We start from the raw sequence: 115343 nt of genomic DNA on the forward strand, positions 1-115343 counted from the left end.
GTAAGTTCGGTAAGTTTACCGTGCCCGACTTTATTGGCGATCGTTACTACTCGCAAACGGCCCGTACCATTGCCGTTATCTGTGCCATTTTGATTAGCTTTACCTACATTGCCGGTCAGATGCGTGGGGTTGGCGTGGTGTTCTCGCGCTTTTTAGAAGTCGAAATCGCCACCGGTGTCTTCATCGGCGCGGTGATTGTTTTCTTCTATACCGTGCTTGGCGGTATGAAAGGCATTACCTATACCCAGGTGGCGCAGTACTGCGTACTGGCATTTGCTTATCTGGTACCGGCGATTTTCATTTCAATGTACATGACCGGGCATATTTTGCCGCAAACCGGATTTGGCGCGACCATTGCCGAGGGTGTGGCAGGCGAGGGCAACTATCTGCTGCAACGGCTGGATGGCTTGTCTGAAGAGCTGGGGCTGGCCGCCTACACTGAGGGCGTGCGTAACAAGATTGACGTGTTTGCCATTACGTGCGCGCTGATGGTGGGTACTGCCGGACTGCCGCATGTTATTGTGCGCTTTTTCACTGTACCGAAAGTTCATGACGCGCGTCGTTCAGCGGGTTGGGCATTGCTGTTCATTTCAGTGGTGTATTTAACCGCACCGTCGATTGCCGCTTTTGCCAAAGTGAACCTGATCAATACGGTCAATGGCCCTGAGCTGACCGGGGTGAAGTATGAGCAGGCGCCGGATTGGATCAAAAACTGGCAGAAAACCAATTTGATTCAGTGGGAAGACAAAAATAACGATGGCCGTATGTTCTATTCCGGCGACGAACGTAACGAAATGACCGTTGACCGCGATATTATGGTGCTCGCCAATCCGGAAATTGCCGATTTGCCGGCCTGGGTGGTCGCGTTGGTGGCAGCCGGTGGCGTTGCTGCGGCACTTTCCACCTCGGCGGGCTTGCTGCTGGTGATTTCAACGTCGGTGTCCCATGACTTATTGAAGCGGACGTTCGCGCCGAATATTACCGACCGACAAGAGCTGAAATGGGCAAGGATTGCGGCCGCCGCCGCCGTCGCGTTGTCGACCTGGTTTGGTATTAATCCGCCCGGCTTTGTTGCGCAGGTGGTCGCCTTTGCCTTCGGGCTTGCCGCGGCGAGTTTCTTCCCGGCTATCATCATGGGTATTTTCTACAAGCGCATGAACAGTACGGGCGCGATTGCCGGCATGGTAGTTGGTATTGTGTTTACCCTGGCGTACATTATTTACTTCAAGTTTGTAAATCCGGCGGCCAATGTCGAGGCGAACTGGCTATTTGGCATCTCGCCTGAGGGCATTGGTACCCTGGGTATGCTGATTAACTTTGTGGTGGCCTATGTGGTTCACAAGCTAACCGGTGACGCGCCACAGGATACGCAAGATCTGGTCGAGTCGATTCGTTATCCGAAAGGAGCGGGCGGCGCGGTCAGTCATTAAGTTTAACGCCCGGCCCCGCCGGGCTTTTTATATTCGTGGTTCGAAATTCGCGCGCTACGCTTTTCGTGCGGTCGTTGCACTCCCTTCTCGACGAATAACGAAAAGCGTAGCACTCGAGAAGCCAAGCGCACGAATAACGGGAGGCTTTATGCAGCCGGATTTTAGTGAACTGAATCGCTTTTTATTAGACTGCCCGCCCTTTGACTTGCTTAGCGACGACAAGCGGCAATGGGTCGCTGCCCAGGTCAAAGCTGTTTACCTTAACGAACATAATGTCGATGAGCTTTTCAAAAACTACAGCCCGGCGCTTTACATTGTGCGCTCGGGCGCTTTTGACTTACTGGCTCCCGATGGCGACCTCATCGAACGCCTCGAATCGCACGATCTCTTCGGTTTCCCGTCACTGTTAAGCGGCCGCGACGTTGTCAATAAACTGAGCGTGGTCGAAGACGGCATCGTTTACATCATCAGCGCCGAAGTCTTCGACCACCTACGCCAACACGCACGCCCCTTTGAGCGTTACTTTATCCACGCCCACGAGCAACGCCTGCTTTCCCGCCCGGGGCAGACCTCCCCCAATTTTGCCGCTAAAAAAGCAGGGGCAGCCCCTGCTGGCGTGGAGGGGTTGGGGGACGGGGCGTCGTTGCAGCGGCTGGTGGGTGAGGTGGTGGCGCGTCAGGCGGTTTGGCTGTCAAGTACGGCGACGATTCAGCAGGCGGCGCAGCGCATGCGTGATGAGAAGATATCGTCGTTGCTGGTGGTGGATGACGGCCGGCTGGTGGGCATTTTAACGGACCGCGATTTACGTAACCGGGTGGTCGCTCAGGGGTTAGATCCGTCGCTTCATGTGAATGCGGTGATGACGCAGGCGCCCGCTACAATTGCCGCAAAGCAGAGTCTGCTTGATGCCTTGACGCTGATGACGCAGCACAATATTCACCATATACCGGTGGTTGATGAGAACGACCAACCAGTGGGTATGCTGACCCTTTCGGATTTGATCCGGCAGCAGAAAAGTGAGCCGGTGATGCTTATCAGCGCACTCAACCGGGCAAAAACGCGCGACGAGTTGGTGCATGAGGCGCGTCAAATTCCCGAGTACATACACAGCTTTGCGCAGCGGGTGAATCATGCGGCGGCGGTGGGACGGCTGCTGGCCAGCCTGACCGATACTATGACCCGCAAACTGATTGATTTATATGAGCAAAATCACGGCGTTGCGCCGGCAGCGTACGTGTGGCTGGCGTTTGGTTCGCAAGGGCGGGAGGACCAGACGCTCAGTTCCGATCAGGACAACGGCCTGTTACTGGCTAATGACCTGAATGAAAAGCAGCTGCAATGGTTTGCCGGTCTGGGTGAGTTCGTGTGCGAAGGCCTGGCGGCATGTGGCATCCCCAAGTGTCCGGGCAATATTATGGCCTCGAACCCTGATTGTCGTCGCACCCGCGCCGGCTGGCTGGAGCGTTTTCGCAGCTGGACTGAGGCGCCCACACCTAAGGCGTTAATGTACTGCCAGATCTTCTTTGACAGCCGCAATGTGCGTGGCAACAAGCGCCTGTACCAGGCTTATCGGGAGGATGTGGCCAAGCTCGGCCGCTCGGAGATTTTTCTTGGCAATCTGGCGCGCTTGCAGGCGAATGTGCAGGTGCCGCTGGGCTTATTTAATCGCTTTCGCGGCACCGAGTCAGGGAAAGACAGCGATCTGATTGACATCAAACGTTACGGTCTGGCGCTGATTAATGACATTGTGCGGCTCTATAGTTTACACGCAGGTCTGACTGAGCCGCGCACACTGACGCGGCTGGCGCTATTAAGTAACAGTCAGCTGCTGTCAAAAAGTGATAATCAGGCCCTGGCAGAAGCCTGGCAGTTTTTCACGCAGTTACGGTTGCAGCACCAATTGGCCGTCTGGGGTACCGAGCGGCCGAAAAATGCGCTGGATCCTGACCAGCTGAGCACTTTGTCACGCCGGCAACTGAAATCTGCCTTTCGTATTATCAAAGATTGTCAGCAAGGGGTCAGTCTGAAGTTCGGGCGGATCGGTTGATGGGCTGGTGGCAGCAGTTGCAGCATTTCTGGCAGCGGCGTCAGCATCTGAATCGCGGCTGGCGTGACCATCGTTATATTGCACTTGATGTCGAAACCAGTGGACTGGATGCCAGGCGCGACCAGGTGCTTGCTATTGGCTGGATTGAAGTGACGCCGCCAGTGATGGATTTTCAGCATGGTCAGTACTTTGTCACCCAAAGCGCGCCTGAGCTTAAACAGTCACCGGTGGTACATGGACTGGTGCGGCGCGACTTTGCCAGCGCTGAAGCGCCAGAAGCAGCATTGCGGGCTCTGGCTGAGGTATTAGAGGGAGCGGTTTTGGTGTGTCATCATGTGCAGTTTGACTGGCAGTTTCTGCAACGCTTCGCGCGCCAATACAAGGTCAGGTTACGGCCGCTGGCAAAATTCGACACTCTTACCTTTGAAGCCCGCCGTCTGCGCCTACAGCAGCATCACATTGCCCGCGGCTCGCTCACCTTAAAGGCCTGTCGCAGTCGCTTTGGTTTGCCTGACTATCAGGCGCACCATGCGTTTTCCGATGCCATCGCTTGTGGTGAGCTGTTTTTGGCGCAGGCGTATCAATATGCCGGACGCACGAATGCGCCGTTAAAAGAGTTGCTGAAATAAAAAACCGCTCCTTAACCAAGGAGCGGTGAAAACGGAAGGACGGTTAAAACCTGTTATCGGGATCCAGGGAGAAGCGATAACTTCGTTCTAACCGACGTCCAGACTACTTCAATTGTGCGCTGTGTAATTCAATTTGTGATGAATGTGACGCATTCAGCCATGAATGCGTTCTAACTGGCCGCGCCGAGTCCCAGACTTTGAAACAAATTGCGGCGGTAGGCATCACCAATACGGATCTCCTGACCGTTCTTCAATTCGACCAGCGAATATCGGCCAAGTTCACTGCTGATTTCATGTAACTGCTCAATATTTACAATCGCTGAACGGTGTACCCGGACAAAGAGCTCAGAATCAAGGCGCTCGGCCAGCGAACTCAAGGTTTCGCGGTGCAAAATCATGCCCTCCTGCAAATGAATCTCAACGTAATTCGCGGCACCTTTAATCCAGATAATGTCTTCCACGGCAATGAAGCGAATACGCCCGATGGACTTTACCGGAATAAAATTCACTGAAGTTGTCATAACCCACCTCGTTTTAGTTTTACTCTGCTCAGTTGCGGTGGAAAAACTATGGCAAGGCTCTGCTACAAACTCTACTTAAGCCTTCTTAAAGGTTCTTAAAGAGCCTTAAAAACCAAACAAAACAGTACGTTATGTATTTCAAAAGAATAAAAATCTTTCCCTTTTTTAAGAAAAACTTCTATGGTTAACAGGTCGATTTAGCAACGGATACCACATAATCAGGAGAATCTTATGGTGATTTCCCGTGTTAGCAGCGCCATGCTGCTTGGTCTGGGCTGCCTGCTGGCCGCACCGACTCAGGCACTGGCAGTGCAGGAAACAATGGCGACTCCAACGGTAGATGCCGATGTCCGCACGCTTAATAATGGCAATTTGGTACTGGATAATATTCCGCCCATTCCCGCCCGCATTGGCGAGCAATTGAACCGTTTTCAGAACGTGCGCTCGGCTTCTTTTCGCAACTTTACCGCTGATGGTGACGCTATTTATATCAGCACCCGGTTTGGCGATGTGGCACAAATACACAAAGTCAGCGAAGCAGGGGGTTATCGCCAGCAACTGACGTTTTTTGATGAGCCGGTCGGTGGTCTGGCGCGCAAGCCAGAAAGTAATACCATGATTTTCAGTATGGATGCCGGCGGTAATGAGTTTAGCCAGCTGTTCCTGCTTGACCCGGACTCAGGTGACTACCACATGATCAGTGACGGCGAGTCGCGAAACGGTGCTGTGGTGTGGAGTCAGGACGGTGCGAAGATTGCTTATCAAAGTACCCGTCGTGATGGCCGCTCCAACGATATCTGGGTGATGGACCCGCAGCAGCCGGAGCAGGCGCAACTGGCGCTGGCTGCCCCTGATGGCAGTTGGTGGGGACCGGTGGACTGGCATCCTGATGGCGACACCTTGCTGGTGGTACAGTACACCAGCATTACCGATGTCAAAATTCATCAGCTCGATTTACAAGAGGGTGAACTTACTCTGCTTGAAGGCAGTGATGTTGGCAGTAATGCCAACTTCCCGCTGGGCTATCGTAAAGACGGCAAAGGTTATTTCTTTACCACCGATCAATTTTCTGACTTTACCCAGTTAGCGTTTCGCAACACTGACACCGGTGAAGTAAGGGTGATCACCAAAGACATTAACTGGAACGTCGATAATTTTGCCCTCAGTGATGACGGTAAACAGGCGGCATTTACCATTAATGAAGAAGGGATGAGTCAGCTGTACCGCCTGGATCCGATGAGCTTTAAGGTAACCCGGGTCAAAGGGCTGCCCATTGGTGTGGTCGGTGGTTTAACTTTTAACCCGGCCGGAGATCAGCTGGCGCTTAGCATCAACACGCCCAAATCACCTACCGATGTGTACTTACTGGATAGTGAGAACAGCCTCAAGCGCTGGACCTTCAGTGAAGTGGGCGGGCTGAATACGGACAACTTTGTTGAACCTGAGCTGGTGCGTTTTAGCAGCTTCGATGGCCTGGAAGTTCCCGCTTTCGTCTATAAACCTAAAAGCGAAGGGCCGCACCCGGTGATTATTTCTATTCATGGTGGGCCAGAGTCGCAGTACCGCCCTTATTTCAGTAGTACCGTGCAATTATGGTTACAGGAGCTGGGCGCCGCGGTGATTGCGCCTAATGTACGTGGCTCTGCCGGATACGGTAAAGAGTATGTCAGCCTCGATAATGGTTTTAATCGCGAAGATTCGGTCAAAGATATTGGTGCCTTGCTGGACTGGATAGCGACGCAACCTGATCTTGATGCTGATCGGGTCGCGGTCATCGGCGGCAGTTATGGTGGTTATATGGTGCTGGCCAGCGCGGTACACTACAGTGATCGTTTGCAAGCGGCCGTTGATATTGTCGGTATTTCAAATTTTGTGACCTTCCTGACCAATACTGAAAGCTATCGCCGTGATTTGCGCCGCGCGGAATACGGTGATGAGCGCGACCCTGAAATGCGCGCTCACTTAGAAGCGATTAGCCCAAGTAACCAGGTGGACAAAATTGATGTGCCGATGTTTGTGGTGCAGGGCGAGAATGATCCACGCGTCCCAGTGACTGAAGCGGAACAGATTGTCGCTGCCCTGAAAGCTAAAAATAAACCGGTTTGGTACATGAACGCCCTTAACGAGGGACACGGTTACCGCAAAAAAGAGAACCGCGATATTTATGAGCAGGCCACGGTACTATTTTTTGAGCAGCACTTGCTGCCCGAGTAACACCTGCCTGGAAAATAAAAAGCCCCGAACCACCGTTCGGGGCTTTCTTTTTTTACGCTAAGGGCTTAGAACTTGTATTCGAAGCCAGCGAAGAAATACCGACCCAGGGCATCGTAGAACGATGGGAAGGTATTACCATTGTCACCACGACGGTTAGCAACCAGTGGCGCGTCGTTATCAAATACATTGTTGACGCCGACATTGATACGACCGCCTTCGAACATCAGGAACTGCGCAGTCAGATCAACGTAATTTTCCGCGCTGAGATCCTGCTCGCCAAGGACATCTTCAACGCCGCCCTGATAACGCCAGTTGGCTGAGAAAGTGACCTCCCACGGCGTGACCCAGGTCGAACGCAGGTTGTGCTGCCATTCCGGATTCGGTGCGCCGCAGCTTGAGCCCCACTTGCCGGCACACTCGATCAGTTCAGAGCCTGGCTGTGGTAGCTCATCAAAGTTCATGAAATAGCTGCCGACCAGGTTAAACTTCAGGCGTCCGAGATCGTCCATCCGTACCTGGTAGTTCGAGTTGATATCGATACCGGTTCGACGTAAATAACCGATGTTGACGTTGGTAGCCAGAATATAACCTTCGGAACCTTGCCACAGCGAGCCGTTCTGGTTGCGGTTGATCAGGCTGCAGTAGGTGTTATCACCACTAGTCAAACACTGATTAAGCGAGTAAATAGGGTCAACCAGGCCTACGGCATCTTCGACGTCAATATCGTAATAGTCGACCGATACGTCAAAGTCATTGTCCCAGTGCGGACGCCAGACAAAACCAAGCGACTTGGTTTCTGATGTTTCCGGTGCAAGCTGCGGATTGCCGCCTTGCATGTAGTTGTACTGGCCTGCCGGATTGTCAAAAATCTGACCGTATTGTTCTTCCGTCACACCGGTACGCGCGCATTCTTCAAAGCTGGCTGAGGGGTTTGCACCGGCGCATGGGTCTTCTTCCATGTCAAACAGGTTCAGACCCTGCGGTCGGAATAGCTCACGAATGTTGGCATGACGCATCGCGCTTTGAAAGCTGGCGCGAATTTTAAAGCTGTCGGTGACGTCCCAGCCAAGCGCCAGCTTATAAGTATCGGTGGTCTGTCCGGTGGAGTAGTCCGAATAACGATAACCCAGGTCAAGCACCATGCTATCGGCAAAGGCGGTATCGGCAACCAGCGGTAATTGCACCTCTGTGTAAATTTCATCAACACTGAGATCACCATTCACTGGCACGCTCGGGCCACCCTGACCGGCACCATCGCCGCTTTGGAACGCCGAGTCAGGCTGATAGCGCAACGCTTCGCTACGGTGTGTGTAGCCGAATAATACGGAAGGCCCCATGTATGCCCATGGTGACTTAAATTCGCTCATGCTCAGATCACCGACGGTGTAAGCATTGAACTCACGCAGCTGAGTTTCGCCTTTGGCGTAAAGTGGTAGGGTCAGGTAGGCCAGTTGTTCGTCGGTAATACCGTTGGGCTGGAACACATTCCACGGCACACAAGATGGATCGAGCCCCTCAAGGGCTGAACGACAGACGGCCTCGCCGGTTTGTGGATCTTCAACAATATCGAGCGCCCGACGAATGGCGGTATTACTCAAATCGTTCTGGTAAACCTCGGTATAGGCGACATCGCCGGCGTTGAAAGAGAGATCGTAGGTCCAGTCACGACTGATCTCACCCCGTACACCTGCGACAATGCGATGTGAAATATGTTGTAAGTCGGCGTAGCGCGGTCCGCCTTCAACGTTACGCTTGGCGAAGGTAGCGGTGTAACTGTCGTCAGGACCATAGCCACGGTCAGTGCACATGGCCTGATACTGAGCTTCGGACAATAACGGATTCGAGCAGTTAAAATTAACATCAAGGAAGAATGAACCTGACTGGGCAATCTGCGCCAAACTGTGGTCTTTCATATAACCCACTTCAGCAAAAAACTCTGCGTGTTCATTAACGTAGTATTTAGCAAAGCCGCCTAAAGTGGTGCGCGTATCAGGCCGCTGAAAATAGTTGAGTGGGGCGTAATTGTAGACGCGGCCGTCGTAGGGGATAAAGTCGCCGCCGTCGTGCACATAGGCGTCGCTACCGACCAACCATAATCCGTCAGGAATGGTGGCTGATCCCGAGCAGCTCCAATCGCCCGGGGTACCAGCGAGCGCACAGGCACTGCTGGTGCGATTGTTCTGGGTAATCCCCTGAATATCACGGTAGGTGGCGTAAACGGTCACGTTGCCGTTGCCATCGGTAGAGTTGGCGCCCATGATTAGCGAGTAATCATTCATGTGGCCGTCGGTCACATTACTCTCTGGTAGCGGAAAACCCGCGTCTTTATTGGCTTGCGCGGCAGCGCTGTTGTTATTGTTGTTGTGCTGATAAAAGCTGTTCTGATAGCCGAACTTCACGCCTTCAAATTCGTCTTCCATGATGAAGTTCACCACGCCGGCAATCGCGTCAGAGCCATAGGTGGCTGAGGCGCCACCGGTCAGAAGTTCAACATTTTTGACCAGTGCCGCGGGAATCTGATTTAAGTCGGCCGCGACACCCGCCTGTACCGGCGACCCCATGACCATGCGGCGGCCATTGATAAGCGTCAAAGTTCGAAATGAACCTAAGCCGCGCAGTGACACTGTGGCGGTGCCGGTGGCTCCATTGGTATCGGTCGAGGCCTGGCCGGGAAATACCTGCGGTAAGTCGTTGACCAGATCTTCGGTACGAACCGTGCCCGAGAAATCAAATTCTTCAGCAGTGACCTGCGATACCGGGCTTGAGCTGACCACGTTGGTCGACTGCGGAATACGTGAACCGGTGACCTGAACACGTTCTTGCGCGGGCGCTTCGGCTGTCGCTTCAGCGTCGCTACTGTCCTGCGCTGCAGCTACGGCCGGCCACGCACTTAACAGCGCGACAGCTAAGGCTGCCTGCACTGAATGTGCAAGGTAAGATTTTTGCATCATTGCATAACTCCCTAGATAGTTTGTTGTAAGTTGCCTTGCGTTAGCAAAGCCACAGGCAAACTAGGGCGTTATGAACTGAGCCGGAAAGTTAAGTGATAAAGCGTGCGTTTGAAGGGAATAACGCTCCGCCTTTGTGTAATGGGTTTATTCTGAGCAAGCTTTCGTTGTTCTTTTTGGGTTGATGTTCTGTTTTTTATTTGTTGCTGGAGTCGGCTTTGGTAATTTTTTCTATAGTAGAAAGAGCAAAAAACGCAATGAATGCTCATTTTTTAGCTGTTTGCGTGTTGCCGAATAGGAGTTTTTTGATTAGTATCGGGCTAAGACAAGCTATAAAACGTTTAGTTCATCACGTTTTTTGGCCAGTCTGTAACTAGCATTTAGTCGATCTATTTGCCTGTTCTAACTAGTTATCACTATTAAAGTGATCCAGGGAGAAGATATGTATACTAATAACAAATTAGCTAAGTCGATCCGCTTGGCTTTAATGTTTGGTGGTGCTTCTTTAGCAATGTCTGGTGTTGCCGCTGCGCAAGACCAGCAAGCGAACGAAGATCAAGCTGAACAAGCTCAAGAGCGCATTCAGGTAACCGGTTCACGTATTAAACGTACCGATATGGAAGGCGCAAGTCCGGTAGAAGTTATTTCTGCTGAAGACTTTGAAGAACAAGGTCGTGTATCCGTAGCAGAAGCTCTTCAAACGATCACCTCTAACAGCTTTGGTTCTTTTATTCCAAGCTCTGGTAGCTCAGCACAATCCCAAGCCACTGTAAGCTTACTTGGTGCTGGCGCAGACCGTACTCTTATCTTGATTGACGGCAAGCGTATGGCTGGCTCTCCATCTCTTGGAGGTAGTGCAGTCAACTTGAACTCAATCCCGATGGCAGCTATTGAGCGCATCGAAGTACTGAAAGATGGAGCATCTGCAATCTACGGTTCTGATGCGATCGCTGGCGTAATCAATATCATCCTGAAAGATGATTACGAAGGCGCTTCAGTCTCGTTGAGCATTGGCCGACCAGAAGCTGATGGCGCTGACACGAAGCAGTTGTCTTTCACCACTGGCGTATCAAACAGCCAAGGTAGCATCACGTTCGTATACGATCATCAGGAACGTGGCGCGATTTTTGATTCACAACGTTCGTACACCGCAGCTTCAATGGAAGACTTAAACGGTGACGGTGTTATCTCTATCTATGACGAAACTGTTGGTATTTCATTCTACGGCGCAACTCTGGAAAACCCTAACACAGGCGGTTTAGCTGCATCAGCTATCTGTGATGACCTGACTGCTAACGTTGACGGTTTCGTAGGCGTACTTGACCAAGGTTCTGCTCTTGGTGGTATCGGTGGCGGTACAGTTTGTGGTTTCGCATACGCAAACGTATCAGCAAACAACGCATCAACTAACCGTGATGCAATCATGACCAGCGCTAACTACTACATCAACAACGACGTAGAATTGTATGCACGTGGTATGTTCAGCCGTAATGATTCATTCGGTCGTTATGCTCCACCTGCGGCGCCTTACCCAGATATCCCCGCTGACAGCCCACACAACCCGTTTGGTGAGCCTGTAGACGGTTACTGGCGTTGGACTGGCATCGGTGCGCGTGACGGCGAAGTATCTGACTATCAGCAAGACTATTTGATCGGCTTGCGCGGTACTTTAGATAACGGCGCTGAGTGGGACGTTTCTTACCACAAAGCAATTCTTGATTATCGTCAAGTAGGCCGTTACTACCTGAGCTATGCTGGTCTTGCGTACAACAACCTGTACGGTATCGACCTTGGTTCAGAGCAAGGCATCAACAACATGCGTGCGACGACCTACACCGAAGACCAAAACGAATTTGACCACGTCTCTGGTGGTATCGCGTTTGATGCTGGTGAACTTCCTGGCGGTCTGATTCAACACTACGTTGGTGCTGAATACTTCCAACAGGACTACGATTCAAAGTATGACGCGCAATCAGAAGCTGGCTTGATCGGTGGTTCTGCTGGTAACTCAGCAGCTGGTACCCGTGATACTCGCGCTTACTTCTACGAAGTTGCATTGCCTTTCACCGCTGAACTGACTGTAAGCGGCGCATACCGTTACGATAACTACAGCGACTTCGGTGGCAAAGGTACGCCAAGTATCAAAGCTGAATACCGTCCACATCAAGATTGGTTGTTCCGTGCTTCTTACTCAGAAGGTTTCCGTGCACCGTCTCTGTCTGAACTGTTGTCTGAAACTTCATTCAGCGCAACTTTCGCGACTGACTATGTTGCATGTCGTGACCAAGGCATCGCAGCTTCAGAATGTCCTTCACGTCAGTTTGATAACCTGATCGAAAGTAACCCGAACTTAGGTCCAGAAGAGTCAACTTACATGAACGTTGGTTTCGTATACTCAGGTATCGAAAACTTCACAGCACGTATTGACTACTTTGACTTAGAAGTTGAAAACGTTATCTCTAGCATCACTGTACAGTCGCTAATTAACGCGGAATTTGGCGGTTTGTTAGACGAACTGGAAGCGCAATACCCGGGTGTTAACCTGGACCGTGGTCCTTCTGGTAAAGTAGTTGGTGACGTGATTACTCGTTCAGCGAACGGTGGTATCCTGACTCGTCAAGGTCTTGATGTTGACTTCACTTATAACTTCGAAACTGACTTCGGTCGCTTCAACCTGAAGAGCATCACTACTTACCTGCTTGAAGCTGGTGGAGATGTTTACTTTGGCGGTCCGATGCAGGACTTTACTGGTGCGCCGGGAACACCAGATTGGCGTTCACAGTTCGTAATTAACTACAACTGGGGTGATTTCTCAGCGAACTGGACAACTGATGCAATCGCAAGCACTGCAGAAGACTCGTACCTGGATACCTCTTCAGGTGACCCTGATCAGTTCCGTTACATCTTTGAGAATCATAATGGTACTTATGTAACTCATAACCTTAACCTGAATCTTTCTACTGGGTATGGTCGCTTTACCTTAGGCGCTCGTAACCTATTTGACAAAGGTGTTATCTATGATGACGAAGGTTTTTGGGTTGATGATACCTTATATAACTCTGGCCACATCGGTCGTGAGTTCTACTTCAGTTACACTTTGAATTTCTAAGCGAAGTATCAAGGTTAAGTAATTTGATAATGATAAAGGAGCCGCTTCGCGGCTCCTTTTTTTTAAGGGGACGGAAAGTGGATTCCTGGAATAGTTATTGGCAGCAAGGAAATGAAGACTGCTTGCCGGTCAGCAACGACAGAGGCATACAAAAAAAAATCGAAACCTTTTGGCAAGATACTGTGGTTAACAGCTTAAAGCCGAAAAAAGGCAGCGTATTGACAATTCTTGATATTGCATGCGGTCATGGTTATGCCACTAAACAGTTAGCAGAGGCCCTGCAGCAAGAGCCTTCCATGTTCTATGCTCTGGACTTGGCTCGGGTTAGCTTCAATCTTCCAGCAGCTTCCCCGCACAAATTAGAGGTATTATCCGAGACACCGCTGCAGGCGTTCAACCAAGAAGTTGACTTGGTGGTCAGCAATTTTGGTATCGAATATCTGCCGTTAGATGTTTCGTTGAATCAAATAGACGAGATCCTGATATCCGGAGGTAAGCTTGCTTTCAACTTACACCACCCTGACTCGTTGATTTCCAAAAATAGTGGTAATGAACAAAGCGCGCTCCTAAGTTGGTTTAATGATGAACAGTTAACTGAACTGGAGGTGCGCTTGACGGATAGCTTCACGATGCGAGTCGCGCAAAGCTACCTATTACGTTTGCAACAACTGAATAATGCCGCTCAAGGGTTTTTGGCTAACTCGGGCCTGCCTGACACAATCGTGCAAAGCTTAGGAGTCGCGCAACGGCAAAACAAAGGAACTCAATTTGAGAGAATCAAAATGATCTACCGCGACTATGTGGTGCGGCTAGAAGAGCAAAAACGGGCTGCGTTCGTAGCACAAGAGTTAGCACTGCGCCTTGAGCAAAACTCAGATTATGCGATACAGCTTGCGGCACTTCTACATCACAATGAATACGGTATTATTTCGCAGACGCTTATTGCAACTAAGAAGTAAGCGTTGGCGTCCCCGGCAGGAGTCGAACCTGCGACCTGCCCCTTAGGAGGGGGCTGCTCTATCCAACTAAGCTACGGGGACAAAAAAGCCGGCAAAAAAGCCGGCTTTTTATATTAGAAATGCCCAGCACTCCAATCGGAACGATTACAGCGCTTGGATTTTCGCGTTCAAACGGCTCTTATGACGAGCAGCCTTGTTCTTGCCGATAAGACCTTTGGTCGCGTAACGGTCAAGAACAGGTTGAAGGCTAGTAAATGCCTGCTGAGCAGCCGCTTTGTCGCCCGCTTCAATAGCAGCAATTACTTTTTTCATTTGGGTACGCATCATTGAGCGACGGCTCGCGTTGTGGCGACGGTTCTTTTCCGCTTGTACCGCACGCTTTTTCGCAGACTTAATGTTAGCCAAGGTGAACTCCTAAAATTCGTTATCTGTGTGCAATGGTTTAATAGGGCGGGGAATATGCCTGTTTTCCGACTGAAAGTCAAGTACGTTATCGGATATTAGATACTGGTTATTGGAAAAACAAGGCTATGCTATTGACTGCTAAGGAGAGCTTCCATGTATCAAAATCTAAAAGTTTATCAACTCGCTCTGGATTTATGTGTAGAGGTCTATAAGATTACCGAACACTTCCCGGCCAGTGAGACATTTGGCCTGGTCGCCCAGATACGCAGAGCTGTAGTCTCTATGCCAAGCAATATAGCGGAAGGAGCAAGCCGAGGAAGTTTCAGGGAGCAGGTGCGCTTTTATTATATTGCACGAGGGTCGCTGGCTGAGGTTGAAACACAGCTTGAGCTTTGCATTCGTTTGGGGTTTATCAAATGTCGCTTGCACAGTCGCACACAACAAGTATACAAACTATTAAACGCACTCATAAAGAGCACAAAGCTGCGGTTTTCTGCGAATAACTAATATCTAATATCGAATAACGCTTTTGGGGTTCATGTGTCTAAATCACTTGCTAAATCGGGGATTATTGTCAGCGCCATGACGCTGATCTCGCGCGTGCTGGGACTAGTGCGCGATGTGGTGATTGCCAATTTAATGGGCGCGGGCGCGGCGGCGGACGTATTCTTCTTTGCCAATAAAATTCCCAACTTTTTACGCCGTCTGTTTGCTGAAGGGGCGTTTGCGCAAGCGTTTGTGCCGGTACTGACGGAATATCGGCGGGGACAGGACCTCGATGCGCAGCGGCTGCTGATTGCACGGGTGTCGGGCACGCTAGGTACCTTGGTAACGATAGTGACGCTGATTGGCGTGATTGGCTCGCCACTGATTGCAGCGTTATTTGGTATGGGCTGGTTTGTGGACTGGCTCAGCGACGGACCGCAGGGGCACAAGTTTGTGCTGGCTTCTGACTTGCTGCGTATCACTTTTCCCTATCTTTGGTTTATTACTTTTACCGCGCTTGCCGGTGCGGTGCTGAATACCCTGGGCAAGTTTGCGGTCGCGGCGTTTACGCCGGTCTTTCTGAACATTGCGATTATTGTTTTTGCGCTCTGGTTAGGGCCACAGCTTGAGCAGCCGGAATACGCGTTGGCGTGGGGCGTATTTGTGGGTGGTCTGGTACAGTTCTTGTTCCAGATTCCGTTTATGAAGCGCGCCGGACTGTTGGTGCGACCGCAGTGGGGCTGGCATGACCCCGGTGTCACGAAAATCCGCAAGCTGATGATCCCGGCCTTGTTCGGGGTATCGGTGAGCCAGATTAACTTGTTGCTCGACACCTTTATTGCCTCTTTTTTGATGTCCGGCTCTATCAGTTGGCTGTATTACTCTGATCGCTTACTGGAATTCCCGTTGGGGCTGTTTGGTATTGCTATTGCGACAGTGATTCTGCCGGCACTTTCGTCGCGCCATGTGGATAAATCAAGCGACGAGTTTAGCCGTACGTTGGATTGGGGTATTCGGAAAGTCGTGTTGTTAGGATTGCCGGCCATGGCGGGGTTAATTGTATTGGCTGAGCCGATGCTGATGGTGCTGTTTATGCGCGGCGAATTCCTCCCTGAAGACGCGCGCCTGGCGTCGTACAGTCTGTTTGCTTATGGCTCGGGTCTGTTGAGTTTTATGCTGGTGAAAGTGTTAGCTACCGGCTTTTATTCGCGCCAGGACACTAAGCGGCCAGTGAAATACGGCATTATCGCTATGGTTTCTAATATGGTATTTAACGTGATTTTTGCCATTCCTTTTGGCTATGTCGGCCTGGCGATAGCCACCTCGCTTTCGGCGGCGGTGAATGCCTTTTTATTGGGTTATAACCTCTGGCGTGACGGCGTACTGAAGCGTTATCCGGGTACCTTAACCTACCTGAGCAAAGTACTGCTGGCAGTGCTAGCCATGATTGCCGTGGTGCTATGGTTTGCGCCCGAGCGCTCCTGGTGGTTGTCGGTGGAGTTTATGCAGCGGGTCTGGCAACTTGCCGGTTTGATAGGCGCAGGGGCGGGCACTTTTCTGGTGGGGCTGCTACTGTTGCGGGTTCCTCTACGCACTTAAACCTAAGGGCTAGCCGCAGTGAGTTAAGCGTTGCTGCGGCTGGTGAGGCTGCTTCAAGCCTGATATAATCGCGCTTTTCTTAACCGGTTAACCAAGCGTCTTTAAGCTATGCAACTCATTCGTGGAATTCATAACATTCGGCGCGAGCATCGCGGCTGCGTTCTGACCATAGGCAATTTCGATGGCGTGCATTTGGGTCATCAGGCTGTGTTGGCGCAGGTGAAAGCGCAGGCGTTGGCACGTAACGTGCCGGCCACGGTGATGACCTTTGAGCCGCAACCGCAGGAACTGTTTCAGCCCGAGCGCGCTCCGGCGCGACTCACGAACTTCCGCGAGAAGCATTTAGCGCTGCGCGCGCAAGAGATTGATCGCCACATTGTGATTGAATTCAACCGCAAGTTTGCTAACTTGCCGGCACGCCAGTTTATCGACCAGGTACTGGTGGAACAGTTGGGTGTTGAGTTCCTGGTAGTGGGCGATGATTTTCGTTTTGGCCATAATCGCGAAGGCGACTTTGCCATGCTGCAACGCGCCGGTGCTGAGCTTGGTTTTGAGGTGGTCGACACGCATAGTTTTCGGCAGCAACAGAAACGCGTCAGTAGCACAGCCATTCGCGAAGCTTTGAAAACAGGCGACTTTGACCAGGCGGCAGCCATGCTGGGACGTCCGTTTGCCTTTCAGGGGCGCGTGGTACATGGCGAAAAAAAGGGGCGTACCATTGACTTTCCTACCGCAAATATTCAGTTAAAACGTCTGCAATCGCCGTTGCAGGGCGTATTTGCGGTGCAGGTTGAAAGCAATGATGGCAAAATGCACGCAGGGGTTGCTAATATTGGACGCAGGCCGACAGTAAATGGCCAGCAGATGCAGCTCGAAGTACATATTTTTGACTATCAGGGCGATTTGTACGGACAACAGCTGCGGGTAATTCCGACGCACTTTATTCGCGCCGAGCAAAAGTTCAGCGATTTCACAGAACTGAAGTCGCAAATCGCCGCCGACGCGGCAAAAGCAAAAACGCTATTGGATATTAGATATTAGATATTGGATATTAGTTAGTTGAATGCTCATTTCTAATATCCAATATCCTGTAACCAACAACGAATTTGAATTTAAGAGGCTATAAAAGTCCTCGAAAAAGGAACCGAAATAATGACCGACTATAAACACACGCTGAATTTACCGGAAACCGAATTTCCGATGCGTGGCAACCTCGCACAACGCGAGCCGCAAATGTTGCAGCAGTGGTATGCCGATGATCTGTACGGCAAAGTGCGCGCGGCGAAAGCGGGCAAGCCAGTGTTTATTTTGCACGACGGACCTCCGTATGCGAACGGTCAGATTCATATTGGCCACGCGGTCAACAAAATACTGAAAGATGTGATCGTTAAGGCGAAGACCTTAAGCGACTTCGATGCGCCATACGTGCCGGGTTGGGACTGCCACGGCCTGCCGATTGAGCTGCAGGTTGAGAAGAAACACGGCAAGCCAGGTAAAAAGCTGACCATTGCAGATTTTCGCGAGAAGTGTCGTGACTATGCCATGGGTCAGGTGGAGCAGCAGCGCGAAGACTTTAAGCGGCTGGGCGTATTCGGTGACTGGGATAATCCTTATCTGACCATGAATCCCAAGCAGGAAGCCGATAGTATTCGTGCCTTGGGTAAAATTATTGCCAATGGGCACATGCAACAGGGCTTTAAGCCAGTGCACTGGTGTACCGACTGTGGCTCGGCGTTGGCAGAAGCCGAGGTTGAGTACCAGGACAAGCGCTCACCCGCTATTGATGTCAGTTTTGCCGCTGTGGATGAAGCGACGTTAGTTGCTGCGTTTAATCACCCTGAAGGTCACGCCGGTGAAGGCGAGGTCAGCGTGGTGATCTGGACCACCACCCCGTGGACCATTCCGGCCAACCGCGCAATTTCATTACATCCGTCACTGAACTACGCCTTGGTTCAGGTGGAAGCTACTGACGAGCAGCCAGCGCAACGACTCATTATGGCGGATGAGCTGGTGAAGTCAGCCATGGCGCGCTGGAACATTGATGATTATCACAAACTCGGCTTCGCGCAGGGTTTGGATCTTGAAAACATGAAGGTTCAGCATCCGTTATTTGCTGATGTGCAGGTACCGCTGATTCTGGGTGAACACGTAACCACCGAGTCGGGCACCGGCTGTGTGCATACTGCGCCAGGCCACGGTGTGGACGACTTCCTGGTAGGACAGCGCTACGGTATTGAGGTTTATAATCCGGTTGCCGATAACGGTGTCTATAAAGATGACACGCCGATGTTTGCCGGTCAGCATGTTATGAAAGCGAACGCCAACATCGTTGAAGCGTTGAAAGACGCCGGCCGTCTGGTTCACCACGAGGCCTATAATCACTCGTACCCGCATTGCTGGCGTCATAAGACACCGATTATTTTCCGTGCTACGCCACAGTGGTTTATCAGCATGGACAAGCAAGGCCTGCGGGCCAAAGCGTTAGAAGAGATTAAGCAGGTACGCTGGGTTCCTGAGTGGGGTCAAAGCCGTATTGAAAGTATGGTTGAAGGCCGTCCGGACTGGTGTATCTCGCGGCAACGTACCTGGGGTAACCCGATTGCCGTTTTCGTACGTCGTGATAATGATGAGTTGCACCCACGTACGCTCGAGTTGCTCGAGGAAGTTGCGCAGCGGGTGGAGAAAAAAGGTGTTCAGGCTTGGTTTGATCTGGACGCGGAAGAGCTGTTAGGCGATGAAGCCAAAGATTATCGTAAAGTCACCGATACCCTGGACGTCTGGTTTGACTCGGGCGTGACCCACGAAGCTGTGCTGAATCAGACAGCGGGATTGCAGTGGCCGGCTGATCTGTATCTGGAAGGCTCGGATCAACACCGTGGCTGGTTCCAGTCGTCGCTGTTAACCGGTGTCGCGATGTACAAGAAAGCACCTTACAAGCAAGTGTTGACTCATGGCTTCACTGTTGATGGTCAGGGCCGGAAGATGTCCAAGTCGATCGGTAACGTCGTCGCACCGCAAGAAGTAATGAATAAGCTGGGTGGCGATATTCTGCGCTTGTGGGTCGCCGCGACTGACTATTCCGGCGAAATGACGGTTTCTGATGAAATTCTGAAGCGCTCGGCCGATAGCTATCGCCGTCTTCGTAACACTGCACGCTTCCTGCTGGCCAATATCAATGCGTTTGATCCGGCACAGCACGCCGTCGCGGCCGACGACATGGTCGCCATGGACCGCTGGATTGTGGCGCGTGCGGTGGACCTGCAAAAGCAATTGTTTGAAGCTTATGACAACTACCAGTTCCACATTGTGGTGCAGCGTTTGATGCACTTCTGCTCGATTGAACTTGGCAGTTTCTACCTTGACGTTATTAAAGATCGTCAGTACACCGCCAAGCGTGACAGCCGCGCGCAGCGTTCTTGTCAGACCGCACTGTATCATATTGCAGAATTGCTGGTGCGCTGGCTGGCTCCAATCTGTAGCTTTACCGCGCAGGAGATCTGGAGTGCGCTTCCGCCACATAACATGGCTGGCGAGAAACGCAGTGAGTACGTGTTTACTGACGTTTGGTACCACGATGCTGATACCATTTCAGTCCGCGACACCGACAATGCATTCTGGCAAGATTTATTAGAAGTGCGTGATGCGGTGAACCGTGCGCTGGAACAAGCTCGCCGTGACGACCTGATTGGTGGCTCATTGCAGGCAGAAATTACTCTGTATGCCACCACGGAGTTATCGACCAAGTTGCAGCGTCTGGGTGACGAGTTACGTTTTGTGCTACTGACCTCAGAAGTTCAGGTCGAGACGGTTGACGAGGCACCCAGTAACGTGGTGGAAACTGAAGTGAAAGGCTTATGGGTCAGTGTTGCCAAGTCACCGAACGAGAAGTGTGAGCGCTGCTGGCACCATCGTCCTGAAGTGGGCACCATCGACGCGCATCCGGGCTTGTGCCAACGTTGCGTCACCAATGTAGACGGAGAAGGTGAGGAGCGCCATTTTGCCTAAGCAACCCAAGCCAGATTTTAAAAAGCGTTTCAGCGGGCTGCAGTTTCTGTGGCTCACGCTGATTCTGATCATTATCGATCAGGCAAGTAAGCAATGGGTGATCAGTGTTTTCGATTTATACGAAAGCATTGAAATTATGCCGTACCTTAACTTTACCTACGTACAGAACTTCGGTGCCGCATTCAGTTTCTTAAGTGATCAGAGTGGTTGGCAACGCTGGTTGTTTACCGGTTTGGCATTTGCTGTCAGTGTCATTCTGCTGATCTGGTTGCGCCGTAATCCGGTCGGTTTGTGGCGTCAGAACCTGGCGTTCGCGCTCATTCTTGCCGGTGCGATCGGCAACGTGATTGACCGCCTGATGTACGGTTATGTGATTGATTTTATTGATGTTTACGTCAACGACTGGCACTGGCCGGCATTTAATGTGGCCGACATGGCGATTACCGTCGGCGCCGTATTGATGTTATTGGAAGCTTTCTTTGAACAACGTCAGGAGCAACGCGCATGATCAGCCGTCTACCGATCGAGCATGGTCGGGAAGTGATTTTGCACTTTACGATTAAACTGACTGATGACTCAGTGGCAGATAGTACCAAAATGTCCGGTAAGCCTGCTAAATTTCGCATGGGCGATGGTTCGCTGACGGAAAACTTTGAAAGCTGTCTGGTCGGCTTAAAAGCTGGCGACCAGCGCGAGTTTGAGCTGGCGCCTGAAGATGCATTTGGTGAGCCGAACAAAGAGAACTATTATCAGGTAGAGACGCAAAAGTTTGCTGAACGTCCGGAAGTGGGACAGATTTTTACGTTTCCACAACCTGATGGAACTGAACTGCCGGGCATTGTGCGTGCTATTAACGAGCAGTTTGTGACCATTGATTTTAATCATCCGCTGGCAGGTCAACGGGTTCGCTTTGCCGTCGAAATCATCGAAGTAAACCCATAGTAAGAGCAAGAGCGTTATCAGATAGTGGATATTAGTTATTGGTTTTACCAGTATCCAGTATCCAGTATCCAGTATCGAGTAACGAGTAACGTTGTTGGAGTTGTTTATGAAAATTGTGCTTGCGAATCCTCGTGGTTTTTGTGCCGGTGTTGACCGTGCCATTACCATCGTTGAGCGTGCGCTGGAGATTTTTGAGCCACCTATTTACGTGCGTCATGAAGTGGTGCACAACAAGTATGTGGTCGACTCGCTGCGTAAGGCTGGGGCAGTTTTTGTAGATGAACTCGAAGAAGTGCCTGACGATAGTATCGTTATCTTCTCTGCCCACGGTGTGTCGCAAGCTGTGCGTCAGGAAGCGAAAGACCGCGGTTTAAAAGTATTTGATGCGACCTGTCCGTTGGTGACCAAGGTGCATATGGAAGTGACCCGCGCCAGTCGTAAGGGGCAGGAGTGTGTGCTGATTGGGCATGCCGGGCATCCGGAAGTTGAAGGCACCATGGGGCAGTATTCCAGTGCGCAAGGCGGTATTTATCTGGTTGAGTCTGTGGCTGATGTTGCAGAGCTTGAGGTAAAAAATCCGCAGCAACTGCATTATATGAGCCAGACCACCTTGTCCGTGGACGATACTGCTGACGTTATCGACGCGCTACGGGCGAAATTTCCTGAAATTCAGGGGCCGCGTAAGGATGACATTTGTTACGCCACGCAGAACCGCCAGGATGCCGTGCGTGAACTTGCCGCCGAAGTCGATTTACTGCTGGTAGTGGGCGCACGCAACAGCTCGAACTCAAACCGTTTACGTGAGTTGGCCGAGAAAATGGGCACCCCGGCCTATTTGATTGATGATGCCAGTTGCATAGAACGTAGCTGGCTCGATAAAGTACAGCGCGTAGGTGTAACGGCTGGCGCCTCGGCGCCGGAAATTCTGGTGCAGAACGTTATTAAGCAATTGCAGGAATGGGGGGGTGAGAGCGTTGACGAGCGAACCGGCCGCGAGGAGAATATTACCTTCTCGATTCCACCTGAGTTACGTGTGGTCGAGTTGTAAATGAAGGTTAGTGACCGAGGGAGCGATGCTTAACGCTCCCAGCATTCCGCCGGTGTTTTCCGATCATTCTGATTGATCGAAATAGTGGTACAACCGGTGTCATTGACCTGCCCACCTGTGGCTGTCGCCGTCAATGTGTAAGTTTCCGCACCAATATTCGATACTGAAAAATTATAATAATCGCTATTGAGCGTAATACCTAAGGTTGCGATATCAGCGTAGCTGTTATTTTTCAGGCGGTATTCCTCTTGCGCCATTTGCAGCGTCAGTAATTGCCCCATGGCATCAGCCCGGCGCGCCTCACGTACATAGTCGACGAAATTGGGATAGGCAGCACTTGCAATAATGCCGATGATCACCACCACAATCATCAGTTCAATAAGCGTCATGCCGCTTTGTTTTAAATTTGCTTGCATTTACTTGCCTTGTCGTCAATGATGAATTTTTGAACTACACTACTAAACGTTTATAAACAATCAGTGTCTAAATTATAACTAAATAGATACGCTATTTTTGGCCAATACGCAATGCGACGTAAACTTATAAATCCATGGAAGGCAATGCAACGTGGCTTCACTCTTCTTGAGTTGTTGATAACGTTAGTCATTCTGTCCATTATTCTTGGTGCTGGCGTACCGCTGATGCTTGGCATGGCTGAGTCCATGCGGCTGCAAGGCGCAGCGCAGGACACTTATGCCTTGCTGCAATACGCTCGCTCGGATGCTCTGCGTACGACTGAGGAGCGATTTGTGGTGTGGGACGCCAGTGGTGGCAATTGGTGTGCCGCAGTCGCTGAAACCAGTGATTGCGATTGTTTAACCGAAGATTGCAGTATCAATAATGTCCTACGACAGGTTAACAGTAGTGATTACCCCAATGTAAATGTCAATGCGGCGTTTGCTAACGGTAACTATACTAGGTTTGACGGTTTGCGTGGACTGGCACGGGGAAACGCCGGTTCGGTAGGCTATCAATTAGTTGATGATGGCACCGTTGACGCTGAGTTGCGTGTTGTCGTAAGTGTACTTGGCCGTCTGCGTTATTGTAAGGCATCAGGTAATATTGGGGATTATCCGTCATGTTAAGGCAACAAGGTCTGTCTTTAATTGAACTGATGCTTACCATCACATTAGGGTTAATGCTGATGGCTGCGCTGACTGCTGTTTTTTCCAATACGCTCGGGGTGAATGCCCGTAGCTTGCAGCTCAGTCAGATGCATGAAGAGTCGACCGTGGTCATGGATTTAATGGTTGGAGACCTGCGGCGTACCGGTTACCGGGGCGATGCAGCTGAGTTAGTCTATGATCCGGCCAGTGCCAGCACTGAGTTTAATGACTCCATAACGATATCCAACTTTCCTGGCGAGACAGCTAATAGTTGCATACTGTTTCGCTATGATGCTGACGCTGACGGAGTTTATGATGGTGCAGACGAAGCTTTTGGCTATCGGCTTGCTGACGGTCAGATAGAAATGCGTCAGGGCGAAGCGGGCTGTGGTGTAGCAGGCTGGCAGGCTATCACAATGCCGAATATGTTAACCGTCAACAGACTGGAGTTTACCCTGACTGAACAGATGCTCGATTTAGTCAACGAGCAAAGGGTCTCAGTGGTGCTGGAAGTGGCCATGCCTGATGACGCAGAAATCACACGGACGTTAACGAGTGAGGTGGTGATTCGCAATGCGTTTTGAAACAGTTAAAGGTAAGCAAGGTTTTGCAACGGTTACGCTAACCGTAATGCTACTTGCAATCATCATTATCGTGACGCTTTATACTGCTCGGTTTAAGGCGCAAGAACAACGTATCATGCGCAACCACATGTCAATGCTGGAAGCGCGAACGGTAGCTGATGCTGCCCTTGAACAAACAATTATGGAGCTTGATAAAGACCGCAGTAACCTTGACCGCACCATTACCAGCTCCATTGACGGTGCGAACTATACCGCGACGATTACCAGCGTGACCTACCCCAATACACCAAGAGGAAATGTCGACGTCGTCGAGCTTGAAGTTGTCGCTAATTCGGCAGACGGCTCGGCGACCCAACGAGCAGCTCAGCAACTGATCGTCATGTCCCTGTTACGAGGCGGCCCTAACGTGCCACTGGCGATACGCGGCGGCATAAATGTTTCTGGTAGCTTTCAGGTGGTAGCGAATCCTAATGGTGGTGGCGACGGTGTGCCACTGTCAATCTGGACTGATAACACAGTGAATATGGGCGGTGCCGGGACAACGTGCGGGCAGTGGGAGTTTGATCACGGGGTTTGTGAGTCGCAGTCGTTTAGTTCCCGAGGCGACAAAGGGGTCGATATTCTGGACAACGATCCGGACTTTCCGGACGACATGCTGAATTATCTGTTTGGTGTACCAGAGGATAGTTGGCAACAACTTCGTGATATGGCCAACCTGGTGACTTCGAATTGTTCTTCGTTAGGCCCGGATACCACCGGCCTGATCTGGGTCGAAGGTAACTGCGATATGCCCAATGGCGATGTTGGCACAGAAGATGACCCCGCACTCATAGTGGTACAGGACGGCGACTTTAAAATGAATGGCAGCGTGCAACTATACGGCATGTTGTTTCAGTTCAATACGCCCGGTAATACAACCGATTATAAAATCACGTTAAATGGCGGCGCTTTTGTAAATGGCTCGGTAATGGCCAGTCAAAACCCGGACTTATCAAATGGTAACCTGACAGTTCGTTACAATGTAGATGCGATGCGACAGGTCGTCACCGGCGATGCTTTTCGCCGGCTCTATCGGGTAGGAGGCAGTTGGCATGATTTCAATTAGAAAAGGTCGCGGCTTTACTTTCGTCGAGGTACTGGTCGCATTGGTTATTATAGCCGTTGGCGTGGCCGGGCTGGTAAGTTTGCAGCGCATGTTTTTGCAGTCTTCGACACGCGCGAGTGAGCGCACGGCGGCAATGGAGATGGCACAGGATAAAATTGAAGAGCTGCGCTTTACCCGTTTCAGCAACCTCGCCGCGGGCACTGATACCGAACAGCGTGCTGACAAAACCTTCAATTTGAGCTGGGACGTGGTCAGTCAATATCTGGTGGGCTCAGGTTGGGTACCTGCCGGTAGCCCGAGCGAGCCTGACCCATTGCCACCTGAACCTGATGCAAAGGCAGTGACTATTACCGTGGCCTGGACTGAGCGTGGGGGTGGCTCTGAAACGCTGGCAATGGAGGCATGGTTTAATAACATTGAGTCGCGTGACGGTGGATTGGTTGTTACACAACCAGGTGCCCGGGCTCAGCCGAAGGTAACCTACAACCCCGGTGCGGCTCCGGAAGTTATAGCCTTACGGCTGACGGATGATGCGAACGCGGATGCATACCAGGTCAAAGAAACCACCAAGCCCACACCGCAGGTACAAAAACAGGGTGATAAGCTACAGGTGACCTTCAATACTGTTACCTACAATGAGGTGTCAAAGACACAGCGGATTGAAGACTTTGTAACCGTCAATTGTAGTTGTCGTTTTGATGGTCCCGGAACCAGCGGTAAAACTCCGGCGCGTCTTATTCTGGAAGGCGATCGTTTAGTACTTGACCCCTACGGTTCGCAACCCACGCAAAAAATGGTAGGTGTTTCCGCTGATACCAATCAGTCTGAATTGTGCAGCTTATGCTGCCGTGATCATCATGATAATTACGACATGGTTGAGTCTGGCAATACTTACCGGAGTACTGAACTTCGCACTGACACCGGTAATCATCACCACTTCAAAAATGTTAATGGTGCGCTAGTGACGGCTGGTCAGGGCGACGTTTATGAAGAGTCCTGCCGCATGCGTCGCGTAGACGGTTACTACGTCACTTATCCTGATTGGGACTTGAAAGCCGTCAGCATTATGTCATCTGAATATTTACTTAATGCGGCCACCGGCGCCAGTTACCGTAATTACGTGCGTGACGTGGTTCACGCCCTGGTTACGGGAGCAACGATACCCGCGCAACCGGCGGGACGCGATGATGAATTTATTCCAGGCGCATATCAGTTGATCGGCCGGGGGGTGTATTTAGACCGTATGAGTACAAGCCATATGGCTGCAGTGCAGGCTGCGATTGACTCCGGTCGTGCCGACTGGTTGTCGATGGTGCCTTTCTACGAGGTGAATCTCACCTTGCTTGGTAACTGGAGTTCACAAAATACTAATGTGGCAACGGTCACCAATGAAGAAATTCAGACTATTGTCGACCCCGAGAACAATTACTACGGTACTTATAGTCGCGGACGTTTACAGGCGCTTAACTCAGGTACCACGACCATTGATTTCCAGGTCAGTGCGGGTAATGCCAGTATTTTAGGCAACGGTGCTGTACATACCGACGAACTGGGTATTGAGTATACCAGTGATATGGATGTAACCGTCGTTGGCCAGGCAGATGACGATGTTGCTCTTTATTCGGTGACCGGGAACATTAACTGCTTATTCTGGAAACAAACAGGTAAGACAGGTAGCTGGGAGGCGTGTAAATCAAGCGATTTCAGAGATGTCACGGTAACAACGTCAGATCTTAATGTTACTTGTCAGATAGAGACAATTGGTAATACGAATACAGTGGGTTATTCTTGCCCGGGTATACGTGCCGGAACCAGTTTGACCGTTTATTTTGCTTCAGCGAATCCTAGCACCACATTTACTCCGGCGTCGGTGAGTGTGAGTAGCATTAGCGAAAACGTGGTCGCCCATACGGAAATGCGTATTAACTGATCACTTTCGCTGCCATCTTGTGGTACTATCGACGCAGATATTCATGTTTGCTTCGGTAGTACCGCCTATACATCATGTCGACACTTCTTAGCGTATCGCAACTTGCCTCGCAACGTGCCGGGCGTACACTTTTTGCGGACTTAAGGTTTGCAGTAAAATCTGGCGATCTTCTGCATATTGAGGGGGTCAATGGTGCCGGTAAATCGACCCTGTTACGCGCACTCGTGGGTTTGGTGGAATTACAGGAAGGCACCGTCGAATTTTTCCCCGAACAGAACGAGCTTGCTGAAAACTGGCGTGCTCACGTCTTGTTTATGGGTCATAAAGCAGCGGTAAAAACCGAGCTCACTGCGATTGAAAATGTCGAATTGTTGGCTGAACTTGGTGGCGTGAGTAATGTTGATACCTGGGACTTACTGGAAACGGTCGGCTTAATCGGGCTGGAAGATCTGCCTGCGGGGCAGCTGTCCGCTGGCCAACAACGGCGCATTGCTCTAACGCGCTTATGGTTTAGCGAAGCCCCGCTCTGGATTCTGGATGAGCCATTTACCGCGCTCGACACCTTTGGTATTGAACTACTGCATACAAAGTTTGCTCAGCATATCGCCGGCGGCGGCGCGATTATTCTAACTTCTCACCAACCTCTATCCTGGCAGGGCGCCCAATTTAAACGCATTCGCATCACTGGAGCGGACGATGCAGGCTTCTAACTGGCAAGCGCTTAAAGCCGTGATGCAGCGTGACTTGATGGTCGTGATGCGCAGACGCAGCGATGTCTTAAATCCTTTGTTATTTGTTTTAATGGTGGTCACCCTTTTTCCGCTGGCGGTCGGCCCAGGTCCAGATATCCTCGGGCGTATAGCCGCCGGAGTCATCTGGGTAGCCGCACTGCTTTCAGCGCTACTTGGTTCTGAGAGATTGTTCCGCGAAGACTATCTGGATGGCACACTCGAGCAAATGACATTGCAGCCGCAACCGCTGCCTCTGTTAGCTTTTGGAAAAATGGCTGTGCACTGGTTGCTAAGTGGACTCCCACTAGTGATCCTGGCGCCTCTATGCGCGTTATTATTAAAGCTGCCGATGGCTGGATGGTGGGCGTTGGTTGCCACGCTTTTAGTGGGCACCCCCATTTTAAGTGCTATCACTGCCATTGGTGCAGCACTAACCGTAAGTCTCGGCCGCGGCGGCGCATTATTAAGCCTGCTATTGCTGCCACTATTTATACCTCTACTGATTTTTGCCAGCGGCGCCGTCGAGGCAGCGCTAGTGGGTACAGAAGCCTGGCCACAGGTGTTATTATTGGCAGGGCTAAGTTTATTAACCTTGCTGCTGGCCCCATTTGCGGTCGCAGCCTCAATTCGAGTGAGTGTGAATTAACATGTGGCGTTGGTTGCATCCGTACGCAAAACCTGAAGTTGTCTACCACTTACTGGGCCGCTGGTTACCCTGGGTAACTTTGGGTGCTGTTGCGACATTGAGCATTGGCTTGATTTGGGGGCTGGTGTTCGCACCTGCGGACTATCAGCAAGGCGACAGTTACCGCATTATTTTCGTCCACGTACCGACCGCGATGCTGTCCATGAGTCTCTATCTGGCACTGGCAATCGCTGCTTTTATCGGTCGGGTCTGGCAGTTAAAAATGGCCGATTGGGCTCTGGCCGCTATCGCGCCGGTGGGCATGGTCTATACGTTCATTTCATTGTTTACCGGAGCCGTGTGGGGTAAGCCCATGTGGGGCACTTGGTGGGAGTGGGACGCGCGTCTTACCTCACAACTGATCCTGCTCTTCCTTTACATTGGTGTGCTGGCACTCTATCACGCATTTAGTGACAACCGCACCGGCGCCAAAGCCGCCGGTATTCTGGCGATGGTCGGCGTTATCAATATCCCGATTATCCGTTATTCAGTCGAGTGGTGGAACTCGTTGCATCAGGGCGCAACGCTGACGGTATTTGAACGTCCGCCCATGGCCGATAGTATGCTGTATCCGCTACTGATCTGTTTGCTGGCCTTTGCACTTCTCGCCGCAGCATTAGTTATGCAACGCATGCGTAACGAAATTTTACGACAAGAGCTGCGGCGTCCCTGGGTGAAAGCTCAATTTGCAGCAGAACTTACTGAAGCGAACAATGGTCAGAAGGGGCAAGCATAATGCAGTTTGATAGTTGGCAAGCATTTATAAATATGGGCGGCTACGGCTTTTATGTGTGGCTGGCTTTTGGTGTGAGTTTTCTCGCATTGGCGTTGGTCGTAGTGCAAGGGTTGCAAGCGCGCCGCAAACTTCAGCAGGAGTTTGTCAAAGAGCAGCAACGGCAGCAACGGCTGGCGCGACGTAAACGAGAGGTAACCTAGCAGTGGCAATGAATCCCCGACGAAAACAGCGTTTGACCTGGACTCTTGGCCTCGTTGCCGGTGTCGCGGTGGCAATAAGTGTCATTCTGTATGCGCTGTCGAACAATATCGATCTGTTTTACACGCCTAGCGAAGTCATTGCCGGTAAAGGTAAAGATGAAGTGCGACCTGAAGTAGGTCAGCGTTTGCGCATTGGCGGTATGGTCGTTGAGGGGTCGGTGCGGCGCGATCCGGAAACCCTGGAGGTTGCCTTTCGGGTGACCGATACTGGCCCTGAAGTCACCATATTGTACACGGGTATTCTGCCGGATCTGTTCCGTGAAGGGCAGGGAATTGTCGCACAAGGTGTTATGGTGGAACCGACGGTCATGCAAGCCAGTGAAGTACTGGCCAAGCACGATGAAGAGTACATGCCGCCGGAGCTGGCCGAGAAAATGAAAGGAATCAAGCACGTTAACCCCAACCAACCGGATGCGTTTAAGGGCTCTGATCAATGATTGCTGAATTAGGCCAATTTGCCCTGGCGCTGGCGCTGGGCTTTTCATTATTGCTCGCAATTTATCCGTTATGGGGCGCCTATAAAGGGCATAGTGGGGCGATGCTGCTGGCGCGTCCGTTGGCATATGGACAGTTCGTGTTTACTGCAATTGCCTATGCGGCGCTGACCTGGGGTTTTGTGGTCAATGATTTCAGTATTGCCTATGTCGCGGCGAACTCGAATACGCAGTTGCCGCTGGCCTACCGCATTACTGCGGTGTGGGGCGCGCATGAGGGCTCGTTCCTGTTGTGGATGCTGATGCAGGCTGGCTGGATTGCCGCAGTCGCATTATTCTCACGGCGCATGCCGATTACTATGATGGCCCGCGTTCTCGCTATTTTGGGTCTTATCAGTATTGGTTTTTATCTGTTTATGCTGACGGTATCGAATCCCTTTGATCGAACGCTGCCCTGGATTCCGGTGGATGGGCAAGACTTAAACCCGCTGCTGCAAGACCCGGGCATGATTATTCATCCACCGTTGCTTTACATGGGGTATGTCGGCTTCTCAGTCGCCTTTGCCTTTGCTATTGCAGCGCTATTAACCGGCAAGCTGGACGCTGCCTGGGCACGGTGGTCACGGCCTTGGGCAACGGCGGCATGGTCGTTCCTGACGCTGGGTATCGCGATTGGTAGCTGGTGGGCTTATTACGAGCTTGGCTGGGGCGGCTGGTGGTTCTGGGACCCGGTCGAAAATGCCAGCTTTATGCCTTGGTTGGTGGGTACGGCCCTCATTCACAGTTTGGCGGTTACAGAAAAACGTGGTGCCTTTAAATCCTGGACCGTACTTTTAGCAATTTCGGCGTTTAGTCTGAGTTTGCTCGGTACCTTCCTGGTGCGCTCGGGCGTAATTGTCTCGGTGCACGCCTTCGCCACTGATCCGGCGCGTGGTTTATTTATTCTCGGCTTGCTGGCGGCCGTCATTGGCGGCTCGCTGCTGCTATTTGCCCTGCGTGGCGGTGTGGTGCAAAGCCACACTAAATATGAAGCTGTATCGCGCGAAGTCATGCTGCTTGGCAATAATATTCTGCTGATTGCCGCCACCATTGTGGTGTTGCTCGGTACCTTATTGCCACTGGTACATAAGGAGCTGGGACTGGGTTCTATCTCGATTGGCGTGCCTTTCTTTAATCAGATGTTTACCTGGCTGATCGTACCTTTTGTACTGTTGATGGGGATGGGGCCATTAATGCGGTGGCGCCGGCAGGAGCTGAAGCCACTGCGCAACAGTCTGGCGTTGGCCTTGATGCTGGCCATTGGTCTCGGTTACGCGTTGCCGGCCATTTTTGCTGAGCAGGTTAAAGCAATGGCAGTGCTGGGTGTCATCATGAGTGCCTGGATTACGCTAACCTTGGTTACTGAATTGCGTCTGCGCGTTCAGCAGCGCAAGCAGGGCCTGGCGGGACTGAGTAAACTGGGACGTAGCCACTGGGGTATGGTGCTTGGCCATCTTGGCTTTGCCGTCACCCTGATAGGTATTGCAGCGGTCAGTCAGTATGAGGTTGAACGCGACGTGCGCCTGGCACCGGGTGATAGTGTGACAGTACAGGGCTACCGGTTCCAGTTTGACGTGCTCAGTCAGCAGCAGGGACCAAACTATATTACCGATCATGCAGAGTTTTCGGTTTATTCAGGCGATCGCAAAATTACCGATTTGGTGACCGAAAAGCGTTTTTATACGGTGCAACGCATGAGTATGACAGAAGTCGGGCTTGATGCTGGCTTTACCCGCGATCTGTATGTCGCGTTGGGCGAGCCTTTAGACAACAGCGATGCCTGGGCGGTGCGCATTTACATTAAACCCTTCGTGCGCTGGATTTGGCTGGGTGCCTTGCTAATGGCCCTGGGCGGGGCATTGGCAATGAGTGATAAACGTTATCGTGCGTTTAAGAAACAACGAGGTGATGCATGAGTAAGGGCTGGCGTTGGGCTGTATTGCTATTACCGTTTCTGGCATTTGTGCTACTGGTGGTTTTCCTGCTGCGTGGTTTATTTTCCGACCCGACCGAACTTAGTTCGGCGCTGGTGGGTAAGCCTGTTCCGCAGTTTACTGTGCCCGATCTTTATCAACCGGAACGCACCTATACCCACGACATACTGAAAGGCCAGCCTCTGTTGCTCAATGTTTGGGCGACCTGGTGTCCCACTTGTCGTGCAGAACATGAGTACCTGAATAAGTTAGCAGCCGAAGGCGTTGCCATTATTGGCCTGAATTATAAAGATGACTCCCGCGATAAAGCGGTGGCCTGGCTTAACACATTAGGTGACCCCTATCAGGTAAATTTATTCGATGCCGACGGCAGCGTTGCGCTTGAATTCGGTGTCTATGGCGCCCCCGAAACCTTTCTGATCGATGCGAGCGGCACCGTCCGTTATCGCCATGTTGGCGACGTTAATGAACGGGTCTGGCAGGGCGAACTGGGGCAACGCTACCGGGCGCTACTCGACGGCGCGACACAGGAGACGAACAAATGATTCATGCGCTGTCGCGTTGTCTGGCGTTGGCCAGTATGTTGTTTTTGATTAGTTTCGCGGTAACTGTTCCGTCTGCAGGAGCACAAAGTCTGCAGGAATATGAGTTTGATGAACCGGCGCAGGAAGCACTGTTTCACGACTTGATTGATGAGTTGCGTTGCCCGAAATGTCAGAATCAGAGTATCGCAGACTCGAATGCTGAGCTGGCCAAAGACTTACGTGATCGTACCTATGTAATGGTCAAGCAGGGTGCGAGTAAACAGGAAGTCATTGATTATATGGTCGCACGTTATGGCGACTTTGTTCACTACCAACCGCCGATGACGTTTGTTACCAGCATTCTCTGGTGGGGCCCTTTAACAGTGTTGGCCGTTGGTGCTTTGGTGATTTTATATCGTGTGCGCAGGCAGAAAGTTGAGGAAATTGAACTCGACGCAGGCGAGCAAGCGCGACTGGAAGAACTGCGCCGCGAAGGCGAAAAGGAGCAAAACCGATGAATGTGCTACTGCTGGTTGGAATGGCCGTACTGGCGTTGTTAGCCGTTGCTCTGGTGGCATTTTTTGGTGTCCGGCAACGGGCACAGCGCCGCACCCGGCTTGATGTGAACCGCGAGCTTTACCAGCAGCGGCAGCAGGAGTTAAAGCAGGAGTACGCCGACGGCTTGTTAAGCGAAAAGGCATTTCAGGCTGCTCTGCGCGAATTGGACAAGCGCTTCGTCAACGAGAATGCCGAGCTGGAACAACTTGAAGAGCATGCGATTGGCCGGGGTATCTGGTTGCCGGCGGTTTTTATCGTGATCTTCGCTGCGGTAGGCTACGCTTTGTTCGGTAGTTGGGAGCAGCAACGTTTCGCCGATCAGGCGCGGCAGCAACTCCCCGAGTTAGCGCAACAGGTGCTGAATAATCAGCAGGCAGCTCCCACCGAGGAGGAGCTGAAACTGTTCGCGCTCGGTTTGCGGCAGCGATTGCAGCAAGACGGTGGTGACGGTTTGACCTGGATGCTCTATGCGCGCGCAACGACCGCACTACAGCGTTACGAACAGGCGTTAGAAGCATACGGCCACGCTTATCAGCTTGAACCCGAGCGCCCTGGTATTCTACTTGGCTATGCACAGTTACTGATCAACTTAGGCGGTGCCGAGCAGTTGCAGCGCGCGGCGCGATTGCTATCTGAATTGCTGGCGCTGGAGCCACGCAATATTGATGCGCTGTCGTTAACCGGCGCAGTGGCCTATCAACGAGGTGACTGGCAACAAGCGGTGGAGGCCTGGCGTTTGCTAAGCCGCGTCATGAGCGCCGACGATCCCCGTTACGTTGCCGTGCAAGAGGCACTGGCGGATGCCCGGGCACAGCTGGAAGCAACCCAACAGCAGTTGCGGGTGCGCGTAGAGCTGGCCGATGCGTTACGCGCGCAGTTGCCCGAAGATGCCACTTTATTCGTATTTGTCAAAGCCGTTGATGGCGCGCCGATGCCGGCGGCTGTGGTGCGGCAACCGGTCAATGACTTTCCGGTTGAAGTCGTATTGTCTGACGCGCAGGCCATGCTGCCCGATTACAAAATGAGTCAGTTGAACCAATGGCTGGTTGAAGCACGTATTTCAACTGATGATCGTATTGAAATAGCTGCCGGTGACCTGGGTGCTGAGGCGAAAATAGTTACGCCTGCGCCCGATGCTGAAGTCACCCTGACGATTTCGTTGCAGCTGACACCCAACTGAGCAAGGAGAAGCCATTGAAGAATTCAATTCTAGCAGTAGTGCTTGCGGTGGTCGGACTAAGTGGCTGTGCGTCGGCGCCCGACGACAACTACACTGACCCCCGCGACCCGTTTGAGGACGTAAACCGTGACCTGTGGGACTTTAATCAGGCATTTGACGAGAATGTGATTTGGCCGGTCGCGCGTACCTACGGCAAAATCCCACAGCCAGTGCGTACTGGTTTATTGAACGCCGCCGAGAACCTCGAGGAACCATCGTATTTAGTGAATAATGTACTGCAAGGCAAGTTCAAAGATGCCGGCGTGTCGTTCTGGCGGTTTTTAATCAATAGTACCGTGGGCGTCGTGGGCATTTTTGATGTTGCCACGCCGATGGGATTGACGGTTCGTGAAGAAGCTTTTGGCGAGACGCTGGCCAGCTGGGGCGTAGGTAACGGGCCTTATCTGATGTTACCAGTGGTGGGACCCACCGTGCCCGTTGACCGGGGGGGTGATATTGTCGATGGACTGTATTTTCCGCTGGATGATCTCAGCACGCCGACCAGCATCGCTCGTTTCACCATTAAAGCGCTTGAGCTGCGCTTGAGCTTGCAGGAGCAGGAACGCTTAATGGAGAACGCGCTCGACCCGTACAGCTTCGTGCGCGAAGCTTACTTCCAGCGCTGGCGCGACGACGTGTATGAAGGCAACCCGCCTGCTGAAGCCACCAACGAAGGTGAGCCAGAAGATCTGGGCGATGATTTCTATGAGCAATTTGATTGATGTATAAAAAGGACAAGATGACATGGTGAAAAAAGTCGTCATTCCCGTTGCCGGGCTCGGTACACGGATGTTACCCGCGACCAAGGCGATTCCAAAAGAGATGCTGCCGCTGGTCGACCGCCCACTCATTCAATTTATTGTTGAAGAGTGCGCGGCGGCCGGGCTGACCGATATTATTCTGGTGACTCACTCGAGTAAAAACTCAATTGAAAACCATTTTGATACCAGTTTTGAACTGGAAACCACCCTCGAGCAACGCGTGAAGCGTCAGTTATTGGCCGAAGTTCAGGCAATTACACCGCCGGGCGTGACCATAATGCATGTGCGCCAGGGCGTGGCGAAAGGCCTTGGCCACGCAGTGCTATGCGCCCGGCCTTTAATTGATGATCAGCCATTTGCCGTAGTGTTACCTGACGTGCTGGTGGATAGTGCCAGCTGTGACATGAAGCGCGACAATCTGGCGGAGATGGTGCGCAACTTTAGAGAATCCGGTACCGCACAGGTCATGGTTGAGAAAGTTCCGGCAGATAAAGTCGATCAGTACGGTATTGCCGATATTGCTGGCAGTGACCTGGCCCCTGGTCAGCAAGCGCCGATCAAGCAGTTGGTCGAGAAGCCGCCAGTAGGCAAAGCGCCTTCAGATTTAGCCGTGGTTGGCCGCTACGTTTTTCCGGCAGAGCTGTGGGAACTGCTTAAACGCACTCCGGTAGGCGCAGGCAATGAGATTCAGTTGACGGACGCGATGGCAATGTTGCTGGAGCAGCAAGCCGTGCATGCCTATTACATGAAAGGTCGGAGCAATGATTGCGGTAACAAACTCGGCTATGCGCAAGCGTTCGTTGAACGCGCCCTGCGTCATCCCGAGCTTGGCCCGGCCATGAAAGACTGGCTCAAATCGGTCGTTTAATTCTTGCCCAAGGAGGGTTCATCCCTCCTTTTCTTCCTGCGTTTGGTCGCTTTCTATTTCCTTTTTCCCGCGAAATATGTAGGGTAATACGGTTTTTCAAACACTATAACGATAACGAGTGAAGGCGAATAGGTATGGAACCTAAGACTAACTTACAACAGGACAATGGCTTTTTCGGTCAACCGGCCGGACTACAGACCTTGTTCTTTACTGAAATGTGGGAGCGCATGAGCTATTACGGCATGCGCGCGCTACTTGTTCTATTTATGACCGCAGCTATCCAGGAAGGTGGTTTGGGGATCACCGTAGCTGCCGCAACCGCTATTTACGGCCTCTACACCGGCGCGGTTTACTTCATGGGGCTGCCAGGTGGTTGGATTGCCGACCGTCTGATTGGTGGTCAGCGCGCGACCTGGTATGGCGGTATTGTGATCATGTGTGGTCACATTGTACTGGCGATTCCCTCGGATGTGACCTTCTTCCTGGGCCTGATTTTAGTGGTTCTGGGTACCGGCATGCTGAAGCCAAACATCAGCGCGCTGGTGGGTCAGCTTTATGATGACGGTGATGACCGCCGTGATGCCGGTTATACCCTTTACTACATGGGTATTAACATCGGCTCACTGATTGGTTACCTGGTCACTGGTTACCTGATGGAAAACGTGGGTTGGCACTGGGCCTTTGGTGCTGCTGCCGTGGGCATGTTCTTTGGTTTGGTGCAGTACCGTGTCACCCTTCCTAAACTGGGTACCGTGGGTGCCGAAGCGCCAAAACCACTGTCACCACGCGGTCGTCAGCTGAGCTGGACCATTATCGTTGGCTTTTTAGTCGCCTTAGGCTTTGTGTTTGTCGGCGCCACCACCGGTGCGATTGTTATCAATCCGATTGCCATTGCACAGTATGTAGCGCTGGCCGCGACCATTGTTTTCTTTGTTTATTACGGCAGTATCTTCATCTTCGGCAACCTAACCAAAAATGAAGCGAAGCGCCTGGGCGCATTGTTCCTGGTGTGTATTGCTTCGATCTGCTTCTGGGCAGGGTTTGAGCAGGCCGGCTCGTCACTGAACCTGTTTGCCCGCGACCTGACGGATCGTATGGTTGGTTCCTTTGAAATTCCAACCACCTGGTTCCAGATGCTGAACTCGGGCTTCCTGATTGCCTTGTCGCCTTTCTTCGCGGCACTGTGGGTCAACCTGACCAAGCGCATGATCAACCCGTCTTACGGCTTTAAGAGCGCGTTAGGTCTGATCATTATGGCCAGCGGCTTTATTGTTATGTTTTTTGCTTCGCAGGTGGCAGCATCAGGCATGAAAGTGTCTCCGAACTGGCTGGTTGCGGTGTACTTCCTGCATACCGTCGGTGAGCTTTGCTTGAGCCCGGTTGCACTGAGTGCGGTCAGTAAATTGTCGCCACGCCGTATGGCCGGCCAGATGATGGGTATCTTCGTACTGACTTACTCAATTGGTAGCCTGATGGCCGGTCTGATTGCCGGTAACCTGGACCCGGAGAATACAGAAACTATGCCGGATATGTACCTGCAAATCACCATGTTTGGTATCGGTGTTGGCGTGATTGTGTTCTTACTGGCACTGAAAACCCGTAAATGGGAAGCGCTGGCAGGACAGCCTGATCCTGAGCACGTCGCAATCAATGCGAACGAGCCGGTAAAACAAGAGAAACTCTGATTATCTGAAAGGACCTGAGTTGGTGAGTTCGCTCACCAACATATCGTATAACAACCGGGCGCAAGGCCCGGTTTTTTCGTCTTTAGGCAACACCAGATAGGTCGCGCCGCTGCGATGTGAACCCCCGGCGAGCTGAAGCTCGGTAAGCTGCGTCGACTGCTGAATGGTAAATGGCGGCAACCAGCAAAAGCCGATACCGGCCTCCACCAACTGCAGCGCTTCATTAAAGTTATTCACGGTCCAGCGTTGCTCGGCGCGCAGCCAGCCTTGCTGCTCCAGCGGCTTTTGCGCGGTATCACGAATGACAATTTGCAAGTGCTGACTTAATTCATCAGGGCTCAGTGGCTGATTTCGCTGGGCCAGAGGATGGTTGTTGCTCACTACCAGGTGCAACTGAAAATTCGCGATAGGCTCACCCACGTAACCTTTTGGCACCTGATGGGTAATTACAATATCGGCACGTTTATGAATAATGGTCTCTAACGAGCCGGTGAGCACCGTGTCTTCCATGATCAGCCGGCTGCCGCGGCTATGCAGCTGAAACTCTTTTAACACCGGCAGCAGCAGGTTGCGGTCAAACACCATCTCGATGGCAAGTTTAATTTCAGGCTCCCAGCCTTGCTTGAGGTTCTCTGCCAACTGCTCAAGTTCAGTTACCAGTACCGTTAACTGCCGTGAGCGACGTAACATCACCTCGCCAATGTCCGTCAGCTCAGCCTTGCGGCCTTGCACTTGCAACAGCTTCACACCGAGCGTGTCCTGTAATTTGGCGACCGCGTGGTTCATTGAGCTCTGACTTTTATTCAGCGCCTGAGCCGCCTGGGCATAGCCACCAAAATCGACCACTGCCTGTAAAATACGCCATTGTTCAATCGTGGTGCGGGGCCGGTAACTGCTTGTCATGGCTGCTGACTCCTAGCGCTTGGCGATAATCACGGCGCGACGCGGAGCAGGGTACCCCTCCAGCGTTTTAGCGTGATCATCAGGATCAAGAAAGTCCACCAGTGACTGGCCCGTCATCCACTGCGTGGCGCGCTGCTCATCGAGCGTGGTTACGTTCTCATCAACCACGCGGGCATCGCTGAAGCCACAGCGCTCAAGCCAATGCAGCAGGGCTGCGGTGCTGGGAATAAACCAGACGTTACGCATTTTGGCGTACGTCTGCCCGGGCACCAGCACGGTCGTCGTATCGCCTTCCACAACCAGCGTTTCCAGCACCAGCTGTCCGCCTTCACGCAACTGCGCCTTTAACTGGGTAAGAAAATCAACCGGCGAGCGGCGGTGGTACAGTACACCCATACTGAACACCGTATCGAAAGCACCCAGCTCGGGCAGGTCTTCCACGCCGAGTGGGAACAGATGGGCGCGACGCTGTAGTTCGGCGGACATAAAGTGGCGCACGGCAAAAAATTGCGCCATAAACAGTTGTCCGGGATCAACCCCCCAGACCTGATCCGCGCCGCTTTCAAGCATGCGCCATAAGTGATAACCGCTACCACAGCCGACATCCAGCACCTGCTGTCCGGTCAGGTCGCCCAAATGGGGCGCGACCCGCTGCCATTTAAAGTCAGAACGCCACTCGGTATCAATGGTCACGCCATGCAAATGAAATGGTCCCTTGCGCCAGGGTGTCAGCTGCTGCAACAGCCCACGGATACGATTTTGCTCTCCGTCGCTGACATCACTGCTAGTAACCGTTACCGTGTCACCTAAATCAACCTGTTCAGGCGGCAGCGTCGGCAGTTGGGCAACACAGCGCAGCCACTTGGGCAGCTCGCCATGTTGTTGGTCACGTTGCCATTGCTCAAGCTGTCGTGGCAAGTCGGTCAGCCAGTGGCGCAGGGGCGACCGCGCCACCGCAATCAAATCATCTTTAAATAAATCCATAGAAAATCCAAAGCGTTATTAGTTATTGGTTATTAGATATTGGAAAACCAATAACCAATAACCAGTATCCAATAACCAATATCCAATATCTAATATCCACTAACGCTCTCGTAGTTTAGTCTTTTACCGCTATGAGGGCGGCGAAGTTGTAGCATTGAAACCATACCTGTGTTGATGTGAAACCTACATCGGCTAGCCGTTGCTGGTGCGTTTCCAGACTGTCGATGCGCATCACGTTTTCAATGGCCGCGCGTTTCTGGCTGATTTCCAGCTCGCTGTAGCCGTTGGCGCGCTTGAATTCGTGGTGCAACTCAATGAGTACCTCATCCATGGCCGCGTCTTCGCTTTTGAATTTTTCCGCCAGCAGCAAGGCACCGCCCGGACGCAGGCCGTCGTAGATGCGTTGCAGCAGGTCGCGGCGCTGCTCTTGTGGTACGAACTGCAGGGTGAAATTCATGGTCACCACCGATGCTTGTTCGATACTGGTCTCACGTACGTCGGCACAGCGAACTTCGACCGGGACAGCGCTGCGAAAGCCTTGCAAGTGCAGGCGGCAGCGCTCGACCATGGCGGTCGAGTTATCAATGGCGATAATGTTTACAGAGTTATGGTCGCCAAGGTTCTGACGCATGGCCATGGTGGCGGCGCCCAGTGAGCAACCGAGATCGTAAAGGTTGCTGTTGGCCTGAGCATAGCGGTGGGTTAACTGACCAATGCCGTGCAAAATACTCTGATAGCCCGGTACCGAACGATTGATCATGTCCGGGAAAACCTCAACCACGCGCTGGTCAAACACGAAGTCACTGACCTGCGTTAACGGCTCGGCAAAAATTGCGTCGGGCTTACTGTCATAGCTGCTCATCTGTTTCACGTCCTAGTCTTGCATCAGGAGGTATGGCTGTTGCGCATAGTTTAACGCACCGCAGGGCAAAACTTGAGGTTTTTATTGAGGTGGCGCTACTGACAATTCCTGTCAGTCCGTTATAATGTGGCGCTTTGTAAAATTCTAACTTGTGGTAGGGAAGCTCCCATGCGTAGCCATTATTGCGGACAGCTCGAAAAGAGCCTTGTTGAACAACAGGTGACCCTGTGTGGATGGGTCAATAAACGTCGGGACCTCGGCGGTTTGATTTTCATCGATATGCGCGACCGTACCGGTCTGGTGCAGGTGGTATTCGATCCGGACCAGGCTGAGTTGTTTGATACTGCCAATAAGTTGCGTCAGGAGTTCTGTATCCGCCTGAAAGGCACGGTACGCGCGCGACCAGAGAGCCAGGTAAATGCCAACATGGCCACGGGTGAGATTGAAGTCATGGCGAATGAGCTCGAGATTCTGAGTCGTTCAGAGCCGCTGCCAATTGACTTTAACCAACACGTCAGCGAAGAAGCGCGGTTACGCTTCCGCTATCTGGACTTGCGCCGTCCCAATATGAACCACAATTTGCAGTTCCGCGCCTGGGTGACCAGCGCAGTGCGTCGTTTTATGGACGAGGCGGGCTTTCTTGACATCGAAACGCCTATGCTGACGCGCGCCACACCTGAAGGTGCCCGCGATTATCTGGTACCAAGCCGTACGTATAAAGGCAAATTTTTTGCCTTACCACAGTCGCCACAGCTGTTTAAACAGTTGCTGATGATGTCGGGTTTTGATCGTTACTATCAAATCGTCAAATGCTTCCGTGACGAAGATTTACGTGCCGATCGTCAGCCTGAATTTACCCAGATTGATATTGAAACTTCGTTTATGAGCGCCGAGCAGGTCATGGCTGTCACCGAAGAGATGGTGCGTAAGTTATTCCATGAAATGCTGGGGCTTGATTTAGGCGACTTCCCACGCATGAGCTGGCACGAGGCTATGCAGCGCTACGGCAGTGATAAACCCGATCTGCGTAACCCGCTGGAACTGGTTGATGTTGCCGATGTGCTTAAAGATGTTGAGTTTAAAGTTTTTGCCGGTCCTGCGAACGACCCCAAAGGTCGGGTTGCCGCGCTGAAGGTGCCAGGTAAAGCGGCGGATATTTCACGTAAAAATATCGACGAGTACACCAGCTTTGTCGGCATTTATGGCGCCAAAGGTTTAGCCTGGATGAAGGTCAACGATATTGGCGCAGGTCGTGACGGTTTGCAGTCACCAGTACTGAAGTTCATTCCGGATGCTGCTTTGCAAACCATTCTGGAGCGCACCGATGCCGCCGATGGCGATATTATTTTCTTTGGTGCTGATAATGCCACCGTGGTGGCCGAAGCTATGGGCGCGTTGCGTCTGAAAGTAGGCGAAGAGCATGGTTTTGTCAGTAATGAGTGGCGCCCGTTATGGGTCGTCGACTTCCCGATGTTCGAAGAGCAGGACGGCCAGTTAACTGCAATTCATCACCCGTTCACAGCGCCGGTCGGCGTGACGCCGGAAGAGTTAAAAGCAAACCCTGCGGGAACCCTCTCGAATGCTTACGATATGGTACTCAATGGTGTTGAAGTGGGTGGCGGTTCTGTCCGTATTCATGACAATGCCATGCAACAGGCAGTATTTGAAATTCTCGGCATCAGCAAAGAAGAAGCGAAAGAGAAATTTGGCTTCCTGCTGGAAGCGCTGAAGTATGGCACTCCGCCACACGCAGGTCTGGCGTTTGGTTTGGATCGCCTGGTGATGTTAATGGTCGGTGCCAGCTCGATTCGTGAAGTGATTGCCTTCCCGAAAACCACGACTGCTGCCTGTGTGCTAACCGATGCGCCTGGCCTTGCTAATCCTGGTGCATTGCAGGAGTTAGGGGTTGAGGTTAAGGTAGCTGAGGACGCTAACGACAACGACTAACGAGGAGCGACACAATGGCAGGTCATTCCAAATGGGCCAACATTAAACATCGCAAAGCCGCGCAGGACGCTAAGCGCGGCAAAATATTCACTCGTCTCATTCGCGAAATTGTGGTCGCTGCCCGCCAGGGTGGCGGCGACCCTGATACCAACCCACGCTTACGTGCGGCAATTGACAAAGCGCTGTCGAACAATATGAAAAAGGACACCATTGATACCGCAGTAAAGCGCGGCAGTGGTGATCTGGAAGGCGATAACGTCGAAGAATTAAGTTATGAAGGCTATGGCCCCGGCGGCGTGGCAATTCTGGTTGAAACCATGACCGACAATCGCAACCGTACGGTTTCTGAGGTGCGGTACGCCTTTAGTAAACATGACGGTAACCTCGGCACCGATGGTTCGGTGGCCTACCTGTTCAACAAACGTGGCGTGTTGAGCTTCTCTGCAGAGGTCGATGAGGACAGTCTTATGGAAGCTGCGCTGGAAGCGGGCGCTGAAGACATTGTCACCAACGATGACGGCAGCTTCGATGTCTACACCACGCCGAATACTTTTGGCGCGGTAAAAGATGGTCTGCTTGCTGCAGGGTTCGAGCCTGCGCATGCCGAGGTCGGGCTGATTCCGGAAACGCGCTCGCAACTAGAAGAAAATGACGCCGAGAAATTCCTCAAGCTGATTGATGCTCTGGAAGAGCTCGATGACGTGCAGGAAGTCTATCATAATGCAGATATTGCCGATGACGTGCTGGAGCGTATTGGTTAATGGCTATTATTCTGGGCATCGACCCAGGGTCGCGGATGACCGGCTACGGTATCATTCGCCAACAAGGCAATCAGCTTACCTATCTGGCCAGCGGCTGCATCAATGCTGCCGGAACCGCGCGACAACCGTTGAGCCTTGCCGAAAAGCTCAAGGTCATTCATGATGGAGTAAGTGAGCTTATTGCTCAGTTCCAGCCGGACGAGTTTGCGATTGAACAAGTTTTTATGGCGCGTAACCCTGACTCGGCGCTTAAGCTGGGTCAGGCGCGCGGCGCCGCGATTGTAGCTGCCGCGCAAGCCGGTTTGCCGGTTGCCGAGTACGCCGCCCGTCTGGTGAAACAGGCCGTGGTGGGCACCGGCGCCGCCGATAAAGCTCAGGTACAGCATATGGTGATTGCCATGCTCAAGCTGACCCACCGACCGCAGGCAGACGCCGCCGATGCACTGGCCGTTGCGATGTGTCATGCACATAACCGAAAACAAGCCATCTTAATGGCTGCAAGGAGAGGACGTTGATTGGTCGTTTAACGGGTACGTTAATAAGCAAGCAGCCGCCAGAAATTATGATTGACGTGCAGGGTGTTGGTTACGAGGTGCAGATGCCCATGACCTGCCTGTATGAGCTGTCCGACGTGGGTGAGACGGTGACGGTGATCACCCATTTTGTGGTGCGCGAGGACGCGCAATTATTGTATGGCTTCAATACCTTCGCCGAACGTTCGTTATTCCGGCAACTGATCAAAGCACAAGGTGTCGGCCCTAAATTAGCCCTGACCATTATGTCGGGCATGACCGCGCATCAATTCGTGCAGGCCGTCACCCACGATGACGTGTCGAGTCTGATAAAACTACCCGGCGTAGGGCGCAAGACTGCTGAGCGGCTGGTGGTAGAGATGCGCGACCGCTTAAAACAATGGGGCAGTGCCACCCCGGCGACCGACGCAGCGCCGATGGATACCAGTGATTTGCAACCGACGCTCGCAGCCAGTTCGCCACGAGACGACGCGCTGGACGCATTGCTGGCGTTAGGCTACAAGCCGGCACAAGCGGAAAAAGCAGTAGCACAGGCGGTGAAGGGCAATACCAGTGCATCAAGCGAAGAACTCATCCGCACAGCACTGAAAAACATGTAAAAACAAATGCGTTATTGGTTATTAGATACTAGATATGTAAAAGCAAGAGCGTTATTGGTTACTAGATATTAGTTATTTAAAGCCAATAACCAATATCTGATAACTAACAACGTAGTTGTCTTTAACCAATAACCAATATCTGATAACTAACAACGTAGTTGCATTTAACGAATGATTGAACCGGATCGTATAAATCAGCCGCAGCAGCAAGGTGAAGATGAACTCATCGACCGCGCTATCCGGCCAAAAAAGTTAGCTGACTATACCGGTCAGCAGCATGTCGTTGAGCAGATGGAGATCTTTATCCAGGCGGCGCGGCAGCGGCAGGAAGCGCTCGATCACTTGCTGATTTTCGGGCCACCGGGGCTGGGTAAGACCACCTTGGCGAATATTGTTGCCAATGAGCTTGAGGTCAATATTCGTCAGACCTCGGGACCGGTGCTGGAAAAAGCGGGCGATCTGGCCGCGTTGCTGACCAATCTGGAAGCGCACGACGTGCTGTTTATTGACGAGATTCATCGACTGAGCCCGGTGGTCGAAGAAATTCTGTACCCGGCGATGGAAGATTATCAGCTTGATATCATGATTGGTGAGGGGCCCGCAGCGCGTTCGATTAAACTGGATTTGCCACCTTTTACCCTGATTGGGGCCACGACCCGTGCTGGCGCGTTAACCTCGCCACTGCGTGATCGCTTTGGTATTGTCCAGCGCCTTGAGTTTTATAATGTTGACGAGCTGACTACCATTATTCAGCGCTCTGCGAACTATCTGAACCTTAATCTTGATGATCAGGGCGCCCGGGAGATTGCCCGGCGTTCGCGCGGCACGCCGCGTATTGCCAATCGCCTGTTACGCCGGGTGCGTGACTATGCTGAAGTGCGTAATGACGGCAAGATCGATCAACCTGTCGCCGCGGCCGCACTGAAAATGGTCGATGTCGACGAGGCTGGCTTTGATTACATGGACCGCAAACTATTGTTGGCCATTATTGAAAAGTTTATGGGCGGTCCGGTAGGGCTGGACAATCTGGCGGCGGCAATTGGTGAAGAGAAAGATACAATTGAAGACGTGTTAGAGCCTTATTTGATTCAGCAGGGCTTTTTGCAGCGTACGCCGCGAGGTCGTATTGCAACCCCACACGCCTACACCCATTTCGGACTGCAGAAGAGCAAAAGCGATAATAGTTAATAGATACTGGATATTGGTCGAAGAAAACAACCAATATCCAGTATCCAATAACTAAGAACGTCGTTGAATTTCAGATAAAAAAAAGCCCGCAGGGAAGCGGGCTAAAAACTACAGAACAACAAGGAAGTTAAATCCAGGGAACAATAACAGGAAGAAGTGACAACCGGTCTCTTCGTAACTGATATGCCGCGCATTATACGGAGGTCGGACAAGCCTTCAACCGAGAAAAATTGTGTTTCACATAAGAAAAACTAATATCAAACTGTAACCTTTGCATAAAAAATCACCGCTATAAAATTGGTAAGACCAAAATAAATAAGTAAATACAACGATTTAATACATGGCGGTCAAATTTTTTAAATAAAAAAATGTCTGGCTATATTTTACTCATGCAAAAAATTTACATAAACTTTTAGCTGCTGCAGCTTGCAGGTTGATAAAATTAAAGGAAAGCTAGTGCAATGACCGATACAAGTCCTTTTAACTGGCCGATCCGGGTCTATTACGAAGACACAGATGCCGGCGGTATCGTATATTATGCCAACTATCTCAAATTCCTTGAGCGTGCCCGTACGGAATGGTTACGCTCCTATGGCATTGAGCAGGATACCTGGCTACGCCATCGTCTGGGCTTCGTGGTCAGGCAGGTGCAAATGGATTTATTGCGGCCCGCGCGGTTTAATGATGAACTGCGCGTGACAGTTGTGGTCGAACGATTGAAACGCGCATCTGTCGAATTTACACAACAAGTGCTGGATCAACACGGCACGGTTTTATGCCAGGCCCGAATTAAAGCGGCCTGCGTTCATTTAGGGGAAGACGGTGACGCTGTTAAGGCGGTGCCGATGCCAACAGAAATAATAGAGGTACTTAAGCGTGCAAGCTGATATGTCGATCACAGCGTTGATTCTGGAAGCAAGTTTTGTCGTACAGCTGGTCATGTTGCTGTTGCTTGCGTTCTCGGTGGTGGGCTGGATGATGATTTTTCAGCGCAAGAAAATTATTCAAACCGCCAGCCAGCAGGCCTCGGCGTTTGAAGATCGTTTCTGGTCGGGCGTTGATCTTGCCCGCTTGTATCAGGAAATCGGTGCCCGCGCGCAAAACGCCAGTGGCATGGAAAAACTATTTTACGCGGGCTTCAAAGAGTTTGCGCGGCTGCGCAGTAATGCTGCCTTAACTCAGCAGCAAGTGCTGGAAGCCTCTTATCGGGCCATGCGTGTGGTGCACTCCCGTGAAGTTGATCGCTTGGAACATAACCTGAGTTGGCTTGCGACGATAGGCTCTATCAGTCCTTATGTCGGTCTGTTCGGCACGGTCTGGGGTATTATGAATGCCTTTATTGGTCTGGGTGCTGTGCAACAGGCAACACTTGCGATGGTCGCGCCCGGTATTGCCGAGGCCTTGATTGCTACTGCGATGGGCCTGTTTGCCGCGATTCCGGCGGTCATTGCCTACAATCGTTTTGCCAACCGGGTGGAGAAAGTTGATAACCAGTACCTGAACTTTATGGATGAGTTGCTGGCAATTTTACAGCGTCAGGGCGCGCAACAGAAAGCTGCGAGTACTGCCTCATGATGATGCTGACGTCGAATCGCAAACGGCGTAAGCCGGTTTCCGAGATCAACGTCGTACCCTACATCGACGTGATGTTGGTATTGCTAATTATTTTTATGGTGACAGCGCCGTTAATTACTCAGGGCGTGCAGGTGGACTTGCCAAATGCGCAGGCCGAACCTCTGGATAAAGAGAGTAAGCCGCCCGTCATAGTGTCGGTGAACCGTGACGGTCAGTACTTTATTAATTCCATTAATAATGTGGGCGACCCAAACGAGCCGCTGGCGCTGGAAACATTAGCCGCACGAATCCAGGCGCAGCTGATTAATGATCCGCAGACGCGCTTTATGGTCAATGGCGATGAGGGCGTTTCTTACAATCAGGTAGTCCAGCTGATGGTACTTTTACAGCAGTTAGGCATTGAGTCAGTGGGCTTGATGACCGAAGATACCAACACTTAAGTGAGGCACATGTGAAGATAGGTAAGTTTACATGGCCCAGTGAATTAACGATACCCCTGCTGCTTTCAGTTGCGCTGCACCTGGGCATTGTGGTGATTTTATTTGCGGGCTCTAAATTTTCGCCCAGCGTACCAGAGGCGATGGAAGTTCAGCTCGACGCGCCGCTGTCTGAAGAGGTCATGCCGGAAGAAGAAATTGTGCAAGCCGCGACCGTCGATAAAGCGAAAGTTGAACAACAACTGGAAGCCATTCGCGCCGCAGAGCAGCAGCGTAAGGATGAAATTGCCGAGTTAGAGCGGCGCGCGGCAGAAGCAAAACGTCAGCGCGAGGCTGAACAACAACGTCAGCGCGAGCTTGAAGCTGAGCAACGGGCTGAGCGTGAGCGCCTGGCGCGCGAGAAAGAAGCCGCTTTAAAGGAGCAGCGCGAGGCAGAGCGTAAAGCAGCCGAAGCGGAGAAAAAGCGTAAAGCTGAGGAAGAGGCGGCGCGCAAGGCTGAAGCAGAACGTAAGCGCCGTGAAGAAGAAGCGCGGCGTCTGGAGGAAGAGCGTAAGCGCAAAGAGCAGGAAGCGCGTGAGCGCGCCGAGCGTGAGCGTCAGTTGCAAGAAGAGCTGGAACGGGAACGTCAGGCACGGGCAGCAGCACGTAGCCGTCAGGTGCAAAGCGAGTTAGGGAAATATACGAACCTGATCAAAGCGACTATTCAGCGTAATCTGATTGCTGATCCGTCGATGCAGGGTAAGTCGTGTACCGTGAATATCCGCCTGGCGCCAAGTGGCTTTGTTATCTCGGTGAACCGGATCAGTGGTGATGCGGGCGTGTGTAAAGCAACCGAGAATGCGGTATTAAAAGCAGGTACACTGCCGGTATCGGAAGATCCTGAAGTGTTCGCAAAGATGAAGGATATTAACTTAACCTTTGCGCCGGAATTCAATTAACTTACGAAATAGCAACGACAATTAATATGATGAAAAAGCTAGCTTTTATTTTGGTCACTACAGTGCTGTTGGCGGTTATGTATCGCCCGGCTAACGCGTCACTTGAGATTGTCATTACCGACGGTATCGACAGCGCCCGACCCATTGCCGTGGTGCCGTTTCGCTGGTTAGGTGATGGCCCGGCGCCCGAGGGGTTAACCCAGGTGATTGCGGCGGACTTAATGCGTAGCGGAAAATTTAATCCGGTACCGGTCAACGCCATGCCGCAAATGCCGAGTACAGAAGAGGAAATTGATTACCCGAGCTGGGCAAGTCTTGGTATTGAGGCGTTGCTGGTAGGTACCATAGAGCCGTATGCTGTTGACCGCTATACCGTATCCTTTCAGATTGTCGATGTACTGCGTGGACAAATCACCAGCGGCTCGCGGATGCTGCGCGGCGGTGAGTTAGTAAGTGCTCAGGATCATATTCTGGATGCGCGTCGCAGCGTGATTAATGGTGATCAGTTTCGTCAATACGCGCATCGTATTTCGGATGTATTTTACGAAACCATGACCGGTCAACGGGGGGCCTTTATGACCCGCATTGCCTATGTCACGGTCAACCATGACAACGAAAAGCCTTACGAACTGGTTGTTGCTGATTACGATGGTTATGACGAGAAAGTGCTGCTGCGTAGCCCAGAGCCGTTAATGTCCCCGTCGTGGTCTCCCGATGGTAATAAGCTGGCCTATGTAAGCTTCGAGAACAAACGTCCGGAAATTTTCGTACAGGACATTTACACAACCCGTCGTGAAAAAATGACCTCTTTCCCGGGTATCAATAGTAGCCCGGTCTGGGCTCCGGACGGGAAAACACTGGCAATGGTATTGTCAAAAGATGGCAACCCTGAACTCTATACTATGAATGTCGCAACCAAGCAGGTGACACGCGTTACCCGCCACCATGCGATCGATACCGAACCCAGCTGGTCACCGGACGGGAAATCGCTGATCTTCACCTCAGAAAGGGGTGGCAGACCGCAATTATATAGCGTAAATTTAGATTCAGGTCAGGTGCGTCGGTTAACCTTTGAGGGCGAGCAGAACCTCGGTGGTACTTATACGCCTGATGGCCAGCAGGTAGTCATGGTAAATCGCACGCAAGGCAACTATCATATTGCCAAGCAAGATTACCCAAGTGGTGCAATGCAAATTCTGACTCAGACTTCATTGGATGAGTCACCAAGCCTTGCGCCAAATGGAAGCATGGTGATTTACAGCACCACGCACAATAACCAGCAAGTGTTGGCTTTGGTTTCGGTGGATGGGCGCTTTAAGGCTCGTTTGCCAGCCCGTGAGGGTGAAGTTAAATCACCAGCATGGTCACCATTTTTACGTTAATTTGAACCCTAAAATTAGAAAACTTTGAACTAAGGATCGCGGACATGAACGCAAATCAGTTACTTAAGAGCCTGCTTATCGCTGTACCAATGATGACATTGGCAGCGTGTACCACGAGCCCGGGTGCCGACGACGCAGCTGGTCAGCAGACCAACCAGCAGCAACAACAGCAGCAGGAAGGTACAGGAGTTGAAGTGGACGCAGCTGAGCGTACCAAGACTCCAGAAGAAGTTCGTGCAGAAAAAATGGAAACTCTGCGTCAGGAAAATATTGTTTACTTCGCATTTGATGACTCACGTGTGAGCTCTGACTACGCAGGTATGCTGGCAGATCACGCTGAGTTCTTAGTCCAGAACCCGAATGTAACCCTTACCATTGAAGGCCATGCAGACGAGCGCGGTACGCCTGAGTACAATATCGCTTTGGGTGAGCGTCGTGCGAAAGCCGTTGCGCAATACCTGCAGAACCTGGGTGTCAGCGCAAGCCAAATCGCGACGGTTTCTTACGGCGAAGAGAAGCCATTAGTGAACGCGTCAACTCCGACTGCGTACGCGAAAAACCGTCGTGCCGTTCTGGTTTATTAATAACGGTTAAATGCAGCGATATACGGTTAAGCCCATGCAAAAACTAACTCTAGTGCTAGCCTTTTTGATTCCCGGTGTCGTGTTTGCACAGGCACCGGTATCGAAACTTGGTAGTGGCAGTGTCGAAGAGCGTCTGGAGCAGCTTGAGCGCGTCATGGACGCGCGCAATGCCGCGCAAATGGCGCTGCTTGATCAGATGGCAACGTTGCAAGACGAGGTCGCCGACTTGCGCGGTAAGACTGAAGAGCATGCCTATCAGCTCGAGCAGATTTTGCAGCGGCAACGTGAAATTTATCAGGAAATTGATCGCCGTCTGAGTGCCACTCCGGTGACGACGGCGCAGCAACAAGCAACTCCGCAGGCTAGCCCGGAAGCTGGGTCGGCGGTCGGTTACTCCTCTAACCTCAGTGAGAATGATGCTTACGACAAAGCCATTCGCCTGGTCATGGAAGATCGTCGCTATGATGCGGCGATTCCTGAATTCCGTAGCTTTATCGAACAATACCCTGATTCAACCTACGTGCCGAACGCACACTACTGGCTGGGACAGTTGCTTTACGCTGAAGGTAAGTATGATGAAGCGAAAAGTGAATTCAGTGCCGTGGTTGAACGCTATCCCGACAGTAATAAGCGCGGTGACAGCATTCTCAAATTAGGTATTGTTGCGCAACAGCAAGGCGAAAAGCAGCTCGCGCGTAGCTATTTTGAGAAAGTCATTAACGAGTATCCGAACAGTACACCTGCCGGTCTTGCCGAAAAGCGCCTGGCAAACTTGTAAACACCGTGTAAGTTTTTACGGGATGTGTTCGCAAATTGAGCAAACGAACCGTATATCTGCAAATTGCAGTTGCAACGAGCGGCATTTTAAGTAAACTATGCCGCCGTTGCCGCTGATAAGCAGCAACCGATGAGATTGGGTCGTTAGCTCAGTTGGTAGAGCAGTTGACTTTTAATCAATTGGTCGCAGGTTCGAATCCTGCACGACCCACCAATCTTCTCATCATCCCCTCAGTTTTATCGTGGGTCGTTAGCTCAGTTGGTAGAGCAGTTGACTTTTAATCAATTGGTCGCAGGTTCGAATCCTGCACGACCCACCACGTTTTTTACCCCAGTTCGATTTTCCAGTATACTTATACCAACTTAACTGCATGTGGTGACGTAGTACGATGAATATCACTGAAGAGATTCAGGCGCGCGTGATCGATAACCTTGATTATGCGTTTCCAGCCAAACCCAAGCCGCTGAGCGAGCCCGAGCGCGCCGCTTATATAGCGCGCATTGAGCAGTTGCTGAAAGAAAAGAACGCGGTTTTGGTCGCGCATTATTATACGGACCCGGAAATTCAGGCATTGGCTGAAGCGACCGGTGGATGTGTGTCTGACTCGCTGGAAATGGCGCGTTTTGGTGCCAATCATGAAGCGGATACGCTGATTGTTGCCGGCGTCAAATTTATGGGCGAGACGGCGAAAATTCTTACGCCAAACAAAACTGTACTCATGCCGACGCTTGAAGCGACCTGTTCGCTGGATATCGGCTGCCCTATCGAAGAGTTCTCAGCTTTTTGTGATGAACACCCCGATCGCACTGTTGTCGTCTATGCCAATACTTCAGCGGCCGTGAAAGCCCGTGCCGACTGGGTCGTGACCTCAAGCATTGCGCTGGACATTGTTGACCACCTGGATGCCAACGGCGAGAAAATTCTGTGGGGGCCCGATAAGCACCTGGGGAACTACATTCAGAAGCAGACGGGCGCTGACATGATTATGTGGCAGGGCGCCTGCGTGGTGCATGACGAGTTTAAAACCAAGGCGCTTGAAGATTTAAAACGGGTTTATCCGGAAGCTGCCATTTTGGTGCATCCTGAGTCACCGGCGCAGGTTGTCGAAATGGCCGATGCGGTAGGTTCGACCTCGCAGTTGATTAAAGCCAGCCAGGAACTGCCGAATGAAACCTTCATTGTGGCAACCGACCGTGGCATCTTCTATAAGATGCAGCAGCTATCGCCGGAGAAACATTTTATCGAGGCACCGACCGCTGGCAGTGGCGCCACCTGTCGCAGCTGCGCGCACTGTCCGTGGATGGCAATGAACGGCCTTGTGGCTATCGCAGAGGCCTTGGAACACGGTGGTGCAAGCCATGAGATTCATGTTGACCCGCAACTCGCTGAGCGCGCTATGAAGCCGTTACAGCGCATGCTGAACTTTAAAAAGAACAGCTAACGAGGTTCATAGGTAGGATGCAGCAACTGATAGCCGCTTGCTTTAAGCAGGCGGTTATCAATGCGCTTACTACCCCGGCGGCCAATCTCATCTGAACGCGCTAACGTCTGCAAGTCTACCCCCAAACGATTCGCTAAACGTCCATAGGCTTCTTCCTGCTTTAAAGGCTCATCATCAGACACCAGAAACAGTGGTTGTTGCTTCTCCGGATGCTGGATCAGGTAACTGAGAAAGCCAGCCACGTCATCTGCATGAATACGGTTGGTCCATGCCGGCGTAATGGTAGCTTCACCCGATATAAGCAGTTCAGCCAATCGCGAACGGTTCGGACCGTAAATACCTGAACAGCGCAAAACTGAGACTGTATCGGCGGCGCTGCGAATCACTTCTTCTGCCTGCAGCAGCATCTTGCCCTGATGATCGCCTGGGTCAGCGACGGTCGTTTCATCAATCCATTCACCGTCGCACGCATCGTAAACGCCGGTGCTCGAAACATACAGAATGCGCGGATTAAGCCCGCTGCTATGCAAATGGTGCTGCAATAGCCTGCACGGCAGCACATAGCCATTAAAATAGGCATCATCCTTGGAACGGTTGGGTGTCAGTGTGATGACGATGACGTCAACACTGGCGTCGATGAACTGTTCCAGATCGCTGGCATTGGTGGCGTCGCCAGCAACCAACTCAATATGGATCGGACTGGATTTCTCCTGTGGATGACGGCACAGCCCGCGCATCTCAGTAAAACCCGCAAAACTCAGCGCCAGACTGGTGCGCTCGGCGATATCGCCATAGCCAATAAATGCAACTGTTGTCATGCTGCTAACCACACGTCAAGGAATAACATAACCACCAAACCTACCATGAGGCCAGCCGTCGCGCGATGATGATGGCCGCGACGATGGGTTTCCGGAATGATCTCGTGACTGATGACAAACAGCATAGCACCTGCAGCGAAAACCAGCCCCCAAGGTAAGAGAACTTGCGAAAGATTAACAAAAATACCGCCGACCAGGCCGCCAAGCGGCTCAATAAGACCAGTCAGTGCAGCGACCAGAAAGCTTTTCATATGGCTGTAGCCAACCGCGACTAGTCCCACTGCAACCGCTAACCCTTCCGGCATATTCTGCAGACCAATACCTAAGGCCAGTGAGAACGCTGAGTCGGACTGGCCGCTGCCGTAGGCCACGCCGACGGCAAGACCCTCGGGAAAGTTATGAATCGCAATGGCGAATACAAAAAGCCATACGCCAGCCACTTTATCTGAAACTCGCCCTTCATGCCCGGAGATAAAGTGGCGATGGGGGATGAGGCGGTCCATAGCATAGATCGCCAAGGCACCCAATAAAATTCCGACAACCGCAATCAGAGCGGGTATGGGGCCCACGCCGTAGAGCTCGGTAGAGATATCAATTGAGGGGATAATCAGTGAAAAGAACGACGCAGCCAGCATCACACCTGCAGCGAAGCCTAACAAAGTGTCATTAAATGGCTCTGAGGTTTTACGCCCGAATAAAATCGGCAACGCGCCCACCGCGGTGAGTGAACCGGTAAGGAAACTTGCTACAAGTGCGCTAATGACGAGATCCATGAAGTCCTCAATGCGTTAGTTGAATAGCCCTAGCTTAACGTGTTAAGTCACAGATGTAGAGTTAGTTTTTACGTTCAGTTTCATCGAAAAAATCGCCTCAACTAGGTGCGTGACAGTCAGGTCTTTGCGCTTATTTTTTATCATCTGTAATTGTCACCCCGATCGGGATTAACGGAAAGGCATCCTCACTGACGTGGTGTCCTTCGCGGGCGCGTTCAAAGTCTTTGCGGGTTTCACGCAGACTTTCGGCGGCGAGCTGAAAGGTGCCCCAGTGCATGGCGTAAGAACGTTTGGCGCCAAGATCAAGGTGCATCAGCACTGCTTCTTCGGGGTTCACGTGTTGTGGTTTCATGAACCAGCGTGGCAAATAGGCACCGATCGGGATCAAAGCATCGTCAATGTCCGGAAAGCGCTGACCAATTTCTTTGAATTGATAGGGGTTATAGCCGCTGTCTCCGGCGAACCAAACCTCCCAATCACCAATACGCAGGTGCCAGCTGGTCCACAGCGTATCGTTTTTATCGAACAGGCTGCGCGCCGACCAGTGCTGGCTGGGCGTTGCTGTTGCCTGTAATGTGTTGAAGCTGCGTGCGTCCCACCAGTCAAATTCATGTACCCGTTGGGCGCTGATGCCTTGTTCAACAAACCATTCGGTCAGGCCAAGAGGTACGAAGTAGTCCACCTGATTACCAAGTTTGAGAATGGTTTCCTGATCAAGATGGTCGTAATGATTATGACTGATAATCACCACATCGATAGGCGGCAGTTCAGCTACCGTTAAAGGGGCGGGCGTGAGACGTTTGGGGCCGGTAAAACTTAGTGGTGAGGCGCGCTCACTGAGAATAGGATCCGTCAGCACGTTCATACCGCGATATTGCAGCAAAAAGGTCGCGTGCCCTAACCAGGTCAGCTGTGGTTGCTCAGCAGGTACAAGTAAGCGTTGCAGAGCAAGATCTGTCATCGGCACCAGGTTAGGATTGGCCGCCAGCTCAGCAGCCTGGTCGGCCCACTTATCTTCACCAAACCAGCGCATGACAAAAAAGTCGATGGCATTGGTGTCTTTGGGCGTGACATAAGGGTTACGGTCAGCAAAGCGACCGGGGGAGCTACATGAGCTCACCCCGATGGCAATAGCGAGAACAATAATAGTGATGACGATCCAGCGCACATGAACCTCCTTTTGAAGGAGATACGAGGCAATCACGCCAACGGATTAAAATCCGGCGGCGTGTCCGTCCTTACGGCTCTCTGAGGCCCCGTAATAAACATTTTCCTTATGGTCTTTCCAGATGGCCTGATAGCCACCATAAGGGCCGACAGCTTCTTGCAGGGTATGTCCCATTTTGATTAACTCGCGCCGGGTATGCTTCGAGAAGCCGTTTTCAAGGCTCACGACGCCGCCATCGGTCATCTGCTCGCCGGTGGGCTGACTCGAGCCGGTATGCAAAATCCGTGGCGCGTCGCCTGCCTCTTGCAGGTTCATACCAAAATCAATCATATTGATCAGAATCTGAGCGTGCATCTGTGGTTGTGTGGCGCCGCCCATTACGCCATAACTCATGACCGGCTTACCGTCTTTGGTGACGAACGCCGGAATAATGGTATGGAAGGGACGCTTTGCTGGTGCGTAAACATTGGCATGGCCTTCTTCCAGCGCAAATAATTCGCCGCGATTTTGTAATACGAAGCCAAGTCCATCCGGTGTCACGCCTGACCCCATACCACGGTAATTACTCTGGATCAGCGAGACCATATTGCCTTGTTGATCGGCTGTGGTCAGATAGATAGTGTCGCCTTCTGTCGGTGGGTTACCCGGCTCATATGCATCCGCAGCTTGCTCTGGATCAATCAACTGCGCGCGCTGTTTGGCATAGCCCTTATCTAACAGTCCCTCGACCGGTGCCGCAGCGAATTCAGGGTCGGCGTAATATTTGGCCCGATCCTCAAAGGCCAGTTTCTTGGCTTCGACAAAATGATGAATGTACTCCGGACTATCGTAACCCATCGCGGCCAGGTCAAAGTTCTCAAGAATATTGAGAATTTGCTGCGCGGCAATACCCTGAGTATTCGGCGGCAGTTCCCACAGGTCGTAACCACGGTAATTGCTGGAAACCGGTTCCACCCAAGTCGAGGTATGCTGCGCCAGGTCATCGTAGGATAAAAAGCCGCCGTGCTCAGCGACGAAGTCGCCGATGGTGCGCGCAATTTCGCCGCGATAGAAGACGTCACGGCCGCCTTTGGCAATTTTTTCTAAGGTATTGGCGAGATCCGGGTTCTTAAAGCGTTCGCCTTTTTGCGGAGGCTGGCCGTCCGCCATAAACACCTTGGCAAAGCCAGGTTGGTCGGCCAGTACTGCGGCATTGCGCTCAAAATAGTAGGCAATCACTTCGGTCACGGGAAAGCCTTTGCGGGCATATGCGATGGCAGGGGCTAGCACTTGTTCCATCGGCAATTGGCCGAACTTCTCATGCAGCTCGAACCAGCCATCGACGGCACCAGGCACTGACAGAGGCAATACGCCACGCGCCGGAATACTGTCGAAGCCGTTGTCCTGAAAATAGGCAAGGCTCAAGCTTTGTGGCGAGCGGCCTGAGGCATTCAAGCCATAAAGTTGTTCGGTTTCAGCGTCCCAGACGATGGCAAACAGATCACCACCGATGCCGTTGCCGGTAGGTTCTACCAGACCCAGGACAGCATTCGCGGCAATCGCGGCATCAATGGCATTGCCGCCTTGTTGCATAATGTCGAGTGCCACTTGCGTGGCTAACGGCTGGCTGGTGGCCGCCATGGCATCGGGCGCCATAACTTCAGAGCGGGTAGCAAAGTGATGCCCGGTAATACGGTCCGCGGCAGCAGCAAAAGAACTGGTGAGTGCCAGTCCGGTTGCCAGGGTAAAAGTAAGTAATGAGGATTTCATGCTCGCCTCCTGTTAAGTGAATAGCTCCACTATAACTGGAGGACAGAGGCGTTGGCCAGCTTCGCGACCAACGCCATGCAGGGCTCGACGACTGGGGCTTATTTAAGACCAAGAATCCATTCGGCCAGAATAGTGACCTGTTCATCGGTCAGCTGGGGTTGAGCAGGCATGGGTACCTGACCCCATTTACCGACGCCGCCATTTTTGATGCTGTCCTTAATTTTTGCCATTGCCTCAGGGTCATCGGCATATTTTTCCGCAACATCTTTATATGCCGGACCGACAATCTTATTATCGACCCCGTGACAAGCCGTGCAGGCTAGTTCCTGCGCCAGTTTTTGGCCTTCTTGATTCGCCACAGCGGCATGTGCGAAAAATAGGCTGGCCACGACAAATGTTAAACTCACTACCTTCTTAATCATGAGTGACTCCTTATTGACGAGATCTTATTGTCAGCATAGCGAAAGTTGACAGAATCACCAGTTTATACGTAAGAAAGACTTGGTTGGATTGACCTGAAGCAAGGAGAGCGCAGATAAGTGTTTTTTGGCCTTAATAGCAAAAAACCGCCACAAGGGCGGTTTTTTTTAATCTGGCGGAGAGAGAGGGATTCGAACCCTCGATACGGGGTTACCGTATACACACTTTCCAGGCGTGCTCCTTCAGCCACTCGGACACCTCTCCGTAAAGCGGGCGCTATAATAGGCGATAGGTAGGGCAAAAACAAGAGCCAGGGTGTAAACAAGGAGCCCGTGCGCTGGCTTTTTGTTCGACTCAAGTCGAATAGGAAAGTTACGGCAAAGAGCTACAGTAGGGGGAAATGTCGTCAGCAAAGGACAAGGACTATGAACACCTACCCCCACGAATATGAGTCTTCCTTACAACAGCCGCAGAAATTCTGGCAGCAGCAGGCGCAACGGCTGCATTGGTTTACTGAGCCGACAGAAATCTTGCGGCCACGTGCTGACGGTACTGCTGACTGGTTCGTGGATGGCGAGCTGAATATGGCATTTTGTGCGCTTGACTATCATGTCGATAATGGCCGCGCTGACCAGACGGCGCTTATTTATGACTCGCCCGTGACCGGGCAGAAGCAGGCTTATACCTACCGCCAGTTACGTGATGAGGTGGCGCGCTTCGCCGGCCTTTTGAAAAAACAGCACGTTAAGAAAGGCGACCGGGTTATTATTTACATGCCGATGATTCCCCAGGCGGCGATTGCCATGCTTGCCTGCGCGCGGCTTGGCGCAGTGCACTCGGTGGTCTTTGGTGGTTTTGCGGCCAATGAGTTGGCGATACGCATTGACGATGCCGAACCGAAGTTGCTGATCACCGCCTCGTGTGGCATTGAAGTGGATAAAGTGATTCCATACAAGCCTCTGGTGGATAAGGCACTTGAGCTGGCAGCCAAACCGCCGCAACACGTATTGGTCTGGCAACGCGAGCAGTGTCAGGCGGAACTGCAACTGCCACGGGACTGCGACTGGCAGCAAGCTCTGGCAGGGGTGACGCCGGCCGAGTGCGCAACCATGCAGGCCACCGATCCACTCTATATTTTGTATACCTCAGGAACCACAGGGAAGCCCAAAGGGGTCGTGCGTGACACCGGCGGTTATGCGACCGCTTTGTTGTATTCCATGCGCACTGTTTACGGCATACAGCCGGGTCAGGTGATGTTCGTTGCTTCCGATGTTGGCTGGGTGGTCGGTCATTCTTATATTGTGTACGGGCCACTGCTGGCTGGAGCGACCACGATTCTGTATGAAGGCAAGCCGGTGCGCACGCCTGACGCCGGTGCGTTCTGGCGAGTTTGTGAGGACTATCAGGTCAATGTACTATTCTCTGCGCCCACAGCATTTCGTGCAATTAAAAAAGAAGACCCACAGGCGCAGTTGCTCAAACACTATAACCTGAGTCATCTGCAACGTATATACATGGCCGGTGAGCGGCTTGACCCGGCGACGTTGCAATGGACACAGGGCGTGACCGGCAAACCGGTGTATGACCACTGGTGGCAGACCGAGTCAGGCTGGCCTATTTGTGCGAATCCTGTCGGTATTGCCGAGTACCCGGTGAAACCCGGGTCTTCGACGCTTCCGGTTCCAGGTTATGACGTTCGCATATTAGCTACGGACGGTAGCGAGCTGGGCGCGAACGAGCAGGGCGCTGTTGCCATTAAGCTGCCGCTGCCTCCGGGCTGCCTGACCTCCATCTGGCGCAACGAAGCAAGATTTAATGCGGGCTATTTGCGCGAATATGCCGGTTTCTACAGCAGTGGTGACGGCGGTTATAAAGATGATGATGGCTACGTTTACATTATGGGGCGCACGGATGATGTCATTAACGTGGCAGGCCACCGGCTGTCTACCGGCGAAATGGAAGAGGTGTTAGCAATGGATCCTGCGGTGGCGGAGTGCGCGGTTATTGCCGTGGCCGATGATTTAAAAGGCCAGGTACCGCTGGGTCTGGTCATTGTTAAAGATGGCGTTGACATTGCGCCTGAGGATTTATCGCAGCGCCTTATACAGCGGGTGCGCGATGAAATTGGGGCGGTGGCCTGTTTAAGACAGGTGCATGTGGTAAGTAAGCTGCCGAAAACCCGCTCAGGCAAAATCTTACGGCGCCTGCTGCGCCAGTTGGCCGATGGCGAGCCGCAACTGTACGTGCCATCGACTATTGATGATCCGGGCTGCGTTGCCGAACTGCAACAACAGCTTGGGCGTTAAAACTCCTCGGCGGCGTCGTTTTTCGAGGGCCGTTCGGGTTCTGGCTCGGGCTCGGGAGCCGATGCACTGTCTTTGCCCTGTAGCGTACGAATGGTGCCGTCGGCTTGCCAGCTCTTGATGTGCAGATCGCGTTGCGGGAATGGAATTTGGATATTGTTCTCTATTAACGCGGTGTGGATCTCCCATAAGAACGCTGCCTGGACTGCCCCGGGGCGGTTGACCGCGTCAGGGCGAAGCCAGACCACCAGCTCGAAATTAAGCGAACTCTCACCAAACTCAACTAACCAGACTTGCGGCGGCCGGTGTGAGGTATCAGTCAGCGTATGCGGCACGCGATCCGCAGCCTCCAGAACCGCGCGTTTCACCAGTTCTTTGTCGGTGCCATAGGCAACCCCAAACGGCACTTTAATGCGTCGGTAGGTGTCGCGCATGGTCCAATTGGTTACCCGACCACTGACAAACTCAGAGTTCGGAACAATGATATCGATATTGTCATTGGTGGTAATGATGGTGCTGCGGATATTGATTTCTTTCACCTCACCGGTCACCCCCGACTCAAGTTCAACGAAATCGCCCACTTTCAGGGTTTTTTCAAACAGCAGCATGATGCCGGAGGTAAAATTACTGATGAGGTTTTGCAGACCAAAACCGACACCAACACCCAGGGCACTGGCGAAGATCGCAAACTTCGTCATATCGATGCCGATAGACGAGATGGCGACCATAAAGCCGACCAGTAAAATAATGTAGTGGGTAATCCGCTTCAGTGCATAGACTGAAGAGGGCGCCATGGTATTGCGGAAATCGGTATAACGCTGAAGTGCCTGTTGTACTACCCGCGAGATAATAAGCGCGGCAATAATGATAGCGACGAAACGAAAAATAGAGCCATAGGTAATGGCCGTTTCACCAACGGTAAATATCTCTTTTTCCAGCCAGCGGAAGGCTTCAGAAATGGCAGTCACCACCTGGTCGATGGTGCTGCGGTCTGCTGCAGTGGTCTGTTCGCTCACATTTGTGCCTGTAAGTATAGCTCCAGTCCTATACGGTCAATCAGTTCAAGCTGTTGCCGCAACCAGTAAGCGTGATCTTCTTCTGTGTCTTTAAGAATTCCGACCAGCATGTCACGGGTGACAAAGTCGTCCGCTCCTTCACAGAAATCGATAACTTCGCGCAGGGTTTTTGCGTTATTACGTTCTAACGCAAGATCGTTGCTGAGCATGGTTGGCACATCATCAGCAATACTATGTTCCTGGCGTCGATCCATGTCCGGGCGTCCGCCAAGAAACAGCATGCGACGGATGAGCAGGTCGGCATGCGCCCGCTCATGTTCAATCTCCAGGTTGATATGCTCGTACAGCTTATTAAGGCCCATGTCTTCATAGCGACGCGAATGGGCGGTGTACTGATCAATCGAGGTCAGTTCAAAGGCTAACAGGCGATTTAATTGTGCAACAACTTCACTATTTTCCAGACTCATCTTAGCCCTCCTTGTGCAGCTTGGTTTGCAGGTAGGTATTGGCACCTAAGTGGGTCATCAGGTCGAGCTGAGTTTCCAGCCAGTCGAGGTGCTCTTCCTGTTGTTCAAGAATGGTTTTCAGCATTTTACGGCTGACATAGTCCTGCTGCTGCTCGCATACATTAATGGCCTCTCGCAGCGCTTTCACGTCAGCAAGCTGAACCTTGTGATCAAGCTCAAGCATTTCGCGGGGCTCTTCACCGATGTAGAGTTTGCTCAGATCTTGCAGGTTGGGAATGCCACCAAGAAATAATAACCGCTCGATGATGTCATCGGCGTGTTTCATTTCTTCAATAGAGGCTTTGTAAATAACCTGATTCAGAACCGGGAAGCCCCAGTTTTTGTACATGCGGGCATGTAAAAAATACTGGTTAATAGCGGTGAGTTTACGCGTGAGAATACGATTGAGTTCTTGTAAAACTTTGGGTTCGCCTTTCATGGCCTACTCCTAAGCTTGGTGCATTTTGTACCTAGCTTAAGTGTAGCATACCGTTGTTGGCAATAAGGATTCTTCCAAAAAGCGCGCGTTACGTTCTTTTACTGCGTCGGCCAGTACGTCTTTTGCACAGCTTTTACAGCAACCGCATTGCGACGCAACGCCATACTGCTGGCGCAGTTCACGCATGCTGCTTACGCCTTCCTGATGGACAGCGCGGTGGATAGTTTTGTCGGTTACACCTTTACAAAGACAAACGTACATAGGAACCTCGTTTCGAACTCAGTTCAAATACTAATACAAATGCGAACGATTCGCAACAATATTTAGTTTGTCTTTGTCGTGCCTTACAACGAAATAATAATCAGGATCACGTGCAGTGCGACCACGGTAAAGGTTAACCGCGAACGCAGCTCCAGATACCAGAGCTCGTCGGGCAGGTGACGCTTCTCAAAGTTTAGCCAGAACAGGTGCATGAGCGCGAGGACGATCAGCATCGTTAGCGCTGATACCCAGATGCCGGCAAAAAAAACAATCAGGCCGACCACTGTGGGCACCATGCTCCACTTCAGTAAACGCATGGGGCTGCCTTCACTGTGAATGGCGACGCCCCACTGAACACCGCCGAGAAAACTTAAAATCAGCGCACTGTAGATGACGAATAAACGCAATGAGTGCTCAGCATAAACGTCCAGTAAACCACCTAAAGTAAAGGCGAGAAAGGGCAGCAAGCCCAGATAACCGAGCCGCTGCGCTGTACTGATTGCTTTTTCCTGCATCATTTAGAAGCCTGTTTTCAGTAAGTAAATGGTATAGCCAGTATAACAAAGTAATAGTATTAAACCCTGAATTCGGTTCAGTCGGGTGGGGCGGCGCAGGCGGAAACTGAAAATAGCCAGCAAGAATGTGAGCACTGTCATGGTCAGCCAGTCGCGGTTTAACACCAGGGGCTCAAGACCAATTGGCTCAATCACACCGGCAATACCGACCACCGCTAATGAGTTAAACATGTTGGAGCCAATAACGTTGCCCACCGCCAGGTCATGTTCGTTTTTACGCACTGCAGCGATGGCTGATGCCAGCTCAGGCAATGAGGTACCGATCGCAACGACGGTCAGGCCGATCACCAGGTCACTCACGCCGAGCGCGGTGGCGATATCGACCGCACCCCAAACCAGAACCCGGGAACTGATGACCAGTAACACCAGTCCGACGACCAGCCAGAACAATGACTTTCCAAGCGGCATCTGATGTTCTTTGATTTCCTGATCAAACTCGCTGGCCAGCACGTCATCTTTGCTGCGCATGCCCTGATAAATACTCCAGCCGATATAAAGCGAGAAAATTGCCAGCAACATCCAGGCTTCGACGGCGGTCACGGTTAAATCGTAAAGCGGCCAGGCCATGAGGATGGTCACAGCCAGCAGCAGCGGCATTTCGCGGCGTAGCACCTGGCTGCTCACGGCAATCGGCGCCAGTACGGCGGTGATACCCAGAACCAGGGCAATATTAGTGATGTTTGAGCCAAAGGCATTCCCCAGGGCAAGGCCCGGATTGCCCTGTAATGAGGCCAGCGCAGAGACCACCATTTCAGGTGCCGAAGTGCCAAAACCGATAATGACCATACCGATCAGCAGCGGTGGCATACCAAGGTGATTCGCAGTAGCTGCGGCGCCGTCGACGAACCGATCGGCACTCCAAACCAGTAATGCTAAGCCCAAAATGACTGCAACAACAGCAAGTAACATGCAAAAATCCTTAGTAAAGTAGATTCCCAATGGACTACTATTGTAACGTTAAAGTCTGGTTTTTTGGAACTGCATCCTAAGGAGATTGCATGTCAGCTCAGTCGAACGCGTCGCGTCCTGACTTTATTATCGATAGCTGGGACTTTTCATCCCATCCGGCGCAGCCTATCGAAACAGGATTTCAAGGTGCGCCAAATCGTTGGTTTCATATTCAGCGCGACTTGCCGGGCATTGCCGAGTGGCTGGAAGCTTCTGAAATTCCTGCGCCCTTAATTGACGCGGTCCTTGAAGAGGACACCCGGCCAAGGTTTGAACGTATTAATGAAGGCTTTCTGCTTATTTTGCGCGGCGTCAACATGGCCGAGGGCGCACGCCCGGAAGATATGCTCAGCTTGCGTATCCTTTATTACAAAGGAGCTGTTTACAGTTTCCGTAAGCGTCCCGTTCGCTCTGTTGCGGTGATTCGTGAGCGCCTGCAACGCCAGGACGGTCCGGAGACACTGCACGATTTTATTGTCATGCTGATCGAGGAGATGAATAACCGTCTGGAAGAGCTGCTAGATGTTATAGAGGCAGAAATGGAGGGACTGGAAGATGATGAGCGTGAAAGCACGTCCGTGCGGCAACGGAAATTGACAGAACTGCATCGTCGTATGTTACGTCTGGTGCGTTTCGTTCGCCCTCAGTTAACAGCGATTGAACGGTTGGCGGTCGATGCTCCAAAGTGGTTAGAGGCGGAGAACGTACAATGGCTGGTGAATGAGCGCGACGCTATTCAACGTGAGCTGGAGTCGCTTGAGATGCTGCTGGAACAGGTCTGGATGCTGCGTGAGCATTTACAACAGGAAGTAGCAGAAAAGATGAATCGCAATACTTACTGGTTGTCCGTAATTGCCGGCGTGTTCTTACCGATTACCTTTCTTACCGGTGTCTTTGGTATCAATATAGGCGGAATGCCAGGGGTCGAGAATGCGGATGCTTTCTGGATTTTTTGCGGCAGCCTGGCAGCGGTGGCGGTGGTCGAATTCTTACTATTACGCCGACTGCGTTTTTGGTAACACCGGACGGAACGAAGGCGCCTGGCTCGGTAAGCTGGGCAGTTCACAGCGGTCGGCCGCGAACACCACCAGGTGGTCGAAGTCAGGCCGCAGACCAATTTCGCTGCCGACCTCCAGTTGCTCATGGGATGGGCTGAGGGTTAACACCTCGACGCCACTGTCGAGCTCAACACTGTAAAGGTTATGCGCGCCACGGAAACCGCGCGCCTTAATGGTGCCGCGTAAACGCGACTCAGTGTCAGGCACCAAATCATCGGGGCGCACTAAAAAGCTAACCGGAGTACCACTTTCCACTTGCTCAAGACTTGGATGATCCAGCATGCCCAGCGGTGAGGCCATGGAGCCGCTGGCGGTCACTGTGCCTTGTAACAACACACCGTGGCCAACAAAGTCGGCGACCATCTGATGGCGTGGTTGGTGATACAGCTGATAAGGGGTTTCCCACTGCAGCAATTCGCCCTGATACATGACGCCCGCTTTGTCGGCCATAGCAAAGGCCTCCTGCTGATCGTGCGTAACCAGTAAGGCGGTAATTTGCTCGTTTTTCAGCAACTGCCGTACTTCCACCGCCAGTCGTTCACGCAATTCGGCATCAAGGCTCGAGAAGGGTTCGTCGAGCAGTAGCAGGCGCGGCCGCGGCGCCAGTGCCCGCGCCAGCGCGATGCGCTGTTGCTGGCCGCCGGAGAGCTCGTGCGGATAGCGCTTCTGATAGCCGGGTAGGCCAATACGACTTAGCAACTCATCAACCCGCTGCAATTTTTCCCGGGTGCTGGCATGGCGCATGCCAAAACTTATGTTTTCGGCCACCGTTAAGTGCGGGAACAGGGCAAAGTCCTGAAACACCATACCGATACCGCGCTTTTCCGGCGCCTGGGTAAACGCGGGAGCGGAAACGGTTTGCCCGGCCAGGCTGATACTTCCTGATGCAACTTGCTGAAAACCAGCAATCGCTCTTAACAGCGTGGTTTTACCGCAACCGCTGGGTCCGAGCAGACAGCCAATCTCACCCGCTTCCAATTGGACGGAAACGTTGCGGACAATGGCATTCTGGCCAAGGTGAACATGCAGGTGGTCAAGCTGTAACAGGGACAAAATCTTGCTCCTTGAGGGCGTTTTGCTGCGATTTTAACATAGCCCGCGACAGTAAAATAACCGGAATAAGACCCACCATGACCATCATTAACGCTGGTGGCCCTGCGTCGGCAAGACGCTCATCACCGGCCATTTCATAGGCGCGTACTGCCAGGGTATTAAAGTCAAAGGGCCGTAAAACCAAAGTTGCCGGTAGCTCTTTGAGCACGTCGACACCAACTAAAATCACTGCGGTGAGTACACTCGGGCGCAGTAACGGTAAGTGAATCAGGCGCAAGACCTGCAACGGGCGGTAGCCGTGAATGCGAGCGGCTTCGTCCATACTCGGACGAATTTCAGCAAGGCCGGCCTGCACGGTCTGAATGGCAACGCTCAAAAAGCGTACCGCGTAGGCAAAAAGCAGGGCAAACAAGGTGCCGGATAACAGTAGCCCCGGATTGTAGTCAAACCACTCAGTGGTGATCTGAATAATAACATTGTCAATTGACGTCAGCAGAACCAGTAAACCGACCGCAATCACAAGGCCGGGTATGGCATAGCCAAGCCCCGCAAAAGCAACACTGGTGCGAACCAATTTGGTAGGTAACTGACGTCGGCCGTAAGCTAACCATACCGCCAATGTGACAACCAGCAGGGCGGCGACCAGTGCCAGCGCAAAACTATTCCAGGTCAGTTGCCAGAAGTCGCTGTCGGTCCAGACTTGCCAGCGCTCCACGGACCAGGCAGCAAGCTGCAGTGCTGGCAGAAGAAAACCAAAAACCAGGGGTAACCAGCAGACCAGGCTGGCTAGCCAGGCTTTTCCGCCTTGCAGCTCGAAAGGCGCAGCAGGGCGTGGGTTACGTTGATCATAACGCGCCTGCTTGCGCGACCAGCGTTCCAGCAGAATCAGGGTAATCACTGCCGCCAGCAAGAGTCCGGCCAGCTGTAATGCGCCGGTAAGGTCGCCCAGACCATACCAGGTACGAAAAATTCCGGTGGTGAAAGTGGTGACGCCAAAGTATTGCACCGTGCCGTAATCGGCCAGGGTTTCCATCAGTGCCAGCGTGGTACCGGTTACGATAGCCGGGCGTGCCAGCGGTAAGGCAATACGTAAAAAACACTGCCAGGGCGAAAGGCCCAGGCTGCGGCCTGCCTCAAGCGTCGTGGCTGACTGCTGTAAAAAGGTCGCGCGCGTGATCAGATAAACATAAGGGAACAGCACCAGACTAAGTACCGCTATGGCGCCGCCAATACTGCGGATCTGCGGGAACCAGTAATCACCATAACTCCAGCCAAAGGTATCGCGCAGTAACGTCTGCACTGGTCCGCTATAGTCAAGCATCCCGGTATAGGTATACGCGGTAATGTAGGCGGGCATAGCCAAAGGTAATAGCAGTGCCCAACTAAGAAGTTTCTGGCCGGGGAAACGGCAGCTGGTGGTCAGCCAGGCGGTGCTGACACCTAAAATGATCACGCCAACCGCAACACCTACCATCAAGATCAGCGAATGCTGAATATATTCGGGAATAACTGTCTGCCAGAGGTGCTGCAGCGTGGTGAAATCTCCACCAAAGAGCAACTGCAGCAAAGCGAAAACAATCACCATAAGCGGAAGCCCCAGCACTAAGGCTGAGGCTACCAGTGACAGTTGTCGCCAACGTTGCTGCATTAACGCCAGCCTGCGCGGTTCATTAATTTAACGGCTGCGGCGTTGTTCTCACCCAGGTAACGCATCTCGATATCATCCATTTTAAAGTCGCCCCAGGCTTGCAGGCGTTCGCTCCATTCGACGTCGCTGACAGCAGGGTATTCGTTATTGGTTGCAGCATACCATTTCTGTGCTTCATCAGACAGCAAATAGGCGATTAGCTGCTGCGCTTCATCGGTGTTTTTCGCATACTTGGTCAGACCGATACCTGAAACGTTCACATGGGTACCAAAACTGTCCTGATTCGGCCAGAAAATACCGACTTTACTTGCGGCTTCACGTTCGGCCGGGTCACTTGAAGCTTCCATCAGACCCAGATAGTAAGTGTTCGCGACGGCCAGATCACAGACGCCGGCAGCGACTGCTTTAATCTGATCACGATCACCGCCAACTGGTGGCTTCGCCAGATTGCTGACCAGACCTTCAGCCCAGGCTTCAGTCTTTTCTTCGCCCCAGTGCTCAAGCAGAGCAGCAGTCAAAGACTGATTGTAAATATTGTCGGATGAACGAATACAGACATCGTTATCCCACTTAGGATCGGCTAAGTCCTGGTAGCCGCTCAGCTGACTGGGGTCGACACGCTCCTTAGCATAGAAAATGGGTCGTGCACGCAGACTCAGGCCGATCCACAGGTTATCAGCGCCATGCAAATGCGCAGGCACCGACTGCAGCACCTTGTCACTGGTTAACGGCTGAAAAATGCCAGCTTCCGCGGCGCGGTGCAGATTACCTGCATCCACTGTCAGGAACAAATCAGCCGGGCTATTAGCGCCTTCGTTCCGCAGGCGGGCTAGCAAAGCGTCACCATTACCGGTCAGTAAGCGTACTTCAATGCCGGTTTTTTCCGTAAACTGCTCTAATACTGGTTTGATAAGCGCTTCTTTTCGCGCAGAATAGACGTTAACAGTAGCTGCATGAGCTATGCTAGCTGATAGCGCAAAAGCAACAGCACTAAGAGATAACAGTTTTTTCACTTTAGGTAATCTCATAACTTGGTAACCTCGTAGTAGGGGCATACATCAAAATGTCTGTGCTTATTGTACCCAAATGCGAATGATTATCAACTAGAAGAGTAGGTATCTCGTGAGAGGTAGCTCATACTCACGAAAGTGTGCCGTCACCAGATTTTACAGGGAGTAGCAATCATTATGTCGAATATGTCAGCGCTCGCACTCATTGGCGTTCTCTCTATCTTTTGTCAGTGGACCGCCTGGCGTCTGAAAATTCCTGCCATTCTACCTCTGTTGCTGGTCGGTATGCTGGTTGGCCCCTCTCTGGGCTGGTTACAGCCAGACGCTGTCTTTGGAGATATCCTTTTTCCGGTCGTTTCTTTGTCGGTTGCCATTATTCTGTTTGAGGGCAGTTTGACCCTGCGTCTGAACGAGATCCGGGGCCATGGGCGTATGGTGACGCATCTGGTTAGTATTGGCGTGCTGGTAACCTGGATTGCGGCTGCTATTTGTGCTTACTTTCTGATGGATTTTGGCTGGGAATTGGCGGCACTTTTTGGTGCGTTAGTAGTAGTAACCGGGCCGACAGTCATCATGCCGATGCTGCGTTCGGTACGCCCGAAATCGAATATTGCCAATATTTTGCGCTGGGAAGGTATCATTATTGACCCGGTTGGTGCGCTACTCGCAGTTTTGGTCTTTGAGTTTATTATTGCCAGCCAGGGCGCGGGTTTTTTCCATGCCATGCAGGCGTTTGCGATCACCGTAGCAATAGGCTTTATATTAGGTTTCGCGGCGGGGCGGTTGTTGGGCATCGCCCTGACGAAAGGCTGGTTTCCCCACTATCTGCAAAACGTTGCGGTGCTGGCTATGGTACTTGGCGTGTTTGCCCTTTCCAACGCGGTGCAGCATGAATCGGGACTGTTAACGGTAACGGTCATGGGCATGGTGATGGCCAATACCCGCAATCTTATCCTCGACGACATCATGGAGTTCAAAGAAACACTCAGCGTGTTACTGATTTCGGGGCTCTTTATTATTCTTGCTGCGCGTCTTAACTTTGAAGCCTTTAGTGAGCTTGGCATGCCGGCAGTTATTTTGCTGGGCCTAATTATCTTTGCCATTCGTCCGCTAAGTGTCTGGGTATCCGCCATTGGTACGAAGCTTGACGTGAAGGAAAAGGTATTGCTCTCTTGGATTGCTCCGCGGGGTATTGTGGCTGCAGCGGTTTCTGCACTGTTTGCGCTAAAACTGCAACAAGCTGGCTGGAGCGAGGCCGAGCTGCTGGTGCCCCTGGTATTTTTAGTCATTTTAAGCACCGTTGTACTGCAGAGCCTCACCGCCAAGCCGCTGGCCCACGCGCTGAAACTACGCGAACCACCGGCGCATGGCTTTCTCATTTTTGGTGCAAATGCCACGGCACGAATGATAGCAAAAGCAATTAAGGAACATGACTTGCCCGTATTGTTGGCAGATACCAACTGGGAAAACATAAAAACCGCGCGGATGGAAAATCTGCCGGTCTATTTTGGCAATCCGACCTCCGAACATGCCGAAAACAATATGGATCTTAACGGTATTGGCAAGGTCATGATTTTGTCGCCCTATAAGCAATTAAACCCGGTGGTTGCGTTGCACTTTATGGACTGGTTCAAAGCGTCTAAAATTTATGGGTTGCCAACCAATGAGCACGATGCTCCGCGGCGCAATCAGTTATCGGAAAGTTATCGCGAGCGACTCAACTTGTTCGGTAAAGGTGTGACCTTTTCAAAATTAGCGAGTCTGACGTTTCAGGGGGCGCAGATGAAAACCACGGCACTGACTGAGAACTTTAACTTTACAGACTATCAGGAACGCTATGGTAACCGCGCTATTCCGATGTTCGCGCTGGATGAACGCAAGGTCTTACACGTTTTCACGACCGATCATACGTTTGAACCGAAACCCGGTTGGCAAATTATTGCGTTGATAACGGCTGATGAGATCTCGGAGCAAAAAGCCGCGAAACAGCTTCGCGAAAAAGAAGAGAAAGAAGCGCAGGAAGAAAAACAGCAAGGCACTAAAGAATTGAGCCAAACGAAGGATGCTGAATGAAACTGAATTATGTGAGCGCGGGGCTGATTACGGTAGGGCTGACGCTACTGAGTGCCTGCACACCGCAGCCGACACCCACCGATCAGGGCGCGTTGGATCTGGTCGCTGAAGTAAATCTGCAGAGTTTGCCGAACCGTGACTGGCAACTGAGTGACGGTACTTTACAATTAAGCTTTTGCCGCAACCGTATTAATGACGCGTTGCTGGCAGAAGCAGAAGATTTAAATCGCTGGCGCCTGATTCAGGAGCCTTCGGCATTGCCCGAGCGACGAATGGAAGGTTTACAGCAATTAGCCGATATTTACTCCGAGCACGGTGTTTTATTATGGCAGCAGTGGGGCACCGTCAGCTCACAATCCTATCGTTTAGCGGCGCCTGCGGATGCCGCCGAACCGTCGCTGGTGGAGGCGCTGGCACGTTTGGGACGCGATGAGCGAATTTGTTTTAGTGCGTTAGATAGCTCTGATGGAGGGTAATCATGTCACAGCAGCATAGTTCTCGAGCGCAAGCGGCGCAGCATCCCACGGCTATCGCTATCCGCGAAAAACTCTCTGCGGCACTGCCAATGCAACACCTTGAGGTGATCAACGAGAGTCAGTTACACGGCACGCCAACCGACGATTCGCACTTTAAATTGGTGGTCGTCAGTGAAGCTTTTTCCGGTCAACGCCTGTTACAGCGACATCGCAGTATTAATAAGGCCCTGGCGAGCCTGCTGGCAGGGCCGGTGCATGCGCTGGCGTTACACACCTATTGCCCGGAAGAATGGGCGCAACTGCATCAAGTGCCAGCGTCTCCGGCCTGCCGTGGTGGCAGCAAGAACAGCTAAGCTTAGCTACACTTAACTAATCAGATGTGTTTTCCGGCGGCGGTCGGGTAAACTGCCGCAAAACAAAAAAGGAACAGGACAAAACTATGGTTATTAAGCCGAAGATTCGTGGTTTTATTTGTACTAACGCGCATCCGGTGGGTTGTGCAGCTCATGTTCGTGAACAAATTGACTACATTAAGCAGCAGCCGCAAATTAAAGAAGCACCACAACGGGTGCTGGTTATTGGCTGTTCTACAGGTTATGGCCTGGCATCGCGCATCACCGCGGCCTTTGGCGCTCAGGCGCGAACCATTGGCGTATGTTTTGAAAAAGAACCGAGCGAAAAGAAAACCGCAACGGCAGGTTGGTACAATACTGCAGCCTTTCATAAAGAAGCACATGACGCTGGACTGTATGCTTACACCATTAACGGTGACGCGTTCTCTGACGAAATTAAAGAAGAAACCATTGCCCGCATTAAGGAAGATCTTGGGCAGGTTGACTTGGTCATCTACAGCCTGGCCTCACCAAAGCGCAAAGACCCCGATACCGGTGAAGTGTATAGCTCAACCCTAAAGCCAGTGGGTAAAGCCTATCGCACCAAAACCTATGACACCGACAAAGATGTGGTCAAAGAGATTGAGTTAGAGCCGGCTACCGAAGAAGAGATTGCCGATACCGTAAAGGTAATGGGCGGCGAAGATTGGGAGCGCTGGATTAACGCGCTGGCTGAGGCGGATGTTTTGGCAAAAAATGCTAAGACCACCGCGTATACCTACATTGGTAAAGAGTTGACCTGGCCGATCTACGGTCATGCAACCATTGGTAAAGCGAAAGAAGATCTTGATCGTGCTGCGAAGATGATTCGTCGTGACCATAAAGATTTGAATGTCGAGGCTTATGTGTCGTCGCTGAAAGCGCTGGTCACCCAAGCCAGCTCGGCGATTCCTGTCATGCCGCTGTATATCTCGCTGATTTATCGCGTAATGAAAGAAGAAGGCACACACGAAGGCTGTATCGAGCAGACCTATCGTCTGTTTACCGAGGGGCTTTATGCCGAGCAGCCTAAGTGGGACGCAGCGGGTCGTCTGCGTATGGACGCTAAAGAAACCAATGAAGAAACCCAGGCAAAGGTCAAAGAGCTGTGGGATCAGGTCACTCAGGATAACTTTCATGAGCTTGCCGACTATGCGGGCTATCACGCTGACTTCCTGAAACTATTTGGCTTTGGTATCGATAGCGTTGACTATGATGCTGATGTCGATCCTGTAGTAACCTGGGAACAGTCGTAAGTCTTCAATAAGCTATTCCCGATCAAGGAAATCTCCTCAAATTTTGTGCCGTGTAAGGTGGTAACTCACGGCACAAAAGTGCTAAAATGCCCGCCCTAGGTGACTATGTACAAAATTCAGTCAGCGCAGTGAGCTCGCGGTTCGCCTGGGTTTATTGCGCTAACTATATGATTTATCAGGTTTCAGGGGCTGCAAAGTCAGCACAACTGAAGAAAGATTCATCTTCCCTAACGAGTAGTGCAAACGCGTATGATTACGATCAAGAAAGGGCTGGATATTCCTATTAAAGGAGCACCCCAGCAAACTATCGAAGATGGTCAATCCATCACCACCGTTGCCGTTCTGGGTGAAGAGTATGTGGGTATGCGCCCAACCATGCATGTCAAGGTTGAGGACCGCGTTAAAAAAGGCCAGGTACTTTTCGAGGACAAGAAAAACCCAGGGGTGAAATTCACTGCACCAGCTGCTGGCGTCGTAAAAGACGTCTTACGTGGCGCGAAGCGTGTGTTACAGGCTGTTGTCATCGAAATCGATGGTGACGAGCAGGAAACCTTCGCCAAACACGACAGCAAAGAACTGGCGAACTTAGACCGTGAGAAGGTTGTTGAGCAACTGAATGACTCCGGTCAGTGGGTTGCATTACGCACCCGTCCGTTCAGCCGTTCACCGAAGCTGGATGCAGAGCCTGCAGCTATTTTCGTAAACTGCATGGACAGCAACCCGCTGGCGGCCGATCCAACCGTGATCATTGCGGAACACCAGGAAGCTTTTGTTGATGGCTTAAAAGTGCTGAGCACCTTAACCAAAGGCAAGCTTTACGTGACAAAAGCGGCTGATGCGAAAGTTGATACCGGCGATGTTAACGCTCAGGTCGAAAGCTTTAAAGGCGTGCATCCTGCAGGTCTGGTCGGCACGCATATTCACTTTCTTGAGCCAGTGACCATGCAAAAGCAGGTCTGGCATATCAATTATCAGGACGTGATTGCCTACGGTAAACTCTTTACCACTGGTGAAATCTTTACCGGCCGCGTGGTTGCCTTAGGTGGGCCAAGTGTGAAGAACCCACGTTTGCTACGTACTCAGATGGGCGCAAACTTGCGTGAACTGACCGAAGGTGAGCTATCTGAAGGCAATCAGCGTATTGTTTCTGGCTCAGTTCTGAACGGCCACAAAGTTGATGACGCACATCAGTGGCTGGGTCGGTTCCATGTTCAGGTCAGCGTACTCCCTGAAGGCGATCAGAAAGAGCTCTTCGGATGGATTCGTCTGGGTAGCGATCAGCACTCGATCACCCGTGCGTATTTGGGGCACTTAACGCCGAAAAGTGGTTTTCGCATGAATACCTCCACCAATGGTTCGTCTCGTGCAATGGTACCGATTGGCAACTATGAGCGTGTCATGCCATTAGATATTCTGCCAACTATCCTGTTACGTGATCTGTTATCTGGCGACACCGACGAAGCTCAGAAACTGGGCTGTCTGGAGCTGGATGAAGAAGATTTAGCGCTTTGTACTTATGTTTGCCCGGGTAAATACGAGTACGGCCCAGTGTTGCGTAATGTGTTGACCACGATCGAGAAAGAGGGCTAATCATGAGCTTAAAAAATTATCTTGAGCGCATTGAGCCGGACTTTGAAAAAGGCGGCAAGTACGAAAAGTGGTATGCCCTCTATGAAGCAGTGGCAACTATTTTCTATACGCCTGGTAAAGTAACCAAACACCGAACTCACGTTCGCGACAATGTCGACCTGAAGCGGATCATGATCCTGGTATGGTTGATGACGTTCCCGGCCATGTTCTGGGGTATGTACAACGTTGGTAACCAGGCAGCGATGGCGCTGGCCAATGGTTACGAGCTGTCTGATGCATGGCAGGTTGGCTTATTCCACTTGCTGGGTGGCGACTTTACTGATGCCGGCTGGATCACGAAACTGTGGTACGGCGCCTGTTTCTTTGTGCCTATTTACGCCGTCACCTTTATTGTCGGTGGTTTCTGGGAAGTATTGTTTGCCAGTATCCGTAAACACGAAGTCAACGAAGGTTTCTTCGTTACCTCGGTGCTGTTTGCGCTCATTCTGCCAGCCACGATTCCATTGTGGCAGGTCGCTTTAGGTATCACCTTCGGTGTGGTGATTGGTAAAGAGATCTTTGGCGGTACGGGGCGTAACTTCCTGAACCCAGCCCTGACCGGTCGTGCGTTTCTGTACTTTGCCTTCCCTGCGCAAATTTCAGGTGACACCGTCTGGACTGCGGTAGATGGCTTCTCCGGTGCAACGCCATTGGGTCGCGCCGCTGTGGGTGAAAACTACTTCGATAACATGGACCTGTGGTGGGATGCCTTCTTAGGTAACATCCAGGGTTCTGTGGGTGAAGTATCGACCCTGATGATCCTTATCGGTGGTCTGGCACTTATCTATTTCCGTATCGCGTCCTGGCGTATCGTTTCTGGCGTATTCGTTGGTATGGTCGCGTTATCTCTCTTATTTAACGTCATTGGCAGTGAGACCAACACGATGTTCCAGATGCCATGGTACTGGCACCTGGTAGTGGGTGGCTTCGCCTTCGGTATGATGTTCATGGCAACTGACCCTGTGTCAGCTTCGTTTACCAATAAGGCTAAGTTCGCTTATGGCTTCCTGATTGGTGCAATGACTGTGCTCATCCGCGTGGTGAACCCGGCATACCCGGAAGGCATCATGTTGGCGATTCTGTTCGCAAACGTATTTGCACCACTGTTTGACCACTTTGTAGTGCAGGCAAATATTAAACGGAGGCTCGCACGTGGCTAAGAAGAACGAATCCTTAGGCAAAACACTTTTTGTCGTGATCACGCTTTGTTTAGTCTGCGCGATCGTTGTTTCAGGTGCTGCGGTGGGATTAAAACCACTGCAGCAGAAAAACGCCGCGCTGGATATGCAGCGCAACGTACTTGATGCGGCGGGTTTGCTTGAGCCGGGCGTAGACGTGGTTGAACTGTTTAACGAGCGGGTCGAAACCAAGCTGGTGAACCTGAATACGCTGGAAATTGTTGAACAGGCGAACGGTCTCGGACCCATCGCTTATGACCCGATCGCGGCAGCCAATAAGCCGGAGTGGAGCACCACGCTTGAAAAAAGCGAAGACGTTGCAGGTATTGGTACCCGTGAAGACGTCACCAAGCTGTATTTCATCAACGATGAAGACGGCAACCTGCAAACCCTGGTGGTTTACGTTCGTGGCTATGGTCTGTGGGGCACCATGTACGGTCTGTTGGCACTTGAGCCTGACCTCAACACAGTGCGCACGATTAACTTCTATGAACACAGTGAAACCCCGGGCCTGGGTGGTGAAATCCAGAACCCACGTTGGGTAGCCCAGTGGGAAGGCAAAGAAATTTACGGCGACGAGCTGGAAGAAGTGAAATTGGATATCGTTAAGAACCCAACTCAGGAAAATCACGATATTGACGCGCTCTCAGGCGCGACGCTGACCAGTAATGGTGTCGATAATACCATTGACTTCTGGTTCAGTGAAAAGGCCTACCGCCCGCTACTGGAAAAAATTCGCAAGGGGGAGCTAAGCAATGGCTAGTACTGCAAAAGAAATGAAAGAAGTCCTGTTTGGGCCGATTTTTGCTAACAACCCTATTGCCCTGCAAATCTTAGGTATTTGTTCGGCACTGGCGGTTACCTCGAAAATGGAAAACTCCTTCGTGATGTGTATTGCACTCACTTTGGTTACCGCATTTTCGAACTTGTTTATTTCACTGATTCGTAACCACATTCCATCGAGTGTTCGGATCATCGTGCAAATGACCATTATCGCCAGTCTGGTTATCGTGGTTGACCAGGTACTTCGTGCTTACGCCTATAGTATTGCCAAAGAGCTATCGGTATTCGTTGGTTTGATTATCACCAACTGTATCGTTATGGGCCGTGCTGAAGCCTTCGCGATGAAGAGCTCGCCAGGTCTGTCCTTCTTAGATGGTATCGGTAACGGCTTAGGGTACTCGGTAGTACTGATGACAGTTGCCTTCATCCGTGAACTGTTCGGTTCAGGTAGCTTGTTCGGTTATCAGGTGTTCTCACTTGCCTCTGAAGGTGGCTGGTATCAGCCGATTGGTCTGTTACTGTTCCCACCGAGCGCGTTCTTTATTATTGGTGGGTTTATCTGGGTACTGCGTACCTTCCGCCCAGAACAAGTAGAGCCGCAGGACTAAGGAGCCGATCATGGAAGCCTATATCAGTTTATTTATTAAATCGGTCTTTGTTGAGAACCTTGCCCTGACGTTCTTCCTTGGAATGTGTACGTTCCTGGCAGTCTCAAAAAAGGTCGGCACAGCCTTCGGTCTGGGTATTGCGGTTATCGTGGTACTGGGTATTTCAGTACCGGTGAACAATATCATTTACCACAACGTTCTGGCGCCAGGTGCGCTGTCGTGGGCTGGTTTTCCTGACGCGGACCTGAGTTTCCTGCGATTCCTGACCTTTATCGGTGTTATCGCAGCGCTGGTTCAGATTCTGGAAATGACACTCGATAAGTACGTACCTGCGTTGTATAACGCACTGGGTATTTTCTTGCCGTTGATTACCGTAAACTGCGCCATCTTCGGTGGTGTAGCCTTCATGGTCGAGCGTGACTATAACTTTGGCGAAAGTGTCGTGTACGGTATTGGTAGCGGTGTTGGCTGGGCACTTGCAATTGTTGCTCTGGCTGCGGTGCGTGAGAAGCTGAAGTATGCAGATGTACCTGATGGCCTGCGTGGTCTGGGTATCACCTTCATTTCAGTAGGTCTCATTGGTTTGGGCTTTATGTCATTCTCTGGCGTATCCCTGTAACTGCACCGATAACTTAAGCAACGGATAATTAAGAGGTAAAAGTCGATGCAAGGGCAAGATTTAACACTTATAGCGCTTGGCGTAGGCATGTTTACCGTGATCGTACTGATTTTGGTGGCGATTATTATGTTCGCCAAATCGAAGTTGGTACCTCAGGGTGATGTCGAAATTTTGATTAATGACGACGAAGACAAGAAGATTACCACGCAACCGGGTGGTAAGTTGCTTGGCGCACTGGCGAATGCTGGTATCTTCGTGTCGTCAGCTTGTGGTGGCGGTGGCTCATGTGGCCAGTGCACCGTGAAAGTGACTGAAGGTGGCGGTGACATTCTGCCGACCGAACGTGATCACATTAACAAAAAAGAGGCACGTGAAGGCGTGCGTCTTTCTTGTCAGGTGAACGTGAAGCAGGACATGAAAATTGAACTGCCGGAAGAAGTCTTCGGTATTCGTAAATGGGACTGCGTGGTCAAATCGAACGACAACGTTGCGACCTTTATTAAAGAGTTCGTAGTACAGCTGCCGGAAGGCGAAGAAGTACCATTCCGTGCCGGTGGTTATATTCAGATCGAAGCTCCACCGCATCATATCCGTTACAAAGACTTTGATATCGCACCGAAATTCCGCGGTGACTGGGAACGCTTCGGCTTCCTTGACTTAGAGTCTGTGGTGCATGAAGAAACGGTGCGTGCTTACTCAATGGCGAACTACCCGGATGAAAAAGGCATCATCATGTTGAACGTGCGTTGCGCGACACCGCCACCGAATGACCTGAGTCTGCCACCGGGCAAGATGTCTTCTTACATCTTCAGCCTGAAAGCCGGTGACAAAGTAACGATTTCGGGTCCATTTGGTGAGTTCTTTGCCAAAGAAACCGACGCCGAGATGGTATTCATTGGTGGTGGTGCTGGTATGGCACCAATGCGGTCACACATTTTCGACCAGCTGCGTCGTTTAAATACCGATCGTAAAATTTCGTTCTGGTACGGTGCGCGTTCGAAGAAAGAAATGTTCTACGTTGAAGATTTTGACATGCTGCAACGTGAAAACGATAATTTCGAGTGGCATGTGGCACTGTCGGATCCGCAGCCTGAAGATGATTGGGAAGGCGATACCGGCTTTATCCACAACGTACTTTACGAGCGTTATCTGAAAGATCACGAAGCTCCGGAAGACTGTGAGTTCTATATGTGTGGTCCACCAGTAATGAACGCGGCGGTCATCAATATGCTTAAAGATTTGGGCGTAGAAGATGAAAACATCATGCTTGATGACTTCGGTGGTTAAGCTATTGGAAATTAAGTAACTGGTGGTTTAGCAAGTGAATAACTCATCATTACGTCTGTTTTGGCTAGCCCTGATAGGGCTAGCCTTTTTCGTTTCTTGCACCCATGCACCACAGCAAATTGCGGTGTCGGGTGAGACCATGGGCACGACGTACCATATTCGCTATGTTTCGGCGAATCCGCGCCATGAATCGGCGAAGGTGCAGGAGCGTGTGGATGCGGTACTGGCGCAGATCAACAGCCAGATGTCGACCTACGATCCGACCTCGGAGCTGTCACGGTTTAACAGCCGCATGACCACCGAGCCTGTCGTGGTGTCGCGTTCGCTGGAGCAGGTGGTGCGTCGTGCACTGGAAATTGCCGAGGAAACCGACGGTTTGCTGGACGTGACCGTAGGGCCTTTGGTCAATCTATGGAGCTTTGGCCCAAAACAGCGGCCCGAGAAAGTTCCCGATGCAATGGAATTGCAGGCGGTGAAAGCTGTGACTGGCTACCAGCACCTGAATGTTGAAAATCACCAGTTGCAAAAAGAGATCCCAGAGCTATACGTCGACCTGTCGACGATTGCTAAAGGCTATGCAGTTGATCGCGTGGCGCGTCTGCTGGAGCAGATGGAAATTCAGAATTACCTGGTGGAAATTGGTGGCGAGATGCGTCTCAAAGGTAACAAGCCGGGTAACCAACCCTGGCGTATCGCTATTGAGAAGCCTGACAGCAGTCAACGTGCTGCGCAACGGATTATAGAACCCGGGAATATGGCGGTGGCTACCTCAGGCGATTACCGTAACTACTTTGAAGAAGATGGGGTGCGCTATTCACACATTATTGACCCCCGCACCGGGCGTCCTATTCAACATAACCTGGTATCAGTGACGGTGTTGGCTGACACCTGTATGGATGCTGACGCTTATGCAACCGCGTTAACCGTTATGGGCCCCGAGCAGGCTTTGGTGTTTGCTGAGCAAAAGCGTCTGGCGGTGTTACTCATTGTACGTGAAAATGGCATGTTTAAAGAGTACACTAGTACCGCGTTCAAACCTTATTTGCAGTAACTCAGGAGGTACGCATGGGTTTATTTTTAGTTGTTTTTGCTTTCTTTTTGCTGGTGGTACTTGCCATGTCGGTCGGGTTTATCATGCAAAAGAAATCCATCTCCGGTAGTTGCGGCGGTATCTCTAATTTAGGTATGGAAAAAGCCTGTGACTGCGACGAGCCATGCGATGATAAAAAAGCACGTATGGCCAAAGAAGAAGAGTGGCAGAAGAACCGCATTCATTAATCTCTGATACCAACAGCGAGCAGTTGTCATCATGGTCACGCCTGTACATATTCGCCCGAAAGCCGACGAAATTTACCTTGACTGCAATGCGACAACGCCTGTCTTACGCCAGATAGCCCATGCGGTATCGCACACCATGGAACAGGTGTTCGGTAACCCCAGCAGCAGCCATATTACCGGCTTACAGGCACGTTATATTCTGGATAATACCCGTCGTCTGGGCCGTGAAGTGATTGGTGCAGGCAGCGGGCATCTGGTATTCACCAGTGGCGCCACTGAAGGCATTCAAACCGCAGTATTATCGGCTCTGAGCCATGCGCGCAAACGCAGCGACGCCGGTGAAATTGATTTGCAGGACACAGTGCTGCTTTACGGTGCGACTGAACACAAGGCGGTCCCGCAAGCGCTGGCCCACTGGAATACCCTGCTCGGCATTGGTGCCCGACTGGTAGCGGTGCCCGTTGATCAGAACGGCCTGCTGGACCTCGATGTATTAAGTCACCACCTGCCTCGTGCGCTGATGGTCTGTACTATGGCGGTCAATAATGAAACCGGTGTACGTCAGGATCTGACCACCTTAGAGCGCGTGATCCGCCAGGCTGCACCAGAAGTGCCCTGGATGGTAGATTGCGTGCAGTTGCTGGGCAAAGGCAATCTAAATCTTGCCGCCAGCAGTATCGATTATGCGCCGTTCAGTGGACATAAACTGTATGGACCGAAAGGTATCGGTTTCTTGTATGTACGTGAGCAGCGGCCGTTCACGCCGCTGATTATTGGCGGTGGCCAGGAGCAGGGCTTACGCTCGGGAACCGAGAATCTACCCGGCATTGCTGCATTGCATACCCTGTTCGAATTGCTGTTAGACGAAAAGCAGCAGGTATTTAAACCAGTCTCGACCCTCAACCGTTATCGCGAGCAGCTGCTTGCCGCTTTGCGTTCAGCTTTTCCAAGCCTGGAGCTGAATCATGCGCTGGAATATTCCGTACCGACGACCTTAAATTTCTCAGTACGTGGCATGGCATCGCGCGACATTATGGACGTATTTGATGCCGCCAATATACGGGTAAGCTCCGGCTCAGCCTGTAGTTCAAAAGTCACCCGCAGCTTTGTACTTGACGCCATGGGCATCGAAGACTGGCGCTCACAGTCTGCGATTCGCTTGTCCTTTGGTCCGGCGACCGAGCAGGCAACCGTTGATGTTGCCTGCCAGCGAATTAAAGAAGCCGCGCAGGCGCTACGCCATTCTTGTCTGCTACTAAGTGATACCAATGAAGACTTTGACAGTGAACTGGATGGCGTTGTGCAGTTGCGCTTTGACGCGCAGTGCTGTTACCTGATCATTGACCGCGCTGCCCGTGAGTTGGCGGTGATCGATCCGATACCGCAACTTGCCGAACGCATTGAAAAACTGGTGGCCTGTCAGCATTACCGCGTGAAAGCAATCCTGACCACGGAGCAGCAGGGGCCGGAGAGTACCGCCGCGATGCTGGCCCAGTTACTCTGTGCCAGCGGTTGTGACGCTGCGCGGGACAATGTGGGCTGGCCGTTGACTGCAACGGCGGATTGCAGTACCCCAGTGGAATGTCAGCTTGCGACCGAAGGGTGCTTGCTGGTCGGCAACCGTCGCTTGTATCGCGTCGGCAGCCGCCAACCCATTTATCTGTTGAGCTCACCGATTGCGCCGCATACCGAAGCCCATGTTGATTTTGCTTTCATTGGCGAACAAGCATCACCACAGTTACTGAATGCCGCCGCAGCAGAGCACACCGTGTTATGCCCGAAATGGGACGAGTCATTTACCATCGCTACACGGCTACAGGAGCTCAATGATATGCCTTGCGGCTGTCAGTTGGTCGACATTGGTCCGGAGCAGCAGCAAGAGTGGTTACGTCGCCCGGAAACCCTGGTACTTGACGTGCGTGAACAGCAGGAACATCAGGTCACTCCGCTTGACCTGCCGGCACAAGTGGTGAACGTGCCACTGACGCGACTGATTCAGTTTATTTATGATCATCGCGAGGAGTTCGCTGACCGGCCAGTGGTATGTTTATGTCGCTCAGGGAACCGCAGCGCAGTCGCAGCGCAAGTGCTGAGCCGATTTGGCTTTTGTAATGTCAGCCACCTGGCCGGTGGCATGGCCTTATTAGGTTAGTTCGTCTCAGTAGGCGGGGTCGCAAAGCGCCCCGCGTAGCCGTCCTTTCCAACCAGATAGCAATAGTCACTGTTACAAGCGCTATTCCAGATATTTTCTTCACTAAAAACCTGCCAGTTGCTACTGGTTAACGAGGGCAGATAAGCAGCGCCGCTCGGGTTGGTGACGATCAGCCCCTGCTTTGCAGTCAGACTCAGACTGTAGAGTGCGCCTTTCAGCGGCGGCTCAGGCAAGGTACGGAAGTCGCCGTCTTTATACTCGGCAATGCGCGGCCGCCGCTCGGGGTGATTTAGATCCCCACCCACCATGAGTGCATGTTTTTCAGAAAACGGCCAGACACTGGCGATGCCGGCACTGGGCCCTGCGACGATAGGGGTGTCGATAGCCTTAAAGCGAATACCGAAGCTGCGCTTAAGTAATAGTCGGGCGGTTCCGGCATTGGCGGTGCCCATGGCCCAGACATTATTATTGAAGCGCACGCAGCCGCCACTGGCAGCAAGCCCACCTTCACCACCTAAGGGGGGACTATCGATGGCGCTGCGAGACGGTAGCCAGTTGCGTCCGTCCGGTGTGCGCACCAGGTCCCACTGGCCGTCAATGGAGTCACCATAGACCCAAGCTTCATTTGACTTAGGCGCCACGGCCAGACAGTTGAGAAACTGATTACCACCAGCGCGGTAGCGTAACTGCCAGTTATCGCCACCATCGTTGGTGTAGTAAATACGCGAGTCACCACCATTGCCGATGCTGAGTGCGTAGGCGTGCTGGTCGTCAAGCGCTTCGATATCGCGGAACTGTAGATCAGAAGAGGTCGGCTGACTGTATTGCCAGGTGGTACCGCCGTCAACGCTGCGGCCGATTGTCGCTTTACTACCGCTTACCCAGACCACCTCGGGACTTGGTGTGCTGACCCCAATCCAGTTCACGTCCGGACGGGTGGCGAGTACTTGCAAATCGATGGCCACGGCAAATAAGGCACTGCTGACAATCATAATATTTCCGTCTTACTTAAGTGTTCGTTCTACGATAAACCAAGCAGCGGACAACGACAACGCTTATTCACGGTTCAGTTGTACCCGTTGTAAGCGCAGCGCGTTTACCACGACGGATACCGAGCTTAGCGCCATCGCACCGCCAGCGAGCCAGGGGGCGAGCAAGCCGGAGGCGGCAATGGGAATGCCTATGATGTTATACGCGAAGGCCCAGAATAAGTTTTGGCGGATATTTTTCAGGGTGAGTTCGCTCATGCGAATAGCCTGCACCAGACTGTTCAAGTCAGCGCGCATCAGCGCAATGTCCGCTGTTTCAATTGCGACATCAGTGCCTGTGCCCATGGCAATACCAATATCCGCGACTGCCAGTGCCGGAGCGTCATTGACACCATCGCCGACCATCGCCACGTTGTGACCTTGTTGCTGCAACTTTTTCACATGCTCAGCTTTGTCTTCCGGCAACACCTCGGCAATGGCTTCGTCCAACCCTAACTGCTTGGCAATGGCGTTCGCCGTGCGGGAGTTATCGCCAGTCAGCATAATGAGCTTTAAGCCGCGCTGACGCAGTGCCTGCAACGCCGGACGGGCGCTTTCGCGCAGGGTGTCAGCCACAGCGACATACGCCTGTAGCTCACCCTTAACGGCAATGGCCATGACTGTTTTGCCCTCTTGCTGCAAGCGGCTGAAACCCTGCTGGGCGGCGTCGTCTACGGTAATTGTCTGTTCCTGCATGAGACGCAAATTGCCGATAACCAGCTGCTTTTCCTGCTCGCCGCTGCTCACTGTTGCGCTGACGCCCTTACCTTGATGTGCGTTGAATGCTGAGACTTTCACTGTCGGGGTGGATTCTTGTTGATAATCCTCCAGCCCTGCGACAATGGCCTGAGCGAGTGGGTGTTCAGACTGTTTTTCGACTGCCGCGATCAGCTGCGCGAGCTCGGCTTGTGGCAACGCTTCGCCGACCCTGACAAAGTCAGTCAGTTTCGGCTTGCCTTCGGTCAAGGTTCCGGTCTTATCAAACACAATGGTGTCGACCGCCTGGGTCCGCTCCAGGATGGCACTTTGCTTGAATAATATTCCCGCCTGCGCGGCACGTCCTGAACCTGCCATGATGGAGGTAGGGGTTGCCAGACCCAGAGCACACGGGCAAGCGATCACCAGCACGGCAACGGTCGCTTCGACCGCAGAACGCCAGTCGCCCGGGGCCAGATAAAAGAGCCAGGTGAGCAGTGTGATAACGGCAATGACCAGCACCACAGGTACAAAAATGCTTGAGACCTTATCGGCGAGCCTTTGAATAGGCGCTTTCGAATTTTGCGCCTGCTCAACAATTTGCACGATTTTCGCCAATGCGGTTTCGGCACCCACTTGTTGTACTTTTACCCGAATGAAGCCGGTGGTGTTCAGTGTACCGCCATATACCTTGTCACCACTAGTCTTCGTGACCGGCATACTTTCGCCGGTGAGCATCGACTCATCCACTGCGGTGTCTCCGCTGATCACTTCGCCGTCGGTGGGTACATTCTGTCCGGGCCTCACATGTACAATGTCGCCCACTTGCAGCTCTGCCAGAGGCACTTCTTCAGTGGTGTCGGCGGCGGTTTCACGTAGCGCATGCCGCGGCTGCAGTTCCAGCAACTGTTTAATGGCGCTGGATGAGCGGCCCTTGGCACGTGCCTCAAACCATTTGCCTAACAGAATAAGCGTAATCAGTACCGCACTGGTTTCGAAATAGAGCCCCTCATGGGGGTTATAATCAGGCGCAAACCAGGCCAGATAAATACTGTAAAAGTAGGCTGCAGAGGTGCCCAGAGCAACCAGAACGTCCATGTTGGCAGCACCATTACGCAGCGCATGATAACTGCCGCGATAAAATTGCCAGCCAATAATAAACTGTACCGGCGTTGCGAGTGCCAGTTGAAACCACGGCGACATCAAGAGATCGGGCACCGGAATGCCGCGGGTCCAGCTAAAGTGACCGACCATGCTGTAGAGCAAAGGCAACGACAGTAGCGCCGCTGCCAGAAAGCGATAGAACTGCTGGCGTTGGGCCAGATCGCGCTTGCTATCATCCGGCTTGGTGTGATCAAGCACTTGGGCGTTATAGCCAGCACCTTGAACTGCTTCTACCAATACCTTGGCGTTGAGATTCTGTCCCTTCACCGCGGCAACTTCAGAGGCAAAGTTAACATTCACCTCAGTCACGCCGTTCACTTCATGCAGCGCCCGCTCAATACTTTTCGCGCACCCCGCACAACTCATACCGGTAAGCTGTAACTGGACATTTTCGGTGGTCATACTCAGGCTCCTCAGCGCTTTAACAAGCGTTCAATGGTGGTATCGAGCTCCTGAAGCACCGTATCGTCGCCTTCCAGCAGGCGGCTTTTGACACAGGTCTGCATGTGCTGACTTAGCAACTTCTTTGCTACGCCATTCAGCGCTGACTGCACCGATGAAAGTTGCATCAGTACATCATCGCAGTAGCTGTCGCTCGCAATCATTTTTTGCAATCCGCGCACCTGGCCTTCGATACGGCTCAGACGTTGCTGCAGATTTTGCTTCAGTTCATCAGGGTGGGGCGTAACGGTGGTTTTCATAAAGTGCTCCGAAGAAAGTAAAAAGCAGTCTAAAGGGTATACCCCGTACCCCTATTTGTCAATGGCCGGAAATTCACCTGCATAGTGGCACACTATGCCAAAATACCATCAAGTCAGAGGCTACAGCGTAAATCGCGCATAAAGCGGGTTGTGATCCGACACCGTACTGGTGTCGATCGCTGATGCTTCCTGAAGCGAAAGGTCGCGGTAGAAAATAAAGTCGAGCGGGTGTTGCCGGTAGGTTTTGATATGATGCGGGTCAACCATAATGGCTTGTCGGAGCCCCACGTTGCGACAAAATTGCATTAAGTGCAAGCGGCGCTGACGACTCCACACATTAAAATCGCCAGCTACAATGAGTGGCCCTTTGTGCTCCAATAACTCTTCTTTGATAATTTCAATTTCCCGAAAAAATTGCTTAGCACGAACAAAGTTGACTGCGTGTACATTGGCTACCAGTAATGAGTCGCCGTCGGCCAGAGAGTGATACGAGAGCATGTAACTTTTATGGGTGGCGAACATTCCTTCGCGCTTTTTGCTAAGTCGTGGTTGAGCGCTTGAAAAAGCGTACTGGCTTGCGGTGAGCACACCATAAATAAAGCGGCGGGTTTGCATATTCGGCGCCACAGCATAAGACCAGTGAGGAATTTGCCAGTTACCTTTCGTACTAAGCTTCGCCTCCTGGAGTAATAAAAATAAACTAGGGAAATCCTCTAAGATGCGTGCCAGAGCAAGCTGAAATCGAATTGTCTCGGTAAGCTTCTGAGTATTCCAGCATAGCACGCCAAATTCTTCACCATGAACAATAGGTTGCTCATGTATGAACTGCTGAGGAACTACGACCTTAGGTTTAAGCACATTCCCGCCTTTTAAAATCTCGCATTCTTACCACGCTACAATCTCAGGTCTTAGTTTAGTGTATAAGATGGAGTTCGGCATAGGTCATAAAAAAGGGCCGAGTCATTATTCGACTCGGCCCTTGTAAGCTACTGCATAGGTGGGTTAAAACGTTCCGATTAAAGAGACCGTTGCGTTGAACGGTGCACCCACAGTGGCCTGGTGAGTAGAGTGAGCGTTCGGGAAGTAAAGCTCGTCGGTCAGGTTCTCAATATTTACCTGTACCCGCATAGTGTCAGAGATTTGATAGAAAGCAGAAGCATCAATGCGTGTGTAACTTGGCAAGGTTGCGGAATTACTGTTGTTGATAAAGCTTTCATCTTGATAGGTGGCACCTAGCCCGAGGCCGAAGCTCTCGCTAACTTGGTAGGTGTTCCAAACCGAGAAAGTGCTCTCAGGCAATTCACGCGGTGTTCGGCCAGTTGGACCCATACGGCTCATGATCTCGCCATCCAGGTTGCTGTAGTTGGCCGTGAACTGCCAATCGCGAGTAAGTTCACCTTTAAACTGAAGCTCGAAACCGCTAATTTCGGAGTCGATGACGTCCAGCGTCGACGGGTCGTTATCCGCGACCTGAGGCGAGCTTTGTTCGTTTTCAAAAACCGCTGCCGTGAAACTCATACGCGGCGCTAAGTCCCATTTCACGCCAATTTCGCGGTTACTAAATGTATTGGGGTCAAGCTTGTCTTTCTCGTCATTAATATCCGTATACTGTTCACCACTGCGCGGCAAAAATGAACGGCTGTAGCTTGCATACAGTGAGATATTTTCCATCGGCTTATAAATGATTCCAGCCCGCGGAGAAACTTCACTGTCGGTGCGGCTACGGGTTTCTAATACTGCTGGATCGGCGTTATAAACTTCAATATCGAACTGATCAAAGCGTGCTCCAAGTACGAGGTCAAAGTGCTCAGACAGCGCGATTTCATCTTGAATATAAAGCGAGAAAACTTTTAAGTTGACGCGCGTGTCATCATTTAAATCGCTGAAGCTAACGGTAAAGTCATCACCGCTCGCATTTACACCGGTCATTCCGTTCAGGGCGATTGGGCGCTGAACTGTAAATAATTCGCGGTCGGAACCAGTGGTGCTGAATACTGGGTTGAAACGATTCTGATCAGAATCCGTAGAAATAAATTCTGTCCCTACAATAAGGGTATGGCCGATACTGCCGGTCTCAAATTCGCCAACAATGTTACCTGAGAGGATCAAGTTATCGCGAACGGTCGCATCAATGTAGCCGTCGAGTTCTACGACGTTGTTCTCAGGGTCGTAATCGCTCGCATAAAAGTTTGAATAGACCTTGTCATAATCGCCATAGAAGGCACTGAAATTACCCTTCACCGAATCGCTAAACTTATGTTCTGCTGCGGCACGGAAAATGTATGCTTCAAGGTCGGTATAGTTGTTTTCCGGATCGGCAAATACGATATCTTCAAAGGCTTCAACCGGGCGTCCATCGTTACCTGTCGGAATACCGCGGTCGATAAAGCGGTGATGATTTACATACTCATAAGAAACGTCAAGGGTGGTTTCATCGCTTAGTTCAAAGCGCGCGGTAGGGTTGAATCCGTAACGCTCACCGTCGTAAAAATCGCGATGACCTTCGAGGCGTTCGTACATTGCGTTAATGCGAACCGCTGAGTTTGGGCTGGTCGTGACGTTCGTGTCGATGGCGGTATTCAAGCCACCAAAAGAATTAAATGACGCTGTATAATCGGTAAACTCACCGCCAATGTCGGCTTTTTTCGAGACTCGATTTAAGATACCGCCGGTGCCGCCACGACCAAACAATAAAGCATTCGGGCCGCGCAGAATTTCTACCTGTTCAATGTTGTAGAGCGGACGATAGTACTGTACATCGTCACGGTTGCCATCAAGGTAAAAGTCGGCGGTGGAGCGAACGCCACGGAAGACTACCGCGTCGCGATGGCCTTCACCCTGAGAGGTGTTTACACCTGGCGTGTAGTCAATAATCTCACCGACACTGGTGAAACCGCGCGCAGTAATCTCTTCTGCGGTAACAATTGTGAGACTTTGTGGCACATCAATAATTGGAGTAGGAGTCTTCACTGAGTTCGACTCACTTACCGATAAATGTTGGCCCTTTACCTCGATTCGCTCAATTTTTTCATCGTTCTGAGCAATTGCTGTTTGGCTTAATAAGATCGCTGCGGCGATGGTCGTAAGTCGGAATTTCACGTTGTGGATCTCCATGTGTACCGAATTAAAGTTTTTTTGGGAGCTTCTGTTCAGAGTCGTACAGCAAACTAACTCTTACTGAATCGAGACGTATGGTAATGCGAATCATTCGTATATGCAATCGTTTGTCGTAAAAACACTGCAACTCGACGCAGCGTGCCATTTGACTTACTGACATAAAAGAACGCATCGAAAAGTCGTTATTTTCAGGTGCAAGAAAGCACGCCTAATGGATACTTCATAATGAAGCATCGGGAAGGAGGCGCGAGCCATTTATGGCTCTCGATCTTCGAATCTGCGGCCTATGCTTCCAGAGGGCAGCCAAGGGGACGGTAGTAAATTTTTGAGGCTAGTTCGGTAAGGTTTTAACGTTTTTTGCTTGATTTTAGAACAGCGGGTACTGGGAAGATTTGGTAAAATTACTAAAACCCGCTGGACGTATTAAGTTTAAAGGGTATTCGTTTAATCACAAACGTATTTATAGGGTGTACTGCCGCATGGGATTGAACCTAAAGCGTCGCGTGGAGCGAGTGCTACCTAAACGCCAAGCACAGCCGTTAGAAGTCACTGACCAGTCTAATCACCAGTGGGCGCTCGACTTTATGCATGACACTCTTTATTGCGGTAAGCGTTACCGGACATTAAACGTGCTTGATGAAGGCACACGAGAATGCTTGGCGATTGAAGTAGATACATCGTTGCCAACAGAGCGGGTTGTTCGCACGCGAGAACAGTTGAAGACAGAGCGAGGGCTACCGATGCAACTTCGAGTTGATAACGGGCCAGAGCTAATATCAGCGCGCTTAACTGACTTGTGCGAAGAGCATATATTGAACTCGTTTATATCCGACCCGGAAAGCCACAACAAGGTGGCTTCGTTGAGCGATTTAACGGCTCGTTCCGGCGTGAGTTTTTGAATGCATATTTGTTCGAATTACTCACTCAAGTCCGAGAAATGGCTTAGTCCTGGCGGTTGGGTTATAACGGAGAAAGAACCCATGAAAGCCTCGGCAATTTACCGCCAGTGGCTTACCGGCAAAAACTGGAAAGCTTTAGTTTAGAGCTGTGTCATTAATGGGGAAGTGGACAAAACTACTCCGATTTTTTCGGGACTTTCTCTTACTAAGATAATGGTTTGTGAAAAAATAAAAATAAGTCAAGGTTGATGTTCCTGAAGCTAACCTAAGATATTAGCTTTACAACTTCATCATTGCGCGCTGTTAAAAAACATTGAAGCTCCATTGAAAGCATGGTACTCATTATTTGTGCGGTTTCTAGGCTATGCCGCACTAGAAAGTTATTTATGGTTACATTTAGTTGTGATTATACAACTTAAAAATAATTAGAAACACAGGGAGTTTGACCATGCAAAAACAGTCGTTATTGAGTCGTTCAATTAGAACGATTCTCTTCGCTGGTGTTAGCTCAGCATTTTTCGCTGTGCCTGCATTCGCGCAAGATCAACAACAAGAAAGTGCAGACGAGCTAGAGCTTGTAGAAGAACGCATTCAAAAGGAAGGCATAGACGATAAGGAAGCTGCGGAGCGCATCCAGGTTACCGGTTCGCGGATTGCTCGTCCTGAACTGTCGCAAGCGACTCCAATATTGGTGATTGGAGAAGATGAGATTGAGCGCGCTGGCACACCCGATCTAGGCTCGATATTAGCAGAATTACCAGCAATTGGTGCTACCGATACGGTGATTGGTAACCGTGGTTCGAATTTTAGCGCCGGTGTGAGTTCTGCTGACTTACGTCGCCTGGGTGCAGCTCGTACCCTTGTATTAGTTAACGGCAAACGTCACGTGGCAGGCCAGCCGGGCTCTTCGCAGGTTGACTTGTCCAGCATTCCGTCAAGTTTGATTCAGCGTGTTGAAGTTGTTACTGGCGGTGCCTCTGCTATTTATGGTTCTGACGCCGTATCAGGCGTTGTGAACGTTATTTTGAAAGACAATTACGAAGGCTTGGAACTGAGTGCAACGGGCTCAACTTCAACTGAAGGAGTTGGTGCTGGATCACACCAGTTCACCATTCTTGGTGGTGGTGATTTCATGAACGGTCGCGGTAACGCAACTTTCTTCATGACACAGACCCGTTTGGAAGAAACCCTTGAAAATGACATTCGCCAGTTTGAACGCTGGGGTACAGTTTTAAACCCCGATAACACCGGTCGCTTGGATGGTATACCAGATCGGTTGTTTGTCAGGAACGTGGGTTCAGAAATGATTAACCGATTCGGTGTGATTAATCCGTTTGGTAGTGGCACGCGTTATACGTTTGGTGCCAATGGTGACCCTATTCTTCAACAGAACCGAGATCTTACCAATAGCTTTGCGTTTGGTAACTTCCCAGGCGGTTGCGATACCTGTTTCTTCGGTCAGGATTATGTCAACTACCAGCCGGAATTGCGTCGTGAAACCATTGGATCAACTTTTAATTTCAGCCTCACCGATTCAGCCGAGCTATATGGTGACTTCAAGTATTCCCGCGCAGATATTTCACAGCAGTTCCAGCCATCATTCCGTTTCGGTAACATCTTCATTGATGTAGCAAATAATGCATTTCTCGATGAAGGTTTACGGCAGGAGTTGCTAGCCAACGGCCAATCATTCGTCCGTATGGCGAAATTTTTTGATGAATGGGGCAACCGTTCGGCGGATAATGAGCGTCAAACCTTCCGCGTTGTCTCAGGTGTGAAAGGTGACGTCGGTATTGGTTCTTCCGTAGTGGACTACGATCTATATTACTCATATGGTGAAACCTCGAACGTTCGTAACACACTGAACTCCATTATTCCCGGCAATTTTGCAGCAGCGGTTAATTCAGTAATTGATCCTACAACCGGTGAGGCCGTTTGTGCTGATCCGTCGCAAGCTAGTGTAAATCCAGAGGACTGCGTAGCGTATAATCCCTTCGGGTTCCGTCAGGCGTCTCAGGAAGCTATCGACTATGTTTCAGCTGACGTTACCCGCACTGACACTATCACACAGGAGTACGTCGGGGCGTCTTTCGTAACAGATTCTCGCGGTTTAGTGGAGCTACCGGGAGGCTATATCGGCGTTGCGTTTGGCTTTGAATACCGTGAAGAAACGTCTGAAACTATTACAGATGAGTTCACTCGTCGCGGCTTGACAGCTAACGCAGCAACTCCAAATGAATTCGGGAGCTATGACGTAAGTGAAGCTTTCGTCGAGGTTAATTTACCAATTCTTGCTGATGTTGCATTTGCTAAAGAATTAAGCGTAGATGCCGCGTTCCGTAAGGCTGACTACTCTCATGCTGGTAGTGTAGATGCGTGGAAAGTTGGTGCTATATATAGTCCATTTGAAGACATTCGCTTCCGTGGTACCGTGGGGAAAGCGGTGCGGGCGCCAAATATTGCTGAAGCTTTTAGTCCTAGATCACCAGGGTTTGCACAAGTATCGGACCCATGTGACGCAGACAACATCAACCAGAACCCAAACCGCGCGGCAAACTGTGCAGCCCTGGGGGTCCCTGAAGGCTTCCAAGCAAATGATAATGTTAGTATTCAGCTGATTTCAGGTGGTAACCCTGATTTGGATCCGGAGGAATCAGACTCCATAACGCTTGGTATGGTTTATACACCGTCGTATATCGAAAATTTCTCAGTTACAGTGGATTTGTATGACATTGAGATTTCAGATGCTATTACCTTTATTCAAGCGCAAACTGTGGTTAACAACTGTGTAGATGCTGTAGGTGGCCCGTCTGATACCTTCTGTGACCAAGTTAGTCGTGATCCTTCGACCAATGATATTACGTTGGTGGAATCTGGGTATCTGAATGCTTCGGGATTGAACACCAGAGGTGTTGAAGTTGATATTAATTACTGGACCGATTTGGCGCGCTTTGATCTTCCGGGTAGACTGCAAACCAACCTGTTCATTAACCACTTGCTCGAGCTGGAGTTTTTCGAATTTCAAACCCAGCCTGATTTAAATAATGATGAACGTGGTGAAGTTGGTGACCCTGAATGGCAGGCCCGCTTCTCTTTGACTTACCGGTTAGACGATTTGCGAGCTAACTGGTCAGCTCGTTATATCGATCGTTCCGCATTATTTGATGTAACGGAAAGGTTAGAGGCATATGAAAACGTATCACCTAACTATGTTGGTTCTATCGTAACTCATGACTTGTCAGCGGATTATCACATTAGCGACAACTTTAGCATTAATGCTGGTATCCGTAACGTATTCGACCAAACTCCTCCCGGATATGTTGGCAATCCGTTATATGACCTGGTTGGCCGTCGCTTCTTCGCCGGTATAAAATACATGTTTTAAGAAAGTGATTCCCTGGAAAGTATAAAGCCCTCTTCGCGAGGGCTTTTTTTTAATTCTTTCACACGGTGCGACGCAGAAGGTGACGTCTCCCCCAAGAATAGAACCATGACATCGATGAGATTTCCATAAAATTGACAGGCCCCGATTATTAGAGCCACTCGAGGAATGAATTGAGCTGTTCAATTTTCAATGGATGCCACGAACTGCAAGGGTGGCAGGTTATTTAAAGCCCGGTGAGGTCGACTCTTGTTATAGTCATCCCGCCAAGCTTCGATTTTTAATTTAGCATCGGTTAGCGATTCGAACCAGTGACAGTTAAGGCATTCATCACGAAAGCTGCCGTTCAGTGACTCGATATAGGCATTGTCGGTTGGCTTACCAGGACGCGAGAACGCTAGCGTTACCTTGTTGGTATACGCCCAAAGGTCGGTCATTTGTCCTGCAAATTCGCTGCCATTATCGCAATGAATACGGTTTGGTGCGCCTCGTTCTCGACAAAGTCGCGTTAATGTCGCGACCACATTCTCGGAACGTAAACGAGCGCCAATATCAGCTGCTAAACACTCCCGTGTAAAGGTATCAACAACTGTCAGAATACGAAACTTGTTCCCGGTAGAAAGCTGGTCGGCAACGAAGTCCATCGCCCAAGCCTCATTCGGTCTTGTACTTGGCACATAATCACGTTTTCGATGTGCCCCACTAACGTTGCGCCGCGGCCGTTTTGGGCGTAACTGAAGACCTTCTAGACAGTACAGGCGATGAACACGTTTTTTATTCACGTGAATACCTTTGCGTTTTAACATCACATGAATACGCTTGTAACCGTATCGCACGCGGGCTCTGGCTATCGCTACAATCTTCTGGCGAAGTGCTTCCTGTGGCTCTGAACGTGGCTTGTAACGACAGGCCGTACGGCTTAGACCTGTTAACGCACATGCTCTTCGTTCACTGATACTGTAAAGACTCATTAAATGGCGCACCGCCTTACGACGCTGCGGTACGCTCACCACTTTCGGGTATTAAGATCTTGCAACATAACTTTATCGGGGGTTAGATCGGCAACAATCCGTTTGAGTTTCTCATTCTCTTCTCGTAGCTGCTTGAGCTCACGAACTTGGTCAGACTCAAGCCCAGAGTATTTCTTCTTCCAAGCGTAGAAAGTGCCCTCGGCAATCCCCATTTTGCGAGCGATTTCGGCAATAGACAACCCAGCTTCGTGCTGTTTGATAGCAGAAACGATCTGCTCAACAGAAAAACGTTTTGATTTCATGGCATGGCCCTCGTAAGGTCTTTATCATGCCCAAATTCATCGTCCTCGTGGATCTTTTTTTTGGGGGACCGTCAAAGGTAATGTGTTGTTTTCATACAATATTTACATCATAGCTACTGAGGTTGTTCCAAGGGGGAATTACAACGTGCGAGTTTAGAACCCTAATGGTAGGCTAAATAATCTGCCTGTGTAGAATATTTTGTATCAAACCATAGCATGGTGGAGACGGTCTGCAAATATGGCGTGGTATTTAATTCCTCGGAGTGAGCGGTAGAATTAAAACCGCAACAGGCGGGCTGTTTAGGTCGCCTGTTGCGAGCTCAGGAGCTTACTGAGCGTCCAGCGACTGGCCGTTGACATCGAGGCTGGCGTCGCTCATCAGATACAGGTAGGTCGGCATAATGTCAGCCGGCGTTTTTAGTTTATTCCGATCTTCTGCAGGGTAGGCGCGAGCGCGCATGGCCGTGCGCGTGGCGCCAGGGTTGATAACATTCACGCGAATTGAGCTACCTTCATACTCGTCGGCCATGACCTGGGCCAGACCTTCGGTGGCGAATTTACTCACCGAGTAGGGGCCCCAGAATGCACGGCCTTTGCGGCCGACTCCCGATGATGTAAATACCACGCTGGCATGCTGAGCCTTTTTCAGTGCTGGTAATAATGCCTGAGTCATCAGAAACTGAGCTGTCACGTTCACTTGCATGACGTCGTGCCAGTTTCCGTGGTCAATATGCTCAAAGGGTGACAACACACCGAGTAAACTGGCATTGTGCAGTAAGCCATCGAGTCGGCCGAACTGCTCAATAATGGTGGCGCAGAGGCCTTGATAATGGGAGAAGGTTGCGCCTTTCATATCGAGTGGCACGATGGCTGGTTCAGGACTGCCGTTGGCTACAATTTCGTCGTAGACTGCTTCAAGTTTGCTGGTGGTGCGTCCCAGTAAAATGACGGTTGCACCTGCGCGAGCAAAGGTTAGCGCGGCTTCTTTACCAATGCCGTCGCCGGCGCCGGTTACCAGAATCACTTTTTCATCTAAGGTGTAGTTTGCTACGTTGTCGTTATGCATCTTGCTCATTTTCGGCTTACACTACTAGCTAGTTTGAAAGATGGCTCAAGTGTACTGGTTTTTGCTCTGATTCTCAGCTGTCACCGAGAAATTCTTGAAAAATACTTTTAACTTGGGCCGTGGCGGTGTATAAAATTTTGTTAAGTGTGTCTCTTGTCCTACCAGTTATAAAAAGCGATGATAGGCAAGATGAACCAAAGCATCTGTCGGTGCTAAAAACATAACAATACGAACAAGGATTGGGGAAGCCTCATGAAAAAACTCTTGCTTGCAACGGCGATTACCAGCGCCTTCACCCTGGCCGGCTGCGGCAGCGGTGATGAAGCACCACAAAGCGAAACGGTGGATTTCCAGGTCAATGCGACCCGCGTTGTATTTGATCCAAGTAACGGTGAAGTTCCGGTACCCTCTAACATTTTATTAAGTGGTAGCGCTGACGGCACGTTAAACATTCCGGTGGCTGACCCCACTGATAACTCTGATCCGCAGGTTGCTTTAAACGGCCTGGACGGATGGGGAACCCACTCAACCCTAACCTTTAGCTTTTCATTACCTTTTGACGAGAACGGCGAGCGTATTGCCGTCGATGCTGCAACGCTGGAAGCTCCGGGCAGTATTCGGGTATTTGAAACGATTATGGGCGGTACCGCTGTCAGTGCTGGCTGTGCCGCAGCAAGTCCGGCAGCCACCTGCGCGGTTGCAGCTGAACTGACCCACGGGGTCGACTTTATCGTACGCGCTACGGGCCCGGACGGTGTCGCAGTTATTCCGTTGAAGCCGTTGAAAGCGAAAACTGGTTATGCAGCAGTTCTGACTGACAATATTCAGGACGAATTAGGTCGTGATGTGCGTCCTTCACAAACCTATGGCCTGATGAAGCGTGATCCGGATACCGATCCGGTTTCCGGGGATGCGTCGGCAGTCGGTCTGCAGCGCTTAATCAATTCTCATGAAGACGCATTAGCGGCTTTCGGTGTTGCTAAAGAAGATATTATTTATGTCTCTAGCTTTACCACGCAGTCCATCAATGATGTCTTTGGTGCTATCAAAGGCTTGATGGCACAGCAGTTCTCACAAGGTGGTGGGCCAGCGCTGATGGCTCAGCCGACTGAAATGACTGTCGGCGACGCACTGGTTGCTGCGGGTCGTTTACAAGTGAACCTACAAGACCCGGCTTATCTTGCAGCGGCATCAGCGCAGCTGTATCAAGGTGAGGTCAGTCTGCCTTATTACTTGCCGGTAGCTACTGCTGAAAACCCGCAGGCACCATTAAATGGCCGCTGGCGTGCAATGTGTGACAGCCCGGCTTCGATTCTGGGCGCGGTGGCAGCAGGTGCACTCCCGGCAGAAGCTATCGATCCGGTAGCCTTTGAGGACCCGTCACGGCTATTACCTCCTTATAACTGCTATGACTTCCCGGGTATTGACGAAGAGCGTCACCTGACCAAGTACAACCCGGTTCCAGCGGCAACGACCAGTATGGACGTGCCGGCAGTTGTGACTGTCCCTGACGTGAACACTGCCAATAAGGTGCGCGCAGCGCAAGGCTTATCGCCACTGTCTGAGCCTGCGGATGGCTGGCCGGTCGTGATCTTCCAGCACGGTATTACCGGTGAGAAAACCAACCTGTTTGGTATTGCTGGTACATTATCTGTCATGGGCTTTGCGACCGTTGCTATTGACCATCCGTTACATGGTGACCGTGGTTTTGGTCCAATTAACGCCACCACCGGCAGCCCCACTGCTTACATGAACCTGGGCAGTCTGCTGACTGCGCGTGACAACCTGCGTCAGTCAACCTCTGACCTGTTAGGACTGCGTTTGAGTTTGAACGCTGCGCAAGGCGCGCCATTAAATGGCCAGGAAGTGTTCTTCGTGGGTCACTCACTGGGTGCAATTGCCGGTACTAGCTTCACAGCTATGGCAAACGAACCTATGTCAGGACCTCTGGCACCTGCCTCAGCACTGTACAGCGTGAAAGCCAGCAGCCTGATGGCACCGGGCGCAAGCATCGCTAACTTCCTGTTAGCTTCGAACGCCTTTGGTCCGGTAATTAAAGCGCAACTGCTTTATGCGGCAAATGCTGACTTTGCAGCTGCGGTGAATGCTGCAGCGCAGGAGGCCGGTATCGCGCCGACCTCACCACAGTTCCAGAACCTGTTAGTACAGGTTTACCAGCAGTTCTGGTCTGGTTTAAGCAGCACGGAGCAAGCGCAGGTCAACGCCTTATTTGAACAGTTTGCATTCGCGGCGCAAACGGTAGTTGATTCGGCAGATCCGATTAACTATGCCGAGCAAGCGGTTGAAAATGACAGTGCTTTCCATGTTATTGAGGTTGTAGGTAACGGTGCTGAGTTCCAGCCTGACCAGGTGATTCCGAACTCGGTTCCAGGTAAGCCTCTGGCGGGTACTGAGCCATTAATTACAGCGCTAGAGTTACAGAGCATTACGCAAACGATTGTCAGCGTTGATGGTTCAAAAGTCTCTGGTGCGGTGCGCTTCATTGAAGGTGATCACGGTTCGATTGTTGATCCGTCTGCATCAGCAGCAGCAACCATGGAAATGCAACTGCAGGCAGCGGGTTGGTTCAGCACCGATGCCACCGTAATTCCGGTGAGCAACACTGCAGTAATCAAACAATAATCTGTATACTGACAACAGATGAGTTGAAAAGGGCCGCTCGTCGGCCCTTTTTTTATGATCAGAAAAAAGAGGGCAGCATGGCGTTTCTACTTGAGATTGCAGACTTTGTACTGAAAGCAGCCATTATTGTGTTGGCGATTGGCGTTGTCATCGGCTTAATTGCCAATAACGCACAACGGCAACGCAAGCAAAGCGGTGAATTGCAGGTGCGTAACCTGTCGAAACAGTTCCGCAAAGCAGCGCAAAAGTTAAAAGATGAGCTGTTAAATAAAAAGCAGCGTAAACAGGCGCACAAAGAAGCAAAGAAAGCAGAAAAGTCTGCGGAGAAAAATCAGGATGCTGAGGAGCGACGTATTTTCGTCGTCGACTTTAACGGCAGCATGGATGCACAGGAAGTCTCTGCGCTAAGTCGTGAAATAAACGCCATTATTGGTGCTGCCAGCGCCGGCGATACGGTAATGGTGCGCTTAGAAAGCCCCGGTGGCGTAGTGCACGGCTACGGCTTAGGAGCGGCGCAATTACAACGTCTGCGCGATGCTGAACTAAACTTGGTGGTAAGTGTCGATAAAGTAGCAGCCAGTGGCGGTTATATGATGGCTGCAGTGGCCGATGAGATCATTGCGGCGCCGTTTGCGATTATCGGCTCGATTGGCGTGGTCGCGCAGTTGCCTAACTTTCATCGCTGGTTGAAAAAGCACGATGTTGATTTTGAACAGGTAACCGCCGGCGAATTTAAGCGTACACTGACCATTTTTGGCGAAAATACTGAGGCCGCACGGCGCAAGTTCAAACAGGATCTTGAGCAAATTCACCATCAGTTTAAACAGCATATTGCTGAGTACCGCCCGCAAGTCGAATTAGATAGCGTGGCAACCGGTGAGTACTGGACCGCTCAGCAGGCAAAAGAGTTTGCCCTGGTCGACACTATTATTACCAGTGACAGCTGGTTATTAGAGCGCGCCGAAACGAACACCATTTTGCATGTCACCTATCAGGAGAAGCGCCCGCTGGGTGAACGTATTGGCAAAAATGTCAGCGCCATACTGATGCAGATTCGGGAGTTTTTAACTAAATCGTAAACGGGAGTTGTTATGCGTGACGATTTTGACGAGTTCCGCCAGCAAATGGCTGACGTGACGCCCATTAAAAATGACGATGTTATAGCACCACGAAAGGCCAGGCCGACAGCGGCACAGGAGGCGCGCCGAAAAGCGGCGGAGAAGCAGCTTGAGGACGACATTAACTACCTGTCCATGGAGTTCGTCGACTTAGTCGAGCCGGAGGAGTTGGTGGAATTTCGTCGCGATGGCGTGCAGCATGGCGTATTCAAACATCTGAAACAGGGCCGCTATGCCATCGAGGCGAGCCTTGATTTGCATCACCATAGTTTGCGCCAGGCGCGTGAGGCGCTGTATGAGTTTATTCAGCTTTGCCACCGCCGCGGTGTACGCTCGGCCATTGTGGTACATGGTATGGGACGCCATTCCAAGCCGCACCCGGCTTTGTTGAAAAGCTATGTGGTGAAATGGCTGAAGCAACTGGAACCGATTATGGCTTTTCATAGCGCCCAGCGTCAGCATGGCGGTGCCGGGTCTGTTTATGTGATGCTGCGTAAAAACGCGGAGCAAAAGCATGAAAATCGTGAGCGCCATCAAAAGCGCTAAGGGGCGCAAAGATCATGATAAAACCGTTGAAATTAAGTGCTGCCCTGGTGTTGCTTGCCCTAAGTGGTTGTGCTGAAGCTGTTCCTGAGCAAACGCTGTCTGAGCGAGTGGCAGAGCAACTGACAGAGCGGGTCGACCGCCGTTACGATGCCAGCTTCACCTATCAAAACTTCGAGCTTAATACACTGACAGCAGAACTCATCGCAACCGATGTTGGCCTGGCCACACGCGTGAACGAGCTGGATGACGGCCTCAATCAGTTGTTATGGGCCGACTACGTGCGCTTAACCGGCGACTGGCTAAGCCAGCGTCAGGATCAACTTCGTATTGACCGTGCAGAGGTTGTCGATGCGCAGGTCACTCTGGCTTATTACGCTGCTGGGCGCTCCAATCTGCATGCGCTGGTCGAACAGGTGAAAGGACAGCTGCCGCTGCATAACGCAAATCAGCAGGTACTTTGGCAGATCGACGAGGTGATTTTAAATAATGTCGTGGTGAACTTGTTTGATCAGGGGAGGCCATTATTAAGTGTGCAACTGCAGCGTTTAGAGTTACCGCCTTTACACAGTGAGCAAACCACGGATGAATGGGTCGACAGTGTCATCGGCCCGTTATTGGAGCAGCTTATCGAGCAGGTCATGGGTGGACAGACACAAACGATGACGGTGGACATGCAGGGTCTAACGGCATTTGTCTGGAGGGAGTTAGGGGCGTTTTAACAACGCCCCTGGTCAATCAGGTTAAAAGAGACACGCAGATGTTACAGCTGCTCGCTCACATCCCGCTCTTTCAGGTCGGCCTGGTCGTCATTGAAAACGCCGACATCCAATTCGCCTTCACTTTTGGCAACAATCATACTGACCATAGCATCGCCGGTGACGTTGACAGACGTACGGGTCATGTCAAGCAAACGGTCCACGCCAATAATCAGACCGATACCTTCAACAGGCAGGCCAACCTGGCCTAAGACCATTGCCAGCATGATTAAGCCGACACCGGGTACACCGGCCGTACCGATACTTGCCAAGGTCGCGGTCAGTACGACCATAGCGTAATCGGCAATGCTTAAATCAACCAGATAGACCTGGGCGATGAATACGGTTGCGACACCTTGCATGATTGCGGTGCCGTCCATGTTAATGGTGGCGCCTAACGGCACGGTGAACGAACCGATTTTATTGCTGACACCTAAGCGCTTGGTCACGGTTTCCAGGGTGACAGGAATCGTGGCGTTACTGCTTGAGGTAGTGAAACCGAAAATCTGAACTTCGCGCATTTTTTTCAGGAAGGTGAGCGGGCTCAAGCCGGTCAGGCCTTTCAGAATCAGCGAGTAGGTAACGACACCATGCAGAATTAGGACCACAAAAACCAGTAAGAAGTATTTACCCAGACTGAAGATGGTTTCAAAGTCGGTTTCGCTGAATAATTTCGCCATCAGCGCAAAGACACCATAAGGTGCAAGGTTCATCAGGATAATAACCAGCTTCATGATGACTTCGTTGAGGTCATCAAAAAAGCCTTTCAAACGTTCCCCCGACTTACCAACCAAAGCCATCGCGATGCCAAACAACAGAGCAAACACAATAATTTGCAGCATGTTGCCGCTGGCCATGGCTGAGAATGGGTTGGTCGGGAACAGGTCAATAATCACCTGAGCCAATGACGGTGCCTGGCTGGGTTCAAACGTGGCATCGGACTGCATTGCAACGCCGGCACCCGGTTGAATTAGCACTGCCGCAAAAATCGCAAAGCTGATAGCGATTGCGGTGGTAATCATGTACAGGCCCACTGACTTCCCGCCTAAGCGACCCAGTTTGCTGGGGTCGCTGAGCGAGCAGGTACCGACCACAAGCGAAATAAACACTAATGGCACGACCAGCATTTGGAGTGAGGCAATAAAGATCTGACCGACGACGTGGAACAGGCCTTTGGTGAGGTAGCCTTCGACTAAAACGCTTTCCGGGAATAACAGTTTAAGTAGAAAGCCAACGATAATGCCTGCAAACATACCGATGACGATACGCGCTGTTAAGCTGAGCTTTTTCTTATTATCACGCATACATTTTCCTGAGAGTTAATAAAATACGGATAAACGAAGACTATCAGAATTCATCGCACGATTTTAGTAGTGCGAAGGGAAGCTGCCGCAAAAAAAACAAATCTCGCAGAATTTACCATAAAAAACGCTGACCGAAGTCAGCGTTTCAGGGAGGAAGAAGTGAAGTTACCAGCGGTATTCGGGACCAAAGCCGTTGGCCCAGAGAATGGCTGAGGTGACCATTAATATCACCAATAGAATAAGCCCGGCCGTAACGACCGAACTAGCGTAAATAAAGCCACGCTCTTCCGGTATATGCATCATGATGGGCACACCGGAGTAGAGCAGATAAACTGAGTAGGCAACCCCAGCTAAAAACGCCAGGGTGACAAACCACAGCTCAGGATAAAGCGCAGCAACACCTGACATGATGACGGGCGTTGCGGTGTAGGCGGCCAGTTCCATCGACTGGGTAAATGTGGGGGTGGCGCCGAAGGTTTTGGCCATCCAGTGGATCAGGTAGCCGAGCGCAAAAGCGGCGCCGATAATACCAAGATACATCGCAATGCTAAAAGAAAGCGCGCTGGATTCGGTCAGGAACGTTGCTTCACGGGCGCCAATACTCCAACCAATATGCGCCGAAGCGTAATAGGCCGCTGCACAAGGAAGCAGGGCCACTAACAGAATATGGCTTAAGGCATACGTCATACTCTCATGACGTTGGTCAATGGTTTTCCATTCTTCCCGAGGGTGTGCGTACAGTCCCCAAATATGATTCAAAATCATGCTAGAACCTCTACTTCTCGTTGTTTTGTAAAATATTATTATTGTTATTACTGCGTTTTTCGCGACGTCGATTTTTTCATCGACTTACATCCTATATTGGTCGGATTTTCAACAGTGTCAAGGCTTTTTGGGTGACAGAACCGGCATTTTCCGGGTAAAATACGCAACCTTCCACTTCTGCTGTTGTGGTGCGCTTTTTCGATTCAAACCCGCGGTAAAATCAATGAACACAGCTCAAATCACTCGGTTATTGGCCCCCATTCATGACTTTTTACAGTGCGAAACCCCCGATGAATGGCTGGCTGAAGCAGCTAAACCTGAAAACTTACCGGTGTTATTGCGTGATCATATGGTGTGTGAGTTAAAAGCCGCACAAAGTGCAATGTTATTGATTCGCCGCTACGCCGTTGACGAGGCCAGGGGTCATGCGTTGTTGCAATGGCTGGCGCCCTATGAAGACTATACTTATCGCCTGGCTGGCGACTGGCGCGAGCTGGCGCAGCAGAACCGGCTGAAGAAAGCCATGGTACCGCGTTCTGATAAGCCTTACAGCGCCGAGCTTATTGATAAGATGGTGATGTTGATTAAAGAAGAGCTCCATCACTTTTATCAGGTGCTGGAAATTGCTGAGCAGCAGCGTATTGCATACGACAAGGTCACCTCGAGCCGGTACGCCAAAGAGCTCCTGCGTCACGTGCGCACGCATGAGCCTGCGACGTTAATCGATAAACTGATTTGTGGTGCTTATATCGAAGCCCGCTCGTGCGAGCGGTTTGCCAGGCTGGCACCTTTGCTGGCACCTGAAATCGGTGAATTTTATGTCTCGCTGCTGCGCTCTGAAGCGCGTCACTACCAGGACTATCTGAGCCTGGCCGAGCAACTTGCCGGTGCAGATATTAGTGAGCGGGTAGCCTATTTTGGGGCGATTGAAGCAGAACTTATTTCAACACCAGACGCTGATTTTAAGTTCCATAGTGGTCGGCCGCAGGTAACGGCTGCTGTCTGAGCTCGAAATCATCGGCAGTGACTTTCAGCATGCTGCCTTGCGTATACCAGTCACCAAGAACAATACGTGTAGCGCTGCTACCATCAGGCAGACGGTGCTCATGTATTGCGGGTCGATGCGTATGGCCATGAATCATTTGCTTTACTTCGTAACGCTGCAAATAGGCATCTACGGTTGCGCAATTGGCATCCATAATGGCCAACTCAGCTTCACTTAGCGGACGTTGGGTTTTACTGCTGTGCCGTAACTTATTCGCAATACGCATGCGCGCTGCTAAGGGCAGGGCTAATAGCAGTCGCATCACCCACGGCTTACGGATCCAGCGTCGAAAGCGCTGGTAGCCCTGATCATCAGTACACAGCAGATCACCGTGCAATAGCAGGGTCGGTGTACCATAGAGACTGACCAGGTAAGGATCAGTTAACAGCCTAATACCGGTACGTTGGGAAAATTCGCGGCCAATCAGAAAGTCGCGATTACCTGCGACAAAATAGGTGGGAATGCCATGGTCAGTAAAGCGGCGCAGTTCGTCCTGAACTTGCGCCGCAAAGCTACTGGTGTCGTCATCACCGATCCAGGCGTCAAATAAGTCACCAAGAATATACAAGGCATCAGCACTGCGGGCGGTATCGCGTAAGAAATCAAAAAACAGATGCGCGATATCGGGCCGGGCCGGACTCAGATGCAGATCGGAAATGAACCAGGTCGCCATGTCAGGCCTTATTCACCTTCAATTTCAGCTTTTTCGATGACCACGTCATCTTTTGGCACGTCCTGATGGAAGCCGGCTTGCTCGGTGTAAACCTGAGAGATTTCCTCAACCACATCCATACCTTCAACCACTTTACCGAACACGCAGTAGCCCCAGCCACCCATGCTCTCGTTTTTGAAGTTCAAAAAGTCGTTGTTAGCGACATTGATGAAAAACTGGCTGGTTGCAGAGTGCGGGTCCTGCGTACGCGCCATAGCAATGGTGCCTTTTTCGTTTTTCAGACCGTTGTCAGCTTCATTTTCAATGGCTTCATGGGTGTTTTTCTGAACCATTTCACGGTTGAAACCACCGCCTTGAATCATAAAGCCGCGGATAACCCGGTGGAACAAGGTGTCGGCATAAAAACCTTCACGTACATAGCGCAAGAAGTTTTCGACGGTTTTTGGTGCCTGCTCTGGGTAGAGCTCAAGCTTGATAGCACCATGATTAGTATGCAAAGTCACATGCATGGGACAAACTCCGTTGATGTTTTAGCGAAAAATTTGCGTCAGTTTAGCACTGTTTGTGAGAAGGCTACAGCATGCGGTATCATAAACAGTCGTGGAACTAATTATAACTGGAGTCGTACATCGCATGTTGAGCATATTTGATACCCTGCGCCGCAGTAAGGAAGTCTTTCAGCCAATCACCCCCGGAGAGGTGAAGCTGTATGTATGCGGGGTTACCATTTACGACTACTGTCATATCGGCCATGCCCGCACCTACGTCGCTTTTGACGTAGTGGTCCGCTATCTTCGTGCGAAAGGTTACAAGGTCACTTATGTACGCAATATTACCGATGTTGACGACAAAATTATCCGACGTGCGAATGAAAACAAAGAGTCTATTGACGCCGTGACCGAGCGCTTTACCAAAGCCATGCACGATGACTTTGATGCCCTGAACCTGTTACGTCCGGACATTGAGCCGACGGTGACCGGCCACATGGGTGACATTATTGCCATGATCGAAACCCTTATTGCGCGCGGCAACGCCTATGTGGCGAGCGATGGCGATGTCCTGTTTGATGTCAGTTCCTTCGTTGATTATGGCGAACTGAGCCGGCAGAACCTTGAGCAATTGCAGTCCGGTGCGCGGGTCGATGTTGCTGATAATAAGGCAAACCCTTTGGACTTTGTGCTTTGGAAGCGGGCCAAGGAAGGCGAGCCGAGCTGGCCTTCGCCCTGGGGCGACGGGCGTCCCGGCTGGCACATTGAGTGCTCAGCTATGAATAAGCGCCATCTGGGCGAGCATTTTGACATTCATGGCGGTGGCTCGGATCTTATTTTCCCGCATCACGAAAATGAAGTGGCACAAAGCTGTTGCGCCAACGACAAAGATTACGTGAATTTCTGGATGCATAGCGGGATGGTGCAGGTGGACGCAGTGAAAATGTCAAAATCACTGGGTAACTTTTTCACCATTCGCGATGTACTGGCAGAATATGACGCCGAGTCGGCGCGTTATTTCTTGCTCTCCAGTCATTACCGTTCACAGTTGAATTATTCCAAAGATAATCTTGATCAGGCCCGCGCCGGTCTGGAGCGCCTTTATACCGCTTTGCGTGATGCCCCGGCAGGCAACTTTGATGAACGTCTGGCGGCCCCATTTAAACAGCGCTTTGAAGCGGCCATGGACGACGACTTTAACGTCCCGGAAGCCTTACCGGTGTTATTTGACCTGGTGCGTGAAACTCATCGCGCCGATAGCCCTGAGCTGGCCGCAGCGCATGCAGCGACCTTACGGCATTTAGGTGCTATTCTTGGTTTATTACAACAAGAACCACAGACTTTCTTGCAAGGTGGTGCCGGTGACGACGTTGACGCGGCAAAAGTTGAAGCACTGATTCAGCAGCGAAACGACGCGCGCGCTGCTAAAGACTGGGCCGCCGCTGATGCCGCCCGCGATGAATTAACAGCACTTGGAATCGAATTAGAAGATACGCCGCAAGGTACACGCTGGCGTCGTATCTAAACTGACCACAACGAGGATAGCTATGGCATTTCCAAAAGTTGAAGTAGTTGAAAGTTACAGTACCGCCCATAACGATTACGATGCGGTGATTCTGGTAGGTGACTTTGATCAGCACCTGCCGCCTGAGTTTGCCGACTTCGTCGCGCGGGCGAAGCAGTCCGATCGTCGCGTGGGCCAGCAGCCGTTGCTATTGGCAGCTGATGTGTTCGGCGGTCGCCTGATTACCGCGCCGACGGGCCCGTTAAGCCGTGACTTTGATGACGTACGCACTATCGCCGACGCGGCGGGACTGGGCGCCCGGATCGCGCAAATGGCCGGCGTTACCAAGCCGCTGCTGGTCGTTTTCGGCACTCAGGACGATGCCCGTTACGGTCAGGCTGAAGCAGTGGCTTTCTGGGGGCTTTGCCAGGCACTCTACGAGCCGCTGGAAGCACGTGAGGCTTTGGGTGAGGAAACCATCGAGACCATTACCACCGTGGGTGTGGTTGGCACCCTTGATGCTGAGTGGTTAAGTGCTGTTGAAAGCGGTAAACGCGTCGCACGCGACTTGTGCGGTACAGAGCCTGAGCGTATGGCGGCGCCACGTTTTGCTGAATATTGTCAGCAGGCGTTTGCGCATACCCCGGTAAAAGTAACCGTCATTGATGACATTCAGCAGTTACAGCATGAATACCCGCTGTTAATGGCGGTGGCCCGTGCTTCGTTAAAGGTTGAGCGTCATTGGCCGTGCGTTATCCGCCTTGAATACAATGCCCCGGCTGCAGAGCAGACACTGATGTTTGCCGGCAAAGGCATCGTTTATGATACCGGCGGCGCGGATCTGAAAACCGGCGGTCATATGGCTGGAATGAGCCGCGATAAAGGTGGCGCTGCAGGCGTAGCCGGCTTTATGAAAACCGTCGCTGAAATGCGCCCCGAGACAGTGAGCGTGGTCGCTGAGCTTGGCGTAGTACGCAACTCAATTGGCGCCGAAGCCTTTGTCGCCGACGAAATTATTAAAGCTCATAGCGGGGTTCGGGTACGCATCGGTAACACCGACGCGGAAGGCCGTTTATTGCTGGCTGACTTGTTGTCGCACTTACGCGTGCAGGCGGCCAATTATCCGCGTCCGCAACTGTTCAGCGTCGCGACCCTGACAGGGCATGCGGCATTGGCGAAGGGGCCTTATACCGCATTGGTGCCAAATGGTCCGGCGCGTGCCAATGGTCTGCATGACAAACTATGGGAAGCCGGTGAAGTCTATGGTGACCCGGCCGAAGTCAGCTGGTCGCGTCGCGAGGACTTTAGTTTTGTCGCACCACGCACCAAGGCCGACGACGTGCTTTCGAGCAACAACGGTCCCTCAGCGACGACGCGTCGCGGTCATCAGTTCCCGATGGCATTTCTGACCATTGCTGCAGGTCTTGACCGCCATGGTAATGACAGCGATCATCCGCTGCCGTATGTGCATGTGGATATTGCCGGGAGTGGCGTGGAAGGTGGCGACTGGCAACACGGTAAGCCCAGCGCGACACCTGTGACTTGTTTTGCTGGCGCCTACTTACATAAGTAAGCGCATCGCAAAGTAAAAAAGCGCCGGATTTTATTCCGGCGTTTCTATTTTTATTGACTCCAGTTCCGCGTAGGTTTTGCCATGCGGCTTAGGCGCGCGTGTCGCCGGGTCAATATGGACAAAGACAATATCGTCCGCCACGCAAATATTCTGCTTGGTTTGCTTGTTACGTACCACGCAAGTCAGGGTCACTGACGTCCGTCCGGCCTTTTTCACACCCAGCCCGAACTCAACCACATCGCCCTGATAGGCAGAAGTTTCAAAACTGATCGCGCCGATATGTTTGGTCACCAGACTTTTGGCATCGAGCTGGCAAGCAGCAAAAATGTAAGCTTCTTCGTCAATCCATTCGAGAATACGGCCACCAAATAACGAGCCTGCGAAATTCAAGTCATTTGGCATGACTAAGCGGCGGGAAAGAAAGCGCATCGATTTTCACTCCATGAGTTTTGAATGATGCGCTTAGTATATCTTATTGTAAGTGGCGGGCAAAAAAGTCTGCGATCAGCTGATAGCGGTGAATGGAGGTCTCACGGCCGCGTAGCGCATGCTGCTTACCCGGATAAGCCATCAGCTCAAAAGGCAAGGTCGCCTGTTGCAAAGCATAAGTGAGTTTAGCTGTATGCGTATAAAGCACGTTGTCGTCCGCCATGCCATGATAGATCAGTAGCGGACGTTCCAGCTGCTCCGCATAGGTCAGTACGTCGGCCGCCTTGTACCCCTGCGGATTATCCTGCGGCGTGCCCATATAACGCTCGGTATAGTGCGTATCGTACAAGCGCCAGTCGGTAACCGGCGCGCCTGCTACTGCCGCGGAGAAGTGCTGGGGCTGGCGTAAGATCAGGTGTAGCGCCATATAACCACCGTAGCTGTGACCAAATACGCCGATGCGATCCGCGTCGACATACGGCTGGCTGCGCAAGAACTCAACGCCGCGCACCTGGTCGGCGACTTCGGCTTGGGCTAAATCACGATAGATAACCTGCTCAAATTGTTTACCACGATTACCACTGCCGCGATTATCCAGCTGAAACACAACAAAGCCTTGTTGCGCCAGATACTGACTGAAGTAGTTACCCCAGCTGTTAGTCACGCGCTGGGCTCGGGGACCACCATAGACCAGCACCACCACCGGATAACTCTGGTTGTCGACCATAACCGCAGGTTTGGTTAACTGATAATAAAGCGTCTGCTGATCTTCCGCCTGCAACTGACCAAACTCAGGGTAGGACCAGTTTGCCAGGTAAGGAGCCAGCGGGTGGTTCTCATCAATCTGGTTTTCATGTAACCAGGCAATACGCTCGCCAGTCGGGCCATGCAAGCTCACCTGCGGTGGCTGGGTGCTGCTGGAGAAGTAATCGATGTAGCTACGCTGGTTCGGCGCGAAGTCGATGCTGTGCATGCCGGCGCGCTGACTAAGCCGTGTCGGCTGGCTTGGCGTCGTGGTGGTCAGGCTGGCGCGATACAAGTGGCGTTCAAGCGGGGTTGCTTTGCGGCCGGTAAAGTATACAAAGCCAGTGGTGTCATCCACCGCGGCGAGGCTGTCGACCATCCAGTCGCCGCTGGTCAACTGACGGATCAGGCTGCCATCGGTACGATAGAGGTACAGGTGTTTATAGCCGCTGCGCTCTGAGGCCCAGATAAAGTGCCGCGCGTCCGCCAGAAATACCAGGTCGTCATGCAAATTGATCCAGCTATTGCTAGTTTCGCTGAGAACCGCCTTAGGCGCACCGCCCTGACGCGCTTGCAGGTAAAGCGTCAGCTGCTGTTGATTGCGGCTTTGCCACTGATAGCTAAGGCGACTGCTGTCTGGCAGCCAACTAACGCGGGCGAGGTACCCTTCGCCATGGCGTTCGGGTAGGTTGACCCATTGCGCACGCTGATCGGCAAACTGCCATAGTGCTAAATCAACTTCCGCATTGGCGGTACCGGTAAAGGGATACCGCTGACTGACGACCTCTGTGCGATCAGCGTAAACGTCGGTACGGGTCTGAATGGCAACCGGCGCTTCATTGACCCGGGTGAAGGCGATGGTCTGTTCATCAGGGCTCCACCAATAGCCGGTCATACGCTTCATTTCTTCCTGGGCGACAAACTCGGCGACGCCATAATGCTCGGTGGCAGTCGCAGTAGGGCTGACCTGAATTGTTTCACCATCACTGAGGCGAAGAATGTAAAGCGTGTGGTTATGAATGTAGCTGACGAAATTGCTCTGCGGTGAGAAGCGTGCGTCGGTGACCGTGATATCCGTCGAAGTGAGCTCCTCGACCGCGGCCGAAGCCGGATCAACCAAAAACAGCTGGCCGGCAACCGGAATTAAAAGCTTTGTGCCGTCGGCTGACCATTCGTAGCTGACAATACCGCTGGCTCGAATGCGCATGCGTTCGCGCCGCGCCCGTTCGGCTGCGGACATTGCCGTAGGGTCAGCGACTAATTGCGTCGCCGCTACCAGTAACCGGTGTTCCTGCTTACGCGTGTCGTAAATCCAGAGGTCATTGACGTTCGGCTGTTGGTCGCTACCGCGCAGATAGCTGATGACCTGGCCAGATGGGCCAAATCGCAGCTGGGTAGGAGCCGTAGTGGTGAGATCGGGCGCCGAGAAAATGCGCTCAATACTGAGCTTTGCATCGCCGTAACTTTCAGCGCGGGCCGTCGCCTGTGCCTGAGCATTTGTACAGATAAGCCCGTAGACGAAGGCGAGAAGAGCAAGAGCTCGCATAACAGCATCCTTAATGGTCACAAAAAGTTATACCAGTGTACCAAAGCCGTTAGCGAGCTCGCTCAGGCTGCGATAAATCGCAGCAGGTTTGCGCTAGAATTCACCCCGCAGGCCGATACTAAAGTTGCGGCCAGCGACCGGTGCTTCATTTTTCAGGTAAGAAGTATGCACGTAACCCAGTTTGTCAGTCAGGTTCTCGCCTTTGACAAAAAGGCTCAGGTTGTAGCGCGAGAATGCCTGCGGGAACCAGTTAAACTGTGCATTGACTAAAGCATAGCTCGGGGTTGCTGATTCATTCATTGCAGTACGCGTTTGCTCTGCGTACCAAATGAAGCCGACACTGCTCTCCCATTCACCTTGGTTATAGGTAACATCGGCACCAATTCGCTGCGACGGAATCCGTGGCAAATTACGGGTGTTGTCAACGGTATAAGCGCGGGTGTAGTCGCTGAACGCATCAAGACGCCATTGCGGGTTAAACTGCCAGCGGCCGTCAATTTCGTAGCCGAATAACAGCACATCTTGCTGGGTGTACTGAACGACGGCCAGACCTTCCTCATGATCATGTTCGTCTTCGTGCTCACCCTCCTGAGCGTGGTCATCGTGGGTTTCGTCGCCGTGCTCATCATGCGCGTCTTCATGTTCGAAGCTTAGGTCCAGACTGTTAAAGCCGGTGAAGTCTTCATAGATGAAGTTATTGACGCGGTTAACGAACAGATTGATGTTCAGGTGATGGCCACCTTCTTCTACGTGTGCACCTAAATCGAGCGAGTGTGAAGTCTCAATTTCAGGACGGCGCTCAGTCGGTTCGATAACAATGTGATGCTCTTCTTCTTCATGAAGTGCGTAGTTCAGACCCAGTTCATAAGTGCGGGTGGCAAGGTGCTCACCATTAGCAAATAGCTCATTCGCTGAAGGTGCGCGTTGCGCAAAGCTATAGTTTGCGGTCAAACTGACGCTCGGCTGCCACTGGTAGATCACACCGAATGATGCTGATAGCGGGTCAAAATCGTAACTGTGCTGGCCCAGCTCTAACGTTGGCGCGGTAATGTCGACCGTCTCATAGCGTACGCCCAGCTGATAGTTCAGTACCTGCTCGCGGGTTTCGAGTAACCAGAACAAACCGTGGCGATCCGTTTCACTTGCAGGTGTAAAAGCTTCGTCACCAAATGCCGCCTGCTCTTGCTGGAAACCGTGATAACCAAACGCGCCAAACCATTGCTCGGTCAACTGATGATTGGCCGTAATACGCAGCTCATGTTGCTCGTTGGTAAAAGTCGTGCCTGGCACGTCACCTTCAATTTCCTGGTGCTGGTAGTCCGTATAACCGTAACGCAGCTCGATTTTGTCGATACCGTCAAATGGCTGTTGGAAACCGGCGTGCAGTTGCCAGCGATCCTGTGTCAGATCAGCGTAAGGACCGGTTTCCTCTTCGCCATGAGCGTCTTCTTCTTCATGTTCCCCGTGGCCTTCTTCTTCGTGGTGATGCCCCGGAATACCATATTCCTGATCCAGGCGAGAATAAGAAATGCCGGCGTACCCTTTCTCGAACAGGTAACTGGCGCCAAGGGTACCGCCCTGTGCGTCAATAAAAGAGTTCTCAACCTCGTCCAGGCGCTCCCCTTCATCATTGACATAGGTGGGTGTTGCGTAGTCGTCGCTGCTACGGGTGAAACCGTCAAAATGCCAGACCGTTGAACCCACGTCGGCGCTGATACCGGCGCTGAAATCACGCAGATCATCAGCACTGCTCAGATTACCACCAAAAAAGCCGCGCTGGCCACCGACGGGTTGCTGTGCAATACGTTCATCAACGACGTTAACAACACCGCCAATTGCACCGCTGCCGTACAGCAGGGTCGCCGGGCCTCGCAGAATTTCGATCTGCTGCGCGACGGAAGTTTCAGTGGTTACCGCATGGTCCGGGCTACCGCGAGAGACGTCTGCGGTATCAAGGCCGTTTTGCGTGATTTTAACGCGAGGGCCGTCCAGACCACGAATGATTGGGCTTGAGGCGACCCGGGCGAAGTGAGTTGAATTAATGCCTGGTTCTGTAGCCAGGGTCTCGCCGAGCGTGTGGGCTTGCTTTTCACGCAGCTCTTCACCGCTGATAACAGACACAGGCTGGGCAGAATTAAGTTCGGTGCGCGCCAAAGGTGAGGCTTTAATGACGATAACCTCGGTGTCTTCATGCTGATGCTCAGCCGTCTCTTGTGCTTGCTGTGACTGAGCATAGACTGGCAGCGCAAGAATCTGGCTGATTAAAAGTGCGATAGGGCTGTACTTCAACATTCTCAGTGCCTCTTCAAGATAAGTTGCACACATTGTAATGTTATAATATTACATTTCAACCCTTATTTGCGCTCTGTAACAATCGATTACAAAGCTATGCATTGAAAGCTTCTGTTATCAGTATAGGTTGGTTACACTTCTCTTTTTTTCTCAATATGGAATCCGTTATGCGAATGACTACCTGGGTTGGCGCGGCTGCGCTGACAGCTTTATTAACCGCTTGTGGTGAGCAGACACCGCCAGCGCAGGCAGCAACCGTCTCGGCTGACGCACAAGCGCTACAGTCTCATCTTGAGTTTCTTGCCAGCGACGCGCTGGAAGGACGTGATACCGGCAGTCGCGGTCATGAGATCGCAGCGCAGTACATTGCGGCGCGCTTCAAAGCGTTAGGGCTGGAGCCTGCGGGTGATGATGGTACCTATTATCAGCGCATTACTTTTCGCCGCAGTACGCTAACAGAGGGCAGTGCCGCCATGTCGGTCGATACCGGCTCTGAAGTGGTGGAGCTGGAGTACGGTGATGAGTTTCTGACCGGGCCGAGCGCCTATACAACTACTTCGACGGTAACGGCACCGGTGGTATTTGTCGGTTACGGCCTGGTATCGGACGAGTTTGGTCTGAATGATTACGCCAACGTAGATGTGAACGGTAAGATCGTCATGATGGTCTCGGGCCGTCCTGAAGAGTTACCAAGTGAAGAGGGTGCCCATTTAAACAGCAGTAAAACGAAGTTTGCTGCCGAGCGCGGTGCCGTCGGTATCATCACGCTGCACACGCCGATGCGCGAAGAAGTGCGACCGTTCAAAGTGAGCGCTATGTATCAGCGTGCGCCACGCATTACTTGGCTCAACCCTGAAGGTGAGCCGAACGTGACCTATAAAAACCTGCAAGGCTCGGCCTATGTCGACTATCGTGCCGCCGCACCGTTGTTCGCCAATGCCGCCATCGGCATGGACGAGGTATTCGCCCAGCTTGAAAAAGGCGAGCAGCCCCAGCCATTTGAGCTCAACACTAAAGTGACCTTAAGCCGCGCTTCTGAGCATGAACAGATTACCAGCCCGAACGTTGCAGCAATTCTGCCAGGTAGCGATGCCGAACTGCAGCATGAGTATGTGCTGTACACCGCGCATTCGGACCATATTGGTGTCACTCAGGATCTCAGCCAGGATGATCACATCAATAACGGTGCCATGGATAATGCCAGTGGTGTGAGCGTATTGTTAGAAACGGCACGGATGTTTGTCGAAGCTGCCGAGCGACCAAAGCGTTCGATTCTGTTTTTATCAGTAACAGCTGAAGAGCGTGGCCTGTTAGGGGCTGACTATTTCGCCCACTACCCAACAGTGCCGTTGCAGCAGATTGTTGCTAACGTGAACCTGGATATGCCGGTCTTACTCTACGATTTTGCCGATGTGATTGCCTTTGGTTCCACCCATTCAACCCTGGGTAGTACGGTAGCCGAAGCGGCAGGTCAGTTTGATATCGCCCTGAGTGAAGACCCGATGCCGGAGCAGGCTATTTTTACCCGCTCTGATCATTATCCCTTTGTGAAAAAAGGTATTCCGGCGGTCTTTCTGATGACCGGTTTTACCGCCAAAGGTGAAGACGAAGACGGTGGTGAGATTTGGGGTAAGTTCTTTGCCGAGCATTATCATCGCCCCAGCGACCAGCCGAGCTTGCCGATTAATTACGAAGCTGGCGTGGTATTTACCAATATTAACTATGAAATTGGTAAAACGATCGCCAATGATGACGAGCGTCCGCGCTGGTTACCGGATTCGTTCTTTGCTGACCTTGACTAAACAAAAACAGCGCCAAATGGCGCTGTTTTTAGTTCTGCCGAAGCTCGCCGCAATTTAAATCGGTGAGCCGGGCGGTAAGGCCGGAGCTGGCTGCAGTGGCCATGGTTGCTGGCGCTCCAGCAGGCCAGTAAGCGCTGCGACAATGAACTGCTGGTGCGCACTTTGTGGTTGCGCCTGCCAGCTTGCCAGCTGATCAGTTAAAAATGCGTAACTGGTAGCTTTTACCACGCCCGAGGCGGCATTCTGATAAAGCTTAACCGTAGCGGTCAGAGCTTCGAACGCAACCCGCTGTTCCAGGCTACTGGCCTGAGCTTTTTGTGCCGGGGTGATGGCGCTAGCGGCCATGGTGTCGAGCACCTTACGCACGTCCGGCACGTCATCTTGCAGGCGTTGTTGCTGCGCTAAACGCTCAAGCCGCTGGCTATTGAGCAATAACTCTAAGGTAAAGCGCGCGGCGCTGGCTGCCATAGTGTCCGGATCTGCGGTTACGCTGGTATAGCCCTCAAAGTTTTCCCGGGTGGCGCTACTGCCATAGGCAAATGGCAACAGTAATTTCTCGATTTCCGGCGGCAGTGCCAGCTGCCCAGGCGCTAACGTGTTCACCACTAACTGCAGCGCGCGTTGCTGTTGCGCAGCATTGACCACGCGTTGCGCGGCGGGCGTGCCATCTTTAACGGCGTAATCGTAATGCACACCGGCAAGCATTTTAACCGCCGCTTCGGTCTGATAGCGGTGCAATAAGTAAACTGGGACCAGCAAGGTGCGCAAATCACTCACCGGTTCGCCGCCTGCCAGATTTGCCAGGCCAAACTGTTCCAGTGCGACGCGGCGTACCGCCAGAATGCGTTCCAGTTCCGTCACCGCGTCACTGCCGTTATCCCACAGGTGTGCATCGGGGTGCGCACCACCTGCCGGACGCGCG

102 protein-coding genes, 4 tRNA genes and 1 pseudogene (2 of these 107 cut by a window edge) are annotated in these 115343 nt (G+C 51.7%); 69 read left to right on the top strand and 38 right to left on the bottom strand.

Going from position 1 to position 115343, the window contains the following annotated elements:
- The 3 genes from CWI71_RS05545 to CWI71_RS05555 all read left to right on the top strand — a co-directional run.
- A protein-coding gene (locus tag CWI71_RS05545; RefSeq protein ID WP_126754284.1) for a sodium:solute symporter family protein crosses the window boundary here: on the top strand, nt 1-1430 show its 3' portion. 286 nt of this gene lie to the left of the window's left edge; the window shows 1430 of its 1716 coding nt (coding positions 287-1716); its start codon lies off the left edge, out of view; the stop codon is at nt 1428-1430.
- A gap of 148 nt (nt 1431-1578) precedes the next feature.
- A complete protein-coding gene (locus tag CWI71_RS05550) occupies nt 1579-3477 on the top strand; it encodes a DUF294 nucleotidyltransferase-like domain-containing protein (protein ID WP_126754285.1) in 1899 nt (632 codons plus the stop codon).
- Nucleotides 3477-4106 (top strand): 3'-5' exonuclease, encoded by a 630-nt coding sequence (locus tag CWI71_RS05555; protein WP_126754286.1) that lies wholly within the window; start codon nt 3477-3479, stop codon nt 4104-4106. Before CWI71_RS05550 ends, CWI71_RS05555 begins: the two co-directional genes overlap by 1 nt.
- Nucleotides 4107-4276: 170 nt before the next feature.
- Here CWI71_RS05555 and CWI71_RS05560 read toward each other — a convergent pair whose 3' ends face one another.
- The gene (locus CWI71_RS05560; protein ID WP_126754287.1) at nt 4277-4627 is read right to left on the bottom strand and encodes a LytR/AlgR family response regulator transcription factor; all 351 of its coding nucleotides are present in this window, start codon (nt 4625-4627) and stop codon (nt 4277-4279) included.
- A 231-nt stretch (nt 4628-4858) separates the two neighbouring features.
- Between CWI71_RS05560 and CWI71_RS05565 the strand changes: the two genes are divergently transcribed.
- Complete coding sequence (locus CWI71_RS05565) at nt 4859-6841, top strand: S9 family peptidase (protein WP_126754288.1); 1983 nt, start codon at nt 4859-4861, stop codon at nt 6839-6841.
- 65 nt (nt 6842-6906) lie between these two features.
- Here the strand turns inward: CWI71_RS05565 and CWI71_RS05570 are convergent, their stop codons facing one another.
- Nucleotides 6907-9792 carry a TonB-dependent receptor domain-containing protein gene (locus tag CWI71_RS05570; RefSeq protein ID WP_198678736.1) on the bottom strand — a complete coding sequence of 962 codons (2886 nt, stop codon included), beginning with the start codon at nt 9790-9792 and terminating at the stop codon, nt 6907-6909.
- Between the two features lie 439 nt (nt 9793-10231).
- Between CWI71_RS05570 and CWI71_RS05575 the strand changes: the two genes are divergently transcribed.
- Both CWI71_RS05575 and CWI71_RS05580 read left to right on the top strand, forming a co-directional pair.
- Nucleotides 10232-12898, top strand: a complete 2667-nt coding sequence (locus CWI71_RS05575) for a TonB-dependent receptor plug domain-containing protein (RefSeq protein WP_126754289.1) — start codon at nt 10232-10234, stop codon at nt 12896-12898.
- A 77-nt stretch (nt 12899-12975) separates the two neighbouring features.
- Nucleotides 12976-13857, top strand: coding sequence for a class I SAM-dependent methyltransferase (locus CWI71_RS05580; protein WP_157981069.1), 882 nt, complete (start codon nt 12976-12978; stop codon nt 13855-13857).
- A gap of 4 nt (nt 13858-13861) precedes the next feature.
- Here the strand turns inward: CWI71_RS05580 and CWI71_RS05585 are convergent.
- Nucleotides 13862-13938: transfer RNA gene (locus CWI71_RS05585), tRNA-Arg, on the bottom strand.
- Nucleotides 13939-14001: 63 nt separating this feature from the next.
- Nucleotides 14002-14262, bottom strand: a complete 261-nt coding sequence (gene rpsT, locus CWI71_RS05590) for a 30S ribosomal protein S20 (protein WP_126754291.1) — start codon at nt 14260-14262, stop codon at nt 14002-14004.
- Nucleotides 14263-14415: 153 nt separating this feature from the next.
- On the opposite strand from rpsT, the gene CWI71_RS05595 reads away from it, so the two are divergent.
- From CWI71_RS05595 to ispH, 7 genes are all read left to right on the top strand, one after another.
- Nucleotides 14416-14769 (top strand): four helix bundle protein, encoded by a 354-nt coding sequence (locus tag CWI71_RS05595; RefSeq protein ID WP_126754292.1) that lies wholly within the window; start codon nt 14416-14418, stop codon nt 14767-14769.
- Nucleotides 14770-14802: 33 nt separating this feature from the next.
- Nucleotides 14803-16347, top strand: coding sequence for a murein biosynthesis integral membrane protein MurJ (gene murJ / locus CWI71_RS05600; RefSeq protein ID WP_126754293.1), 1545 nt, complete (start codon nt 14803-14805; stop codon nt 16345-16347).
- Between the two features lie 108 nt (nt 16348-16455).
- On the top strand, nt 16456-17388 hold the full coding sequence (gene ribF / locus CWI71_RS05605) for a bifunctional riboflavin kinase/FAD synthetase (RefSeq protein WP_126754294.1): 933 nt from the start codon (nt 16456-16458) through the stop codon (nt 17386-17388).
- Between the two features lie 111 nt (nt 17389-17499).
- Complete coding sequence (gene ileS / locus CWI71_RS05610; protein ID WP_126754295.1) at nt 17500-20352, top strand: isoleucine--tRNA ligase; 2853 nt, start codon at nt 17500-17502, stop codon at nt 20350-20352.
- Nucleotides 20345-20860, top strand: a complete 516-nt coding sequence (gene lspA, locus CWI71_RS05615; protein ID WP_126754296.1) for a signal peptidase II — start codon at nt 20345-20347, stop codon at nt 20858-20860. Before ileS ends, lspA begins: the two co-directional genes overlap by 8 nt.
- The gene (gene fkpB, locus CWI71_RS05620; protein ID WP_126754297.1) at nt 20857-21294 is read left to right on the top strand and encodes an FKBP-type peptidyl-prolyl cis-trans isomerase; all 438 of its coding nucleotides are present in this window, start codon (nt 20857-20859) and stop codon (nt 21292-21294) included. The genes lspA and fkpB overlap by 4 nt, the downstream gene beginning before the upstream one ends.
- Before the next feature lie 106 nt (nt 21295-21400).
- The gene (ispH, locus tag CWI71_RS05625) at nt 21401-22342 is read left to right on the top strand and encodes a 4-hydroxy-3-methylbut-2-enyl diphosphate reductase (protein ID WP_126754298.1); all 942 of its coding nucleotides are present in this window, start codon (nt 21401-21403) and stop codon (nt 22340-22342) included.
- Nucleotides 22343-22371: 29 nt separating this feature from the next.
- Here ispH and CWI71_RS05630 read toward each other — a convergent pair whose 3' ends face one another.
- Entirely contained in the window at nt 22372-22758 is a 387-nt protein-coding gene (locus CWI71_RS05630) for a type IV pilin protein (protein ID WP_126754299.1), read from the bottom strand.
- A gap of 144 nt (nt 22759-22902) precedes the next feature.
- Here CWI71_RS05630 and CWI71_RS05635 point away from each other — a divergent pair, with 144 nt between their 5' ends.
- The 16 genes from CWI71_RS05635 (at nt 22903) to CWI71_RS05710 (ending at nt 37501) form a co-directional block, all read left to right on the top strand.
- Nucleotides 22903-23427, top strand: a complete 525-nt coding sequence (locus CWI71_RS05635; protein ID WP_198678740.1) for a GspH/FimT family pseudopilin — start codon at nt 22903-22905, stop codon at nt 23425-23427.
- Nucleotides 23421-24032, top strand: coding sequence for a prepilin-type N-terminal cleavage/methylation domain-containing protein (locus tag CWI71_RS05640; protein ID WP_126754300.1), 612 nt, complete (start codon nt 23421-23423; stop codon nt 24030-24032). Before CWI71_RS05635 ends, CWI71_RS05640 begins: the two co-directional genes overlap by 7 nt.
- Nucleotides 24022-25137: a pilus assembly PilX N-terminal domain-containing protein gene (locus tag CWI71_RS05645; RefSeq protein WP_126754301.1), complete on the top strand. Its 1116-nt coding sequence runs from the start codon at nt 24022-24024 to the stop codon at nt 25135-25137. Before CWI71_RS05640 ends, CWI71_RS05645 begins: the two co-directional genes overlap by 11 nt.
- Nucleotides 25124-27067: a type IV pilus modification PilV family protein gene (locus CWI71_RS05650; RefSeq protein WP_126754302.1), complete on the top strand. Its 1944-nt coding sequence runs from the start codon at nt 25124-25126 to the stop codon at nt 27065-27067. The genes CWI71_RS05645 and CWI71_RS05650 overlap by 14 nt, the downstream gene beginning before the upstream one ends.
- Nucleotides 27068-27141: 74 nt before the next feature.
- On the top strand, nt 27142-27777 hold the full coding sequence (gene ccmA / locus CWI71_RS05655; RefSeq protein ID WP_126754303.1) for a cytochrome c biogenesis heme-transporting ATPase CcmA: 636 nt from the start codon (nt 27142-27144) through the stop codon (nt 27775-27777).
- Nucleotides 27764-28444, top strand: a complete 681-nt coding sequence (gene ccmB, locus CWI71_RS05660; protein WP_126754304.1) for a heme exporter protein CcmB — start codon at nt 27764-27766, stop codon at nt 28442-28444. Before ccmA ends, ccmB begins: the two co-directional genes overlap by 14 nt.
- A gap of 1 nt (nt 28445) precedes the next feature.
- Nucleotides 28446-29219 (top strand): heme ABC transporter permease, encoded by a 774-nt coding sequence (locus CWI71_RS05665; protein ID WP_126754305.1) that lies wholly within the window; start codon nt 28446-28448, stop codon nt 29217-29219.
- Nucleotides 29219-29419: a heme exporter protein CcmD gene (gene ccmD / locus CWI71_RS05670; RefSeq protein WP_126754306.1), complete on the top strand. Its 201-nt coding sequence runs from the start codon at nt 29219-29221 to the stop codon at nt 29417-29419. Before CWI71_RS05665 ends, ccmD begins: the two co-directional genes overlap by 1 nt.
- An 8-nt stretch (nt 29420-29427) precedes the next feature.
- Nucleotides 29428-29916 (top strand): cytochrome c maturation protein CcmE, encoded by a 489-nt coding sequence (gene ccmE, locus CWI71_RS05675; protein ID WP_126754307.1) that lies wholly within the window; start codon nt 29428-29430, stop codon nt 29914-29916.
- Nucleotides 29913-31868: a heme lyase CcmF/NrfE family subunit gene (locus CWI71_RS05680; RefSeq protein ID WP_126754308.1), complete on the top strand. Its 1956-nt coding sequence runs from the start codon at nt 29913-29915 to the stop codon at nt 31866-31868. The genes ccmE and CWI71_RS05680 overlap by 4 nt, the downstream gene beginning before the upstream one ends.
- Nucleotides 31865-32431, top strand: coding sequence for a DsbE family thiol:disulfide interchange protein (locus CWI71_RS05685; RefSeq protein ID WP_126754309.1), 567 nt, complete (start codon nt 31865-31867; stop codon nt 32429-32431). The genes CWI71_RS05680 and CWI71_RS05685 overlap by 4 nt, the downstream gene beginning before the upstream one ends.
- The gene (locus CWI71_RS05690; protein WP_126754310.1) at nt 32428-32928 is read left to right on the top strand and encodes a cytochrome c-type biogenesis protein; all 501 of its coding nucleotides are present in this window, start codon (nt 32428-32430) and stop codon (nt 32926-32928) included. The genes CWI71_RS05685 and CWI71_RS05690 overlap by 4 nt, the downstream gene beginning before the upstream one ends.
- A complete protein-coding gene (gene ccmI / locus CWI71_RS05695) occupies nt 32925-34148 on the top strand; it encodes a c-type cytochrome biogenesis protein CcmI (RefSeq protein ID WP_126754311.1) in 1224 nt (407 codons plus the stop codon). Before CWI71_RS05690 ends, ccmI begins: the two co-directional genes overlap by 4 nt.
- A gap of 14 nt (nt 34149-34162) precedes the next feature.
- Nucleotides 34163-34909, top strand: coding sequence for an MlaA family lipoprotein (locus tag CWI71_RS05700; RefSeq protein WP_126754312.1), 747 nt, complete (start codon nt 34163-34165; stop codon nt 34907-34909).
- A gap of 22 nt (nt 34910-34931) precedes the next feature.
- Entirely contained in the window at nt 34932-35816 is an 885-nt protein-coding gene (gene galU / locus CWI71_RS05705) for a UTP--glucose-1-phosphate uridylyltransferase GalU (protein WP_126754313.1), read from the top strand.
- 134 nt (nt 35817-35950) lie between these two features.
- Nucleotides 35951-37501 carry a peptide MFS transporter gene (locus CWI71_RS05710; RefSeq protein ID WP_126754314.1) on the top strand — a complete coding sequence of 517 codons (1551 nt, stop codon included), beginning with the start codon at nt 35951-35953 and terminating at the stop codon, nt 37499-37501.
- Here the strand turns inward: CWI71_RS05710 and CWI71_RS05715 are convergent, their stop codons facing one another.
- The 3 genes from CWI71_RS05715 to cmoA all read right to left on the bottom strand — a co-directional run bounded on the left by CWI71_RS05715 (nt 37502) and on the right by cmoA (nt 40250).
- Complete coding sequence (locus tag CWI71_RS05715) at nt 37502-38404, bottom strand: LysR family transcriptional regulator (RefSeq protein ID WP_126754315.1); 903 nt, start codon at nt 38402-38404, stop codon at nt 37502-37504.
- 12 nt (nt 38405-38416) lie between these two features.
- Nucleotides 38417-39388, bottom strand: coding sequence for a tRNA 5-methoxyuridine(34)/uridine 5-oxyacetic acid(34) synthase CmoB (cmoB, locus tag CWI71_RS05720; protein WP_126754316.1), 972 nt, complete (start codon nt 39386-39388; stop codon nt 38417-38419).
- Nucleotides 39389-39503: 115 nt separating this feature from the next.
- Nucleotides 39504-40250, bottom strand: coding sequence for a carboxy-S-adenosyl-L-methionine synthase CmoA (gene cmoA / locus CWI71_RS05725; protein WP_126754317.1), 747 nt, complete (start codon nt 40248-40250; stop codon nt 39504-39506).
- A gap of 168 nt (nt 40251-40418) precedes the next feature.
- On the opposite strand from cmoA, the gene aspS reads away from it, so the two are divergent.
- The 15 genes from aspS to nadA all read left to right on the top strand — a co-directional run bounded on the left by aspS (nt 40419) and on the right by nadA (nt 52413).
- On the top strand, nt 40419-42197 hold the full coding sequence (gene aspS / locus CWI71_RS05730) for an aspartate--tRNA ligase (RefSeq protein WP_126754318.1): 1779 nt from the start codon (nt 40419-40421) through the stop codon (nt 42195-42197).
- A gap of 14 nt (nt 42198-42211) precedes the next feature.
- Nucleotides 42212-42958 carry a YebC/PmpR family DNA-binding transcriptional regulator gene (locus CWI71_RS05735; RefSeq protein ID WP_126754319.1) on the top strand — a complete coding sequence of 249 codons (747 nt, stop codon included), beginning with the start codon at nt 42212-42214 and terminating at the stop codon, nt 42956-42958.
- Complete coding sequence (gene ruvC / locus CWI71_RS05740) at nt 42958-43473, top strand: crossover junction endodeoxyribonuclease RuvC (RefSeq protein ID WP_126754320.1); 516 nt, start codon at nt 42958-42960, stop codon at nt 43471-43473. The genes CWI71_RS05735 and ruvC overlap by 1 nt, the downstream gene beginning before the upstream one ends.
- On the top strand, nt 43470-44090 hold the full coding sequence (ruvA, locus tag CWI71_RS05745; RefSeq protein ID WP_126754321.1) for a Holliday junction branch migration protein RuvA: 621 nt from the start codon (nt 43470-43472) through the stop codon (nt 44088-44090). Before ruvC ends, ruvA begins: the two co-directional genes overlap by 4 nt.
- Before the next feature lie 171 nt (nt 44091-44261).
- A complete protein-coding gene (gene ruvB / locus CWI71_RS05750; RefSeq protein ID WP_126754322.1) occupies nt 44262-45278 on the top strand; it encodes a Holliday junction branch migration DNA helicase RuvB in 1017 nt (338 codons plus the stop codon).
- Nucleotides 45279-45739: 461 nt separating this feature from the next.
- The gene (ybgC, locus tag CWI71_RS05755; protein ID WP_126754323.1) at nt 45740-46165 is read left to right on the top strand and encodes a tol-pal system-associated acyl-CoA thioesterase; all 426 of its coding nucleotides are present in this window, start codon (nt 45740-45742) and stop codon (nt 46163-46165) included.
- On the top strand, nt 46155-46853 hold the full coding sequence (gene tolQ, locus CWI71_RS05760) for a protein TolQ (RefSeq protein WP_126754324.1): 699 nt from the start codon (nt 46155-46157) through the stop codon (nt 46851-46853). The genes ybgC and tolQ overlap by 11 nt, the downstream gene beginning before the upstream one ends.
- A 2-nt stretch (nt 46854-46855) precedes the next feature.
- Complete coding sequence (gene tolR, locus CWI71_RS05765; RefSeq protein WP_126754413.1) at nt 46856-47293, top strand: protein TolR; 438 nt, start codon at nt 46856-46858, stop codon at nt 47291-47293.
- A gap of 11 nt (nt 47294-47304) precedes the next feature.
- Nucleotides 47305-48228 carry a cell envelope integrity protein TolA gene (tolA, locus tag CWI71_RS05770; protein ID WP_241967640.1) on the top strand — a complete coding sequence of 308 codons (924 nt, stop codon included), beginning with the start codon at nt 47305-47307 and terminating at the stop codon, nt 48226-48228.
- A gap of 77 nt (nt 48229-48305) precedes the next feature.
- Complete coding sequence (tolB, locus tag CWI71_RS05775) at nt 48306-49610, top strand: Tol-Pal system beta propeller repeat protein TolB (RefSeq protein ID WP_241967647.1); 1305 nt, start codon at nt 48306-48308, stop codon at nt 49608-49610.
- 44 nt (nt 49611-49654) lie between these two features.
- The gene (pal, locus tag CWI71_RS05780; RefSeq protein WP_126754326.1) at nt 49655-50194 is read left to right on the top strand and encodes a peptidoglycan-associated lipoprotein Pal; all 540 of its coding nucleotides are present in this window, start codon (nt 49655-49657) and stop codon (nt 50192-50194) included.
- Nucleotides 50195-50228: 34 nt separating this feature from the next.
- Entirely contained in the window at nt 50229-50972 is a 744-nt protein-coding gene (gene ybgF / locus CWI71_RS05785) for a tol-pal system protein YbgF (RefSeq protein ID WP_126754327.1), read from the top strand.
- Between the two features lie 137 nt (nt 50973-51109).
- Nucleotides 51110-51185: transfer RNA gene (locus tag CWI71_RS05790), tRNA-Lys, on the top strand.
- Nucleotides 51186-51215: 30 nt separating this feature from the next.
- Nucleotides 51216-51291, top strand: a tRNA-Lys gene (locus CWI71_RS05795).
- A gap of 69 nt (nt 51292-51360) precedes the next feature.
- On the top strand, nt 51361-52413 hold the full coding sequence (gene nadA / locus CWI71_RS05800; protein WP_126754328.1) for a quinolinate synthase NadA: 1053 nt from the start codon (nt 51361-51363) through the stop codon (nt 52411-52413).
- On the opposite strand, the gene CWI71_RS05805 is transcribed toward nadA, so the two are convergent.
- The 6 genes from CWI71_RS05805 to CWI71_RS05830 all read right to left on the bottom strand — a co-directional run bounded on the left by CWI71_RS05805 (nt 52410) and on the right by CWI71_RS05830 (nt 57605).
- Nucleotides 52410-53231 (bottom strand): NAD(P)H-binding protein, encoded by an 822-nt coding sequence (locus CWI71_RS05805; protein ID WP_126754329.1) that lies wholly within the window; start codon nt 53229-53231, stop codon nt 52410-52412. The two genes, nadA and CWI71_RS05805, sit on opposite strands and share 4 nt — an antisense overlap.
- Nucleotides 53228-54004 (bottom strand): ZIP family metal transporter, encoded by a 777-nt coding sequence (locus tag CWI71_RS05810; RefSeq protein WP_126754330.1) that lies wholly within the window; start codon nt 54002-54004, stop codon nt 53228-53230. The genes CWI71_RS05805 and CWI71_RS05810 overlap by 4 nt, the downstream gene beginning before the upstream one ends.
- 130 nt (nt 54005-54134) lie before the next feature.
- A complete protein-coding gene (locus CWI71_RS05815; RefSeq protein WP_126754331.1) occupies nt 54135-55172 on the bottom strand; it encodes an MBL fold metallo-hydrolase in 1038 nt (345 codons plus the stop codon).
- 45 nt (nt 55173-55217) lie between these two features.
- Nucleotides 55218-56921, bottom strand: a complete 1704-nt coding sequence (gene ggt / locus CWI71_RS05820; RefSeq protein ID WP_126754332.1) for a gamma-glutamyltransferase — start codon at nt 56919-56921, stop codon at nt 55218-55220.
- A 98-nt stretch (nt 56922-57019) separates the two neighbouring features.
- Nucleotides 57020-57343, bottom strand: coding sequence for a c-type cytochrome (locus tag CWI71_RS05825; RefSeq protein ID WP_126754333.1), 324 nt, complete (start codon nt 57341-57343; stop codon nt 57020-57022).
- Between the two features lie 171 nt (nt 57344-57514).
- A tRNA-Ser gene (locus CWI71_RS05830) sits at nt 57515-57605 on the bottom strand.
- Between the two features lie 68 nt (nt 57606-57673).
- Here CWI71_RS05830 and CWI71_RS05835 point away from each other — a divergent pair.
- A complete protein-coding gene (locus tag CWI71_RS05835) occupies nt 57674-59647 on the top strand; it encodes an acetate--CoA ligase (RefSeq protein ID WP_275069779.1) in 1974 nt (657 codons plus the stop codon).
- On the opposite strand, the gene CWI71_RS05840 is transcribed toward CWI71_RS05835, so the two are convergent.
- From CWI71_RS05840 to CWI71_RS05865, 6 genes are all read right to left on the bottom strand, one after another.
- On the bottom strand, nt 59644-60660 hold the full coding sequence (locus CWI71_RS05840) for a mechanosensitive ion channel family protein (RefSeq protein WP_241967642.1): 1017 nt from the start codon (nt 60658-60660) through the stop codon (nt 59644-59646). The genes CWI71_RS05835 and CWI71_RS05840 overlap by 4 nt on opposite strands.
- Nucleotides 60657-61127, bottom strand: coding sequence for a bacterioferritin (gene bfr / locus CWI71_RS05845; RefSeq protein ID WP_126754335.1), 471 nt, complete (start codon nt 61125-61127; stop codon nt 60657-60659). The genes CWI71_RS05840 and bfr (CWI71_RS05845) overlap by 4 nt, the downstream gene beginning before the upstream one ends.
- A 1-nt stretch (nt 61128) precedes the next feature.
- Nucleotides 61129-61605: a bacterioferritin gene (bfr, locus tag CWI71_RS05850; RefSeq protein ID WP_126754336.1), complete on the bottom strand. Its 477-nt coding sequence runs from the start codon at nt 61603-61605 to the stop codon at nt 61129-61131.
- Between the two features lie 36 nt (nt 61606-61641).
- On the bottom strand, nt 61642-61866 hold the full coding sequence (locus CWI71_RS05855; RefSeq protein WP_126754337.1) for a bacterioferritin-associated ferredoxin: 225 nt from the start codon (nt 61864-61866) through the stop codon (nt 61642-61644).
- Nucleotides 61867-61949: 83 nt separating this feature from the next.
- On the bottom strand, nt 61950-62384 hold the full coding sequence (locus CWI71_RS05860) for a DUF3429 domain-containing protein (RefSeq protein ID WP_126754338.1): 435 nt from the start codon (nt 62382-62384) through the stop codon (nt 61950-61952).
- A complete protein-coding gene (locus tag CWI71_RS05865; RefSeq protein WP_126754339.1) occupies nt 62385-63350 on the bottom strand; it encodes a calcium/sodium antiporter in 966 nt (321 codons plus the stop codon).
- Between the two features lie 89 nt (nt 63351-63439).
- On the opposite strand from CWI71_RS05865, the gene CWI71_RS05870 reads away from it, so the two are divergent.
- Nucleotides 63440-64408, top strand: coding sequence for a CorA family divalent cation transporter (locus CWI71_RS05870; RefSeq protein WP_126754340.1), 969 nt, complete (start codon nt 63440-63442; stop codon nt 64406-64408).
- Here CWI71_RS05870 and CWI71_RS05875 read toward each other — a convergent pair.
- The 3 genes from CWI71_RS05875 to CWI71_RS05885 are packed head-to-tail and all read right to left on the bottom strand — an operon-like array spanning nt 64385 to nt 68176.
- Nucleotides 64385-65494: an ABC transporter ATP-binding protein gene (locus CWI71_RS05875; RefSeq protein ID WP_198678744.1), complete on the bottom strand. Its 1110-nt coding sequence runs from the start codon at nt 65492-65494 to the stop codon at nt 64385-64387. The two genes, CWI71_RS05870 and CWI71_RS05875, sit on opposite strands and share 24 nt — an antisense overlap.
- A complete protein-coding gene (locus CWI71_RS05880; protein ID WP_126754342.1) occupies nt 65481-67148 on the bottom strand; it encodes an ABC transporter permease in 1668 nt (555 codons plus the stop codon). Before CWI71_RS05880 ends, CWI71_RS05875 begins: the two co-directional genes overlap by 14 nt.
- Nucleotides 67148-68176 carry a Fe(3+) ABC transporter substrate-binding protein gene (locus CWI71_RS05885; protein ID WP_198678737.1) on the bottom strand — a complete coding sequence of 343 codons (1029 nt, stop codon included), beginning with the start codon at nt 68174-68176 and terminating at the stop codon, nt 67148-67150. The genes CWI71_RS05880 and CWI71_RS05885 overlap by 1 nt, the downstream gene beginning before the upstream one ends.
- Before the next feature lie 159 nt (nt 68177-68335).
- Here CWI71_RS05885 and CWI71_RS05890 point away from each other — a divergent pair, with 159 nt between their 5' ends.
- From CWI71_RS05890 to CWI71_RS05950, 13 genes are all read left to right on the top strand, one after another.
- A complete protein-coding gene (locus CWI71_RS05890) occupies nt 68336-70231 on the top strand; it encodes a cation:proton antiporter (RefSeq protein WP_126754343.1) in 1896 nt (631 codons plus the stop codon).
- A complete protein-coding gene (locus tag CWI71_RS05895; RefSeq protein ID WP_126754344.1) occupies nt 70228-70707 on the top strand; it encodes a hypothetical protein in 480 nt (159 codons plus the stop codon). The genes CWI71_RS05890 and CWI71_RS05895 overlap by 4 nt, the downstream gene beginning before the upstream one ends.
- Nucleotides 70708-70709: 2 nt before the next feature.
- Nucleotides 70710-71060: a BolA/IbaG family iron-sulfur metabolism protein gene (locus tag CWI71_RS05900; protein WP_126754345.1), complete on the top strand. Its 351-nt coding sequence runs from the start codon at nt 70710-70712 to the stop codon at nt 71058-71060.
- Nucleotides 71061-71146: 86 nt separating this feature from the next.
- The gene (gene fabV, locus CWI71_RS05905; protein WP_126754346.1) at nt 71147-72334 is read left to right on the top strand and encodes an enoyl-ACP reductase FabV; all 1188 of its coding nucleotides are present in this window, start codon (nt 71147-71149) and stop codon (nt 72332-72334) included.
- Between the two features lie 249 nt (nt 72335-72583).
- Entirely contained in the window at nt 72584-73924 is a 1341-nt protein-coding gene (locus tag CWI71_RS05910) for a Na(+)-translocating NADH-quinone reductase subunit A (RefSeq protein WP_126754347.1), read from the top strand.
- 2 nt (nt 73925-73926) lie between these two features.
- Entirely contained in the window at nt 73927-75123 is a 1197-nt protein-coding gene (locus CWI71_RS05915; RefSeq protein WP_126754348.1) for an NADH:ubiquinone reductase (Na(+)-transporting) subunit B, read from the top strand.
- The gene (locus tag CWI71_RS05920) at nt 75116-75904 is read left to right on the top strand and encodes a Na(+)-translocating NADH-quinone reductase subunit C (RefSeq protein WP_126754349.1); all 789 of its coding nucleotides are present in this window, start codon (nt 75116-75118) and stop codon (nt 75902-75904) included. The genes CWI71_RS05915 and CWI71_RS05920 overlap by 8 nt, the downstream gene beginning before the upstream one ends.
- Nucleotides 75897-76532 carry an NADH:ubiquinone reductase (Na(+)-transporting) subunit D gene (locus CWI71_RS05925; protein ID WP_126754350.1) on the top strand — a complete coding sequence of 212 codons (636 nt, stop codon included), beginning with the start codon at nt 75897-75899 and terminating at the stop codon, nt 76530-76532. The genes CWI71_RS05920 and CWI71_RS05925 overlap by 8 nt, the downstream gene beginning before the upstream one ends.
- Nucleotides 76533-76542: 10 nt before the next feature.
- Entirely contained in the window at nt 76543-77151 is a 609-nt protein-coding gene (nqrE, locus tag CWI71_RS05930) for an NADH:ubiquinone reductase (Na(+)-transporting) subunit E (RefSeq protein WP_126754351.1), read from the top strand.
- Nucleotides 77152-77196: 45 nt separating this feature from the next.
- Nucleotides 77197-78438: an NADH:ubiquinone reductase (Na(+)-transporting) subunit F gene (gene nqrF, locus CWI71_RS05935; RefSeq protein WP_126754352.1), complete on the top strand. Its 1242-nt coding sequence runs from the start codon at nt 77197-77199 to the stop codon at nt 78436-78438.
- Between the two features lie 34 nt (nt 78439-78472).
- A complete protein-coding gene (locus CWI71_RS05940) occupies nt 78473-79489 on the top strand; it encodes an FAD:protein FMN transferase (RefSeq protein WP_241967643.1) in 1017 nt (338 codons plus the stop codon).
- Between the two features lie 14 nt (nt 79490-79503).
- Nucleotides 79504-79716 carry a (Na+)-NQR maturation NqrM gene (nqrM, locus tag CWI71_RS05945; protein WP_126754353.1) on the top strand — a complete coding sequence of 71 codons (213 nt, stop codon included), beginning with the start codon at nt 79504-79506 and terminating at the stop codon, nt 79714-79716.
- Between the two features lie 31 nt (nt 79717-79747).
- Nucleotides 79748-81868 (top strand): aminotransferase class V-fold PLP-dependent enzyme, encoded by a 2121-nt coding sequence (locus CWI71_RS05950; RefSeq protein ID WP_126754354.1) that lies wholly within the window; start codon nt 79748-79750, stop codon nt 81866-81868.
- Here the strand turns inward: CWI71_RS05950 and CWI71_RS05955 are convergent.
- The 5 genes from CWI71_RS05955 to CWI71_RS05975 form a co-directional block, all read right to left on the bottom strand.
- Nucleotides 81865-82860, bottom strand: coding sequence for a WD40/YVTN/BNR-like repeat-containing protein (locus tag CWI71_RS05955; RefSeq protein ID WP_126754355.1), 996 nt, complete (start codon nt 82858-82860; stop codon nt 81865-81867). The two genes, CWI71_RS05950 and CWI71_RS05955, sit on opposite strands and share 4 nt — an antisense overlap.
- Before the next feature lie 63 nt (nt 82861-82923).
- Nucleotides 82924-85158: a heavy metal translocating P-type ATPase gene (locus tag CWI71_RS05960; protein ID WP_126754356.1), complete on the bottom strand. Its 2235-nt coding sequence runs from the start codon at nt 85156-85158 to the stop codon at nt 82924-82926.
- Nucleotides 85159-85169: 11 nt separating this feature from the next.
- A complete protein-coding gene (locus CWI71_RS05965; protein ID WP_126754357.1) occupies nt 85170-85457 on the bottom strand; it encodes a metal-sensitive transcriptional regulator in 288 nt (95 codons plus the stop codon).
- A gap of 120 nt (nt 85458-85577) precedes the next feature.
- Nucleotides 85578-86315, bottom strand: a complete 738-nt coding sequence (locus CWI71_RS05970; protein WP_126754358.1) for an endonuclease/exonuclease/phosphatase family protein — start codon at nt 86313-86315, stop codon at nt 85578-85580.
- A 144-nt stretch (nt 86316-86459) separates the two neighbouring features.
- Nucleotides 86460-88556 (bottom strand): TonB-dependent receptor, encoded by a 2097-nt coding sequence (locus tag CWI71_RS05975; RefSeq protein WP_126754359.1) that lies wholly within the window; start codon nt 88554-88556, stop codon nt 86460-86462.
- A 425-nt stretch (nt 88557-88981) separates the two neighbouring features.
- Here CWI71_RS05975 and CWI71_RS05980 point away from each other — a divergent pair.
- Both CWI71_RS05980 and CWI71_RS05985 read left to right on the top strand, forming a co-directional pair.
- Nucleotides 88982-89631, top strand: a pseudogene (locus tag CWI71_RS05980) (integrase core domain-containing protein); the annotation flags it as partial.
- A gap of 290 nt (nt 89632-89921) precedes the next feature.
- Nucleotides 89922-92858: a TonB-dependent receptor domain-containing protein gene (locus tag CWI71_RS05985; protein WP_126754360.1), complete on the top strand. Its 2937-nt coding sequence runs from the start codon at nt 89922-89924 to the stop codon at nt 92856-92858.
- A gap of 179 nt (nt 92859-93037) precedes the next feature.
- Here CWI71_RS05985 and CWI71_RS05990 read toward each other — a convergent pair.
- Both CWI71_RS05990 and CWI71_RS05995 read right to left on the bottom strand, forming a co-directional pair.
- Nucleotides 93038-94128 (bottom strand): IS3 family transposase gene (locus CWI71_RS05990; RefSeq protein ID WP_198678738.1). Its coding sequence is split into 2 segments (ribosomal slippage): nt 93038-93879 and nt 93879-94128, totalling 1092 coding nucleotides; the frame shifts between segments, so codons are not numbered across the junction.
- A 328-nt stretch (nt 94129-94456) separates the two neighbouring features.
- Nucleotides 94457-95194 carry a YciK family oxidoreductase gene (locus tag CWI71_RS05995; RefSeq protein WP_198678746.1) on the bottom strand — a complete coding sequence of 246 codons (738 nt, stop codon included), beginning with the start codon at nt 95192-95194 and terminating at the stop codon, nt 94457-94459.
- Nucleotides 95195-95446: 252 nt separating this feature from the next.
- On the opposite strand from CWI71_RS05995, the gene CWI71_RS06000 reads away from it, so the two are divergent.
- The 4 genes from CWI71_RS06000 to CWI71_RS06015 all read left to right on the top strand — a co-directional run bounded on the left by CWI71_RS06000 (nt 95447) and on the right by CWI71_RS06015 (nt 100220).
- Nucleotides 95447-97837 (top strand): VolA/Pla-1 family phospholipase, encoded by a 2391-nt coding sequence (locus CWI71_RS06000; protein WP_126754362.1) that lies wholly within the window; start codon nt 95447-95449, stop codon nt 97835-97837.
- A 77-nt stretch (nt 97838-97914) separates the two neighbouring features.
- Complete coding sequence (gene sohB, locus CWI71_RS06005) at nt 97915-98916, top strand: protease SohB (protein WP_126754363.1); 1002 nt, start codon at nt 97915-97917, stop codon at nt 98914-98916.
- A 12-nt stretch (nt 98917-98928) separates the two neighbouring features.
- Entirely contained in the window at nt 98929-99501 is a 573-nt protein-coding gene (gene smrA, locus CWI71_RS06010) for a DNA endonuclease SmrA (RefSeq protein WP_126754364.1), read from the top strand.
- Between the two features lie 14 nt (nt 99502-99515).
- Complete coding sequence (locus CWI71_RS06015) at nt 99516-100220, top strand: hypothetical protein (RefSeq protein WP_126754365.1); 705 nt, start codon at nt 99516-99518, stop codon at nt 100218-100220.
- Between the two features lie 41 nt (nt 100221-100261).
- On the opposite strand, the gene CWI71_RS06020 is transcribed toward CWI71_RS06015, so the two are convergent.
- Both CWI71_RS06020 and CWI71_RS06025 read right to left on the bottom strand, forming a co-directional pair.
- Complete coding sequence (locus CWI71_RS06020) at nt 100262-101560, bottom strand: dicarboxylate/amino acid:cation symporter (RefSeq protein ID WP_126754366.1); 1299 nt, start codon at nt 101558-101560, stop codon at nt 100262-100264.
- A 165-nt stretch (nt 101561-101725) separates the two neighbouring features.
- Nucleotides 101726-102325, bottom strand: coding sequence for a Yip1 family protein (locus CWI71_RS06025; RefSeq protein WP_126754367.1), 600 nt, complete (start codon nt 102323-102325; stop codon nt 101726-101728).
- A gap of 223 nt (nt 102326-102548) precedes the next feature.
- On the opposite strand from CWI71_RS06025, the gene miaE reads away from it, so the two are divergent.
- Complete coding sequence (gene miaE, locus CWI71_RS06030) at nt 102549-103331, top strand: tRNA isopentenyl-2-thiomethyl-A-37 hydroxylase MiaE (RefSeq protein WP_126754368.1); 783 nt, start codon at nt 102549-102551, stop codon at nt 103329-103331.
- On the opposite strand, the gene lpxH is transcribed toward miaE, so the two are convergent.
- The gene (lpxH, locus tag CWI71_RS06035; RefSeq protein WP_126754369.1) at nt 103288-104043 is read right to left on the bottom strand and encodes a UDP-2,3-diacylglucosamine diphosphatase; all 756 of its coding nucleotides are present in this window, start codon (nt 104041-104043) and stop codon (nt 103288-103290) included. The two genes, miaE and lpxH, sit on opposite strands and share 44 nt — an antisense overlap.
- Before the next feature lie 8 nt (nt 104044-104051).
- Complete coding sequence (locus CWI71_RS06040; RefSeq protein ID WP_126754370.1) at nt 104052-104552, bottom strand: peptidylprolyl isomerase; 501 nt, start codon at nt 104550-104552, stop codon at nt 104052-104054.
- A 124-nt stretch (nt 104553-104676) separates the two neighbouring features.
- Here CWI71_RS06040 and cysS point away from each other — a divergent pair, with 124 nt between their 5' ends.
- Together cysS and CWI71_RS06050 are read left to right on the top strand one after the other, a co-directional pair.
- Nucleotides 104677-106056, top strand: coding sequence for a cysteine--tRNA ligase (cysS, locus tag CWI71_RS06045; RefSeq protein WP_126754371.1), 1380 nt, complete (start codon nt 104677-104679; stop codon nt 106054-106056).
- Nucleotides 106057-106078: 22 nt separating this feature from the next.
- The gene (locus CWI71_RS06050) at nt 106079-107608 is read left to right on the top strand and encodes a M17 family metallopeptidase (protein ID WP_126754372.1); all 1530 of its coding nucleotides are present in this window, start codon (nt 106079-106081) and stop codon (nt 107606-107608) included.
- A 30-nt stretch (nt 107609-107638) separates the two neighbouring features.
- Here the strand turns inward: CWI71_RS06050 and CWI71_RS06055 are convergent, their stop codons facing one another.
- From CWI71_RS06055 to CWI71_RS06065, 3 genes are all read right to left on the bottom strand, one after another.
- The gene (locus tag CWI71_RS06055) at nt 107639-108037 is read right to left on the bottom strand and encodes an acyl-CoA thioesterase (RefSeq protein WP_126754373.1); all 399 of its coding nucleotides are present in this window, start codon (nt 108035-108037) and stop codon (nt 107639-107641) included.
- Nucleotides 108038-108080: 43 nt separating this feature from the next.
- Complete coding sequence (locus CWI71_RS06060) at nt 108081-110327, bottom strand: S9 family peptidase (protein ID WP_126754374.1); 2247 nt, start codon at nt 110325-110327, stop codon at nt 108081-108083.
- 93 nt (nt 110328-110420) lie between these two features.
- Nucleotides 110421-112619 (bottom strand): TonB-dependent receptor, encoded by a 2199-nt coding sequence (locus CWI71_RS06065; RefSeq protein WP_126754375.1) that lies wholly within the window; start codon nt 112617-112619, stop codon nt 110421-110423.
- 167 nt (nt 112620-112786) lie between these two features.
- Here CWI71_RS06065 and CWI71_RS06070 point away from each other — a divergent pair, with 167 nt between their 5' ends.
- Nucleotides 112787-114421 (top strand): M28 family metallopeptidase, encoded by a 1635-nt coding sequence (locus CWI71_RS06070; protein ID WP_126754376.1) that lies wholly within the window; start codon nt 112787-112789, stop codon nt 114419-114421.
- A 54-nt stretch (nt 114422-114475) separates the two neighbouring features.
- Here CWI71_RS06070 and CWI71_RS06075 read toward each other — a convergent pair whose 3' ends face one another.
- A protein-coding gene (locus CWI71_RS06075; protein WP_126754377.1) for a zinc-dependent metalloprotease crosses the window boundary here: on the bottom strand, nt 114476-115343 show its 3' portion. The gene runs 1484 nt beyond the window's last position; the window shows 868 of its 2352 coding nt (coding positions 1485-2352); its start codon lies off the right edge, out of view — the gene reads right to left on this strand; it ends in the stop codon at nt 114476-114478.

The organism is Pseudidiomarina insulisalsae (genome assembly GCF_003987065.1).
Taxonomy (GTDB): domain Bacteria; phylum Pseudomonadota; class Gammaproteobacteria; order Enterobacterales; family Alteromonadaceae; genus Pseudidiomarina; species Pseudidiomarina insulisalsae.

Excerpts from the sequence above, each read along its gene's own strand:
- CWI71_RS05550 (WP_126754285.1), top strand. The coding sequence starts at position 1,579 with ATGCAGCCGGATTTTAGTGAACTGAATCGCTTTTTATTAGACTGCCCG.
- CWI71_RS05650 (WP_126754302.1), top strand. The coding sequence starts at position 25,124 with ATGATTTCAATTAGAAAAGGTCGCGGCTTTACTTTCGTCGAGGTACTG.
- ileS (WP_126754295.1), top strand. The coding sequence starts at position 17,500 with ATGACCGACTATAAACACACGCTGAATTTACCGGAAACCGAATTTCCG.
- CWI71_RS05985 (WP_126754360.1), top strand. The coding sequence starts at position 89,922 with ATGCAAAAACAGTCGTTATTGAGTCGTTCAATTAGAACGATTCTCTTC.
- CWI71_RS05565 (WP_126754288.1), top strand. The coding sequence starts at position 4,859 with ATGGTGATTTCCCGTGTTAGCAGCGCCATGCTGCTTGGTCTGGGCTGC.
- cmoB (WP_126754316.1), bottom strand. The coding sequence starts at position 39,388 with ATGGATTTATTTAAAGATGATTTGATTGCGGTGGCGCGGTCGCCCCTG.
- ispH (WP_126754298.1), top strand. The coding sequence starts at position 21,401 with ATGAAAATTGTGCTTGCGAATCCTCGTGGTTTTTGTGCCGGTGTTGAC.
- CWI71_RS05915 (WP_126754348.1), top strand. The coding sequence starts at position 73,927 with ATGAGCTTAAAAAATTATCTTGAGCGCATTGAGCCGGACTTTGAAAAA.
- CWI71_RS05630 (WP_126754299.1), bottom strand. The coding sequence starts at position 22,758 with ATGCAAGCAAATTTAAAACAAAGCGGCATGACGCTTATTGAACTGATG.
- CWI71_RS06070 (WP_126754376.1), top strand. The coding sequence starts at position 112,787 with ATGCGAATGACTACCTGGGTTGGCGCGGCTGCGCTGACAGCTTTATTA.
- CWI71_RS06015 (WP_126754365.1), top strand. The coding sequence starts at position 99,516 with ATGATAAAACCGTTGAAATTAAGTGCTGCCCTGGTGTTGCTTGCCCTA.
- CWI71_RS05595 (WP_126754292.1), top strand. The coding sequence starts at position 14,416 with ATGTATCAAAATCTAAAAGTTTATCAACTCGCTCTGGATTTATGTGTA.
- CWI71_RS05890 (WP_126754343.1), top strand. The coding sequence starts at position 68,336 with ATGTCGAATATGTCAGCGCTCGCACTCATTGGCGTTCTCTCTATCTTT.
- nqrE (WP_126754351.1), top strand. The coding sequence starts at position 76,543 with ATGGAAGCCTATATCAGTTTATTTATTAAATCGGTCTTTGTTGAGAAC.
- smrA (WP_126754364.1), top strand. The coding sequence starts at position 98,929 with ATGCGTGACGATTTTGACGAGTTCCGCCAGCAAATGGCTGACGTGACG.
- CWI71_RS05665 (WP_126754305.1), top strand. The coding sequence starts at position 28,446 with ATGTGGCGTTGGTTGCATCCGTACGCAAAACCTGAAGTTGTCTACCAC.
- ribF (WP_126754294.1), top strand. The coding sequence starts at position 16,456 with ATGCAACTCATTCGTGGAATTCATAACATTCGGCGCGAGCATCGCGGC.
- CWI71_RS05895 (WP_126754344.1), top strand. The coding sequence starts at position 70,228 with ATGAAACTGAATTATGTGAGCGCGGGGCTGATTACGGTAGGGCTGACG.
- cmoA (WP_126754317.1), bottom strand. The coding sequence starts at position 40,250 with ATGAGCAGCTATGACAGTAAGCCCGACGCAATTTTTGCCGAGCCGTTA.
- CWI71_RS05735 (WP_126754319.1), top strand. The coding sequence starts at position 42,212 with ATGGCAGGTCATTCCAAATGGGCCAACATTAAACATCGCAAAGCCGCG.
- ggt (WP_126754332.1), bottom strand. The coding sequence starts at position 56,921 with ATGAAATCCTCATTACTTACTTTTACCCTGGCAACCGGACTGGCACTC.
- ccmD (WP_126754306.1), top strand. The coding sequence starts at position 29,219 with ATGCAGTTTGATAGTTGGCAAGCATTTATAAATATGGGCGGCTACGGC.
- CWI71_RS05635 (WP_198678740.1), top strand. The coding sequence starts at position 22,903 with ATGCAACGTGGCTTCACTCTTCTTGAGTTGTTGATAACGTTAGTCATT.
- CWI71_RS05640 (WP_126754300.1), top strand. The coding sequence starts at position 23,421 with ATGTTAAGGCAACAAGGTCTGTCTTTAATTGAACTGATGCTTACCATC.
- CWI71_RS06055 (WP_126754373.1), bottom strand. The coding sequence starts at position 108,037 with ATGCGCTTTCTTTCCCGCCGCTTAGTCATGCCAAATGACTTGAATTTC.
- ccmA (WP_126754303.1), top strand. The coding sequence starts at position 27,142 with ATGTCGACACTTCTTAGCGTATCGCAACTTGCCTCGCAACGTGCCGGG.
- ruvB (WP_126754322.1), top strand. The coding sequence starts at position 44,262 with ATGATTGAACCGGATCGTATAAATCAGCCGCAGCAGCAAGGTGAAGAT.
- CWI71_RS05870 (WP_126754340.1), top strand. The coding sequence starts at position 63,440 with ATGTCAGCTCAGTCGAACGCGTCGCGTCCTGACTTTATTATCGATAGC.
- CWI71_RS06000 (WP_126754362.1), top strand. The coding sequence starts at position 95,447 with ATGAAAAAACTCTTGCTTGCAACGGCGATTACCAGCGCCTTCACCCTG.
- CWI71_RS06050 (WP_126754372.1), top strand. The coding sequence starts at position 106,079 with ATGGCATTTCCAAAAGTTGAAGTAGTTGAAAGTTACAGTACCGCCCAT.
- CWI71_RS06020 (WP_126754366.1), bottom strand. The coding sequence starts at position 101,560 with ATGCGTGATAATAAGAAAAAGCTCAGCTTAACAGCGCGTATCGTCATC.
- CWI71_RS05560 (WP_126754287.1), bottom strand. The coding sequence starts at position 4,627 with ATGACAACTTCAGTGAATTTTATTCCGGTAAAGTCCATCGGGCGTATT.
- CWI71_RS06060 (WP_126754374.1), bottom strand. The coding sequence starts at position 110,327 with ATGCGAGCTCTTGCTCTTCTCGCCTTCGTCTACGGGCTTATCTGTACA.
- CWI71_RS05810 (WP_126754330.1), bottom strand. The coding sequence starts at position 54,004 with ATGGATCTCGTCATTAGCGCACTTGTAGCAAGTTTCCTTACCGGTTCA.
- CWI71_RS05995 (WP_198678746.1), bottom strand. The coding sequence starts at position 95,194 with ATGCATAACGACAACGTAGCAAACTACACCTTAGATGAAAAAGTGATT.
- CWI71_RS05645 (WP_126754301.1), top strand. The coding sequence starts at position 24,022 with ATGCGTTTTGAAACAGTTAAAGGTAAGCAAGGTTTTGCAACGGTTACG.
- CWI71_RS05925 (WP_126754350.1), top strand. The coding sequence starts at position 75,897 with ATGGCTAGTACTGCAAAAGAAATGAAAGAAGTCCTGTTTGGGCCGATT.
- lpxH (WP_126754369.1), bottom strand. The coding sequence starts at position 104,043 with ATGGCGACCTGGTTCATTTCCGATCTGCATCTGAGTCCGGCCCGGCCC.
- bfr (WP_126754335.1), bottom strand. The coding sequence starts at position 61,127 with ATGAGTCTGGAAAATAGTGAAGTTGTTGCACAATTAAATCGCCTGTTA.
- CWI71_RS05910 (WP_126754347.1), top strand. The coding sequence starts at position 72,584 with ATGATTACGATCAAGAAAGGGCTGGATATTCCTATTAAAGGAGCACCC.
- CWI71_RS05855 (WP_126754337.1), bottom strand. The coding sequence starts at position 61,866 with ATGTACGTTTGTCTTTGTAAAGGTGTAACCGACAAAACTATCCACCGC.
- sohB (WP_126754363.1), top strand. The coding sequence starts at position 97,915 with ATGGCGTTTCTACTTGAGATTGCAGACTTTGTACTGAAAGCAGCCATT.
- pal (WP_126754326.1), top strand. The coding sequence starts at position 49,655 with ATGAACGCAAATCAGTTACTTAAGAGCCTGCTTATCGCTGTACCAATG.
- CWI71_RS05690 (WP_126754310.1), top strand. The coding sequence starts at position 32,428 with ATGATTCATGCGCTGTCGCGTTGTCTGGCGTTGGCCAGTATGTTGTTT.
- CWI71_RS05805 (WP_126754329.1), bottom strand. The coding sequence starts at position 53,231 with ATGACAACAGTTGCATTTATTGGCTATGGCGATATCGCCGAGCGCACC.
- CWI71_RS05710 (WP_126754314.1), top strand. The coding sequence starts at position 35,951 with ATGGAACCTAAGACTAACTTACAACAGGACAATGGCTTTTTCGGTCAA.
- ybgC (WP_126754323.1), top strand. The coding sequence starts at position 45,740 with ATGACCGATACAAGTCCTTTTAACTGGCCGATCCGGGTCTATTACGAA.
- cysS (WP_126754371.1), top strand. The coding sequence starts at position 104,677 with ATGTTGAGCATATTTGATACCCTGCGCCGCAGTAAGGAAGTCTTTCAG.
- CWI71_RS05900 (WP_126754345.1), top strand. The coding sequence starts at position 70,710 with ATGTCACAGCAGCATAGTTCTCGAGCGCAAGCGGCGCAGCATCCCACG.
- CWI71_RS05860 (WP_126754338.1), bottom strand. The coding sequence starts at position 62,384 with ATGATGCAGGAAAAAGCAATCAGTACAGCGCAGCGGCTCGGTTATCTG.
- CWI71_RS05555 (WP_126754286.1), top strand. The coding sequence starts at position 3,477 with ATGGGCTGGTGGCAGCAGTTGCAGCATTTCTGGCAGCGGCGTCAGCAT.
- CWI71_RS05575 (WP_126754289.1), top strand. The coding sequence starts at position 10,232 with ATGTATACTAATAACAAATTAGCTAAGTCGATCCGCTTGGCTTTAATG.
- CWI71_RS05950 (WP_126754354.1), top strand. The coding sequence starts at position 79,748 with ATGGTCACGCCTGTACATATTCGCCCGAAAGCCGACGAAATTTACCTT.
- CWI71_RS05715 (WP_126754315.1), bottom strand. The coding sequence starts at position 38,404 with ATGACAAGCAGTTACCGGCCCCGCACCACGATTGAACAATGGCGTATT.
- galU (WP_126754313.1), top strand. The coding sequence starts at position 34,932 with ATGGTGAAAAAAGTCGTCATTCCCGTTGCCGGGCTCGGTACACGGATG.
- tolR (WP_126754413.1), top strand. The coding sequence starts at position 46,856 with ATGCTGACGTCGAATCGCAAACGGCGTAAGCCGGTTTCCGAGATCAAC.
- CWI71_RS05680 (WP_126754308.1), top strand. The coding sequence starts at position 29,913 with ATGATTGCTGAATTAGGCCAATTTGCCCTGGCGCTGGCGCTGGGCTTT.
- ruvC (WP_126754320.1), top strand. The coding sequence starts at position 42,958 with ATGGCTATTATTCTGGGCATCGACCCAGGGTCGCGGATGACCGGCTAC.
- CWI71_RS05880 (WP_126754342.1), bottom strand. The coding sequence starts at position 67,148 with ATGCAGCAACGTTGGCGACAACTGTCACTGGTAGCCTCAGCCTTAGTG.
- CWI71_RS05865 (WP_126754339.1), bottom strand. The coding sequence starts at position 63,350 with ATGTTACTTGCTGTTGTTGCAGTCATTTTGGGCTTAGCATTACTGGTT.
- fabV (WP_126754346.1), top strand. The coding sequence starts at position 71,147 with ATGGTTATTAAGCCGAAGATTCGTGGTTTTATTTGTACTAACGCGCAT.
- tolB (WP_241967647.1), top strand. The coding sequence starts at position 48,306 with ATGTATCGCCCGGCTAACGCGTCACTTGAGATTGTCATTACCGACGGT.
- ybgF (WP_126754327.1), top strand. The coding sequence starts at position 50,229 with ATGCAAAAACTAACTCTAGTGCTAGCCTTTTTGATTCCCGGTGTCGTG.
- nqrF (WP_126754352.1), top strand. The coding sequence starts at position 77,197 with ATGCAAGGGCAAGATTTAACACTTATAGCGCTTGGCGTAGGCATGTTT.
- CWI71_RS05965 (WP_126754357.1), bottom strand. The coding sequence starts at position 85,457 with ATGAAAACCACCGTTACGCCCCACCCTGATGAACTGAAGCAAAATCTG.
- CWI71_RS06040 (WP_126754370.1), bottom strand. The coding sequence starts at position 104,552 with ATGCATGTGACTTTGCATACTAATCATGGTGCTATCAAGCTTGAGCTC.
- CWI71_RS06065 (WP_126754375.1), bottom strand. The coding sequence starts at position 112,619 with ATGTTGAAGTACAGCCCTATCGCACTTTTAATCAGCCAGATTCTTGCG.
- miaE (WP_126754368.1), top strand. The coding sequence starts at position 102,549 with ATGAACACAGCTCAAATCACTCGGTTATTGGCCCCCATTCATGACTTT.
- CWI71_RS05685 (WP_126754309.1), top strand. The coding sequence starts at position 31,865 with ATGAGTAAGGGCTGGCGTTGGGCTGTATTGCTATTACCGTTTCTGGCA.
- CWI71_RS05825 (WP_126754333.1), bottom strand. The coding sequence starts at position 57,343 with ATGATTAAGAAGGTAGTGAGTTTAACATTTGTCGTGGCCAGCCTATTT.
- ccmI (WP_126754311.1), top strand. The coding sequence starts at position 32,925 with ATGAATGTGCTACTGCTGGTTGGAATGGCCGTACTGGCGTTGTTAGCC.
- nadA (WP_126754328.1), top strand. The coding sequence starts at position 51,361 with ATGAATATCACTGAAGAGATTCAGGCGCGCGTGATCGATAACCTTGAT.
- ccmE (WP_126754307.1), top strand. The coding sequence starts at position 29,428 with ATGAATCCCCGACGAAAACAGCGTTTGACCTGGACTCTTGGCCTCGTT.
- aspS (WP_126754318.1), top strand. The coding sequence starts at position 40,419 with ATGCGTAGCCATTATTGCGGACAGCTCGAAAAGAGCCTTGTTGAACAA.
- CWI71_RS06025 (WP_126754367.1), bottom strand. The coding sequence starts at position 102,325 with ATGATTTTGAATCATATTTGGGGACTGTACGCACACCCTCGGGAAGAA.
- CWI71_RS05955 (WP_126754355.1), bottom strand. The coding sequence starts at position 82,860 with ATGATTGTCAGCAGTGCCTTATTTGCCGTGGCCATCGATTTGCAAGTA.
- bfr (WP_126754336.1), bottom strand. The coding sequence starts at position 61,605 with ATGAAAGGCGAACCCAAAGTTTTACAAGAACTCAATCGTATTCTCACG.
- CWI71_RS05960 (WP_126754356.1), bottom strand. The coding sequence starts at position 85,158 with ATGACCACCGAAAATGTCCAGTTACAGCTTACCGGTATGAGTTGTGCG.
- fkpB (WP_126754297.1), top strand. The coding sequence starts at position 20,857 with ATGATCAGCCGTCTACCGATCGAGCATGGTCGGGAAGTGATTTTGCAC.
- CWI71_RS05885 (WP_198678737.1), bottom strand. The coding sequence starts at position 68,176 with ATGAGATTACCTAAAGTGAAAAAACTGTTATCTCTTAGTGCTGTTGCT.
- ccmB (WP_126754304.1), top strand. The coding sequence starts at position 27,764 with ATGCAGGCTTCTAACTGGCAAGCGCTTAAAGCCGTGATGCAGCGTGAC.
- nqrM (WP_126754353.1), top strand. The coding sequence starts at position 79,504 with ATGGGTTTATTTTTAGTTGTTTTTGCTTTCTTTTTGCTGGTGGTACTT.
- CWI71_RS05570 (WP_198678736.1), bottom strand. The coding sequence starts at position 9,792 with ATGATGCAAAAATCTTACCTTGCACATTCAGTGCAGGCAGCCTTAGCT.